The sequence below is a fragment of the Mesorhizobium huakuii genome (genome assembly GCF_030160235.1).
Classification (GTDB): domain Bacteria; phylum Pseudomonadota; class Alphaproteobacteria; order Rhizobiales; family Rhizobiaceae; genus Mesorhizobium; species Mesorhizobium huakuii.
Genome location: NZ_BSNY01000005.1, coordinates 1 through 113,954 on the forward strand (window position 1 = coordinate 1; position 113,954 = coordinate 113,954).

At 63.1% G+C, this 113,954-nt stretch carries 105 protein-coding genes and 4 pseudogenes (1 of these 109 running past the window's edge); 53 read left to right on the top strand and 56 right to left on the bottom strand.

The genetic code is table 11. The features are described 5' to 3' along the window. Positions 1–314 precede the first annotated feature (314 nt). From QQK95_RS00410 to QQK95_RS00430, 5 genes are all read right to left on the bottom strand, one after another. Entirely contained in the window at positions 315–710 is a 396-nt protein-coding gene (locus tag QQK95_RS00410) for a DUF4870 family protein (RefSeq protein ID WP_284267657.1), read from the bottom strand. Then, positions 707–1,963: a glycolate oxidase subunit GlcE gene (glcE, locus tag QQK95_RS00415; RefSeq protein ID WP_284267659.1), complete on the bottom strand. Its 1,257-nt coding sequence runs from the start codon at positions 1,961–1,963 to the stop codon at positions 707–709. The genes QQK95_RS00410 and glcE overlap by 4 nt, the downstream gene beginning before the upstream one ends. Next, entirely contained in the window at positions 1,960–2,544 is a 585-nt protein-coding gene (locus QQK95_RS00420; RefSeq protein WP_284267661.1) for an ASCH domain-containing protein, read from the bottom strand. Before QQK95_RS00420 ends, glcE begins: the two co-directional genes overlap by 4 nt. Before the next feature lie 4 nt (positions 2,545–2,548). Next, positions 2,549–4,045 (bottom strand): FAD-linked oxidase C-terminal domain-containing protein, encoded by a 1,497-nt coding sequence (locus QQK95_RS00425; RefSeq protein WP_284267663.1) that lies wholly within the window; start codon positions 4,043–4,045, stop codon positions 2,549–2,551. Between the two features lie 125 nt (positions 4,046–4,170). Continuing rightward, positions 4,171–5,493 (bottom strand): DUF3422 family protein, encoded by a 1,323-nt coding sequence (locus QQK95_RS00430; protein ID WP_010914419.1) that lies wholly within the window; start codon positions 5,491–5,493, stop codon positions 4,171–4,173. Between the two features lie 209 nt (positions 5,494–5,702). Between QQK95_RS00430 and QQK95_RS00435 the strand changes: the two genes are divergently transcribed. Genes QQK95_RS00435 through QQK95_RS00445 form a run of 3 tightly spaced genes read left to right on the top strand, consistent with a single transcriptional unit; the run spans position 5,703 to position 8,472 of the window. Beyond that, the gene (locus tag QQK95_RS00435) at positions 5,703–6,506 is read left to right on the top strand and encodes a FadR/GntR family transcriptional regulator (RefSeq protein WP_284267686.1); all 804 of its coding nucleotides are present in this window, start codon (positions 5,703–5,705) and stop codon (positions 6,504–6,506) included. Between the two features lie 24 nt (positions 6,507–6,530). Further along, on the top strand, positions 6,531–7,667 hold the full coding sequence (locus tag QQK95_RS00440) for an alpha-hydroxy acid oxidase (RefSeq protein WP_284267688.1): 1,137 nt from the start codon (positions 6,531–6,533) through the stop codon (positions 7,665–7,667). A 37-nt stretch (positions 7,668–7,704) separates the two neighbouring features. Further along, positions 7,705–8,472 (top strand): metallophosphoesterase, encoded by a 768-nt coding sequence (locus QQK95_RS00445; RefSeq protein WP_284267690.1) that lies wholly within the window; start codon positions 7,705–7,707, stop codon positions 8,470–8,472. Between the two features lie 45 nt (positions 8,473–8,517). Here QQK95_RS00445 and QQK95_RS00450 read toward each other — a convergent pair whose 3' ends face one another. Both QQK95_RS00450 and QQK95_RS00455 read right to left on the bottom strand, forming a co-directional pair. Beyond that, on the bottom strand, positions 8,518–8,658 hold the full coding sequence (locus QQK95_RS00450; protein ID WP_162034344.1) for a hypothetical protein: 141 nt from the start codon (positions 8,656–8,658) through the stop codon (positions 8,518–8,520). A 280-nt stretch (positions 8,659–8,938) separates the two neighbouring features. Continuing rightward, complete coding sequence (locus QQK95_RS00455) at positions 8,939–9,637, bottom strand: type 1 glutamine amidotransferase (protein ID WP_284267692.1); 699 nt, start codon at positions 9,635–9,637, stop codon at positions 8,939–8,941. Positions 9,638–9,725: 88 nt separating this feature from the next. Between QQK95_RS00455 and QQK95_RS00460 the strand changes: the two genes are divergently transcribed. The 4 genes from QQK95_RS00460 (at position 9,726) to QQK95_RS00475 (ending at position 13,753) form a co-directional block, all read left to right on the top strand. Then, on the top strand, positions 9,726–10,373 hold the full coding sequence (locus tag QQK95_RS00460; RefSeq protein WP_284267694.1) for a hypothetical protein: 648 nt from the start codon (positions 9,726–9,728) through the stop codon (positions 10,371–10,373). A gap of 31 nt (positions 10,374–10,404) precedes the next feature. Beyond that, entirely contained in the window at positions 10,405–11,139 is a 735-nt protein-coding gene (locus tag QQK95_RS00465; RefSeq protein ID WP_284268023.1) for a 16S rRNA (uracil(1498)-N(3))-methyltransferase, read from the top strand. A gap of 143 nt (positions 11,140–11,282) precedes the next feature. Beyond that, positions 11,283–12,656 carry a glutamate--cysteine ligase gene (locus tag QQK95_RS00470; protein WP_284267696.1) on the top strand — a complete coding sequence of 458 codons (1,374 nt, stop codon included), beginning with the start codon at positions 11,283–11,285 and terminating at the stop codon, positions 12,654–12,656. An 89-nt stretch (positions 12,657–12,745) separates the two neighbouring features. Continuing rightward, positions 12,746–13,753: a DUF937 domain-containing protein gene (locus QQK95_RS00475; RefSeq protein WP_284267698.1), complete on the top strand. Its 1,008-nt coding sequence runs from the start codon at positions 12,746–12,748 to the stop codon at positions 13,751–13,753. A gap of 171 nt (positions 13,754–13,924) precedes the next feature. On the opposite strand, the gene QQK95_RS00480 is transcribed toward QQK95_RS00475, so the two are convergent. Beyond that, on the bottom strand, positions 13,925–14,215 hold the full coding sequence (locus QQK95_RS00480; protein WP_019860034.1) for a DUF1127 domain-containing protein: 291 nt from the start codon (positions 14,213–14,215) through the stop codon (positions 13,925–13,927). A 177-nt stretch (positions 14,216–14,392) separates the two neighbouring features. Between QQK95_RS00480 and QQK95_RS00485 the strand changes: the two genes are divergently transcribed. From QQK95_RS00485 to QQK95_RS00495, 3 genes are all read left to right on the top strand, one after another. After that, positions 14,393–15,349: a LysR substrate-binding domain-containing protein gene (locus tag QQK95_RS00485; RefSeq protein ID WP_019860035.1), complete on the top strand. Its 957-nt coding sequence runs from the start codon at positions 14,393–14,395 to the stop codon at positions 15,347–15,349. A 76-nt stretch (positions 15,350–15,425) separates the two neighbouring features. Beyond that, on the top strand, positions 15,426–16,991 hold the full coding sequence (gene xseA, locus QQK95_RS00490; protein ID WP_284267702.1) for an exodeoxyribonuclease VII large subunit: 1,566 nt from the start codon (positions 15,426–15,428) through the stop codon (positions 16,989–16,991). Between the two features lie 2 nt (positions 16,992–16,993). Further along, positions 16,994–18,130, top strand: coding sequence for a DmpA family aminopeptidase (locus QQK95_RS00495; protein WP_284267703.1), 1,137 nt, complete (start codon positions 16,994–16,996; stop codon positions 18,128–18,130). A gap of 53 nt (positions 18,131–18,183) precedes the next feature. On the opposite strand, the gene QQK95_RS00500 is transcribed toward QQK95_RS00495, so the two are convergent. The 4 genes from QQK95_RS00500 to QQK95_RS00515 form a co-directional block, all read right to left on the bottom strand. Then, a complete protein-coding gene (locus tag QQK95_RS00500) occupies positions 18,184–18,435 on the bottom strand; it encodes a hypothetical protein (RefSeq protein ID WP_284267705.1) in 252 nt (83 codons plus the stop codon). A gap of 389 nt (positions 18,436–18,824) precedes the next feature. Next, entirely contained in the window at positions 18,825–19,514 is a 690-nt protein-coding gene (locus QQK95_RS00505; RefSeq protein ID WP_284267707.1) for an SDR family NAD(P)-dependent oxidoreductase, read from the bottom strand. Further along, positions 19,511–19,819, bottom strand: a complete 309-nt coding sequence (locus QQK95_RS00510; RefSeq protein ID WP_284267708.1) for a hypothetical protein — start codon at positions 19,817–19,819, stop codon at positions 19,511–19,513. Before QQK95_RS00510 ends, QQK95_RS00505 begins: the two co-directional genes overlap by 4 nt. Beyond that, complete coding sequence (locus QQK95_RS00515; protein ID WP_284267710.1) at positions 19,812–20,831, bottom strand: isopenicillin N synthase family dioxygenase; 1,020 nt, start codon at positions 20,829–20,831, stop codon at positions 19,812–19,814. Before QQK95_RS00515 ends, QQK95_RS00510 begins: the two co-directional genes overlap by 8 nt. Before the next feature lie 619 nt (positions 20,832–21,450). Between QQK95_RS00515 and QQK95_RS00520 the strand changes: the two genes are divergently transcribed. The 15 genes from QQK95_RS00520 (at position 21,451) to QQK95_RS00595 (ending at position 35,941) form a co-directional block, all read left to right on the top strand. Beyond that, entirely contained in the window at positions 21,451–22,479 is a 1,029-nt protein-coding gene (locus QQK95_RS00520) for a hypothetical protein (protein ID WP_284267712.1), read from the top strand. Positions 22,480–22,511: 32 nt separating this feature from the next. Beyond that, entirely contained in the window at positions 22,512–23,804 is a 1,293-nt protein-coding gene (locus tag QQK95_RS00525; protein ID WP_284267714.1) for a hypothetical protein, read from the top strand. Between the two features lie 11 nt (positions 23,805–23,815). Further along, positions 23,816–25,576: a hypothetical protein gene (locus tag QQK95_RS00530; protein WP_284267716.1), complete on the top strand. Its 1,761-nt coding sequence runs from the start codon at positions 23,816–23,818 to the stop codon at positions 25,574–25,576. Positions 25,577–25,594: 18 nt separating this feature from the next. Continuing rightward, positions 25,595–26,278: a hypothetical protein gene (locus QQK95_RS00535; RefSeq protein ID WP_284267718.1), complete on the top strand. Its 684-nt coding sequence runs from the start codon at positions 25,595–25,597 to the stop codon at positions 26,276–26,278. 40 nt (positions 26,279–26,318) lie between these two features. Continuing rightward, positions 26,319–27,422 carry a hypothetical protein gene (locus tag QQK95_RS00540; RefSeq protein ID WP_284267720.1) on the top strand — a complete coding sequence of 368 codons (1,104 nt, stop codon included), beginning with the start codon at positions 26,319–26,321 and terminating at the stop codon, positions 27,420–27,422. Positions 27,423–27,452: 30 nt separating this feature from the next. Next, on the top strand, positions 27,453–28,289 hold the full coding sequence (locus tag QQK95_RS00545; protein WP_284267722.1) for a hypothetical protein: 837 nt from the start codon (positions 27,453–27,455) through the stop codon (positions 28,287–28,289). Then, positions 28,286–29,320, top strand: coding sequence for a DUF4438 domain-containing protein (locus QQK95_RS00550; RefSeq protein WP_284267724.1), 1,035 nt, complete (start codon positions 28,286–28,288; stop codon positions 29,318–29,320). Before QQK95_RS00545 ends, QQK95_RS00550 begins: the two co-directional genes overlap by 4 nt. 44 nt (positions 29,321–29,364) lie before the next feature. After that, positions 29,365–30,066: a hypothetical protein gene (locus tag QQK95_RS00555; RefSeq protein WP_284267725.1), complete on the top strand. Its 702-nt coding sequence runs from the start codon at positions 29,365–29,367 to the stop codon at positions 30,064–30,066. Between the two features lie 15 nt (positions 30,067–30,081). After that, positions 30,082–30,438: a hypothetical protein gene (locus tag QQK95_RS00560; protein ID WP_284267727.1), complete on the top strand. Its 357-nt coding sequence runs from the start codon at positions 30,082–30,084 to the stop codon at positions 30,436–30,438. Beyond that, positions 30,435–31,250, top strand: coding sequence for a trypsin-like serine peptidase (locus QQK95_RS00565; protein WP_284267729.1), 816 nt, complete (start codon positions 30,435–30,437; stop codon positions 31,248–31,250). The genes QQK95_RS00560 and QQK95_RS00565 overlap by 4 nt, the downstream gene beginning before the upstream one ends. Before the next feature lie 183 nt (positions 31,251–31,433). After that, positions 31,434–31,931 (top strand): response regulator transcription factor, encoded by a 498-nt coding sequence (locus QQK95_RS00570; RefSeq protein ID WP_284267730.1) that lies wholly within the window; start codon positions 31,434–31,436, stop codon positions 31,929–31,931. A gap of 308 nt (positions 31,932–32,239) precedes the next feature. Then, positions 32,240–33,178, top strand: coding sequence for a MurR/RpiR family transcriptional regulator (locus QQK95_RS00580; RefSeq protein WP_284267732.1), 939 nt, complete (start codon positions 32,240–32,242; stop codon positions 33,176–33,178). Further along, the gene (locus QQK95_RS00585; RefSeq protein ID WP_284267734.1) at positions 33,175–33,837 is read left to right on the top strand and encodes a cysteine hydrolase family protein; all 663 of its coding nucleotides are present in this window, start codon (positions 33,175–33,177) and stop codon (positions 33,835–33,837) included. The genes QQK95_RS00580 and QQK95_RS00585 overlap by 4 nt, the downstream gene beginning before the upstream one ends. Then, positions 33,834–35,156: a type I glutamate--ammonia ligase gene (locus QQK95_RS00590; RefSeq protein ID WP_284267736.1), complete on the top strand. Its 1,323-nt coding sequence runs from the start codon at positions 33,834–33,836 to the stop codon at positions 35,154–35,156. Before QQK95_RS00585 ends, QQK95_RS00590 begins: the two co-directional genes overlap by 4 nt. Next, the gene (locus tag QQK95_RS00595; protein ID WP_284267739.1) at positions 35,156–35,941 is read left to right on the top strand and encodes an N-formylglutamate amidohydrolase; all 786 of its coding nucleotides are present in this window, start codon (positions 35,156–35,158) and stop codon (positions 35,939–35,941) included. The genes QQK95_RS00590 and QQK95_RS00595 overlap by 1 nt, the downstream gene beginning before the upstream one ends. A 129-nt stretch (positions 35,942–36,070) precedes the next feature. Here the strand turns inward: QQK95_RS00595 and QQK95_RS00600 are convergent, their stop codons facing one another. Further along, the gene (locus QQK95_RS00600) at positions 36,071–37,510 is read right to left on the bottom strand and encodes an FAD-binding oxidoreductase (protein WP_284267740.1); all 1,440 of its coding nucleotides are present in this window, start codon (positions 37,508–37,510) and stop codon (positions 36,071–36,073) included. A 232-nt stretch (positions 37,511–37,742) separates the two neighbouring features. Here QQK95_RS00600 and QQK95_RS00605 point away from each other — a divergent pair, with 232 nt between their 5' ends. Together QQK95_RS00605 and QQK95_RS00610 are read left to right on the top strand one after the other, a co-directional pair. Then, a complete protein-coding gene (locus QQK95_RS00605) occupies positions 37,743–38,219 on the top strand; it encodes a carboxymuconolactone decarboxylase family protein (RefSeq protein ID WP_064989205.1) in 477 nt (158 codons plus the stop codon). Continuing rightward, positions 38,219–39,076, top strand: a complete 858-nt coding sequence (locus tag QQK95_RS00610; protein ID WP_284267746.1) for a sigma-70 family RNA polymerase sigma factor — start codon at positions 38,219–38,221, stop codon at positions 39,074–39,076. The genes QQK95_RS00605 and QQK95_RS00610 overlap by 1 nt, the downstream gene beginning before the upstream one ends. A gap of 13 nt (positions 39,077–39,089) precedes the next feature. Here QQK95_RS00610 and QQK95_RS00615 read toward each other — a convergent pair. Beyond that, a pseudogene (locus QQK95_RS00615) lies at positions 39,090–39,256 on the bottom strand (mannonate dehydratase); the annotation flags it as partial. Between QQK95_RS00615 and QQK95_RS00620 the strand changes: the two are divergent. After that, positions 39,235–39,380 (top strand): annotated as a pseudogene (locus QQK95_RS00620) (SDR family oxidoreductase); the annotation flags it as partial. The pseudogenes QQK95_RS00615 and QQK95_RS00620 sit on opposite strands and share 22 nt — an antisense overlap. A 41-nt stretch (positions 39,381–39,421) precedes the next feature. On the opposite strand, the gene QQK95_RS00625 reads toward QQK95_RS00620, so the two are convergent. Next, the gene (locus tag QQK95_RS00625; RefSeq protein WP_284267748.1) at positions 39,422–40,036 is read right to left on the bottom strand and encodes an alpha-ketoglutarate-dependent dioxygenase AlkB; all 615 of its coding nucleotides are present in this window, start codon (positions 40,034–40,036) and stop codon (positions 39,422–39,424) included. 70 nt (positions 40,037–40,106) lie between these two features. Between QQK95_RS00625 and QQK95_RS00630 the strand changes: the two genes are divergently transcribed. The 4 genes and pseudogenes from QQK95_RS00630 to QQK95_RS00645 all read left to right on the top strand — a co-directional run bounded on the left by QQK95_RS00630 (position 40,107) and on the right by QQK95_RS00645 (position 42,326). Further along, positions 40,107–40,373, top strand: a complete 267-nt coding sequence (locus QQK95_RS00630; RefSeq protein WP_409371640.1) for a KTSC domain-containing protein — start codon at positions 40,107–40,109, stop codon at positions 40,371–40,373. Positions 40,374–40,453: 80 nt separating this feature from the next. After that, positions 40,454–41,419: an SDR family oxidoreductase gene (locus QQK95_RS00635; RefSeq protein WP_284267750.1), complete on the top strand. Its 966-nt coding sequence runs from the start codon at positions 40,454–40,456 to the stop codon at positions 41,417–41,419. 90 nt (positions 41,420–41,509) lie between these two features. Further along, the gene (locus QQK95_RS00640; protein WP_284267752.1) at positions 41,510–41,827 is read left to right on the top strand and encodes a plasmid stabilization protein; all 318 of its coding nucleotides are present in this window, start codon (positions 41,510–41,512) and stop codon (positions 41,825–41,827) included. Between the two features lie 56 nt (positions 41,828–41,883). Then, a pseudogene (locus tag QQK95_RS00645) lies at positions 41,884–42,326 on the top strand (PPC domain-containing DNA-binding protein). Positions 42,327–42,360: 34 nt separating this feature from the next. Here QQK95_RS00645 and QQK95_RS00650 read toward each other — a convergent pair. Then, on the bottom strand, positions 42,361–43,623 hold the full coding sequence (locus tag QQK95_RS00650) for a DUF763 domain-containing protein (RefSeq protein ID WP_284267754.1): 1,263 nt from the start codon (positions 43,621–43,623) through the stop codon (positions 42,361–42,363). A gap of 101 nt (positions 43,624–43,724) precedes the next feature. After that, positions 43,725–44,333, bottom strand: a complete 609-nt coding sequence (locus tag QQK95_RS00655; RefSeq protein WP_284267755.1) for a cysteine hydrolase family protein — start codon at positions 44,331–44,333, stop codon at positions 43,725–43,727. 205 nt (positions 44,334–44,538) lie between these two features. Between QQK95_RS00655 and QQK95_RS33445 the strand changes: the two genes are divergently transcribed. Continuing rightward, positions 44,539–44,763, top strand: a complete 225-nt coding sequence (locus QQK95_RS33445) for a GFA family protein (protein WP_409371642.1) — start codon at positions 44,539–44,541, stop codon at positions 44,761–44,763. Between the two features lie 173 nt (positions 44,764–44,936). Here QQK95_RS33445 and QQK95_RS00660 read toward each other — a convergent pair whose 3' ends face one another. The 7 genes from QQK95_RS00660 to cyoA are packed head-to-tail and all read right to left on the bottom strand — an operon-like array spanning position 44,937 to position 51,823. Beyond that, positions 44,937–45,473 (bottom strand): response regulator transcription factor, encoded by a 537-nt coding sequence (locus QQK95_RS00660; protein WP_284267757.1) that lies wholly within the window; start codon positions 45,471–45,473, stop codon positions 44,937–44,939. Continuing rightward, complete coding sequence (locus QQK95_RS00665; protein ID WP_284267759.1) at positions 45,463–46,815, bottom strand: ATP-binding protein; 1,353 nt, start codon at positions 46,813–46,815, stop codon at positions 45,463–45,465. The genes QQK95_RS00660 and QQK95_RS00665 overlap by 11 nt, the downstream gene beginning before the upstream one ends. Continuing rightward, positions 46,812–47,627, bottom strand: coding sequence for an SURF1 family protein (locus QQK95_RS00670; RefSeq protein ID WP_284267760.1), 816 nt, complete (start codon positions 47,625–47,627; stop codon positions 46,812–46,814). Before QQK95_RS00670 ends, QQK95_RS00665 begins: the two co-directional genes overlap by 4 nt. Then, positions 47,624–48,001, bottom strand: coding sequence for a cytochrome o ubiquinol oxidase subunit IV (cyoD, locus tag QQK95_RS00675; RefSeq protein ID WP_284267761.1), 378 nt, complete (start codon positions 47,999–48,001; stop codon positions 47,624–47,626). The genes QQK95_RS00670 and cyoD overlap by 4 nt, the downstream gene beginning before the upstream one ends. Further along, positions 47,998–48,624 carry a cytochrome o ubiquinol oxidase subunit III gene (cyoC, locus tag QQK95_RS00680; RefSeq protein ID WP_284267763.1) on the bottom strand — a complete coding sequence of 209 codons (627 nt, stop codon included), beginning with the start codon at positions 48,622–48,624 and terminating at the stop codon, positions 47,998–48,000. Before cyoC ends, cyoD begins: the two co-directional genes overlap by 4 nt. 9 nt (positions 48,625–48,633) lie before the next feature. After that, a complete protein-coding gene (gene cyoB, locus QQK95_RS00685) occupies positions 48,634–50,631 on the bottom strand; it encodes a cytochrome o ubiquinol oxidase subunit I (RefSeq protein ID WP_284267765.1) in 1,998 nt (665 codons plus the stop codon). Between the two features lie 10 nt (positions 50,632–50,641). After that, on the bottom strand, positions 50,642–51,823 hold the full coding sequence (cyoA, locus tag QQK95_RS00690) for a ubiquinol oxidase subunit II (RefSeq protein WP_284267767.1): 1,182 nt from the start codon (positions 51,821–51,823) through the stop codon (positions 50,642–50,644). Positions 51,824–52,038: 215 nt separating this feature from the next. Between cyoA and QQK95_RS00695 the strand changes: the two genes are divergently transcribed. Next, entirely contained in the window at positions 52,039–53,361 is a 1,323-nt protein-coding gene (locus QQK95_RS00695; protein WP_284267768.1) for an MFS transporter, read from the top strand. On the opposite strand, the gene QQK95_RS00700 is transcribed toward QQK95_RS00695, so the two are convergent. After that, on the bottom strand, positions 53,358–54,887 hold the full coding sequence (locus QQK95_RS00700; protein ID WP_284267769.1) for an MDR family MFS transporter: 1,530 nt from the start codon (positions 54,885–54,887) through the stop codon (positions 53,358–53,360). The two genes, QQK95_RS00695 and QQK95_RS00700, sit on opposite strands and share 4 nt — an antisense overlap. Positions 54,888–55,005: 118 nt before the next feature. Between QQK95_RS00700 and QQK95_RS00705 the strand changes: the two genes are divergently transcribed. The 8 genes from QQK95_RS00705 (at position 55,006) to gspG (ending at position 67,626) form a co-directional block, all read left to right on the top strand. After that, the gene (locus tag QQK95_RS00705) at positions 55,006–55,644 is read left to right on the top strand and encodes a MarR family winged helix-turn-helix transcriptional regulator (protein ID WP_284267770.1); all 639 of its coding nucleotides are present in this window, start codon (positions 55,006–55,008) and stop codon (positions 55,642–55,644) included. Positions 55,645–56,060: 416 nt separating this feature from the next. Further along, positions 56,061–62,249 carry an RHS repeat-associated core domain-containing protein gene (locus tag QQK95_RS00710; RefSeq protein WP_284267771.1) on the top strand — a complete coding sequence of 2,063 codons (6,189 nt, stop codon included), beginning with the start codon at positions 56,061–56,063 and terminating at the stop codon, positions 62,247–62,249. A 22-nt stretch (positions 62,250–62,271) separates the two neighbouring features. Next, entirely contained in the window at positions 62,272–62,994 is a 723-nt protein-coding gene (locus QQK95_RS00715) for a hypothetical protein (protein WP_284267772.1), read from the top strand. 77 nt (positions 62,995–63,071) lie between these two features. After that, on the top strand, positions 63,072–63,749 hold the full coding sequence (locus QQK95_RS00720) for a transposase (protein ID WP_284267773.1): 678 nt from the start codon (positions 63,072–63,074) through the stop codon (positions 63,747–63,749). 20 nt (positions 63,750–63,769) lie between these two features. Then, positions 63,770–64,141 (top strand): hypothetical protein, encoded by a 372-nt coding sequence (locus QQK95_RS00725; protein ID WP_284267774.1) that lies wholly within the window; start codon positions 63,770–63,772, stop codon positions 64,139–64,141. A 409-nt stretch (positions 64,142–64,550) separates the two neighbouring features. Continuing rightward, entirely contained in the window at positions 64,551–66,677 is a 2,127-nt protein-coding gene (gene gspD, locus QQK95_RS00730; protein WP_284267775.1) for a type II secretion system secretin GspD, read from the top strand. A 2-nt stretch (positions 66,678–66,679) separates the two neighbouring features. Beyond that, positions 66,680–67,174, top strand: coding sequence for a prepilin peptidase (locus tag QQK95_RS00735; RefSeq protein ID WP_284267776.1), 495 nt, complete (start codon positions 66,680–66,682; stop codon positions 67,172–67,174). Next, positions 67,174–67,626, top strand: a complete 453-nt coding sequence (gene gspG / locus QQK95_RS00740) for a type II secretion system major pseudopilin GspG (RefSeq protein ID WP_284267777.1) — start codon at positions 67,174–67,176, stop codon at positions 67,624–67,626. Before QQK95_RS00735 ends, gspG begins: the two co-directional genes overlap by 1 nt. A 21-nt stretch (positions 67,627–67,647) precedes the next feature. Here gspG and QQK95_RS00745 read toward each other — a convergent pair whose 3' ends face one another. The 15 genes from QQK95_RS00745 to QQK95_RS00815 all read right to left on the bottom strand — a co-directional run bounded on the left by QQK95_RS00745 (position 67,648) and on the right by QQK95_RS00815 (position 85,509). Next, positions 67,648–68,235 carry a general secretion pathway protein GspJ gene (locus tag QQK95_RS00745; RefSeq protein WP_284267778.1) on the bottom strand — a complete coding sequence of 196 codons (588 nt, stop codon included), beginning with the start codon at positions 68,233–68,235 and terminating at the stop codon, positions 67,648–67,650. A gap of 134 nt (positions 68,236–68,369) precedes the next feature. After that, positions 68,370–68,729 (bottom strand): PulJ/GspJ family protein, encoded by a 360-nt coding sequence (locus QQK95_RS00750; protein WP_284267779.1) that lies wholly within the window; start codon positions 68,727–68,729, stop codon positions 68,370–68,372. After that, positions 68,726–69,199, bottom strand: a complete 474-nt coding sequence (locus QQK95_RS00755) for a prepilin-type N-terminal cleavage/methylation domain-containing protein (RefSeq protein ID WP_284267780.1) — start codon at positions 69,197–69,199, stop codon at positions 68,726–68,728. Before QQK95_RS00755 ends, QQK95_RS00750 begins: the two co-directional genes overlap by 4 nt. Next, a complete protein-coding gene (locus QQK95_RS00760) occupies positions 69,196–70,413 on the bottom strand; it encodes a type II secretion system F family protein (RefSeq protein ID WP_284267781.1) in 1,218 nt (405 codons plus the stop codon). Before QQK95_RS00760 ends, QQK95_RS00755 begins: the two co-directional genes overlap by 4 nt. Further along, positions 70,413–72,056, bottom strand: coding sequence for a GspE/PulE family protein (locus QQK95_RS00765; RefSeq protein WP_284267782.1), 1,644 nt, complete (start codon positions 72,054–72,056; stop codon positions 70,413–70,415). The genes QQK95_RS00760 and QQK95_RS00765 overlap by 1 nt, the downstream gene beginning before the upstream one ends. After that, entirely contained in the window at positions 72,053–72,886 is an 834-nt protein-coding gene (locus tag QQK95_RS00770) for a general secretion pathway protein GspK (protein WP_284268028.1), read from the bottom strand. Before QQK95_RS00770 ends, QQK95_RS00765 begins: the two co-directional genes overlap by 4 nt. A gap of 89 nt (positions 72,887–72,975) precedes the next feature. Next, positions 72,976–73,551: a hypothetical protein gene (locus QQK95_RS00775; protein WP_284267783.1), complete on the bottom strand. Its 576-nt coding sequence runs from the start codon at positions 73,549–73,551 to the stop codon at positions 72,976–72,978. Continuing rightward, positions 73,548–74,141 carry a type II secretion system protein GspM gene (gspM, locus tag QQK95_RS00780; protein ID WP_284267784.1) on the bottom strand — a complete coding sequence of 198 codons (594 nt, stop codon included), beginning with the start codon at positions 74,139–74,141 and terminating at the stop codon, positions 73,548–73,550. The genes QQK95_RS00775 and gspM overlap by 4 nt, the downstream gene beginning before the upstream one ends. 2 nt (positions 74,142–74,143) lie before the next feature. Next, positions 74,144–75,193: a PilN domain-containing protein gene (locus QQK95_RS00785; RefSeq protein WP_284267785.1), complete on the bottom strand. Its 1,050-nt coding sequence runs from the start codon at positions 75,191–75,193 to the stop codon at positions 74,144–74,146. Positions 75,194–75,680: 487 nt separating this feature from the next. Next, positions 75,681–76,310 (bottom strand): transposase, encoded by a 630-nt coding sequence (locus QQK95_RS00790; RefSeq protein ID WP_322791201.1) that lies wholly within the window; start codon positions 76,308–76,310, stop codon positions 75,681–75,683. Between the two features lie 105 nt (positions 76,311–76,415). Continuing rightward, positions 76,416–76,703: a DUF6881 domain-containing protein gene (locus QQK95_RS00795; protein WP_284267786.1), complete on the bottom strand. Its 288-nt coding sequence runs from the start codon at positions 76,701–76,703 to the stop codon at positions 76,416–76,418. Beyond that, positions 76,703–82,756: an RHS repeat-associated core domain-containing protein gene (locus QQK95_RS00800; protein WP_284267788.1), complete on the bottom strand. Its 6,054-nt coding sequence runs from the start codon at positions 82,754–82,756 to the stop codon at positions 76,703–76,705. Before QQK95_RS00800 ends, QQK95_RS00795 begins: the two co-directional genes overlap by 1 nt. 67 nt (positions 82,757–82,823) lie before the next feature. After that, positions 82,824–83,195, bottom strand: a complete 372-nt coding sequence (locus QQK95_RS00805; RefSeq protein WP_284267790.1) for a hypothetical protein — start codon at positions 83,193–83,195, stop codon at positions 82,824–82,826. Between the two features lie 45 nt (positions 83,196–83,240). Beyond that, entirely contained in the window at positions 83,241–84,368 is a 1,128-nt protein-coding gene (locus QQK95_RS00810; RefSeq protein WP_284267792.1) for a serine hydrolase domain-containing protein, read from the bottom strand. Between the two features lie 100 nt (positions 84,369–84,468). Further along, positions 84,469–85,509 (bottom strand): proline racemase family protein, encoded by a 1,041-nt coding sequence (locus tag QQK95_RS00815; protein ID WP_284267795.1) that lies wholly within the window; start codon positions 85,507–85,509, stop codon positions 84,469–84,471. A 108-nt stretch (positions 85,510–85,617) separates the two neighbouring features. On the opposite strand from QQK95_RS00815, the gene QQK95_RS00820 reads away from it, so the two are divergent. After that, positions 85,618–86,580 (top strand): dihydrodipicolinate synthase family protein, encoded by a 963-nt coding sequence (locus QQK95_RS00820; protein ID WP_284267797.1) that lies wholly within the window; start codon positions 85,618–85,620, stop codon positions 86,578–86,580. Between the two features lie 72 nt (positions 86,581–86,652). On the opposite strand, the gene QQK95_RS00825 is transcribed toward QQK95_RS00820, so the two are convergent. Both QQK95_RS00825 and QQK95_RS00830 read right to left on the bottom strand, forming a co-directional pair. Then, entirely contained in the window at positions 86,653–87,117 is a 465-nt protein-coding gene (locus QQK95_RS00825; RefSeq protein ID WP_284267799.1) for an SDR family oxidoreductase, read from the bottom strand. Between the two features lie 38 nt (positions 87,118–87,155). Then, positions 87,156–87,389 carry an SDR family NAD(P)-dependent oxidoreductase gene (locus QQK95_RS00830; RefSeq protein WP_284267801.1) on the bottom strand — a complete coding sequence of 78 codons (234 nt, stop codon included), beginning with the start codon at positions 87,387–87,389 and terminating at the stop codon, positions 87,156–87,158. 380 nt (positions 87,390–87,769) lie between these two features. Between QQK95_RS00830 and QQK95_RS00835 the strand changes: the two are divergent. After that, positions 87,770–88,111, top strand: a pseudogene (locus QQK95_RS00835) (GMC oxidoreductase); the annotation flags it as partial. Here QQK95_RS00835 and QQK95_RS00840 read toward each other — a convergent pair. Then, positions 88,108–89,151 carry a bile acid:sodium symporter family protein gene (locus QQK95_RS00840; RefSeq protein WP_284267803.1) on the bottom strand — a complete coding sequence of 348 codons (1,044 nt, stop codon included), beginning with the start codon at positions 89,149–89,151 and terminating at the stop codon, positions 88,108–88,110. The pseudogene QQK95_RS00835 and the gene QQK95_RS00840 sit on opposite strands and share 4 nt — an antisense overlap. A gap of 48 nt (positions 89,152–89,199) precedes the next feature. On the opposite strand from QQK95_RS00840, the gene QQK95_RS00845 reads away from it, so the two are divergent. From QQK95_RS00845 to QQK95_RS33450, 3 genes are all read left to right on the top strand, one after another. Next, positions 89,200–90,048, top strand: coding sequence for a LysR substrate-binding domain-containing protein (locus QQK95_RS00845; protein ID WP_284267805.1), 849 nt, complete (start codon positions 89,200–89,202; stop codon positions 90,046–90,048). 173 nt (positions 90,049–90,221) lie between these two features. Beyond that, the gene (locus QQK95_RS00850; RefSeq protein WP_284267807.1) at positions 90,222–90,896 is read left to right on the top strand and encodes a GntR family transcriptional regulator; all 675 of its coding nucleotides are present in this window, start codon (positions 90,222–90,224) and stop codon (positions 90,894–90,896) included. A 75-nt stretch (positions 90,897–90,971) separates the two neighbouring features. Then, positions 90,972–91,235 (top strand): hypothetical protein, encoded by a 264-nt coding sequence (locus tag QQK95_RS33450; RefSeq protein ID WP_409371643.1) that lies wholly within the window; start codon positions 90,972–90,974, stop codon positions 91,233–91,235. Here QQK95_RS33450 and QQK95_RS00860 read toward each other — a convergent pair. After that, a complete protein-coding gene (locus QQK95_RS00860) occupies positions 91,119–91,559 on the bottom strand; it encodes an Lrp/AsnC family transcriptional regulator (protein ID WP_031261243.1) in 441 nt (146 codons plus the stop codon). The two genes, QQK95_RS33450 and QQK95_RS00860, sit on opposite strands and share 117 nt — an antisense overlap. A gap of 135 nt (positions 91,560–91,694) precedes the next feature. Between QQK95_RS00860 and rocF the strand changes: the two genes are divergently transcribed. Continuing rightward, positions 91,695–92,627: an arginase gene (gene rocF / locus QQK95_RS00865; RefSeq protein WP_284267814.1), complete on the top strand. Its 933-nt coding sequence runs from the start codon at positions 91,695–91,697 to the stop codon at positions 92,625–92,627. A gap of 2 nt (positions 92,628–92,629) precedes the next feature. Further along, complete coding sequence (locus QQK95_RS00870) at positions 92,630–93,685, top strand: ornithine cyclodeaminase (RefSeq protein WP_284267816.1); 1,056 nt, start codon at positions 92,630–92,632, stop codon at positions 93,683–93,685. A gap of 103 nt (positions 93,686–93,788) precedes the next feature. Here QQK95_RS00870 and glmS read toward each other — a convergent pair whose 3' ends face one another. Continuing rightward, complete coding sequence (glmS, locus tag QQK95_RS00875; protein WP_284267818.1) at positions 93,789–95,612, bottom strand: glutamine--fructose-6-phosphate transaminase (isomerizing); 1,824 nt, start codon at positions 95,610–95,612, stop codon at positions 93,789–93,791. Positions 95,613–96,268: 656 nt separating this feature from the next. Here glmS and QQK95_RS00880 point away from each other — a divergent pair. Then, on the top strand, positions 96,269–97,723 hold the full coding sequence (locus tag QQK95_RS00880) for a coiled-coil domain-containing protein (RefSeq protein ID WP_284267820.1): 1,455 nt from the start codon (positions 96,269–96,271) through the stop codon (positions 97,721–97,723). A 51-nt stretch (positions 97,724–97,774) separates the two neighbouring features. Here QQK95_RS00880 and QQK95_RS00885 read toward each other — a convergent pair whose 3' ends face one another. The 9 genes from QQK95_RS00885 to QQK95_RS00925 all read right to left on the bottom strand — a co-directional run bounded on the left by QQK95_RS00885 (position 97,775) and on the right by QQK95_RS00925 (position 108,396). After that, the gene (locus QQK95_RS00885; RefSeq protein ID WP_322791202.1) at positions 97,775–99,118 is read right to left on the bottom strand and encodes an HlyD family type I secretion periplasmic adaptor subunit; all 1,344 of its coding nucleotides are present in this window, start codon (positions 99,116–99,118) and stop codon (positions 97,775–97,777) included. A gap of 26 nt (positions 99,119–99,144) precedes the next feature. Then, positions 99,145–100,857 (bottom strand): type I secretion system permease/ATPase, encoded by a 1,713-nt coding sequence (locus tag QQK95_RS00890; protein WP_284267824.1) that lies wholly within the window; start codon positions 100,855–100,857, stop codon positions 99,145–99,147. 393 nt (positions 100,858–101,250) lie between these two features. After that, positions 101,251–102,159, bottom strand: coding sequence for a class I SAM-dependent methyltransferase (locus QQK95_RS00895; protein ID WP_284267826.1), 909 nt, complete (start codon positions 102,157–102,159; stop codon positions 101,251–101,253). A gap of 86 nt (positions 102,160–102,245) precedes the next feature. Further along, positions 102,246–103,505 (bottom strand): polysaccharide biosynthesis/export family protein, encoded by a 1,260-nt coding sequence (locus QQK95_RS00900; protein ID WP_284267828.1) that lies wholly within the window; start codon positions 103,503–103,505, stop codon positions 102,246–102,248. Next, positions 103,492–104,769 (bottom strand): hypothetical protein, encoded by a 1,278-nt coding sequence (locus tag QQK95_RS00905; protein ID WP_284267830.1) that lies wholly within the window; start codon positions 104,767–104,769, stop codon positions 103,492–103,494. Before QQK95_RS00905 ends, QQK95_RS00900 begins: the two co-directional genes overlap by 14 nt. Continuing rightward, on the bottom strand, positions 104,766–105,770 hold the full coding sequence (locus tag QQK95_RS00910; RefSeq protein ID WP_284267833.1) for an NAD-dependent epimerase/dehydratase family protein: 1,005 nt from the start codon (positions 105,768–105,770) through the stop codon (positions 104,766–104,768). Before QQK95_RS00910 ends, QQK95_RS00905 begins: the two co-directional genes overlap by 4 nt. A 44-nt stretch (positions 105,771–105,814) precedes the next feature. Beyond that, positions 105,815–106,489: a sugar transferase gene (locus QQK95_RS00915; protein WP_284267835.1), complete on the bottom strand. Its 675-nt coding sequence runs from the start codon at positions 106,487–106,489 to the stop codon at positions 105,815–105,817. After that, on the bottom strand, positions 106,486–107,622 hold the full coding sequence (locus QQK95_RS00920; RefSeq protein ID WP_284267837.1) for a DegT/DnrJ/EryC1/StrS family aminotransferase: 1,137 nt from the start codon (positions 107,620–107,622) through the stop codon (positions 106,486–106,488). Before QQK95_RS00920 ends, QQK95_RS00915 begins: the two co-directional genes overlap by 4 nt. Positions 107,623–107,673: 51 nt before the next feature. Further along, the gene (locus tag QQK95_RS00925) at positions 107,674–108,396 is read right to left on the bottom strand and encodes a nucleotidyltransferase family protein (protein WP_199647277.1); all 723 of its coding nucleotides are present in this window, start codon (positions 108,394–108,396) and stop codon (positions 107,674–107,676) included. 567 nt (positions 108,397–108,963) lie between these two features. Between QQK95_RS00925 and QQK95_RS00930 the strand changes: the two genes are divergently transcribed. Then, positions 108,964–109,641, top strand: coding sequence for a LuxR C-terminal-related transcriptional regulator (locus QQK95_RS00930; protein WP_284267840.1), 678 nt, complete (start codon positions 108,964–108,966; stop codon positions 109,639–109,641). A 42-nt stretch (positions 109,642–109,683) separates the two neighbouring features. Here the strand turns inward: QQK95_RS00930 and QQK95_RS00935 are convergent, their stop codons facing one another. After that, positions 109,684–111,426: a sensor histidine kinase gene (locus QQK95_RS00935; protein WP_284267842.1), complete on the bottom strand. Its 1,743-nt coding sequence runs from the start codon at positions 111,424–111,426 to the stop codon at positions 109,684–109,686. Positions 111,427–111,716: 290 nt separating this feature from the next. On the opposite strand from QQK95_RS00935, the gene QQK95_RS00940 reads away from it, so the two are divergent. Beyond that, entirely contained in the window at positions 111,717–112,394 is a 678-nt protein-coding gene (locus QQK95_RS00940; protein WP_284267844.1) for a helix-turn-helix transcriptional regulator, read from the top strand. A 255-nt stretch (positions 112,395–112,649) separates the two neighbouring features. Then, entirely contained in the window at positions 112,650–113,708 is a 1,059-nt protein-coding gene (locus tag QQK95_RS00945) for an NAD-dependent epimerase/dehydratase family protein (protein ID WP_284267846.1), read from the top strand. A gap of 131 nt (positions 113,709–113,839) precedes the next feature. On the opposite strand, the gene QQK95_RS00950 is transcribed toward QQK95_RS00945, so the two are convergent. Continuing rightward, positions 113,840–113,954: the end of an acyltransferase family protein gene (locus tag QQK95_RS00950; RefSeq protein WP_284267849.1), read on the bottom strand. It continues 1,088 nt past the right edge of the window; the window shows 115 of its 1,203 coding nt (coding positions 1,089–1,203); the start codon falls outside the window, past its right edge; the stop codon is at positions 113,840–113,842.

The window sequence follows — 113,954 nt, forward strand, 5'->3', positions numbered from 1 at the left end:
CAATGGCTTAACGGACAGTGTTCGCTATCCGTTCACGTCCAACTGTTCAAGTTGGGTCTTAGTCGCTTCCGATATCGAGATTTCTAGGCTACCAACCTTGATCGTCGTGCCATCTTTTTTCAATATGTCATTTATTGTTGGCCAAAGCCTATATAGTACGATAGCGGCGAGTGCCGGCCACGCTAAGCTTGCAATTGCTTCCCACACGCTCACCTCCCAGGTATGTCGTCACTTGCACTGGATCGTCTGCGATTCCGCGACATGCGGATCGGCAAGCTGGGCAAGCGAAAAATTGGTCTGCACTAGAAAAATTCCTAAAGTCCGAGGAACCAGCTTTCCGGGTTTTTGACCGGCTCGCCGCGTTGCAGCGCCTGAAGGCCGAGGATGCAGCGGGCGATGAACCAGACGACGACAGCAAACATCAGCAGGAAGCCGATCACCACGAAGATCAGCGCCGCCGAGATCAGCGCATAGAGCAGGCCGATCCAGAAGGTACGGATCAGGAATGTGTAGTGGCTCTCGACGAAGCCGCCGGCCTTGCCACGGTTGACATAGGCCAGCACGATGCCAACAAGGCCGCTGATACCGATGACGAGGCTGGCGAGATACAGGATGTAGATGACCAGCGCATTGGTTGGCCCCGGTTCCAGCCAGCGATCGGTCTGGCGCGGTGCGGGCTTGTCGTTCTGGCCGGGGTTGATATCGCTCATGGTGCTGATCCCTCCGTTGCGACGCCGAGAGTAGCAGAGCCTGCGCCCGGCGCCATGCGGCCGGGGTTGAAAATGGCCTTGGGATCGAACTCGGCCTTTAGCCTAGCCGACAACGCAGCCAGTGGCGGCGGCTGCGGCTCGAACACCGGCACGGCGGCGCGATGGGCGGGGGCGGCGCGCACAAGCGTCGCATGGCCGCCGCCATGTTTGCGCAACAGCCCGCGCAGCAGAGCGGCTTCCGGATCGCCCTCCTCCATGCGCAACCACACCAGTCCGCCCTGCCAGTCATAGAAGGCGCTGACGGCGGCCTGCATGCGCAACGTCAGCACCATCTGATGCGCGTGAAAGGGCGCCATCGACACGCGCCAGACCGGTTTCTCGCTGCCATCGGCGAAGGGCTTGATATCACGCACATCGCGCCACATCAGTTGCGAAGCCTCGCCGGCAATCTCCTCCAGCGGCCCGGCCTTGCCGAGCAGCGTCTTCAGCGCGGCGATACGATAGGCGACGGAAGGGCCAAAGCCCTCGACCCTCAGCAGCGTGGCGGCTTCACTGCCGAGCGCCCCGCCGGCGACGCGCGTGGCGACGCGCTCCGGCAGATGCGCGGCGCTCGACACTTCCGCGCTGGAGCCGAGAGCCAGCGCCATGGCGCTTGCAGCGGCGTCGTCGAGCAGCCCACGGAGCGCGAGCGTCACCTCCGTCTCGGCAGCAGGTAACACTTTGAAGGTGACGTCGGTGAAAACGGCCAGCGTGCCCCAGCTGTTGGCCATCAGCTTCGACATGTCATAGCCGGTGACATTCTTGACCACGCGACCGCCGGACTTGAAGGGTTCGCCCCGGCCGGACACGACGTTGATGCCGAGGATATGATCGCGCGCCGCGCCCGCCTTCAGCCGGCGCGGACCGGAGAGGTTGGCGCCAAGCACGCCGCCGATCGTGCCCTTGCCCGGCTCGCCGCCAAGCAGCGGACCGTAATCCATCGGCTCGAAGGCCAGTTGCTGGCCGTTTTCCGCCAGCAGCTTCTCGATCTCGGCCAGCGGCGTGCCGGCCTTTGCCGACAGCACCAGTTCGGCGGGCTCGTAAAGCGTGACGCCGGTGAGTTTCGACAGGTCGAGCGTGTGCTCCGTCTGCAGCGGCCGGCCAATGCCGCGCTTGGAGCCGTGGCCGAGGATTTCGAGCGGCGAGCCTTCGGCCACTGCCCAGGCGACGGTCGACAGGACTTCCTCTGACGTGGTCGGGGTGAAAGTCGTCAAAGCCTGTGCTCCCTGAGCTTTTCGAGCACGGCTCCCCCCCTTGGCGACAGCCGGTAACCGATCTCGAGGCTCTCGGTCAGGCCGAATTCCCCAAGCTTGCGGACATCCCGCTTGAATTTCGGCGTCTCGACGCCGGCCTTGGCCGCCAGGACAGCCGCCCGCACTTCCGGATGGGCGCCGATTGCCCGCAGGATCGACTGGAAATAGCCGGGCGCCGTCTTGTCCCAGCGGGCAAAGCGGGCCGTCAGGGCGTGCCAATCCGCATCGGACAGCGAGGCCTCGCCGCGCAAGGCCGCGCGCTCGTCGGGTTCGATGCTGGTGAGTTCGATCCGGTAGACCGGGGTGCCGTCATCAGGCCCAAGCATTTCCCGCAGGGCTGCGAGTGTCGGAAAGCCAGCCGCGCTCGCGTCCCTTTCCGACAGTGCGGACATCTCCGCGACCGCGATGTCGCCGATCAGCACGACCCCCGACGCCGTTCTCACCCGCCCGCCAGCCTTGACCGTCGGCCGCCGCCAGCGGCGAAAGGCGAGCGTCACTTCGCCCGACGCAATGGCTGCAAGGGTCTGGTCCCGGAACAGCATCCCCTCAAAACCTCGGAATGTCCGGAAACGCCACCTGCCCCCGGTGCACATGCATGCGCCCAAGCTCGGCGCAGCGGCGCAGTTGCGGGAAGACTTTTCCAGGGTTGAGCAGGTGGTTGGGGTCGAAGGCGCATTTGACGCGCATCTGCTGGTCGAGATCGACCTGGCTGAACATTTCCGGCATCAGGTCGCGCTTCTCGACTCCAACCCCATGTTCGCCCGTCAGCACGCCGCCGACCTTGACGCAGAGGCGCAATATGTCGGCGCCGAAACTTTCGGCCTTGTCGAGTTCGCCGGGAACATTGGCATCGTAGAGGATCAGCGGATGCAGATTGCCGTCGCCGGCGTGAAAGACATTGGCGACGCCGAGACCGTATTTTGCCGACAGTTCGCGCATGCCGGCGAGCACGCGCGGCAGTTCCTTGCGCGGGATGGTACCGTCCATGCAGTAATAGTCGGGCGAGATGCGGCCGACGGCGGGGAAAGCCGCCTTGCGGCCGGCCCAGAAGCTCAGCCGCTCCTGCTCGGATTGCGAGATGCGGCAGGTGGTCGAGCCGTTGCCTATGGCGATCGCCTCGACCGCGGTGATGAGGTGATCGACCTCGACGCCTGGACCGTCGAGTTCGACGATCAGCAACGCCTCGACATCAAGGGGATAGCCGGCATGGACGAAATCCTCCGCCGCATGGATCGCCGGCCGGTCCATCATTTCCATGCCGCCGGGAATGATGCCGGCGCCGATGATGTCGGCGACGCACTGGCCGCCCTGCTCGCTAGTCGGAAAGCCGATCAGCAGGGCGCGCGCCGTCTCAGGTTTCTTCAGGATGCGCACCGTAACCTCCGTGACGACGCCGAGCAGGCCCTCGGAACCGGTCATCACGCCAAGCAGGTCGTAGCCTTCGGCGTCGAGATGGCTGCCGCCGAGCCGCACCACCTCGCCGTTCATCAGCACCATTTCGATGCCGAGCACATTATTGGCGGTGAGGCCGTATTTCAGGCAGTGCACGCCGCCGGAATTCTCCGCGACATTACCGCCGATCGAGCAGGCGATCTGGGAGGATGGATCGGGGGCATAGTAAAAGCCCTCCTGCTCGACGGCTGACGTGATGCCGAGATTGGTGACGCCCGGCTGGGCGACGACGATGCGGTTGGGAAAGTCGATCGCCAGGATGCGGTTGAAGCGGCTCATGACCAGCAGCACCGCATCTTCCAGCGGCAGCGCGCCGCCCGACAGCGAAGTGCCGGAACCGCGGGGCACGACGCGGATGTTACGGTCGTTGCAATATTTCAGCACGCGGGAGACCTGCGCCACCGTCTCGGGCAGAACGACGACCAGCGGCAATTGCCGATAGGCGGTCAAGCCATCGCTCTCGAAGGCGCGCATGGCATTGGCCGCGTCGACCACGCCCTCGCCCGGCACGATGATGCGCATGTCGGCGACGATCTCGTCGCGCCGGCGCATCGTGGCGTCGTCTGGTTTCGGCATGGCCAAGCCGGACATCAGCAGCCTCACTTCGCTTGACTGGTCAAAATCTTTTACCAGTGAAGCGCGCTGGTTGCAAATGCCGTGGTGGTGGGAGGTTGCCGCGCCGGGCCGGGACAGGCTTCCGCAGCGGCAATCTGCCGCTATTCGCCCGGGTGCTTCGCCGGCTCGGAATGCATACGGCGCACGCGGCGCACGCCCCACCAGACCAGCAGGATGGCGACCGGCACCGAGGCGGCGGTGACCACCTCTGGCGCGAAAGCATGGCCGAAGATCGAGGCGCCCTTCGCGACATAACCGATGAGGCCGACGACGTAGTAGGAGACGGCGGCGACCGAGAGGCCCTCGACGGTCTGCTGCAGGCGCAGCTGCAGGCGGGCGCGGTTGTTCATCGAGGCGAGCAGATCGCGGTTCTGCTTCTCGACCTCGACATCGACCCAGGTGCGCAGCAGCGTCGTGGCACGAGTCAGTTTTCGCGACAGATTGGCTTGCCGTTCCTCGACCGAGCGGCAGGTGCGCATGGCCGGCGCGACACGGCGCTGCAGGAACCCGCCCCAGGTGTCATAGCCGGGCACGGCCTCTTCCTCGAGTGCTTCCAGCCGCTCGACGACAATGCCGTCATAGGCGCGGCTGGCGCCGAAGCGGTAGAGGCTGGAGGCCGCGTCGGCCTCCAGTTCGGCGGCAAGTTCAGTCAGATCGGCGAGCAAAGTCTGGCTGTCACGGGTCTCGGCGACCTTCATTTCCAGCGTGGTCTGGGCCAGCCTGTCCTCGATGCGGCGGGCGCGGCCCGACAAGGTCAGCGCCAGCGGCAGGCCGAGCATGGCGAGCGTGCGGTAGGTTTCGATATCGATCAGCCGCTGCGACAGCGCCCCGGTGCGCGCCGGCGTCAGGCCGCGGTCGAGCACCAGGATGCGGGTCATGCCGTCGCCATCCTGGCGGAAATCGGTGACGATCGCCGCATTACCGCGCTCGACCAGCGAGTAGCACAGGCTGGTCGGATCGAAAGCCGCGATCAATCGCTCGCTCGTCTGCGTCCATTTGCGGATCTCGAGCCGGATGCCCGAAATGACGGTGCCCGGCGGCGAAAAGCCGTTGCCGAAGGGTGTGTCCTCCTGCGCCCTGCCGCTTTCGGAAAGCGGGCCTTCCCAGAGATAGGTCGAGAACTCCGTATGCCGCTCCCAGCGCAGCGAGCCCTTGCCCCATTTCATGGCGTGATGGCGGGCCTGACGGTCGGGCGCGGCGATGCCGAGGCGCCGCGACAGTTCGGAAAGCACCGCATGGTCGACGCCGGAACCGCCCTCGGTCATGAAGGCAAGCTGCACCAGGACGCGCGGCTTCTCGATCAGCGGATGCGGCCGGGCATGGACCTCGCCCAGCGCACCGGGCCGGCCCTCATGCGCGGGGAAACCCATGACGCTGCCTTTGGCGCGCGGCTGGAATTCGAGATTGGACGGGTCGTCTGACACGGCTTGTCCCCCGGGGTTCTCTGGACCCTCTTGCAGTCGCGTCCTCTAGAGCCAATAGGCTGATGACGCAAACAGCAAAGTTTAGCCGAAGATGATATTTCGCCGGGCGGCGAAACCGACACGCCTCGGCCAATTGGATAAATAATTTGACCAGTTGGCGACGCAGGCTTTATCCTGCGCGACACCGGTTCAATCCCCAGGCACAGCTGTTGAGCGACATTTTCTCCAGGATCGAGCATTCGCGCACCGCCGACGAGGTGGTGCAGCAGATCGAGAGCCTCATACTCGAAGGCGTGCTGCGCACCGGCGACCGGCTGCCGGGAGAGCGCGAACTGGCACGCCAGTTCGACGTGTCGCGGCCGATCCTGCGCGACGCGCTGAAGGCGCTGGAAGGGCGCGGGCTGCTGACGACCAAGGCCGGCGGCGGCACGCATGTCGCCGACATTATCGGCCAGCTGTTCACCAAGCCGGTGGCCGACCTGATCTCGATGCATCGCAAGGCGGTGACCGACTATCTGGAATATCGCCGCGAGATCGAAGGCATAGCCGCCGAATACGCGGCGCGGCGCGCCACCCCGGAAGATCTGGCGCTGCTCGACCGCATCATGGCGCGCATGGACGAGGCGCATCGCACCGGCGATTTCGACGACGAGGCCGAGATCGACGTCGAGTTTCATCAAGCGATCTGCGAATGCGCGCACAACATCCTGCTCTTGCACACGCTGCGCTCCTGCTATCGGCTTTTGTCGGAAGGCGTCTTCCAGAACCGGCTGCTGGTGTTCACAGTGCCCGGCGCGCGCGAGGCGCTGCTGGCGCAACACAAGGCAATCCATGCCGCGGTCAAGGCCGGTGATCCGGCCGGGGCAAGGCACGCGGCAATGGACCACATGACCTATGTCGAGCGGTCGATGGCCGAGGCCGAGCGCAGCGGCGACTGGCAACGCGTGTCACGGCTGCGGCTGCGGCAGCGTTCGGAAGCCGGCGATACCGAACCGGCGCGCAGACGCTCCTAGTAGTACGATCAAGCGGGGACCAGCATGAGCGACATTCTCACCATCGCAGACCTCAAGGATCTCGCCCGCCGGCGCGTGCCCAAGATGTTCTTCGACTACGCCGATTCCGGCGCCTGGACCGAGAGCACCTATCGGGCCAACGAGGAAGACTTCCAGAAGATCAAGTTCCGCCAGCGCGTGCTGGTCGACATGAGCAACCGCTCGCTGGAATCGACCATGGTCGGCCAGAAAGTATCGATGCCGGTGGCACTGGCCCCCACCGGCCTGACCGGCATGCAGCACGCCGACGGCGAGATGCTGGCGGCGCAGGCGGCCGAGGAATTCGGCGTGCCTTTCACCCTGTCGACGATGAGCATCTGCTCGATCGAGGATGTCGCCTCGGTGACGACGAAACCGTTCTGGTTCCAGCTCTATGTGCTGCGCGACAAGGATTTCGTGCTCGATTTGATCGACCGCGCCAAGGCGGCGAAATGCTCGGCGCTGGTACTGACGCTCGACCTGCAGATCCTCGGCCAGCGCCACAAGGACGTGCGCAATGGGCTTTCGGCGCCGCCCAAGATGACGCTTGCCAACATCATCGACCTGGCCAGCAAGCCGCGCTGGTGCCTGGGTATCGCCGGCACCAAGCGCCGCACCTTCCGCAACATCGTCGGCCACGCCAAGGGTGTCGGCGACGTCTCTTCGCTGTCGTCCTGGACAAATGAGCAGTTCGACCCGCAGTTGTCATGGAAGGATGTCGCCTGGATCAAGGAGCGCTGGGGCGGCAAGCTGATCCTGAAAGGCATCCTCGACAAGGAGGACGCGATGATGGCGGCCAAGACCGGCGCCGACGCGATCGTGGTTTCCAACCACGGCGGGCGCCAGCTCGACGGCGCATCGTCCTCGATCATGGCGCTGGAAGAAATCGCGGACGCGGTCGGCGACAAGATCGAGGTGCATATGGATGGCGGCATCCGCTCCGGCCAGGACGTGCTGAAGGCGCTCTGCCTTGGCGCCAAGGGCACCTATATCGGCCGCCCGTTCCTTTACGGCCTGGGCGCGCTCGGCAAGGAAGGGGTTACCAAAGCGTTGGAAATCATCCGCAAGGAGATGGACATCACGCTGGCTCTGTGCGGAAAGCGTCTGGTCACCGACATGGGCAAGGACCAGCTCCGGCGCTAACGTCCGGTGACAGCCTGACCACGGAGACCACGAGGCGTTGGCGGAACCCGGCATCCATTTTCTCGACGCGCATGGGCCGGAGGGTGTGCGTCTCTACGCAATCGGCGACGTGCATGGCCGGCTCGACCTGCTGGCTGCCATGCACGGCCAGATCGAGGCCGAGATCGCGCGAGATCTTGTTCAGGACTGGCGGGTAATCCACCTCGGCGACTATGTCGACCGCGGACCGGAGTCCAAGGGCGTCATCGATTTCCTGATCGCGGCGCGGGAACGCGATCCGCGCCACCTGATGCTGGCGGGCAACCACGACATAGGCTTTCTCGATTTTCTCAGAACCCCTGACCCGGAAGGGCTTTTCATGCGCTATGGCGGCATCCAGACGGCGCTGTCCTATGGTGTGTCGCTCACCGCCGACGCCAGCTGGTTCGGCAAGACGGAGACGATGAAGCGCGGACATCAGGCCCTGCTCGAGGCGATGCCGCCGGGCCATGTCGATTTCCTGCGCTCGCTGCCGTTCTCGCTAACGTTCGGCGACTTCTTCTTCTGCCATGCTGGCATCCGGCCGGGCATTGCGCTGGACAAGCAGAATCCGCAGGACCTGATCTGGATCCGCGACGTTTTCCACGATCACACCGGCCTGTTCCCGAAGATCGTGGTGCATGGCCACACACCCGTCCCCGAGGCCGAAGTGATGGCCAACCGCGTCAATGTCGACACGCTTGCCTGGCAGTCAGGCATGCTGACCGCGCTCGTCGTCGACGGCGCGGACAAACGTATCCTGGAAATGGCGATAAAGGGCGCTTGAGCCCAGCCGCGTCGCAGGGATTGCGTCGCGAACGAACCGGCTTTTTTAGCGAAGCGAGGCGGTGACGCCGTAGCCGTCGACGGCGTTGTGGTTGTTGGCGGCATCGGCGGAATAGATGCCGAGACCGCACAGCACGATGGCGGACAACATGGCAAAGGACAGAAGCGCTGCTTTCACGGACGTCATCTCTTGTTGAGCTTCCTGCATGTGTGCACCAGGCGGTTACCAATGCGTTGAAACGGAGAATTCGCTTCAAAGTTTCGACGATTTCGCGCTTCTAAGCGCGTTCTGTATCGGAGGTGTGTCGCACGGGTCACACAAAAGGTTCATCGCGGTTGCACAGCCGATGCAGAGCGCGCGCCTTCTAGGATGGCGGTCGGACACAAGCCAAGGATGAAAGGGGTTTTCCCCAGCCGGTTTCACGGCTGCGTGCCAATTATGTCACGCGAGCCGCGAGGGCAGGCTCTTAGATCGTGGCCACCCAGGCGCGGGCAATCGCCATACCGGCGGCATCCGCGTCGGGTCCGTTAACTGCCATTTCGCCATCGAGCCTGTCAGCCCAATCGGGATGCCGCGAAGCGATGGTCGACGCGAAGGAGGTACTCCAGTCCTTCACCATCGGCCGGTCAGCCTCGAAATGGAACTGGAAGCCATAGATGGCGCGACCGACACGGAACGCCTGGTTTTCGGCGACATCGTTTCCGGCCAGCCGCACGGCGTCTTGCGGCAGATCGAACGTGTCGTCGTGCCACTGGAAGATCGGGAATTCTTCCGGCAGGGCGCCCAGCACCGGATCGGCCTTGGCGTCCGGCGTCAGCGACACGCCGCGCCAGCCGAATTCATTGGCGCCGCCAATGCGGTTCTCGCCACCGAAGGCGCGGGCAAGGAGCTGGCTGCCGAGGCAGATACCGAGCACTGCACGATCCTTGCCGGCAAAATCGCGGGTGAGTTCGAGCAATGCCGGAAAATAGGGATACTCATCATCGGCCAGCGCATTCTGGCCACCGCCAAGCACCACCATCGCATCGTGCCCGGTCGCATCTTCAGGCAGCGGATCGCCCTTGTAGGGCAGGCGCACGTCGAGATCGGCACCCGCTTCCGCAAGTGCCGCGCCAACCTGGCCGAGACCGGTATTGTCGTAGTTCTGGACCACCAGCACCCGCATCGCAAAAACCCTGCTGACATGAAAATGATGTCACGAGCGATATCATGCCGCCCGCATTGCAGCCAAGATCGTATTCTGGGAGAGAACTATGCCACTGCAGAACCGGGTCGATGCGTTCGGCGCCATCCATGCCGTGCCCGAGCACGGCCTGTTCACCGGCAATCGCGGCATCATCCATGATCCCGCGACCAAGACGCTGCTGAGAAAACGTTGGGCGCTTCAGGCCTGGATCATCTGCGTATGCCAATTCCGCAATGTGCGGCGCGAGCCGATGGGCAGAAACCGTCCTGAGGGCAAGGCCGGATGGACCGAGTTGTTCTTTCTCGACGAGGTGACGGCGCTGGCCGCCGGTCATCGCCCCTGTTTCTTTTGCCAGCGCGAACGGGCCAGGGATTTTGTCGGCCGCTTCGGACAAGCCTTCGGCGTCGCCGAGCCGCGCGCGCCGATGGTCGACAAAAGGCTGCACAAGGAGCGGCTGGCGTCGGGTGGCAAACGCCCTGCCGTGGCAATGCACGACCTGTCCGGCCTGCCCGACGGCGCGGTGATCGCCACTGGCGGCAGCGCCTATGCCTTGCGCCACGGCAAGGCGTTGCGATGGTCCTTTGCCGGATATGGCCCACCCGCGGGCCTTGGCCAATTGGAAGACAAGGCGCTTATGCTGCTGACCCCGGAGACAACGCTTGCCGTCCTGAAACATGGCTTTCGACCGGTTTGGCATCCGTCGGCCGAGGCTTGACGCCGGCGGCCGGCTCGCTCATTCCTCGGCCATGCGCGCCAATTACAAGATGCAACGTCTGTTCGTGCCTGACGATCTCGGGCCGGATGCCGAGTTCGACGCCGACCAGCAGCAGAGCCATTATCTCATGCATGTGCTGCGGCTTGGCGAAGGTGCCGAGATCCTGCTGTTCAATGGCCGCGACGGCGAGTGGTCGGCGGCCGTCGCGGCGAAGTCGAAGAAAGCGGTCAAACTCAAGGTTTTGGCGCAGCAACGACCGCAACCACCTCTCCCCGACCTCATCTATTGTTTCGCGCCGCTGAAGCAGGGGAGGCTCGACTATCTCGTGCAAAAGGCGGTCGAGATGGGCGCAGGCATACTGCAGCCCGTCATCACCCAGCATACGCAAGTGGCCAAGCCGTCCATCGATCGGCTGCGGGCCAATGTCGTCGAGGCGGCCGAACAATGCGGCATCCTGGCGGTGCCGGAAGTGCGCGAGGCGGAAAAATTCGAGCGCCTGCTGACCGGCTGGGACAAGGAGCGGCGGCTGATCTTCTGCGACGAGGACGCCTCGACCAACAATCCGCTGCCTGCCTTGCAGGCCGTAAAGGAGAGGAAGCTCGCTTTGCTGGTCGGGCCGGAAGGCGGCTTTTCGGATGACGAGCGCAAGATGCTGCGCGCCCTGCACTTCGTCACCGCCATTCCGCTCGGTCCGCGCATCCTGCGCGCCGACACGGCGGCGGTGGCCGCACTTGCGGTGATGCAGGCGACTGTCGGAGACTGGTAGGGGGTCATGTCTTGCAAGAGGCCGCCCGGATCGTGGCCTTCAATTCCTCTTGACCTGTGGCTCAGGATTTTTCGCTTGATCGGCTACTGACATTTCGTCCATTTACCGCCGGCGGTCACCTGACCGTCTCTGAGGGCACAGCGATGGCGCGCGACACAACCGATTTCCGGCCGATTGAAGGCGTCGACGAACTCGTCGACCACCTGGCCGAGGGCAACAAGCCGCGCGACAAGTGGCGCATCGGCACCGAGCACGAGAAGTTCCCCTTCTATGTCGACGGCAACGCGCCCGTGCCCTATGGCGGCGAGCGCGGCATCCGCGCCATCCTCGAAGGCATGCAGTCGAAGCTCGGCTGGGACCCGATCATCGACGACGGCCGCATCATCGGCCTGGTCGAACCGACCGGCCAAGGCGCGATCTCGCTCGAGCCAGGCGGCCAGTTCGAGCTTTCCGGCGCACCGCTGGAGACCATCCATCAGACCTGCCGCGAGGGCAATGCGCATCTGGCGCAGGTGCGCGAGATCGCCGAACCGATGGGCATCCGCTTCCTCGGGCTCGGCGGCAGCCCGAAATGGTCACTGGCCGAAACGCCGAGAATGCCGAAGTCGCGCTATGAGATCATGACGCGCTACATGCCCAAGGTCGGCACCAAAGGCCTCGACATGATGTACCGCACCTGCACGATCCAGGTGAATCTCGACTTCGAGAGCGAGGCCGACATGCGCCGCAAGATGCAGGTGTCGCTGAAGCTGCAGCCGCTGTCGACGGCGCTGTTCGCCAACTCGCCCTTCACCGAGAGCCGGCCGAACGGCTTGCAAAGCTGGCGCGGCGACATCTGGCGCGACACCGACAACCAGCGCTCGGGCCTGCTCGAATTCTGCTTCTCGCCCGATTTCGGTTTCGCCGACTATGTCGAATGGGCGCTCGACGTCCCGATGTATTTCGTCATCCGCGACGGCCACTATCACGACATGACGCATATCACCTTCCGCCAGTTCATGGCCGGCGCCGCGCGCAACGAAGTGCCGGACGGGCTGCCTACCATGGGCGACTGGGCGAACCACCTGTCGACGCTGTTCCCCGACGTGCGGCTGAAGCGTTTCCTGGAAATGCGCGGCGCCGATGGCGGCCCGTGGCGCCGCATCTGCGCGCTGCCTGCCTTCTGGGTCGGGCTGCTCTACGACGAGGCGGCACTCGATGCGGCCGAGGCGTTGACCGCGAGTTGGACCTACAAGGAAGTGCTGGCGATGCGCAACGCCGTGCCGGAACTCGGCATCGCCGCGCCCTTACGCAACGCCACGCTGCGCGAGATCGCACGCGACGTGCTGGCCATTTCGCGCACCGGGCTGAAGAACCGCGGCAAGAAGAATCGTGACGGCTACGACGAAACCTCGTTCCTCAACACTTTGGACGAGGTGGTAGCGCGCGGCACGACCAGCGCCGAGGAGATGCTTTCGGCCTACCATACGCGCTGGGGCGGTTCGATCGAGCCGGTGTTCATGGAATACGCCTATTAAGCTGGCGCGTCAGGGAGCGGCAAAAGCCGCTTCAATCGAGCGTTGAAACGAATTAGGCTCTCTTCCGAGGAATTCAGGAGGAGAAGCCGATGCCTACCTTGTTCGACATGCTGGCGCAGGCCCAGAACGGCAACGGCATGCAGGCGCTTGCCCAGCAATACGGGCTGTCAATGCAGCAGACCCAGGCCGCGGTCGCCGCGCTGCTACCGGCCTTTTCGCAGGGGCTGCAACGCAACACCGCCGATCCTTACGGGCTTGGCGCCTTCATGACGGCGATGGCAAGCGGCCAGCACGCCAAATATTTCGAGGACGCGACCCGCGCCTTCTCGCCGCAAGGCGTCGACGAAGGCAACGGCATTCTGGGACACCTGTTCGGCTCGAAGGACCTGTCGCGCGCCGTCGCCAGCCAGGCGGCGCAAGCGAGCGGCGTCAGCCAGCAGATCCTGCAACAGATGCTGCCCGCAATCGCCTCGATGGTGATGGGCGGGCTGTTCAAGCAGACGACAAGTCAGATGCAGGCTGCAGGCGGCTTTGGCGGTGGCAGCAATCCGCTCGGCGAGATCATCGAGCAGATGATGCGCCAAGGCGGCATGCAGGCGCCGGCGCCACAACAGCGCCAGGCACCGCAGCCCCAGAACCCGATGGACAACCCGCTCGGCAAGGTCTTGCAGGACATGTTCGGCGGCGGCGCACCGCAACCGCCAAGCCAACCGCAGCCCAACCCCTATGGCGACAATCCTCTCGGCAAGGTGCTGCAGGACATGTTCGGTGGCGGCGCGCCGCTGCCGCAAGGCCGGGCGCAGCCGCAGCCGACGCAAAGCCCTTACGGCGACAATCCGCTGGGAAAGATCTTCGAGGAGATGCTGCGGCAGGGCGGCGGGGGCGGACTTGGCGGCGGACAGCCGGCGCCGCAGCCGCAGGCACCGCAGCAGCGCCAGGCGCCGCAGCCGCAGACCAATCCGAGCGGCCGGCCCCGAAACCCTTTCGACGATCTGTTCGGCAAGATGTTCGAAACCGGCGCCCAGCAGCGTGACGACTACCAGAAGGGCGTGGAAACGATCTTCGACCAGTTCAAGCGGGACATGGACCGGCGGTAGGCGACAAACTACGGCCCTTTCTGAGCAGGCCAGAAAAGAAAAGCCCGGTCCTTGGGAGGACCGGGCAACGTGCAGGCAGGCCGGCGGGGAACCGGCAGGGAGTGGGGAGCCTGCATAATCCTTGGTCGCGCCGAACCCGGAAAAGGTTCAGTAGGACCGAAAATCAGCCGATCAGGCCACCTTGCGGGCGATGTCCTCGATCGTTTCGACGCGATCGCTGGCGATTTCGCGCAGGATCGCCGTCGGGTCGCGGCCGAACGGCACGTCGATGGCGACATGCAGGTCGGCGCGCGTCAGGCCGATATCGGCGAGTTCGGCGTCCGACATCTCGCCAAGACGGTAGAAGGCGCGGCGATTTTTCCAGGCGCGGTAGAAATTGAAGACGGTATTGGCCACGCGCATCGCAACGGCCGGACGCGAGGTGATGCGCGAGGTCTCGGTGGCGAAATCGATCGTGGTCATGTCGGTCTCCTTCAGTCTCGAACAGACAAAGCCAAGCAGTCGGCGCTGGCGACAGCGGCCGTTCCGGCTTCGATTCACATGCCTTCATGTGGATGACAGCAATTTGCCATCGACCGATTGATTAATCCAACGAATGTTTTTAATCTTTAGCATCAACACCAGTGATGGATTATGCCGATGAAAGCGCCGCTCGATCTCGATCAGTTGCAAACCTTCATCTCGATTGCCGATACCGGCAGCTTCACGCGGGCAGCCGAAGAGGTGCACCGCACCCAGTCGGCGGTGTCGATGCAGATGCGCCGGCTGGAGGAGCGGATCGGTAAGCCGCTGTTCGAGAAGGAGGGGCGCAGCAACAGACTGACGGAAGAAGGCGACAAGCTGCTCTCCTATGCAAGACGGCTGCTCTACCTCAACCGCGAAACGCTCGCAGCCTTCGACGACCAGCGGCTCGAAGGCACGATCCGCATCGGCACGCCGGACGACTATGCCGACCGGTTCCTGCCGGAGATCATGGCGCGCTTCACGCGCTCCAATCCGCGCGTCGAACTGACCGTCATCTGCGAGCCGACGCCGGGGCTGGTCGAGCACATCAAGCGCGGCAATCTCGACCTGGCGCTGGTGACGCACAATGATGTGCGCGGCCAGTCGGAAGTGGTGCGGCGCGAACCACTGCTGTGGGTCACCTCGGCCAATCATGCGACGCATGAACAGGAAACGCTGCCGATGGCCTTTGGCCGGCCGAATTGCATCTGGCGGCGCGCCGCCGTCGATGTGCTGGACCAGCAGAACCGCGACTATCGCATCCTGTTCACCAGTTTCTCGGCGACCGTCATCACCGCTGCGGTCCTGTCGGGCCTGGCGATCTCGGTGCTGCCGGAATGCGCGCTCAGGCCAGGCATGCGGGTGCTGGGCGAAGCCGACGGCTTCGGCGCCCTGCCCGACTGCCGCATCGGCATCATGCGCGGCCAAACCTCGCGGCCGGAGATCGTCGATGCGCTGGCCCGCCATATTTCGGAAAGCTTGGACAACATCTCGGTGCCGCTCGTCGAAGAGGCCGGGACGTTCGATTTCGCGGCACTTGCCTACGCCAAGATCAGGCGGACCAAGGCGAACCAGATCCTGCCGGGCTGGTAGCCGGATCGGACACCTTGAGCGCCTGGCCTGATACGGGCGCCTTGACGTGGGGCGCCAACCGGCCCCCAATCGGCCGATGAGCGAAGCAGCATCCGAATCACGCACCAACGCCACCGAATACACGGTGAGCGAGATCTCCGGCGCGCTGAAGCGTACGGTCGAGGACGTCTTCGGCAATGTGCGGGTGCGCGGCGAAATCTCGGGCTATCGCGGCCCGCATTCCTCCGGCCATGCCTATTTCGCGCTGAAGGACGACCGCGCCCGGCTCGATGCCGTGGTGTGGAAAGGCACGATGAGCCGGTTGAAATTCCGCCCCGAGGAAGGGATGGAGGTGATCGCCACCGGCAAGCTCACCACCTATCCCGGCAAGTCCAACTACCAGATCGTCATCGACAATCTGGAGCCGGCCGGCGCCGGCGCGCTGATGGCGCTGCTGGAAGAGCGCAAGCGCCGGCTGCAGGCGGAGGGGCTTTTCGATGCCGGCCGCAAGCGCCGGCTGCCGTTCATGCCGCGCATCATCGGCGTCGTCACGTCGCCGACCGGCTCCGTCATCCGCGACATCATCCACCGCATCAAGGACCGCTTTCCGCTGCATGTGCTGGTCTGGCCGGTGCGCGTGCAAGGCGAGACGTCGGGCGTGGAAGTGACCAATGCCGTCAACGGCTTCAACGCGCTGGCCTGGGACGGTTCCATCCAGCGCCCCGATCTCTTGATCGTGGCGCGCGGCGGCGGCAGCCTCGAGGACCTCTGGGGCTTCAACGACGAGGCGCTGGCCCGCGCCGTCGCGGCCTCCGGCATTCCGGTGATTTCGGCTGTCGGCCACGAAACCGACTGGACATTGATCGACCTCGTCGCGGATGTGCGGGCGCCGACGCCGACGGGGGCGGCCGAAATCGCCGTACCGGTGAAGGCCGACCTCGAAGCGACGCTGGTCAGCCTTGGCGCGCGGCTCAAGGCGGCCATCTCACGCAATTTCGAACGCAAGCGGCAGGCCGCGCGTGCGGCGGCGCGCGCCCTGCCCTCGCCCGATCAATTGCTGGCGCTGCCGCGCCGGCGCCTCGACGAGGCGACCTCGAGGCTCGGCCGTGGCCTGTCCGTCAGCGTCGATCGCAAGCGGGCGCGTCTCCAGGGCCAGAGGCTGACGCCGGCCACGCTGTCGCGGCGCATCAACGAGGCGCGCACGCTGACCGGGCGTGACCTTGCCCGCGCGCAGGCGGCGTTCTTTGCCATTGTGCGCGAACGGCGTGCACGCTTTGCACGCACCGCGACGCGGCTGTCGCCGGCGCCGATCGTGCGCCGGCAGAAACTGCAGGCCGACACGCTAGCGGCGCTCGCCAGGCGGCAGGATCGGGCCATCTCGCTGCGGCTCGATCGGCTGCGCGGCCAATTGAGCCAGGCCGAACGCCTGCTGACCACGCTGTCGCACAAGGCCGTGCTCGCGCGCGGCTTCGCGCTGGTGAAGGATGCCGACGGCGCCGTCATCAAGCAGGCGGCCGACGTGGCAACGGGGATGGCGCTTTCGCTGGAGTTCGCCGACGGCACCGCGGACGCGGTGGCAACCAGCGGCGCGGCGCGGCCAAAGCCGGCAGCCAAGCCATCAGCAAAGGCCAAGGAACCTGGCAATCAGGGATCGCTGTTCTGACCATGACCGACAATCCGCACCATCTGGCAACGCCCGGCGGCAAACCGCGCGCGCGAAGCTTCGGCATCGGTTTCGACGGAACGCCCGGGCCGTTCAACGCAATCACCGACGTGTCCGGTGTCGCGGTCGGCTATGCGACGCTGATTTCAGGCGATGGCGCGCTCGTCGTCGGCAAGGGACCGGTCCGCACCGGCGTCACGGCGATCCTGCCAAGACCACTCGCCGACCTGGCTACACCGGTCTTCGCCGGTATTTTCAGCCAGAACGGCAATGGCGAACTGACCGGCTCGCACATCATCGAGGAAACCGGCGCTTTCAATTTCCCGATCACCATCACCAACACGCATTCCTGCGGTGTTTCACGCGATGGCACGCTGCGCTGGATGCACCAAATACTGCCCGCCGCGCTCGACAGCGCCTGGGGCCTGCCGGTCGCGGCGGAGACCTATGACGGGTTTCTCAACGACATCAATGGCCACCATTTAACCTTCGAGCACGTCGCCCAGGCACTCGATAATGCGGCCGGCGGCCCGATCGAGGAAGGCAGCGTCGGCGGCGGCACCGGCATGATCACTTTCGGCTTCAAGGCCGGCTCGGGCACGGCGTCGCGCCTCGTCGGGTGGCAGGGACATTCCTACACGGTCGGCGCCTTCGTGCAGTCGAATTTCGGCAAGCTGCGCAATTTCACGCTTCGCGGCCAGCGCGTCGAGCCAGCGCTCGCCGAATCGACGATCCGCGACGACGCTCTGCATGCGGAAAAAGGCTCGATCATCGCCGTCATCGCCACCGACGCGCCGTTCCTGCCGCATCAGATGAAGCGGCTCGCCCGCCGCGTGCCGCTGGGCGTCGCCATGACCGGCGGCTTCGGCTACCACAGTTCGGGTGACATCTTTCTCGCCTTCTCGACGGCCAATCCCGACGCCGCACTTGCGCCGTCGGGCCGGATCGCCAAGGCCGATTTCATTCCCGATACTGACATCGATCCGTTTTTCGATGCCGTGATCCAGACGGTGGAGGAATCGATCCTCAACGCCCTGGTCGTCAATGACGACATGACCGGTCGCGACGGCAATTTCGTGCCGGCTCTGCCGAAGGCGTGGCTGCAAGAGAAATTCGGGCTGAAAGAAAAGTTCGGCTGAGACAAAAACGCGGGCCGATAGGCCCGCGCGTTCAGACGGAGCGGCCGTTAAATCTATTCCGCGGCCTTGCTGGAGGCCTGCTGGCTCTCGTCGGCCTCGGCGGCTTCCTCGAGCCGGGAGGCAATGAGTTCCTGGATGTCGCCGACTTCTTCCTGGATATCCTCCAGGGGAATACCGACTTCCGCAGCCTTGGCGGCACATTCCCTGGCCAAGGTCTCGGCCTGCTTGTCGATCCTGGCCTGGGACTGGCAATGGACCTTTTCGCCGATCCATCCCCGCAAGAACTCGATCGCGTGTTCACTCATACTGCTGTTCCCTGGCGGCAAAGCCGGTTGGTAATCATAAACTTCGACATCCCACAAAGGATGCATTCTCCCATTCCAGCCGAGTCGCGGCCAGCCGGCAAGTCAATGCCGCGCAGGGTCCACAGAGCCGAAGGAAATCGAGGGTTCAAGCACATTTCTGATTCTGGAGGGTTGCTTCCGTGAGCTGGATCAACCCAGCTTCGCGCCACTGTTTCTATTTGCTTTTCCGGTTTTCCAGCCGATTTTTCGTCACAAATGATGGCGCAATGCGTAACACATTTTACAGTCGCTCCGGAGGGCTGCTCTGGGCACGCCGGTCGAAGCCGCCGCTATATAGTGATATCCCCACGCAATGTCGACTCCCGCAACGTCGCACCTCCCCAGCCCCATCAGAAGGTCTCAACCCAGGGCCTAAGCTCCATTTCCCAGGTCCAGGCGCTGCGGTGCTGGCGGTGGATGGAGAGATAGGCCTCGGCGATCGCGTCCGGAGACAGCCGGCGATCCTGCGGCCCGGGCTCCTGCCCAGACGCGGCCGAGGCAATGGCGCCATCGATGATGAAATGCGCGACGTGGATGTTCTTCGGCGCCAGTTCACGGGCCATGGACTGCGCCAGCCCGCGCAAGCCGAATTTGGGCATCGCAAAACCGGCGGATCCGGCGAACCCCTTCACGCTGGCCGTCGCGCCGGTGAAGAGGATCGAACCCGAACCTAGAGCCACCAGCCGGCGAGCCGCCTGCTGGCCAACCAGGAACCCGCCATAGGCGCCGACCAGCAAAGCCTGACGGACCGCCTCGGAGTCGAGTTCCGCTATCGGGCCGCGGGCGCGTCCGCTGGCATTGAAAACCACCAGCGAGAGCGGACCGGCTCTGTCGGCGACATCGAACAGATGTTCCACCGACGCGGCATCGGAGACATCCGTTGCCACGGCCTGCGCGCCGGTCTCGGCCTGCAAGGCACCGAGCTTCTCAATGTTGCGGGCGGCCAGAACGACGCTGAACCCTTCCTTCGCGAGGAGGCGCGCCAGCGAGGCGCTCAAGCCGGAACCCGCACCCGCAATGATCGCGACGTTGGATGTCATGAAACCTCTCCTTCTTTTCGCGGATAACGGTCGATGGCTGGCGAATGGGCTGTGGCGAAACCTGCCGGATCGGCGCGGCGACGGCAACGCGCACGCAGCCAGAAAAAGGCCGGGCGCGAAACCGGCCCGGCCAAAAAGAAGGTCATAACCTTCAGAGGGGAACACCGCTCGGCGAAATGGGAGGAAAACACCGAACGGATTTTTCTCTTTTGAACCGATTCGCCGCCGGATACGACGAACGGTTTTCTAAAAATCAGCCAGAATGGCAAAAATCCTGTCCTTTCCTGCCCCAAAGGCTCAGCCAACCCGGCTTTCCCCTTCGAGCAGATCCGCATAATGGCGCCGCGCGACGTCGGGATGCGAGCGCAGCCGGCTTTTCAGCACATTGGTTCCGACATCGCGAAACAGCGGATTGTCCGGATCGCTGGCCGGCCCGCGCGCCTGCGCCGCCAGTTCCTCGGAAAGGCCAAGCAACGGGATCGTCGCATCGAGCCTGGCGCTGAAGAAGAACGGCACGGAAATACGCTCGACGCCGGCGGGCGGCGTCACGACGCGATGCACGGTCGCGCGCAAATAGCCGTTGGAGGCCAGTTCGAGCAATTCGCCGATGTTGACGACGAGCGTGCCGGGAATGGGGTCCACATCCACCCAGCTGCCGTCATAGTCGACCTGCAGCCCCTTATTGTCATCCTGAAGCAGCAGGGTCAGGAAACCACCATCCTTGTGCGCGCCGACACCCTGGTCGCCGCCGGTTGCATCACGGCCGGGGTAGCGCACGATCTTCATGCGATGGTTGGGCTCGCTGCTGTAGATCGGATCGAATGCATCCTCGGGCTGATCGAGCGACAGGGCGAAGGCTTTCAGCAGCCGGATCGCCACGGCCGTTACCTTGCCCTGCCAGGCAAGCAGAGCCGGTTTGAGATCCGGCAGCGCCGCGGGCCACTGGTTCGGTCCCTGCAGCCGCGTCCAGGCGGGAATTCCCGGCCCTTGCGCGATTGCCTGGCGTTCGACGCCGATGTCGAGTTGCTCGCGCCAATCCTCCTTGCCCTTGGTCAGTTCGCCGCCGGCGCGGGTGTAGCCGCGAAACTGCGAGGACTTGACCATCTCGATCGCCAGCTTGTCGGCCTCCGGCAAGGCGAAGAACTGGCGCGATGCGGTTAGCACCTCGCTGATCTCCGCCCAGGAGATGCCATGTCCGGCCAGATAGAAAAAGCCGATGTCACGCGAAGCGGACCGAAGATCCGCCAGAAATGTCCGGCGTTCCGACGCGCCTTGTTCAAGACGGCTCAGATCGAGCACAGGCACTATTCTGGGCATATCAAGCTCCTTTCCCAGCGCTTTCCGGATGTTGCTTGAAATTTTCGTCCGAAAAACCCAGCCGGTTGAACATGCAGGCGCATTTCAGCGGCCAGAGCCGCGATCAATGCGCGCTAGTCTCATCGACTTCGGATGGCCGGGAAAGGAACGATCGGCCCTTCGGCGCGGCCGTGATGAACAATTTTTCCATTCGCAGGGCCAAGCGGATGATGATCGCGATCCGAGGGAATTCATCCGGAGCGAGGGCCGCTCTGCCTCGCCCGGCGGCGGCTCGATATCACCGTGCTTTCAACCCGCAAGTACAAGGCCGAAGGGCAGGATCTTGCTAGTCGCCCGCGATTTGATTGAGCCCCATCACGGCAACAATCCGCCGCATCATCAAACGCTATGAAAATAAAGATAAAATAATATCTTCATTATAACTATGATTGCGCACAAAATCGCTCGACTGAACAGTCGCTGATATTGGCGACCACCTTTCAACTACCCGTTCCTGTCGACTTGAGAGCTATTGTCTCGAGGGCGACTATCCCGACCGGCGTTAATCGCTTTGGTCCCGCTCCCCTAAGGGGCCGATCGCTCAAGAGGAGATCTCGAGATGGACGGGTATGACGAATCGATGTTCGACGACCTTGCCTTTGATGAAGCGGAAGGCCCTGCCGACAGCTACGACGAATTCGACGAAATGGACGAAGGCGACGGCTTCGATGAGGCCGACGAAGGCGACGAGTTCGACGAAGGCGACGAATTCGAGGCTTCGGGCTTCGACGAGATGGACGCCGGCGACGAATTCGATGCCGGTGACGAGTTCGACGAAGGCGACGGCTTCGATGAAGGCGATGAGTCCGACGACGATGCCTGGGACGAGGCCATGAGCTACGCGCTTGCGGCAGAAGACAGCGACGAATTCTTCCGTCGCATCGCCCGCGGCGTGCGCGGCGTCGTACGCACCGTCAGGCGTGCCGCTCCCACAATTGGACGCATTGCTCGCGCGGTGGCACCAGTCGCCAGCCTTATTCCCGGCTACGGCACCGCGATTGGTGGCATCGCCAATGTCGTCGGCCAGTTGATGGCGGACGAAGCCTCCGAGGACGAGGCGCTTGACGCCTTCGCCGAGCTCGCGGTGCGCAATCGCCGTGCCATTCCCGTGGTCGCCGCACTCGCGACGAGACGAGTGCTTGGCCCCGCGGCTGCACGCATGCCAGCGGCCGCGCGCGTCCAGGCGGTCCGCACCGTGAGGCGCGCCGCCACCCAGCTCGTCACCCGTGGCGGTCCGACGGCGATCCGTGCGCTGCCCCGCATCGCCAACAGCGTCCGACGCACGGCCGTGACGCGCCGCACCCCGGTTTCCGTCCGGCCGCTGGTACTGGCGCGTACGGCGCGCCGTGTCGCGACGCGCGGGCACGGCCTGCGCCGGCAGTTGACAAGGCCCTTGCCAGCGGGTCGCCAGATCGTGCGCCGCACCGCGGCGGCGGTTCGCGCCGGCATGGCCCCAGGACGCAACCTGGCTCGTATCGCCGGGCGGACCTTGGGTCGGGCTGCCGGCGGTTGGCCGGGCGGTTGGACTGGCGGATATGGCCCAAATCACGGGCGCCGGCGGCGCATCGTGATCCGCGGTCCGGTCAGCATCACCATCCGGCCCAATTAAACCCAGTCGGTGCAAGAAGAAGGATCGCGGCGATGCGCACGGGTTCTTCGACCAGGCGGTTCCTGGACACAAAGCTGCGGGCTTTGAAGGCCCGCGCACAACGCCTCAACCGCCTGACACCGAGGCGCATCGGACTTCGTCCCGAAGACCTGCCCTATGCACCGTCGCGGGCGCACTTCCATGCCGCCAACAAGCGGCTGGCGACCATTGGCAACGCCATCAACCGGCATATCGCCGAGATCGAGCGCGCCTGGCCGCCGGCGACGGCCGAGGCCGCGCTCACCCAGATGGCGATGCTCGACCGCAGGATCGATCGGCTGCGCCGGACCTTCGGCATGTTCTTCGAGGTGATGTCGCAGCGAGGCTCGGGCTTCGCGCAGGCGCTCGCCGCCCATGACGCGATCGCGCTCGACTGCTACACGGTTGTCCGGGCGGCCCTGCCGGGCGTCTTTGGCGGCCCGCTGCTCAAGCCGCTGACCTACATGGAACACGGCTATTCGCCGGCCACGCAGCGCCGTGGTGTCGCCCTTGCCCGCTTGCTTGGCGACAGCAATCCGTTCCCGGTTATCCGCATTCCCTGGGATCGCGACAATCCCTGGCAGTCGGTGTTCCTGCACGAGGTCGCCCACAATCTGCAGGCCGACATGGGCCTGTGGCAGGAGAACGCGCAAGCGGTCGCCAACCGCCTGGCCTCGATGCGTTTCGACCCGTTGGTGGTGACGATCCTGCGCCGCTGGCACAAGGAAATCTTCGCCGACCTCGCGGCACTGCTGCTCGGCGGCACCGCGTCGGTCTGGGGCATGATGGAATTCCTCGCCCATCCCGGCGCGCGTGCCCTCACCTATCGCCCCGGCGGCGCGCATCCAACCGGCTGGATCCGGGTTCTGATCTTGACCGAGATGCTGCGTCGCATGGGCTTTGCCGCCGAGGCGGCGCGCGCCGAACGCGTCTGGCGTGGCCTTTACAATCCGGCGCGCGGCCACAGGCTGCCTCCGGTCCTGCTTGCTTCGGTTCCTCGCGTCATTCCGGCGGTGGTCGACGAGATCGCCTACCAGCCGCGCCGGGGTCTTGGGCAGCACGCGCTGGCCGACGCCATCCCTTTCACGCGTGCCGACGAGGCCCGCATCCGTCGTGGCGGAATCCAGATCGCGGCGGGGCAAGTGCCCGACCTGCCGCCACGTTTTCTTGTGTCGGCCAGCCGTTTCGCGCTGGAAGCCGGCGCCGAACCGGACGCCATTGCCAAGCTTGTCATCAGAAACCTGGCCCAGCGTCAGGCAAACCGACGGCCCACTGCGCAACCGTCCCCAGCCGCACTCGTTGCATGAGGTGAGATGTCATGGTCGACGTATTTACAGCCGCCGCCAGCCCGGTCTCGAAATTTCGGTCTCCTGCCACGGTTGCCGTGGACAATCTGCTGCGCAAGACGCTGCGCGTCAGTGACCCGCGCGATCCCGACCAGATCGCCAACGCTCTCTTGAACTTCTATCCCGAGGAAGCGGACAGGGATCGACGCGAACAAGCCGGCCTGCCTTATTCGAGCGCCCCCGACTATGTGCCGCAAGCCCGCAACACGGGTCCGTCTTCCGTCGAGATGGCACAGGCGCAGGACGATCTCGAACGCGACCTGCAGACGCTTTCGACCTCCTCGCCGCTCAAGGACATCCGCATCGAGATGATCGGCTGGGGCCGCTCGATCCGGCAGCTCGCCAATGATGGACTGGCTGCCGCCAGGCTCGCTCTCGATTCGGTCAATCACGACCGTGCCATGTCGGCGCGCCGCCAGCTCGGCGAGTATTCGCGCCTGGCGCGCTATGTCGGCACGCTCACCGACGGCAGCGCAATCCTGTTCAGGCGGTTTGCCCAGAGCTGCGATGTGCTGGCCGGGCTCATTCTTGTCGCCATCGGCGAGGGGCTGGCGTCCAACGGCATCACCCGCAGCACCTCGATCGTGCGTTCCGCGGCCGGAGAACTACAGGCTCGCCGCAACGCCGTCATCATGGCGCTGCGCAGCCTGACCGGTTCGGTTGAAAGCACGCTTGGCCAGGAAGACTGGCCGCGCGGCATAGAGGCCTACCGAAATCTGGTGCAGCAGCTGGAGGCTGGCGGCCAGGCGGATCTGCGCGCGCTGCTGGAAGAGAACGCACTGTCGCAAGCGATGGACGACCTGGTCGACCTCTCGACCGGAGCAAGCGTCGAAGGCTTGCGCGAGCTGTCGACCGCATCGGCGATGCTGGTCCACCGCTTCCAGCGCCTGATCCAGTTCGGCCAGAGCATACCGGTTCCGATCGACGTGCCGATCACTTCAGGCCCGCCGGAATCGCCGCCGCTGGTGGCATTCGTCTCCAGCCTGCAGCTGTTCGTCGACGCCTTCGTCTCGAAAGGCAGCTCACGGCTGCTCTACGTCGCGCGCCCGCCGATCATCGTCTATGGCCTCTACGGCGCCGGTGGACCGGACCAGGGTGCCATCCGCCTGATGAACCTGACCATCGCGCGCGGTTTCCTGCTCGAGCAGGTCGACTGCTTCGCCGGCTGCGGCTGCGATGACGACGACATCTCCTGCCAGGTGCTGCTGGATTACCTGCTGTTCCTGCTTGACAGGGCGATCGACCTCTATGCGGTCGGCACGGATCCGGACGGCCTCGGCGAACAGGAAAGGCGGGCCACCGCCGTTGGCCTCGCCATCGGCGCGACGCTGGACCTGACCGACCAGTTGAAGAATCCAGGCATGCTTCTGTGTGAATTCAGCGACAAGCTGAAAAACAAGCTCGGTGTCATCCGTGATGAGTTGCTCGACCCATTCGGCGGTCCTGGGGCCTGGGACCCGGGCCTGAAGTCGCTGATGGTGCGTGAACTGCGCATCGCCTACCAGGCGGAGGACCAGACGGAGCGCCTGGTGCGTTCGCTGACGCCGCAATGCGACTTCAACGTCTTCAATTTCCGCAACAATCAGTCTCTGATCCGCTGGATGATCCGCGCGATCCTCCAGGATACGTTCGGCCTTGGTACCAATCTGCCGAGCCCGGTCCAGATGCCGTCGCCGATCGCAAGCTCGATGGCGAGCATGGGTCAGAACCGTCCCGACTACTGGTCGGCTTGAGCTGGCAGGAGCACGACAATGGCTGCGAAGATTCCGTTTCCGTACCATCCGGCGAACAAATTCCACGCCGGGCTCAAGGCCCGCTTCGAGGTCGAGGCCGAGACACCGCAATCGATCGATCTGCTGGCCGGCAAGGTCGCCACCAGCGGCGACGGGACCAAGGCCGCCATCGGGGACGTTGCCAGCGCAATCAGGGAGTTCCCCGATGGAAAACGGTCGAAGCAGATTTTCGAGCGGCTGACCGTCGCGATCGAAGCCATCGCGACTGGACTGAAGAACCAGCCCAATGGCGACGCCATCGACAAGAAGCTCGGCGAGATCAGCGCGGCGATCAACAGGCTGGATGAAACGGTGCAGTCGCTTGGTCTGCGCGACAAGGACAATGTCACGGCCCTCTACGCCGCCGCTGTCGACACATCGGGCGACATCGTCGGCCGGACGATTGCCGGGCGCTGGTTCAACCAGGCGAAATTCGCGTCGTTGCAGGACATCGTGACATTCCAGAGGGGCAAGCCGCAGGAAAATCGCCGCAACGAGTTCGTCAAGCGCCTGCGCGATGCCAACACGTTCAGCAGCGGCCTGCCCGCGGTCGTCACCGATAGCGAACTGGTGCGCTTCTTCGACCTCGCGCCAGCCGTGATGAACGCGATTGCCGCCAGCCAGGACGCAGCGTCCGGTGGGCAACAGCCACCAAGTGCCTGAGAACTATGAGCAGCCAATTCGAGCAAGATGAGGTCTGATTATGGCTAGTGAATCCAACCAGGTCATCCAACGGCTGTTCCAGCGCTTCTTCAGGGACGAGCTGGCGGGTTTGTCGCCGGCTGACCGCGCCGCTTTCGAGAGCGAATTCGAGGGTCGTTACGGGGAATTGCTTGATCGCTCGTCCAGTGCCACGACCACCAGTTTCGCCGATCTGGTCGGCTTCGGCGACGGACCGATCAAGCCGTTCGATTCGCTGCAGATGCCGCTGCTGCGCAACGATTTCGACGAATCGATCATACCGCCGCAGCTTCAGGCGTCGGCCGAGCTCTACTACATCTACCAGATGGACCGCATGAAGCTGTTCCAGGTGGTCGATGTGCTGCGCCGGCTGTTCCAGAACGGCCAAATCCGCATCCAGCGCGGCCCCGGCGCGCGCGGGCTCTACATCCTCGAGAAATGGCGCCCGATCCGCTACAAGCGCCGCGACCGGCTGATCGCCTATCGACGCGTCTTCAACTACGGTCGCGCTCCGGTGCCTGCCGGAGCCATCGTCAACCGCAGCTTCCACTTCCAGCTGGTCGCCTTCATGAATGCGATGTCGCAGTACTTCCAGGATCTGACCATCGGTCAGGTTATTCGCGGCAGCTCCACCATCAACGACCGGCCTTTCGCAGCACTGGCCACGGTGCAGCGCGTCGGCACCGACCTGCGCTATCATCTCGACCGTTCGAGCTATGGCAACATCCTGGCCCTGACCCGTGAAACCGGACAGTACGTACAGCAGATCTTCGAGCTGTTCGACGCACCGGACATCAAGAAATCCTTCGATGCCAACACCAAATGGGACGTTATCGAAGCCGTCGCCAACCGTCATCTGGGCGGCGCTACCGAGATGTCGGAACGCGCCAAGATGGCCGATGCGGGGCGCAGAATCCTGCAATACATTGCTGAAAACGATTTCCGCACGACGATCACGCCCGAGGAGTTCGACGCGGACGCCAAGAAGATGGGCGCGCAGGCCGACGCATGGCTGGCGGCCTACCGGCTGACACGTGAAGGGCGGCGCTTCCCCGGCCTCGACGGCGATCGTGTGCACTGGTCGTATGGGCTGAACCGCAACACCGCGTCGCGAATAGCCGCCTGAACCGTTCGCCGGGACTGAAGGGTGTCTGCGATGGACCACCAACTTGCTCTTGCGGGGCGTTTCGCGGCCAAGCCGCCGAACATCGTCATCGACGCCCCGCTGGCGCTGTCGCCGATGGGGCTGCTTGTGACGGTAACGCTTTCGCAATCAGCGCGGGTGTGGCTGCCGCGCGGCTTCTATACCTTGCTCGACAACGACGAATACTATCGCCGCCGGCCCGATCAGATGGGAGGCGGATGGCTTGCCCCCGGCACGCGCGATGCCATCCTCAAGGAACTGACCCTGGAACTCGAACCATGGCGCCGGGCGTGGCAGAACGGCCGCCTCTCATCCCGGGTGCACTGGATCGGCGACGCCCAGTATGAAAGCGCGCTGCCCGAGCGTGAGGAAACAGCCCTGTTACCGCGCTTTGAAGGCTGCTGCGCCGCGCTTGAAACACGTCTTGGCGATGTGGCCGGCACCGCCGCTCCGCTCGACGAATGCGCGCGAGACGTGGTCGCGCTCTCCGCCGCGCTTCAGCCCGACAGCACCTATATTCTCACCATCGCCGGCAATGACGGCGCCAGGCCGCCATTGTGCGACTATCTAGAGCGGCTGGCATTTCCCACCAAACGCCATCCTGGAGCAATCCCCGGATGGTCCGGCCCGGCGCTGTGGCCCGCTGCGGCTCCAATCGCAGCGAGCGGCCGCAAGGCCGCGATCGTGCAGGTGGTCGCCCCGGTCATCCTGGCGCTGCCCGACGGATGGAGCGAGACCGACTGGGCGCTGGAAGATCCGGCCGACCACGATGACGGGACGCCGGACGATCCCTGGCGCAATGCCTGCGCGCTCTGGTACGATGTGGTGCCGGCGGAGGCCGCGGCATGAAACCGCCTCGCATCCTCCCCGTGCACGGGCTGCGCACCAATGCGTGCGACCTGGTGATGATCAGCGTCGCCGGACAAGTGGCATCGCCGACCGAGAGGGGCACGCCGTGGCGCATCGGTTACGACGGCAGGCCGCGCTCGCTGCCGGGCACCGGCGGCATCGTGCTCAACCATCGCGTGGGCGACCCCTGCGTCGGGTTGGCCGGCGACCATGTCGAACCGGCCGTGTCGATCCGCAATGAAGCGCGTGCCGCCGGCGGCAACCCCGACGCCGCCAACCAGGCGCTGCAGAGCTATTCCTGCGTCGGCAACCACGCCATCGTCACATCGGGACGCGCGGCCGGCGCACGCGGGGTGGTGACCGGCAAGCATGGCGGCGTCGACACCGTGCTGATCGACTTTCCGCTGCCGGCGATGCGGCAGATGGCGATCGGCGACCGCATCCAGGTCTGGGCCTACGGGCTTGGCCTGCGCCTGACCGACTATCCCGACGTCGCGATCTGGAACTGCTCGCCAAGGCTGCTGGCGCGCTGGCGCCCGGTCGAGCGCAACGGCAGGATCCACGTCAAGGTGACGCACCGCATCCCTGCCCGCGTCATGGGCTCGGGTCTCGGCCGCAACAATGTGCTGCGCGGCGACTACGACATCCAGATGTCCGATCCCGGCATGGTGCGGCGCTACAAGCTCGGATCGCTGCGCTTCGGCGACATTGTCGGCATCATGGATGCCGACAACCGCTACGGCCGGTCGCGGCTTGGAGGGCATGTGTCGGTTGGCGTCATCGTGCACAGCGACAGCACCGTCGCCGGTCACGGCCCGGGCGTCGTCTCGCTGCTTTCAGCGCCGGCCTCGATTCTCCAGCTGGAGCTCAGCCCGGACGCCAACATCGCGCGCTACCTGGACATTCGCCCACCCCGACCGGCACGGCCGTCCTTTCCCTTGCCGACCGTCGAGCAAAGGGAACGAACCGTGGCAAGGCTGCGCCGGCGGGCGACGGCGTCGGACGCAAGCATGGTGGCCGGATCCGGCTAGATCCGAGCCCGAGCGGAGAAACGAGCTACGAGAAAGGGATCGGCATGTCATATCTCGACGAACAACTCGACGCGCTGGTCAACGAGGCGGCGCAAACAGTCGCTCACCGCTCGCCATGCGGCTGCGCCCGCTGTCGCCGGCAGCAGGGCTTTCGCGCCGTCGAGGTCAGGCGCCGGCATTTTCCGAGCTGCGGCTGCGGCAGCTGCGGAGACGTCGCTTCCTTCGATGAGACAGCCATACGGCGCGGGCGTAGCCCGAGGCCGGCGCGCGGCCAGACCTCGGTGCGGGCACGCGGCTCACAACTGCCGGGCTGGCGCGGCTGGACGCCGCCGGTCTCGCTGGCTGCGATCGACGCGGCGCGCACCGCGGCGAGCCGGGGCGGACATGTCGATGCCTTGCTGCGGCCGTTCCTGGCGCCGGGGCCGCAGGTCTATCGTATCACCCGCGCCGGCATAGACCGCGACCGGCCGCTCAGCATAGGCATGACCAAGGGCAACAATTCGATCGCGCAGAGAATTATCGAACACTACCGGCAGCCGAGCCGGGCCGACCCCCGGGTAAACACCGCGATCCGCAATCTGCAGCCCGGCCAGATCCTGGTCCAGGCAGCACGGCTCACCCGCCAGGCCATGCATCCAAGGCGGGCCAGGAACTACGAAGGCTGGCTGCAGGACCGGGAGCGCCCGCTGCTCTACGACCCCAACAGCACGACATTCGATGAAATGGCGCTGATGCGCAGCAATTGAACCAAGGAGATTACCATGCACGGGCAAGTCGCAACTCATGCAAGGTCGGTATGGGCCGACCTCGACGCCATCGTTCTCCAGGAGGTCAAAGCGCTGCGCGCCGCGTCGCCGCGCCCAGCTGAAATACCCTTCGGTTCCGACGAGGAATTCATGGATCGCGCCGCGGCCTATCTCGAAGGCCGCGGCGACGAGGCTCATCTTCTGATGGAGCGCCTGCGAGGTCTGCTTGGCCTCACCGCAAGTGCTGCCGCGGATCAGACCGAGACGCCGCAGGGACCTGTGCATGAAGGTGGGATCGACGATGCGGCACAACCGGGAGCCATGCCCGCGGATGCCGCATCGCCGGGGGCCGAACACGAGCAAGAGACATGATGCTGTTCTCGCCCGCGCCCTTCGAACTCGACCGGCTGGCGGACGAGGCGGACTATGCGGTGGTTGGGCCGACCGACGGGCGTGCCAGGGTCACCCACACCAACCGCTTTCCGCATAGCGCGGTCTGCCACATCGAGCGCGATTTCGGCGACGGCAGGTTGACCGGCTGTACCGCCTTCCTGATTTCGCCGACGCGGCTGTTGACCGCGGCGCACTGCATCACCAGTCCGATCCGGCAGCGGCTTGGCCTGCCCAATCTCGCCGTGCGCATTCGCGTCACACCGGGTCGGGCCTCGCGTGACGCGCGGCCCTTCGGCTGGCAGTGGGCCAAGCAATGGCACGTCAACCCGCCTTACCGCAATCGTCCGTCAGGCCTGCACGATGTCGGGTTGATCGAGCTTGAGCGGCCGTTTTCGCCGTCGCCCGGACACTTCCAGCTCTGGTCACCGAACCGTCAGGACCTCGAGAGGCTTCGCACCACGCGTCTGCTGCATATTTCGGGTTATCCGGCCGACAAGCCGGACGGCACGCAATGGGAGCATTCCGAGCGCCTGGACCGGATCACCGAACGGCAGGTCTTCTATAGTGTCGATACCTGTCCGGGACACAGCGGCGCTCCAGTCTGGATCCATCGCCAACAGGCCGGCGCACCGGTGGTGATCGCGGTTCACACCGCCGGTCCACGTCCACATTCGGGCGGGGCCTGGGGATGCCGGCCCGGGGTGCCGCTTGCCCCAGCGGGCCTGTTCAACCGGGGCGTCAGGCTGACCCCCGACCTTTTGCGCTCGATCCGCACCGGATTCAGGCGCTGACCGGTGAAAATTGACGACCCAATGATAATTTTTTGGAATGCTAATATTTCGAAAAGTGCTATAGTCCAACCTATCTATGCAGCATTCATACTGGTCGCGCCGGGGTTCGGCGGCGCGGCAGTTTTGTTGGGACGCCAGGGCTTGTGATTGTACTGAGTTTCCTGCCAACTGGGGCGTTCGGCCATGATTGCACGTGCCGAGAACTTGCAGAGACTTTCCGACTTCGCTGACGAGATTTCAGCGTCACGAAAAAAGCACGATCCGGAAACGGATACTTCGAGCTTTGTCGTGAACGGCCATTCGCTGGTCGCCATCCGTTACGCGGACGACGATCGCGATGATCCAAACGGTCATACAGATCAGCGCCAGCCAGTGGGACGCATCGTGTGCGCCGGCACGCACTACCTGATTTATGATGCCGTCTATATGCCGGGCGCCACCGCTGACCTCCCGCTCCCGCTCTCGGCCGCCGAGATCTTGACCCGGCGTGAGCTGCAGATAGCCCTGCTGATCAGCGACGGAAAACTCGACAAGGAGATCGCAAGGCAGCTCGGCATCAGCGGATACACCGTACGCGAGCATATCAGGCGGATTTTCGCCAAGCTGAATATCGGTCGCCGCTCGGCGATTGCATCCTGTGTGCTGGCGGGTCGGACGGACTTTCGCCACGACGTGCGATAGGGTCGGCGAACGGCTTTTTCGAGGGATCGGCACTGGGCAGCATGCCGAACGGGTCGCGCGGCTCGTCCGGGTCGGCCAGCATGTCGAACTCCCGGCAACGGCCAGTCGACTTCACCTGATTCCTGGAATAGCGCCGGAAGTCCCCAATGGCACTGTTGCCGATCAACGCGATGCTGCGGGCGCCGACCGCTTTCCGAAACGGCAAGGCCAGCGATCGGGAGATGTAATCATCTCTTCATCATTGACTAGAATTCTTGCTTCTGTAATAAACTCGACAAAACTGGAGACTATGGATTTCGGGGAGGCCGATGGCGATACGCGACGTTCTGATGCGCGGGGATCTGGCGCTGACCCCGTCGGAAGAGAAGATCGTCCGGCTGCTCTTGACGGACTATCCGACCTCCGGCCTCGGCACCGCCTCTTCGCTTGCCCGGCGCGCAGGCGTCAGCGATCCGACAGTGGTCCGGCTGGTCGTCAAGCTCGGCTATGCAGGCTTTCCGGATTTCCAGGCAAAGCTGCTGGCCGAGGTCGAGGCCAGGCTGCATTCGCCTTTGCTGATGATGGAGGCGAAGCGCCAAAGCGCCTCCAGCGACAGCGCCGTGCTTGCCTATCTCGATTCCGTCACCGCGGCCCTGCAGAAAGCCACCGCCGCGACGCCGGTGCAAACCTATGAGCGGGCCGCCCGCCTGCTGATGGAGGCCAGGGGCGAGATCGTGCTGGTCGGAGGCCGGTTCAGCCGCCACATCGCCGGCATGCTGGCGGGATATCTCGGGCAGTTCCGCACAGGCGTCCGCGATCTCGGCGTGCTCTCGCCCCAGTTATTCGACACGCTGGCCGACCTCGGCCGCCGCGACGTGCTCGTCGTCTTCGACTATCGCCGCTACCAGCTCGACGTCATGGCCTATGCAAGCCAGGCGGCGGCGCTCGATGTGCGCATCCTGCTTTTCACCGACCAATGGCTGTCGCCGATATCAGACCTCGCCGAGGTCACCATTGTCAGTCCACTGGAAGTCGCCTCTCCCTACGACACGCTGGCGCCGGCGATCGCGCAAATGGAAGCGCTGACCGCCCACATCGTTTCGATGCTGGGCGAGGACGCCCGGGCGCGCATCGAGAGGATCGAGAAAGTGCGGCACGCCAATGCGGTGACGCTCGACAGCGATCCGCAAGCGAACGGCGCCCGCCAGACAGCCGGGCCACGCAAGACACCCGGACCCAAATCAGCAAGGCAGGACGACCAGGCATGACCCCAACCTTACCGAACCAGGCCTTACCCAAGCGAGACGAGGCCTTCCGTGCCGGCGAGACGGCGCTGCTGCTCGTCGACATGCAGCGCATCTGGCTGGAGCCAGGCGCCGATCCCTCGCATCCGGAGCGCGGCCCCGACCATTATTTCTACCGGCAGACATCCTCTCAGACGATCCCCAACCAGGAACGGCTGCTGGCGGCGGCGCGGGCCAATGGCGTGGAAGTGCTACACACCATCATCCAGAGCCTGACCGAGGACGGGCGCGACCGCTCGCTCGACCACAAGCTGACGCCGATCCATGTCGCGCCCAGCCTCCCCGAAGGGCTGCCGGTGGCATCGCTGGCGCCGGTCGGCGACGAGATCATGCTGCCGAAGACCTCGTCCGGCATCTTCAACTCGACCAATGTCGACTATCTCCTGAAGAACCTTGGCATCCGCTACCTCGTCGTGGTCGGCGTGCTTACCGATCAATGCGTCGACATGACGGTGCGCGACGGCGCCGATCGTGGCTATCTCGTCACCTGCGTGTCGGACGCCTGCGCGACCATCACCCAGGAGCGCCATGACGTCGCGCTGAAGGCCTTCGGCGGCTATTGCTGGGTCACCGACACCGACACCGTGATCGACCGTTTCAACGCTCTGGGAAAAACCGCATGACATCGACCGTCGAGCCCCTCGTTGCCGTCGTCACCACGGATCTCTGCGCCATCACGCGGGGCCGCTTCATTGTCGAAAGCCGACTGCAGAAGACCGCCACGACGGGCGTCGGCTGGCTGCAGGCCAATCTGTCGATGACGCCGTTCAATTCGATCGTCGTTCCCAACCCATGGGGCTCGTCGGGCGACCTGCGGCTGATCCCCGACCTCAAGGCGCGCTTCCGCACCGAACGGACCGGATCGGCGACCCCCTTCGACATGGTGGCCGGCGACATTGTCGAGCTCGACGGCAGCCCATGGCTCGGCTGCACACGGACCATGCTCAGGGATGCGCTGGCGCAGTTTAAGGCCGCGACCGGACTTTCCGTCATTGCCGCCTTCGAGCATGAATTCCACATCGCCGATGGCAGTTTCGCGCCGGCGCATTCGATGTCCTTCGCAGCGCTGCGCCGCACCGATCCGTTCGCTCCCAATCTGATGGCAGCGCTGGAGGAAGCGGGCGTGGGACCCGAAGTGGTCATCGCCGAATTCGGCGACGAGCAGTTTGAAGTGACGCATGAACCCGCCGATGCGCTGACGGCGGCCGACCGCGCCGTCGCCATCCGCGAGATCACGCGCGAAGTGGCACGCAATGCCGGCTGGCGGGCGAGCTTCGCGCCCAAGACCGCGCCCAATGCCGTCGGCAACGGTGTGCACATCCATTTGAGCTTTGTCGACGAGGCCGGCAAGCCGGTGACCTACGATGCGGCGCGACCCGGCGGCCTGTCCGCCAAGGCAGGCGCCTTCTGTGCCGGCGTGCTGCGCCATCTGCCTGGTATCACCGCCATGACGGCCTCGAGCGTGTCGTCCTTCTACCGGCTGAAGCCGCACAGCTGGAGTTCGTCCTACACCTGGCTCGCCGACCGCGACCGTGAAGCGTCGCTGCGCATCTGCCCGACAGTGACGATCGGCGGACGCGATCCGGCACGGCAGTACAATATCGAATACCGGGCGGCCGACGCCACCGGCAATCCTTACCTGTCCCTGGCGGCGATCATCCGCGCCGGGCTGGAAGGGCTGAAGGCCGACCTGCCATCGCCGCCGCTGGTCACAGGCGACCCGACGCTGATGAGCGAGGCGGAACGGGCAAAGCTCGGCCTCGTGCGGCTGCCGGAAACGCTGCCGGCGGCGCTGGACGCGCTTCTGGCCGACAGGACCGTGACGGGATGGTTCGCGCCTGTCTTCATCGAGACCTTCGTCGGCCTGAAGCAACATGAGGCCGAGCGGCTGGCCGGCCTCGATCCGGCCGCCATCTGCGATCTCTACCGGACGCTTTATTGATGACCGCGCGGACTGGCAAAGACCTGCCCCGTCAAAAAGATTGGCCAGACGCCGTCGGGGTTCTCAACGAGCACGGCCGCAGCGACATCGTCCTGTTGTGCGAGCATGCCTCCAACCACATGCCGGCGGAATATCGTCAACTCGGCCTCGATGCCGGCCATCTGCAGCGCCACATCGCCTGGGATATCGGCGCCGCCGAGGTGACGCGCCTATTGTCGGCACGGCTCGACGCGCCAGCCTTCCTCAGCGGCTATTCACGGCTGCTGATCGATCTCAACCGGCCGCTGGACACTCCCAGCAGCATTCCGGTGCTGTCGGAAGACACCGACATTCCCGGCAATGTCGGCATCGATGCGGCGGAACGGGACCGGCGCGCCAAAATCATGTTTTCACCGTTCCATGAGCGGGTAGCAGCACATCTCGACCGCCGGGTGGCAGCGGGCCGGTCGACGCGGATCGTGACGATCCACTCCTTCACGCCGGTGTTCCTCGGTGTCGCCAGGCCATGGCATGCGGGCGTGCTGCATGATCATGCGGCCGACCTCGCCGAAGCGATCCTTTCGGGCCTGCGCACGGATGCGGCGCTCAACGTCGCCGCCAACGTGCCCTATGTGATCAGCCGCGACGCCGACTACGCCGTGCCTGTCCATGGCGACGATCGCGGCATCCCCGCCGTCCTCGTCGAGATCCGGCAGGATCTGCTGGCGAACCGGTCCGGCATCGAGGAGTGGGCGAACCGGCTGGCGGCGGCACTGCCCGCGCATGAGACGAGGACGGCTTCGTGAAGGCCAGCGCCTGACGCGGTGGCAGCTCATGTGAACTGAGCCGCCGAAGAGCCATGACCTATCCATGGCCCGCGAAAGCCCGCGCCTGCGGTGGAGGCGCGGGATTTTCGTCACTGCCACGCGGCCGGCTCAGGCGGCGCGCTGGCTTTGTTTCGGCCGCAAATTCTGGTTCATGCGGAACAGGTTCAGCGGGTCATAGCGCTGTTTGATTTCCAGAAGCCGCTGGTAATTGCCGCCATAGGCCGCTTCCACGCGGTCGACCTCGTCCTCAGGCATGAAGTTCACATAGGCTGTGCCGGCAGCATAGGGCTTGGCCGCCTCATAGAGGCCGCGCGCCCAACCGATGCAGGCCCTGTCCATTGCCGGTTCGCGCCAGCGGGCATGGACATTCATGACGAAGTGCGAACTGCGTTGCGGAAACGCCGTCGCGTTCTGTGCCACACGGCCCGCCGCACCGCCGACATGGCCGATGAATATCTCGCATTCCGGGCCCGGAAGCTCACGTATCGCTTCGGTGACGATCTCAACCGCCCTGTCGGAAAGCTCGGTGAAGTCATGGCTCTTCCAGTAGTTGCGGGCGCCGGGGGCGAGCAATGGGTCGAATGCCTGCTGCCAGCCGGCGAACGGGTTGGGGCCGACGACATCGGCAATCGGCGAGCCGATGGCGCGAAGCTTCTTTGTCGCCTTTTCACCGGCCTGGAGATCGCCGCAATAGCACATGGCCAGCACCAGAACATCCTTGCCATGCCACTCGGCCGGCAGGAAGGGCAGCGGCGGCGCTTGCCGCATGACCACCCAGCAGGTCAGTTCGTCGGGCGCTGTTTCGAGCGCGTTGCGATACTCCTCCAGCACCTTCTCGGCATCGGCGAAAGGATGCACGACAAGGCCCGACAGAACCTGCGGACCCATCTGGTGGAGCTGAAACTCGAATGCCGTGACAATGCCGAAATTACCGCCGCCGCCACGCAGCGCCCAGAACAGGTCCGGATTTTCCGTCTGGCTGGCGCGCAGCAACTTGCCGTCGGCGGTGACCACATCGGCGGAGACAAGATTGTCGATGGTCAGGCCGAATTTGCGGGTGATCCAGCCAAAGCCACCGCCCAGCGTCAGGCCTGATATGCCGGTGGTCGAATTGATGCCGGTCGGCACCGCCAGCCCAAAGGCCTGCGTTTCGCGGTCGACATCGGCGAGCGTGGCGCCGGGTCCGACCCACGCCCGCCGTGCGGCGGGATCGACCCGCACCGACTTCATCGGCGACAGATCGATCATCAGACCGCCATCGCAGACGGCGCTGCCGGCAATGTTGTGGCCGCCGCCGCGCACGGAGACGAGAAGCCTGTTTTCCCTGGCGAAATTCACGGCACGGATGACGTCGGAGGCGCCGACGCAACACACGATCAGCCCGGGCCGCCGGTCGACCGTGGCATTCCAGATGGTGCGGGCTTCGTCGTAGGCAGCATCTCCCTGCTGAAGCAGTGTGCCGCGCAATTGTGCCGAGAGCGCTTCTATTGCTTCGGCGTCGACTGTCGTCTTGCCGCGATCAAGCGTGGTGAGGCTCATGGTGGTCATGGTTTCCTCCCGATTTGCTTATGAGCCGTTCTCCTTCAAACGCCCTCAATTCTGCTCTCATATTAGACGCGGCGCAAGTTAACCCCGACGGCGGACCGCAGCTTGGTGCGCATCAGCAGTGGTGAACGGCCGAAGGTGACTTGGCCGACGGCGCGCAAAAATCTTCGCGGGCATGTCACACCGGCAGATGTTGCCTCGTCATGTGGTCGGCACCAACAGAAGGAAGCCCACCATGACCGCAAAAATCGACCTCTTCGCCGCCGCCCCTTCGCTGATGAAGAACTGGCAGCGCTCCTCGATCGAGCTCTCCGCCGCCGCCAGTCTCGAGCACAGCCTCACCGAACTGGTGAAGCTGCGTGCCTCGCAGATCAATGGCTGCGCCAACTGCATCAATCTTCACGCCACCGAGGCGCGCGAGAACGGGGAAACCGAGCAGCGCATCTACCTTTTGCCGGCCTGGCGCGAGGCGCCCTGCTACAGCGACCGCGAACGCGCCGCCCTTGGCTGGACCGAGGCGCTGACCCGACTTTCGGAAGACACCGGCCGCGCAGGCGCTTATGAAGAGCTGAAGGCGCATTTCACGGAGGAGGAGCAGATCAAGCTCACCTTGACGATCAACATCATCAACGCCTGGAACCGTATCGCCGTCGGTTTTGGCCTCTATGCCGACCCGGCTGCCGTGAAGGCCGCCCGGGTGGCCGCAGCCTGATGGCGAGCTCGGCGGCCGACGATACCGCAGCGGGCTTCGCCCCGCTGCGTCCCAAGCTCATGCGTGTCGCCTACCGCATGCTGGGCTCGGTGTCGGACGCCGAGGACGCCGTGCAGGAGGCCTTCATCCGCTGGATGAAGGTCGACCGCGCCGCGGTGCGCGAGCCCGAGGCATTCCTGCGCCGCACGGTGACGCGGCTGTGCCTCGATCAGCTCAAATCCGCGCGGCGCAAACGCGAGACCTATGTCGGCCCCTGGCTTCCCGATCCCGTGGTGGAAGAGGACGAGGTGGAGGACGTGACCTTGCCGCTGATGCTGGTGCTGGAGCGCCTGTCTCCGCTCGAGCGGGCAGCCTTCCTGCTGCACGATGTGTTCGGGCTCGGGTTCGACGAAGTCGCGGCCGCCATCGAGCGCGACCCGGCGGCCTGCCGCCAGCTGGCGGCCCGGGCACGGGGCCATGTCCGCGAGGCGCGGCCCCGCTTCACGGTGGAAAGGCAACGCGGCCTGGCGCTCGCCGAGGCCTTCTTCACGGCCTCGCGCAGCGGCGACATGAAGGCGCTTGGCGCCATGCTGGCGACCGACGTCGTTGCCCATGCCGACGGTGGGGGCAAGCGTCCGGCGGCCACGCAGCCGGCCCTGGGCTTCGATGCCGTCATGAGACAGTATGAACAGGTCGCGGCCTGGTTACGCACGCATGGTTCGAAACTTGTCCGCGTCGGTTTCATCAACGGCTTGCCGGGGTTCGTCACCCTGGAAGCCGATGGCGAACTCCAGACCACCGCACTCGACATCGAGGACGGCAAGATCGCGGCGATCTATGTCGTGCGAAACCCAGACAAGCTCAGACACCTGCATTGAGGTGCCTGCCCCGTCAGGCCAGCCCGAACTGTCCCACGGCGCGCATGATGCCGCGCAGTTCGGCGAAGCCTTTCAGCCGGCCGATCAGCGAGTAGCCTGGATTGATCTTCTCTTGCCGATGTCGTCGGCGAGCAGGTAGCCATGGTCCGGCCGCATCGGGATGCGCCAGTCGCCAAGGCCGCATCGGCGAGCCGGAGGAAGTGGCCGAACTCATTGCTTTCCTATGCTCGTCCAAGGCCAGCTTCTGCACCGGCGCCGGTTACAGCATAGATGGGGCCTGACTGCCGGCATCGGCGCGAAGTAGAGCCTCGGCGATCGGCCTGGGCCTTACCGCCGGTATGCCGCTCAAGGGTTTTGGGAGCGCAGTGTCCGCAAGGTGATCGAGTAACGATGCTCGGCAAGCGGCGGGATACTGTGTTCCCACTCGATGCGTGCAGGCCCGGTCATGAGATAGGCCGATCCTGGCTCGACAATGACAGTCCGGCGCTCCCATCCGTCACCGCTCTTTCGCCGTAGCCGGAAACCGCAGGGCGCCAGCAGCGAAACGCCGGCGACATCCTCGAAATGCGGCTTGTCGCGATGCCAGCCGATACCTGCGCCCGGCCGGTATTCATTGATCAGCACCTGCGCGAACGCCTCGGCAGGCCGGCGCGCAAAGGCCGCGACCTTTTCGCGCAAAGGCAGCAGGAAGCCGGGGATCGGCAGCGCCTCGACGACTTCGCGACGGTCATAATCATAGCGCAGACCGAACCCGACGACGCGACGGTTTGCCAGATGACCATGGAAATCGAACGCCTGAAACGGAAGTCCTTCAAGATGCCGGGCAAGCTCCGTCTCTTCCCGCGGCGTGATCAATCCGGGCCGGTAAGCGAAACCTTCGGGCAGATCCTCCGCGGCACCAAAGAGATCATGCTGGAGTACCGGAGCGCGGCTGGTGGCTTTCGATTTGAGCGACGACATCCCGCCTAGATGGTGAAGGCTGGACCGCAAGGCAATACGGGGCCCGTGCTCGCGTGCGGACGGCGATGCGATGGGCAATGGCAGGGAACCGGACCCATGGCTGGCGGATTATCTGGCTGAGCAGTCAGGTGCCAAGATGCCGTCGACCGCGATCCGAAACACACAATACGATCCCGCGACCAGAACCCTCTCCGTCTGGTTCGTGCCGAGCGGCCATCGCTATGATTACGAGGACGTTGCCCCGGCAACCTATGCCGCTTTCAGGAGGGCTTCCTCGAAAGGCCGCTTCTTCAATGAATTCATCCGGGATCGCTACAGCTACCGCCGCGTGGCATGATGCGCGGGCGCATGATGATCTTTTGCCCAAACCTTTTTGCCTGACATGCGTTGTTCTTCCCCGAAGCCGAGGAGACAACCATGCAGAACAAGACAGCCAGCGAAGCCGCCAAGCAACGTCACATCCAGCGCGGCATCGATGCCAAGGACAGATCGAAGGAGCACGGCAAGGCTGAGCACGCCATGCAGGCCGGCGCCCGACAATACCCGGAGCCGCCCTTCCCCGAGCAGCACCAATCCAAACCGGGGCGTGAATGGGCGCTCAAACCGGCGCCGCTCTACGATGCGCCCTTTTACCTCGGGTCGAAAAAGCTCGAAGACAAAGTCGCTCTCATCACGGGTGGCGATTCCGGCATCGGCCGCTCGGTGGCGGTTCTGTTCGCTCGCGAGGGCGCGGACATCGCCATCGTCTATCTGGCCGAAGACAGGGATGCCAAGGCGACAAAATCCGCCGTCGAATCAGAAGGGCGGCGCTGCATCCTGGTGAAAGCCGACGTCAGCGAACGCGACCAATGCCGCAATGCGGTGGCGCAAACGGTCAAGGCATTCGGCCGCATCGACGTGCTCGTCAACAACGCGGCTTTCCAGATTCATTCAAAGGAGTTCGGCGAGTTGACCGAAGAGCATTTCGACACGACGCTGAAGACGAACCTCTACGGTTATTTCCATATGGCTCAGGAAACGGTGCCGCATATGAAGCCGGGCTCGGCCATCATCAACACCGGCTCGGTCACCGGCATAGACGGGTCGAAAGCACTGGTCGACTACTCCATGACCAAGGGCGGCATCCATGCCTTCACGCGAGCCCTTTCCGGCAATCTACTCGGCAAGGGCATACGGGTGAATGCGGTTGCCCCGGGTCCGGTATGGACCCCGCTCAATCCTTCGGACAAGGAGGCCGACGACGTTTCGAAGTTCGGCGCGGACACACCGATGAAGCGGCCTGCGCAGCCGGAAGAACTCGCACCGGCCTATGTGTTTCTCGCCTCGCCGCATTGCTCGAGCTACATCACGGGCGAGATATTGCCCGTGATCGGCGGCTATTGAGGTCCCGTGCGATGTATGCGCTTTTCAGGCATCGCTTGGAACTCACCCGTCGGCTTCACGTTCAGACCCTGTTCAACAGGAGACACGGCCATGCCACGAGGCGACAAATCGAAGTACACCGACAAGCAGGAACGCAAGGCCGACCATATTGCGGAAGGCTATGAGAAGCGCGGCGTCTCGGAGAAAGAGGCCGAACGCCGTGCCTGGGCGACCGTCAACAAGGATGATGGCGGCGGCAAGAAAGAAGGCGGCTCCGGGCGCGGCCAGCACACCGGTCACCCGGCAGCACACAAGGGCGGCAAGAGCGGCGGCAAGGCGTCGGCCTCACGCTCAGCCGCAAGCCGGTCGGAATCGGCAAGGAAGGCCGCGGCAACGCGCAAGCGGAATGCCGAGCACCATGCCCATTGACGTCGACAAGCACTCTTTGGTCTGGCCCGAACGACCAACACGATGATGGCACAGGCATGAAATCGCGGCTCGTCAACAAGGCCAGCGGACTGCGAACTTTCGTCGTGGTGCTCGACCCCGGCGAGGAAGCGTTCGGCGCGCTGACCTCATTCGCGATCGACCAAGGGGTCGGCAGTGCTTCCCTGACAGCGATCGGCGCCTTTGAAAGAGCGATCGTGGGCTGGTTCGACCCCACTGCGAGGACCTATCGCAAATCCCGATCGATGAACAATGCGAAGTGCTGAGCGCTATCGGCGATGTGGCGCTGGGCGACGACGGCAAGCCCAGCCTCCACATCCATACGGTGCTGGGATTGAGCGACGGCACGACCCGCGGCGGGCACCTGCTCGAGGCCATCGTGCAACCGACGCTCGAAATGACCCTGGTGGAGGCTCCCGGCCACCTGCGCCGCAGCAGACGTCCGGAATTGGGCGTGGCGTTGATCGATCTGGACGAGTGATTTTCGAGTTCTGACAGCAGAGGGCAGCCTGGCCTCATGCCCTCTTGTTCTGTTCCGCTGGCGCCTTGTCCGGCGCCGGTTCCCAACCAAAGACACTGCGGCCGCCAAGCAGATGCGACTGGTCGAATTCGCCGGCGATGATTTCCTTCAGGCTGGGGCCGGTGACGTATCGCTCGACCTGCCGCGACTGATCGTCGAGCCGCCTCAGCGCGCCGACTTCTTCTTCACGACCAAGCTTGGCCTTTTGCACGGCCGACTTCAGCACGCCGATTGTTTCGTCATAGACCTTGAGCGGAACTGGGAACGGGTGCCTGTCCTTGCCGCCATGGGCCAGCGAGAACCGGCCGGGATCGGAAAAACGGCACGGCGCGCCATGCACCACTTCGGCGACGAGGGCCAGTGCGCGCACCGTGCGCGCGCCGACGCCGGGAACCAACAGAAGCTCGGAAAAATCCTCCGGGCCGCGTTCGGCGGCGGCCGCCATGTTCCCATGAAGACGACGCATCACGACATCGCTTTCGCGAACATCATGGTGGGCCGGCATGACCAGATGCGGCAGCAGAGGCTGCTCGGGAGCAGATGCGGTGCCGGGGTCCAAGGCAGCGAACTCGCGCAGAATGCGGTCCGGCCCAAGGTCGTGGAGCAGATCCAGCTGTCCCTGACGCGAGGCCTCGGCGCGATGGTCGGTCAGATTGACGATCTCGCCCTGGTTGGCGCCCTCGATCGCGGCGTGCGGCTGATCGACAAAACTCTCCAGACCCTCGGACAGCCAATGGTAGCGGCGCGCCACCTTGCTGTCGCCGTTCATGCCTTGCTGCACCACCACCCAGTCGCCGTCATCGGTGACGATGAAGCCGTGCAGGTAGAGGTCGAAGCCATCCTGAACAGCGACACTATCCACCTTGGCGACCAGCCGGCTGACGGTTGCCAGGCGTGCTCCGTCGAAGCCGATCCGCTCGCCGATGACGGCGAGTTCATGCGGGGTCTTGCGCGAATGCGCGCCACGGCCGCCGCAGACATGAATGCCGAGTTCGCCCGACAGCGGCGTCAAACCGCGTTTCAAGGCACCGACGACGCTGGTCGTGATGCCGGACGAATGCCAGTCCATGCCCATCACGGCGCCGAAGGACTGGAACCAGAATGGATGCGCCAGACGCCTTAGCAACTCATTGCGGCCATAGTGATGAATGATCGCCTCGCACATGACGGCGCCGAGACGCGTCATGCGGTCGCCCAGCCATTTCGGCACGCGTCCGCCGTGAAGTGGAAGATCAGCACTGCCCGATCGTTGCGCCAAGTCTGTTGCCTGTTCCGCTGTCTGTCCTGTCTCGACAGATAGGTATCCGAGTTCGCGCGAAGAAGCACCTGAGGCTTCTGCCTCCTCGACGCCTGGTGCCATCAAGTCCAGTTCGAAAGAACCGTCTCCATCTCGACCGTTTCGACCTGCTGCGCAAAACGTTGGTGATAGACGGTGAGCAAGGCGTCATGCGTTGCATCGGAAGAACTGCACAGCGCGTCCGTGACGAGCACAACACGATAGCCGAAATCGATGGCGCCGAGCACCGTGGCCAGGACGCACACGTCGGTTTCACCTCCAGTGACGACCAGCGTATCGATCTCGTGTTCCATCAGAAAGGCTCGAAGACGGCCTTCAAACCAGGGCGAATAGATATGTTTGTCGATGACCGCCGCCGGCGGACAGCAAGCAGCCAATGACGGTAACAGCTCGACCATTTCCAGACCGATATTGTCGATCGCCATCGAGGCCCAGCGCTCATAGTAGCGCTTCCATGTACCAACACCCCGCCCCGGCTTTTGCGCAGGCAGGAAGCGCGTGAAGACCGTCTGTTTCGCCCGTGTCTCGACCAGTCTCTCAATCTGCGGCAGGATACGCCTGATCCAGGGTGTCGCCCACGGCGACGGTTCGGCAAACAGCCGCTGCATATCCACGCAGACGTGCATGCATCCGCGACCCAACGGCCCATATGCCAAGCCCGGCACCGACATCAAGGCATCTCCGACCGGTGGCACTTTCTCATGGGCTTCTCCTATTGCCCTCCAGGACATTGGAACGTCACAAGCCGGGACTCGTTCCTGGGTGGCCCGCAGCAACCAACGCAACCGGTCAACGTTTCCGTTGCGTGAACGGAGGCATTCGGATGTGACCATCGGAGGGGACGCGGGGCCGCGCTGTTTCTGGGTTGCCGCCAAGATGACGGTGAGTGGCGGATGTCTCTGCGGTAGGGTTCGCTTCAATGTTCGAAGCGAACCGGGGGTGCACTACTGCCATTGCGATATGTGCCGGCGAGCAACAGGCAGCGCGTTCGCGGTTCTGGCGTGGGTGCCATCTCAGAGCCTGACCTGGACCGGCGCGGAGCCGAACTGCCGCAGGTCATCGCCAATTGCCCAAAGGGGATTCTGTTCAGCCTGTGGATAGCCGCTCAGCCTGACCTATGACGCATCGCCCAACGAAGTGGCGCTGCATGTCGGCACGTTCCACGATCCGGCATCGCTGCAGCCCCACTACAATTATGGATCAAGCCGGCGGCTTAGCTGGGTTTGCTGCGGAATAGATCTGCCGCACCACGACACTGAAGAACGGTGGTAGAGCTATCTCACCACGCGTTTTTCGAGCTTGCGGGCCAAGGTGCGCCGGTGCAGGCCGAGCCGACGCGCGGTTTCGGAGATGTTGAAACCCGTCTCGACGAGCGTCTCGTGGATGCGCTCCCATTCGAGGTTCTTGATCGAGGTGGGTCGATTGCTTACGGAAACCGAAACATCACCCTCGGCCCGGCCGAAAGCGGCTTCGATGTCGTCGGTGTTGGCGGGCTTGGCCAGGTAATGACATGCGCCAAGCTTGATCGCTTCGACTGCGGTGGCGATGCTGGCGAAGCCGGTCAGCACGACGATCCTCATCGAAGCGTCGCGGGCGCTGAGCAGCTTGACGCATTCAAGCCCGGAGCCGCCGGCGCCAAGTTTGAGATCGACGACGGCGTAGGCCGGAACCGCTGTTTCGAGGGCGCCGAGCAGCTCGTCCCTGCCGTGGCACACCACGACGTCATAGTCGCGCTTTTCGAAGGAGCGCTTCAGCGTCTTCGCGAAAGTGGCGTCGTCCTCGACGATGAACAGGGATCGATCAGGCCTCATGATCATCTCCATCGGTCAGTGCCGCGAGCGGCAGCGAAAGCGTAACACAGGCGCCCTGCTCCATGTTGCGTGCCGAAAAGTCGCCTCCCAGCTTTCGAACCACGTTGACGACGAGGAAAAGGCCAAGGCCGCCGCCAGGCCGTCCCTTGCTTGACATATAGGGCTGGCCAAGCGCCGCCAGAATACCCTCGTCAAAACCTGGCCCGCGGTCGCGCACCGAGATCACCAGTTTCTCGCCCTGCCGCTCGGCGGTGACGCCGACCCAATCCTGCGATGCCTCCAGAGCATTGTCGAACACGTTGAAGATGACCTGCTTCAACGCCGTGTCGGAGACGATCTGCTCGTCGGGTTCGAAATCGTTCTTGTACTCCAGCTTGAGCGGCTGGCGGCTGACACGCCATTCCTGGACCAGATCGTCGAGGAAATGGCGGATGCTGGTGCGGATCGTGCCCTCGCCCCGCGCCTGCCCCGACGACATCAGGATGCCCGAGACGATGCTTTTGCAGCGCTCGATCTGCGCCTGCATTTCGGCCACGTCCCCGGCCAGTTCGCGGTTGCGGGTGACGCTGCGGATCTGGCGCCAGTCGGAGAGGATGACGGAGATGGTCGACAGCGGCGTGCCCAGTTCATGCGCGGCGCCGGAGGCCAGCAGCCCCATGCGCACGATGTGGTCCTCCTCGGCCGAATGCTGGCGCAGATCGGCGAGATAGGCGTCGCGCTCGCGCAGATTGCGGTTGATGCGCGTCATGAAGATGACGATCAGGCCGGCCGCCAGCACAAAGCAGATGAACATGCCCCTGATATGTAGGGCCAAAAGGTCGCTGCCGCCGTGATGCGGGATCGCGATCGGCTGGAACTGGAAGGTGAGGAAGACGAAGCAGGCGGAAGCAGCCGCCACCAGGCTCCAGGTGGACCAGGGCGTCAAAAGCGCGGCGCCAAGCGTGATCTGCAGCAGGTAGAGCGACACGAACGGGTTCGAGGCACCGCCGCTCAGGTAAAGCTGGGTCGTCAGCGCCGCCATGTCGAAGATGAGCGCGACGAACAGCTGCGCGTTGCTGATCGGCCGCTGGCCGCGCAAAGCGAGCAGGCTGAAGATGTTCAGCCCGACCAGGAAAAGCACCACCCCGGCCATCTCCCCCAGAGGCAGCGGGATGTCGAACCAGTATTCCGTCACCAGGATGGTGAGCACCTGGCCCGCCACCGCCAGCCAACGCAGCTGGATGAGCAGGAGCAGGTTCTTCCTGTTCGCCGCGTCGGGATCGGGGGCCGCGCCGTTCTTGCCTGCAAGCGGTGCGGCCGCAAAGGATTTGTCGTTGCGAAGCGTTTGCGTCGGGGCGCTCATCGTGCCGGTCCTCGCCGCCGGCGGCGGCCGATCATCGGCGCGGCCAGGGCTGCGGCGAGCATCGCAGCGAGCGTGAACCAGGTCAAAGCATAGACGAGGTGGCTGTTGCGGAAAGTCACGACCGTCAGGCCGCCGCGCGGCCAGCCGCCGGATGCCGCCGCATCGACGAAATATGGGGCGACGTCGTTCGTCAAGCCGCGCACTGCCGCGATAGCGGCGACGTCGCGCGAATACCAGCGATTGTCTGCCGCATCGTTGCTGCGCAGGAAGCCGCCGCCGGGTTCGCTCATGCGCAACAGGCCATCGATGATGGCCGGCGCGGCGAAGCCACCGCTCTCCCGTTCGAACTCGGCCTTGCGCTCCTGAGGAATGAAGCCGCGGTTGACCAGCACGGTGAAGCCACGGTCGGTCCGCATCGGCGTCAGCACCCAATAGCCGCCGCCAAGCTCCGTCACCGCCTGCACCAGCGTGTTGGCACCGCCGAGAAAATGCCCGGTCAACCGCACATGGCTGTACTCGTAACCCGAGGCGGTCATGCCGCCCCATGTCGCCGGGCCTGGCGCATCGACAACCGGAGCATGGATGCGCTGGTCGACACGGGCGATCAGGTCGACCTTCCAGACCCGCCTTTCCAGCTGCCAGATGCCCAGCCCAACAAACACCAGCACGCCGAGGAGCCCAAGCAGGACGAGGAAAAGGCGCGACGCAGGCGATCTGCCGGAGCCCTTTCCTGGCGCGGCGGGCAAGCTGATGCCGGCCTGCCCGATCCGTGCTTCGACAGTGGTCCTCCCCGCGCCCGGCGCCGGGCTCATGGCATCTCGCGCATGTCGTGCAGTCCCGGCATCATGTTGGCGTTGAGGTGGTACATCACCCAGAGCGAGCCGGTCAGCACGATGACGACCAGGATCAGCGTGAAGATCAGCGCCAGCATCGACCATCCGCCCTCCGAGGCGGTGTTCATATGCAGGAAGAAGACCATGTGGACGACGATCTGCACCACCGCGAAGGCCATGATGACGATGGCCGTGGCCTGCTTGTTGTCGATGGCGCCACTCATGACCAGCCAGAACGGTATGGCGGTCAGGATCACCGACAGGACGAAGCCGATCAGATAGCCCTTGAACGATCCATGCGCGGCTCCGCCATGGGCGCGACCGTGACCCTCGGCGTGATCATGAGCGCTCATCGCAACATCCCCATCAGATAGACGAAGGTGAAGACGCCGATCCAGACGACGTCGAGGAAATGCCAGAACATCGAGAGGCACATCAGCCGGCGGCGATTGGCCTCGATGAGGCCGAACCGGGCGACCTGCGTCATCAGCGTCACCAGCCAGACGATGCCGAAGGTGACGTGCAGCCCGTGGGTTCCGACCAAAGTGAAGAAGGACGACAGGAAAGCGCTGCGCTGCGGCGTGGCGCCTTCGTGGATCATATGCGCGAATTCGTAGAGCTCGATCGACAGGAAGGCCAGGCCGAACAGGCCAGTCACGGCAAGCCAGGCCTGCGTCGCCGCGACGCGGCCCTTGTCCATGGTCAGCATGGCAAAGCCATAGGTGATCGAGGACAAGAGCAGCATGGTGGTGTTGATCGCCACCAGATCGAGATCGAACAGGTCCTTCGGCGCGGGACCCGCCGCGTAGTTGGCGCCGAGCACGCCGTAGGCCGCGAATAGCATGGCAAAGATCAGGCAGTCGCTCATCAGATAGAGCCAGAAGCCGAGCATGGTGCTGCTGCCTTCGGCATGCGCATGCTCTTCTTCCAGGTGAAAGACCGGTTCCGTGCCGGCCGTGGTCGCACTCGAATCCATGCTCAAACCCTAGCCCTGAGCGACGAGGAGCGTCGTCCTCGCCTCCTCCGTCTGCGTGACTTCGGCAGCCGGAATGTGGAAGTCGCGGTGATAGTTGAAAGTGTGGCCGATCGCGGTGGCGATCAGGCAGACGAAGCTCAGCGCCGCCAGCCACCACATGTACCAGATCAGGCCGAAGCCGAGCGCGACGCTGAAGGCGGCCAGGATGACGCCGGTGCCGGTGTTGCTCGGCATATGGATCGGCTTGAAGCCCGAGAGCGGCCTGGTGTAGCCGGCCTTCTTCATGTCCCACCAGGCGTCGTTGTCGCGCACGACCGGCGTGAAGGCGAAGTTATAGGCGGGCGGCGGCGAAGAGGTCGACCATTCGAGCGTGCGGCCATCCCAGGGATCGCCGGTCGGATCGGTCAGAGCCTCGCGCTTGCGGATGGAGACGAAGATCTGGATCAGGAACGCGGCGATGCCGAAGGCGATCAGCACCGCGCCGAAGGCGGCGATGACGAACCATATCTGCAGCGAGGGATCGTCGAAGACACGCATGCGGCGCGTCACGCCCATCAGGCCGAGTATGTAGAGCGGCATGAAGGCGAACCAGAAGCCGACCACCCAGCACCAGAAGGACACCTTGCCCCAGAACGGATCGAGCTTGAAGCCGAAGGCCTTGGGCCACCAATAGGCGATGCCGGCGAACAGGCCGAACAGCACGCCGCCGATGATGACGTTGTGGAAATGCGCGATCAGGAACAGGCTGTTGTGCAGCACGAAGTCCGCCGGCGGCACGGCAAGCAGCACGCCGGTCATGCCGCCGACGACGAAGGTGAGCATGAAGGCCATCGTCCACATCATCGGCAGTTCGAAGCGGATGCGGCCGCGATACATGGTGAACAGCCAGTTGAATATCTTCGCTCCCGTAGGGATCGAGATGATCATCGTGGTGATGCCGAAGAAGGAATTGACGCTGGCACCGGAGCCCATGGTGAAGAAGTGGTGCAGCCAGACCAGGTACGACAGGATGGTGATGACCACCGTGGCGTAGACCATCGAGGTGTAGCCGAACAGGCGCTTGCCGGAGAAGGTGGAGGTAACCTCGGAAAAGACGCCGAACAGCGGCAGGATGAGGATGTAGACTTCCGGGTGACCCCATATCCAGATGAGGTTCACATACATCATCGGGTTGCCGCCGAAGTCGTTGGTGAAGAAGTTGGTGCCGACATAGCGGTCGAGCGCCAGCAGCGAGAGCACCGCCGTCAGCACCGGGAAGGACGCCACGATCAGCACATTGGTGCACAGCGACGTCCAGGTGAAGACGGGCATGCGCATCATTGTCATGCCGGGCGCGCGCATCTTGATGATGGTGCAGATCAGGTTGATGCCCGACAGCGTCGTGCCGACGCCCGCCACCTGCAGCGCCCAGATATAATAATCGACGCCGACATCAGGACTGTAGCCAATGCCGGAGAGTGGTGGATAGGCGAGCCAGCCGGTGCGGGCGAATTCGCCGACGAACAGCGAGGCCATGACCAGGATGGCGCCACCGACCGTCATCCAGAAGCTGAAATTGTTGAGGAAGGGGAAGGACACGTCGCGCGCGCCGATCTGCAGCGGCACGACAAAGTTCATCAGCCCCGTGACGAAAGGCATCGCCACGAAGAAGATCATGATCACGCCGTGGGCGGTGAAGATCTGGTCATAGTGATGCGAGTTGAGGTAGCCCTCGGAGCCGTTGAAGGCGATGGCCTGCTGCAGGCGCATCATGATGGCGTCCGAGAAGCCGCGCAGCAGCATGACCAGGCCGAGCACCATGTACATGATGCCGATCTTCTTGTGGTCGACGCTGGTGAACCACTCGCGCCACAGGTAGCCCCACAGCTTGAAATAGGTGATCGCTCCGAGAAGGGCGATGCCGCCGAGCGCCACCGCGACGAAGGTGGCCACGACGATCGGCTCGTGCAGGGGGAGCGAGTCGAGGGTGAGACGGCCGAAGATGAATTTGGTCAGCGTATCAGGCATCGGCTGTCTCTCACAATTCGCGCCGCAGCAGGCCGAGCGACGGCGTATCCGCCTCGGCGCGACGGCTCTCGGTCCCGGGCCTCAGCAGCCCTGCCCCGCGCAGCGGGGAAAGATTCCTGGCCGGCCAATTCGCCGGCGTGGCATCGCTGGCCGCGCGCGCCGCCGCAGCCGCTTCCTCCGCCGTGCAGATGCTGGCCACATAGGACGGATCGTTGCCGAACACCGCGCCACGCCGCGCGAGCTTGTCGTATTGCAGCGGCAGCGTGTTGTGCACACCCGCGAGACCGAGGCCGCCCTTGGCGTCGATCGACATCATCTCGTTCATGCACATCTTGCCGCGCTCGACGCACAGATTGAGGATGGCGCCGTAAAGGTCGGGATCGACGGAGGCATAGTGGCGGACCGGCTCGTTCTCGCTCGGCTTTTCAAGTTCGAGATAGTTGTCGCGGCTGAGCGCCGCCGACGCGGTCCTGGCCTGCGCCACCCACTGCTCGAAAGCCTGGTCGGAGAGGCCATGGAAGACAAAGCGCATGCCGGAAAAACCGGCGCCGCTGTAGTTGGCGGAGAAGCCGCTATAGGTGCCCGGCCGGTTGATGACGGCGTGCAGCTTGGTCTCCATCGCCGGCATGGCATAGATCTGCCCGGCAAGGGCTGGAATGTAGAAGGAATTCATCACCGCCGACGAGGTGATGCGGAAGTCGATCGGCTGGTTGACCGGCGCCGCCAGCTCGTTGACGGAGGCGATGCCGTAATCCGGATAGATGAACAGCCATTTCCAGTCGAGCGCCACGACCTCGACCCGGAGCGGCTTGTGCGCTTCTGTGACCGGCTGGCCGGGCTCGATGCGGTCGATCCGGCGGTACGGGTCGAGCAGATGCGTGCCGAGCCAGGTCAGCGCGCCAAGGCAAATGATGATAAGCAGGGGCGCCGCCCAGATCACCAGTTCCAGTTTCGTCGAATGATCCCAGTCCGGCGCATAGGTCGCCGAGGCGTTGGATTGCCGGTAGCGCCAGGCGAAGAAGACCGTCAGCGCCATGACCGGGACGATGATGACCAGCATCAGCAAGGTCGAGACCACGAGCAGGTCGCGCTGCTGGGCCGCGACATCGCCGGCAGGCGCAAGCACGACCAGATCGCAGCCGCTCAACAGCCCGGCCAAGGGAAACAGAAGCAAGGCTCCAAATCGTTTCATCGAACGCTGCCCTCGAAGGACCGCCGCAACCGTTCATGTTGCAGTGCGGTATCGATCCAAGGGCTACTGCTGGCGACGCTGTGGTGACATTGGACAATTTGTCCAATGCCCAGCCGGCATGGCTTTGGCGCAGTTTGCAGTGCACAATGGAACCCTTGGGGAATCCCCAGAATTGGGCTCCGGACAGTTCATTCCACGCGGTGGCGACGGATAAGATGGCTCAGACTTCGACTGCCGAAACCAACAGCGAGCTGATCGGCTCGCATCATGGCCAAGTCAGCGCGGGCGATATCGCGGTCGGCGTGATCGTGGGCAGAACGTCGGAATTCTTCGACTTCTTCGTCTATGCGATCGCCTCCGTCATCGTGTTTCCCAAGCTGGTGTTTCCGACGCACGATCCGCTCGCCGGCACGCTCTATTCCTTCTGCATCTTCGCGCTGGCCTTCGTCGCGCGCCCGTTCGGCTCCGTGCTGTTCATGGCGATCGACCGCGCCTATGGCCGCGGCGCGAAACTGACGATCGCGCTGTTCCTGCTCGGCACGTCGACCGTCGCCATCGCGTTCCTGCCGGCCTATGGCGACATCGGTGCGGTCGCGGTGTGGCTTCTGGCGCTTGCCCGCATCGGCCAGGGGCTGGCGCTCGGCGGGACATGGGACGGACTGCCCTCGCTGCTGGCGCTGAACGCGCCGCAGAACCGGCGCGGCTTCTATGCCATGATCCCGCAACTGGGCGCGCCGATCGGCCTCATCGTGGCCAGCTCCCTCTTTGCCTTCTTCGTCGCCAACCTGTCAGCCGACGACTTCTTCTCCTGGGGCTGGCGCTATCCCTTCTTCGTCGCCTTCGCCATCAATGTCGTGGCCCTGTTCGCCAGGCTGCGCATCGTCGTCACGCCTGAATTCTCGAAACTGTACGAGAGCGGCGACCTGCAGCCGACGCGCATCAGGGACACGATCCGGGCCGAAGGCCACAACGTCGTCATCGGCGCCTTCGCGCCGCTGGCGAGCTTCGCCCTGTTCCACATGGTGACGGTGTTTCCGCTTTCCTGGGTGTTCCTGTTCACCAATGAGGGGCCGGCACGCTTCCTGATGATCGAGGCGGTAAGCGCGTTGTTCGGCATTGCGGCCATCGTCGCGTCCGGGCCACTGGCCGATCGCGTCGGACGCCGTGCGCTGCTCGGCGGTTCGGCGATTGCCATCGCGACCTTCAGCGGCTTTGCCCCGCAGCTTCTGGATGGCGGCGCCGTCGGCGAGGCGCTGTTCATGGTGCTGGGCTTCATCCTGCTGGGGCTGAGCTTCGGGCAATCGTCGGGCGTCGTCGCCTCGAGCTTCTCACGGCAGTATCGCTATACCGGCTCGGCGATCACCTCGGATTTGGCGTGGATGTTCGGCGCCGGCTTCGCGCCGCTCGCAGCGCTGCTGCTGGCCGGCAATTTCGGCCTCATCGCCGCCGGCGCCTATCTGCTGTCGGGTGCCGCCTGCACGTTGCTTGCCTTATGGATCGACGGGCGCCGTCCGGCCGCGGACCATCTGGCCGACTAGCCGCGCTTCGGGATCTGGATATCCTCGAGCAGAAGCGTCAGCGCCATGGCGACGAAGTAAAGCGCCGCCACCCAGATGAACATCACGTTGAAACCACTCGAATAGTGGGCGAGCACCACGTCGCGGACCGCGGTCGGCAGGCTTGACGCCAGATGCGGGTTCAGCCCGGTCAGGCCGTCCGGCAGCAGGGCGGCGGCATCGGCGGGAAGCTCCGAAGTCTGCCGGTTCAGCGCCCAGGTCATCACCGCGCCGTTCAGCGCCAGTCCCAGCGATGCGCCGATCGTGCGCGCCTGGGTGATCAACGACGTCACCGCGCCGATATCCTGCAGCGGCGCGGCGGCCTGAATCGCCACGATCAGCACCTGGAACTGCAGGCCCATGCTGATGCCGAACAGGCCCATCATCACCGCCAGCACCCAGATCGGCGTGTGCGAATTGATGAAGACAAAGCCTATCATCAGCAGCCCGCCAATACCCATCGCCACCACCGGCATCCATTTGTAGCGACCGGTCGCGGCGATCACCCGCCCGGCCACGATCGAGATGACCATCGAGGTCAGGGAAGCCGGCAGGAACAGGAAGCCGACCTCGGCCGGACTGAGCCCGGTCAGCGTTTGCATGTAGAGCGCGAAATAGAAGAACATGCCGAGGGTCACCGATCCGGCGACCACCGACACGCCCGAGACGATGCGCACCGTCGAGATGCCGAACAGCCGCAAGGGCACGATCGGCTCCTCGGCCCGCCGCTCGACCAGGATGAACGAAGCAATTGCCGCCAGCGCGACGACCGGCAGCGCGAAGGTGAGCAGGTCAGGTCCGGCGGGGTCGAGCAGATGATAGCCCCAATAGACGATTGCGGTGGTGCCGATGGCCAGCAGCAAGCCGCCCAGATAGTCGATGCTGTGCCGCTTCTCGTTGAACCGGCTGCGCATGGCGAATGCCAGGATCGCCAGCACGACGATGCCGATCGGCAGGTTGACCAGGAACACCCAGCGCCAGCCGAACAGGCTGGTGATATAGCCGCCGGCCAAGGGACCGAGGACCGACGACAGCGCGAACACCGCCGAACTGTAGCCCTGGTATTTGGCGCGGTCGCGCGGCCCGAACAGTTCGCCGATCATGGCGAAGGCCGAGACCATCAGGCCGCCGCCGCCGATACCTTGCAGGACACGCGCTGCGATCAGGCTCTCCATCGACCAGGCTATGCCGCAGACCAGCGAGCCCAGCAGGAACAAGGCGATCGCCGTCAGCACCACGTTCTTGCGGCCATACATGTCGCCGAGCTTGCCGTAGAACGGCGAGACGGCGGCGGTCGACAGCAGGTAGGCGGCGCCGACCCAGCCGAACAGATGCAGATTGCCGAGTTCGCCGGCAATGGTGGGCAAGGCGGTGACGACGATCTGCATGTCGATGGTGGCCATGAACATGGCGATCAGCGCGCCGGAATAGACGACCAGCGTCGTCATGTCGGGCTTGGCCCCGGCCTCTGCGGGCGGCGCATCCGGGAGGGTCGAGTCGATGCTCATGGGGGTCTCCGACATTGGCGGGCGGTTTATGTGCCCGCAGCAGATATATGTCAACATCAAATATATGCTATCAGCATGCAATTGACATCGGCATATATTTTTGCTAGCGCGCTCTAATATGAGCAGCAACGATACCGGGCCGGACAAGCCCGACCGATTTTCCGCCCCGGGCCAGATGCATGGCGACCGGGACCTCGCCGATCTGGCGCGCAGCAATGGCCTGTCGGAAGCGGCGGCCGACGCCGTCGCCGCCATCGATGCGGTGTTGAACAAGGTACGCCGCTCCATCCAGCGCCGGGATTTCGGCCGCTTGATCCTGGCCCGCATCGACCCTTCGCTCGAGGTGAGCCATCTCGATGTGATCATCGCCATTGCGCACAATCCGGCCGTCGGCGACGCGCCGCAGGACGAGGTAACCGTCGGCAACATCGCCGAGCGCCTGGGGATCGACCCGTCCCGCGCCAGCCGCATCTCGGCCGATATCGTCGATCGCGGCTACGCCTTGCGCGTCGCGTCGCAACTCGATGCCCGCCGCATTTGCCTCAGGCTCACCGCCAAAGGCGAGCGCCTGATGACGGCGGTGCGCCAGACCAAATGGCGGATCTTCGCCGAGTCCCTGGCGCAATGGGACGAGCAGGAGCTGGTGACGTTCGCTCACCTGCTGGAACGCTTCGCCGGCTGGGCCACGGACGAGGCGAGCATGCGCAGGTCGGCGGATGCGGTGAAGCAGATGATGGACGAGGCGGAGCCGGTGTAGGCTGCCGGGCTGTTTCGACCGCCAGCCGAAGCTTGCACGAACCGATGAAGCGCACGACAGGACATCTCAGCGGCCGCGCGATTTGCTGGCGCATATGACCGTCCTATGGCGCGCGTGGATCATTGCCGCCCGTAGGCAATAGAGCCGCTGAATAGCAGTCCTTGCTGGCCCTCGGCCAATGCCGAGTGCAGAACCCGACATCACGAAATTCTCCGCCGCCTTTCCATACCTGCGATGCAGTGCGATGGATCGCATCGTTCGAAAAGGCGCTCGATCCGTCTAACATTCACTGAGCTCCCGCAGTGTTATTGTTCCCCTCCGAAAATAAGTCTGTGGATATTGGCTTTGTGACGATGGTGTGTCGTATCCGTCAAATGAAAGGTGCGTAACGATAAGCAACTTGGCTCGGGGGACTCATGAAACGGTTGCTTGTTGGCGCGGTAGTGCTTGCCGCAAGTGTCGTCGGCGCGGATATTTCTGCTGTTTCTTATATTAGCCGAAGTGAAGGAATGGCAGCACTCGCGCAGGAGAGCCAAAGCTCTTCCGCGACTGCAGGAAATTCTGCTGCCGGCTACGGCAATGGCGGGGCGGCGCTGGGAGCCGGCGGACAGGCCGCGGGCAGCCCGTCGAGTTCTTCACCGGCGCAGCCAACCGGAGATGGTTCATCCGCGACCGGCAGTCCCGATGCGGCGGCCAAGGTCGGCGCCAAGCCGGCCGATGCCAAAGCCGCCGACGATACCAGCACCACGGATGGCACCAAGGCCGCAGATACCAAGACCACGAAGGCAACCGGCAAGGCGGCCAAGACCACTGACACAGAGGCCGCACCCGAGGAGCCGGCGGCGCAAGCAATGGCGGCGGCAGCCGCGACGACCGACAGCGGCGACCCCGAAGCGATCGGCACGCCGAAGGTGGATTTGCCCAAGGCTGCCGGCAACGGCAATCTCGGCTATTCGATAGGCATCGACGTGCCCGCCTTCCACGGCATCGAGCCGCGGATCGCGCTGAACTACAACTCCTCGCGCAAGACCAAGCTCGGCGGCCTCTACCAGGGCTGGCTCGGCTATGCCTGGGGCCTCGATGGTTTTGACGTCATCGAACGGGCGACGCCGGGCTACGGCATGCCGGCCTATGACGCCAACGACATTTATCTGCTCGACGGTCAGGCGATGGTGGCCTGCGCTGCCGGCATGGTGTCGCCATCCTGCGCGACCGGCGGCACGCATGCGACGGAGAATGAGAGCTATCGCCGCATCGCTTTCAACAGTTCCGCCAATCAATGGACGGTGACGGACAGGGACGGCACCGTCTCGACCTTCCGTTCGGTGGGTGCGGTCGCCAACCTCAATCCGACCGCCGGCACACCGGCCTATGACCTGGCGATGAGCTACCGCTGGCTGTTGACTTCGGTCACCGACACCAACGGCAACACGGTCACCTACAGCTACTCTTGCCCGGCGAGCCCGGTCTGCTATCCCGCCAGCGTCAGCTACAACGGCACCAGCATAACCTTCTACTACGAGACCCGTCCGGACATGATCCTGATGGGCAATGGCCGAGACATCTCCGAGACCAGCCAGCGCATCAAGGCGATCGGCGTCAGGGTGAGCGGCGCACTGCGTGGCGCTTACAAGCTGACCTACGACCAGGCGCCGTTCTCCAACGCGTCGCGGCTGACCCAGATCACCCGCTACGGCACCGACGCGACAATTGCGGTCGACGGAACCATCACCAGCGGCTCCGCGAAGGTCATCGCCCAGATGACGTATCAGAATACTGATGGGGTTTATTCGACTGCCAATACACCGATCTCTGAACACATTTCGGCGCCCAACTCAATAAGCTACGTCTACCCACACGAAACCGGGGATTTGAATTTTGACGGTCGCGATGAAATCTATGGACCATACCAAGAAATTACAAAAACATCGATAGGCGGCGGAGAATATAGAACAACAACAAAAGATTATGTTAGTGTAATAAAATTTAACTCAACCGGAACAGCACTATCAAGAAACAATATACCAGGCAGCTTCCTTGGAAGCCTGGCTGGTCGATTCAATTCCACTAAGAATACAATGGACTTCGCCCAATTCCGCACCAGCGTCTCTTGCCACCCAACGCACAGCGGCAGCGATATCTGCACTTATTCGGCGTCCTCCGGGCTCATGCTAACTGACACTCAACTGGCCCTGACGCCAGTTCCCTGCAACCCCACGCCACCGGCCGGCTATCAATCCGTCTGCAGTGTCTTTCCTTATGGCGAGAGTTCGACTCCGTTCAACAATGTCCCGGCCTTCGTTGCCGATCCCGATGGAGATGGCATCGACAATCTCAACGCCAATAATTGGGGTGCCGTCGGGGTTGGCGACTTTCTCGGCAATGGCAGGCAGCGGCCGCTATATGCGTTAGGAAACTCGGTCAAGAAAGGCGAGCTTTCGAACGGTACATGGCAAATCAGTGGGGCGTCGTTCGGAATCAACTGTCAAGGACCAGGCTCACCCTATGGGAGTTCGGGCACTTGCGTCTTGGCCGATGTGAATGGCGACGGCGCGACGGATATTCTACGCTATGACGGCACTTCGGATACTGTTGGGCTGTGGCTATCGACCGGAGTGGGCTTCAAGGGCTATTCCGTTTCGACGATCGCGGGAAAGAATGCCAGTCTTCGAGATTTCGACAATGACGGCCGCGTCGATGTCATTACGATCGGTGACAGCGGCGCTGTAGGCGTTTTCTCGCTGCGGCCATCGTCGACGTCGATGACACCTGTGCAGTTCACGCTGCCAACCGCGATGACTGCCGGCACGGTTATCGGCGATTTCAACGGCGACGGCCTGCCTGATTTCACCGACTCCAGCCACATGTTCATCTCGAACGCCGGGACGGGCAATCCGAACCTGCTGAAGCAGATCACCACTGAGCTTGGCGGCACGGTGGCAGCCGAATACACACCGTCGTCGACCTGGCAGAACAACTACCTGCCGCAAGTGGTGCATGCGGTGACGAGGCTCTCGGTGAGCGACGGCCGTGGCCAGACGGCGGTGAGCACATACACCTATGCTGGCGGCAAGTACGATCCGGCGGCGCGCAAGTTCCTCGGCTTTGCCTCGATCGTCGAGACAAAACCGCTGGCCAATGGCGAGACGGCGCCCTCGACGGTGACGACCACCTATCGCCAGGATCTGGCGAGCTACGGCCTGCCGTCGCTGACGGTGTGGAAGGATGGCGCGGGCACGGTCCACAAGCAGGTGGCCGAGACCTATGCGGTCAATATGGCGACAAAACCCTACACCGTGCAGAACACGGCGACCGACACGACGTTCATCGAGAACGTCACGTACACGCTCCGGGTCGAGCGCGGCTTCGATGCCTACAACAACATCGTCAGCCTCAAGGACTATGGCCGCACTGATGCGAGCGGGGACGAGACCTGGAACCAGAAGTGGTTCGCGCCGAACACATCGGCCTATATCGTCTCGCTCCCGCGTATTGAGACGGCTCAGGCGGGCTTTGACTGGTCGTTCCCGTTCATCAACTACAAGTCGCTGTTTTACGACAACCAGCATGCCAACAACGATACGCCGCCGACCAAGGGCAATCTGACCTGGGCGATTGACTATGCCGATGTCTATGCGACGCCGCAGAAGTTCAGCTACCAACTCCTTGCCTACGACACCTATGGCAACAGGATCTCTGCCACCAACGGGCTCGGCCACAAGACCGAATGGGATTATGACGCCACCTATCATCTCTACCCGGTAACCGAACGGGCGCCGCGCTACTTCGCGACGGGCGGGCAGACGGCGGATACGCGCTTCGTCTCGACGGCGACCTACAATCCCGTCTGCGGCCTGCCGGCGACGAAGACCGACTTCAACGGCCTGGTGAAGACTTTTGCCTACGATCCGTTCTGCCGTCTCTATCAGGCATCGCAGAGCGTCACCGGCGCCTATGTCAGGAACCAGTTTGTCAACGAGGGCAACCCCGGGGCGCAGGCGCTGATCAAATACACGCCGCTCCCCAATGGCGCGGGCGAGGATTTTACCATCTCCTGGTATGACGGGCTTGGCCGGGTCTACCACGTGGAAACGCCCGGAGAGACAGCAGCTGGGCCAAGGCGCATTGCCGACACCGACTATGATCCGCGCGGCAATGTCTTGCGCACGGATTTCCCTCGCTTCGTCGGCGAGACCGCGCAGTGGACCACCAATAGCTACGACTGGGCCGACCAGTTGACCAAGACCGTCAATCCGGATGGCAGCCAGCGCAGCTATCTCAACGATCTCGCCACCGCGCCCACCACCACCCCGCGGCTGCATGGCACGACAATGACCGACGAGCTCGGCCATCAGACCCGGACGGCATGGTCGACGCGTGGCGATGTCGCGGGCGTGGTTCGTGACTTCGCCGGTCTTCAGCTTGCGCAAACCCGCACCTTCGACGTGCTTGGCCGGCTGGTCGGCCTTACCGACACCAGCGGCTCGACCTGGACCTACACCTACGACATGCTCGGCAACCGGCTGTCGGCGTCGGATCCCGATCTCGGCACCTGGACCTATGTCTACGATGCCGCCAACCGACTGGTCAGCCAGACCGATGCCAGGGGCACGGTCACCAATCTCAGCTACGACCAGATGGACCGGTTGCTCCTGAAGACAGCAACGGCACCCGGCGGCAGCCCGGTTGTGCTCACCCAGAACACCTATGACCAGGCGGCTCCAAGCTCTTGGTACAACATCGGCCAGCTCACCACCTCGACCAATGCGACGGCGACGCACAGCTACAATTATGACGGGCTTGGCAAGCTCGGCAGGCATGACGCGACCATTGCCGGCCTGACGCACACCACGGTCGACATCCGCGACAGGGCCGGCCAGACCCTCCTAAGGAATTACCAGCCGGGCGATCTGTGGTTCGGCGACTGGGACCACCGCCTGCAATACACCGCCGGCAACAAGCTGTACTCGGCTCCCGGCTACATCACCTCGACCATTTACGAGGCCGATGGCCAGACGAAGGAGATCACCTACGCCAATGGGGTGAAGACGTCCTTCACCTATTCGCCGACCCGCCGCTGGGTGACGCGGATCACCACATCTGGCCCCAACGGGCCAATGATGGATCGCCAGTTCACGCGCGACGCCCTCGGCCGCATCACCAACATTGTCGGGGCCTCGGCCACGGGACCCAACAGCTGGAACTATGTCTACGACAATGCCGACCGGCTGATCTCGGCGGACAATCTCGGCGACAACACGCTCGACGAAAGCTTCGTCTATGCCGCCAACGACAACATGCTCTCGCGCTCGCGTGTCGCCGGCAGCTATGTCTACCCCGCGGCGAGCGCAGCTCGTCCGCATGCGCCCATCAGCGTCGGCGCCAATGCGATGGCCTATGATGCCAATGGCAATCTCACCTCCGACGGCAGCCGCGCGCTCGCCTGGGACGAGGCCAACCGGCTGAAGACGGTCAGCCTTGCCTCCAACACCGTCAATCTTGCCTACGGCCCGGACGGGGCGCGCGCCAGGAAGACATCGAGCTTCGCGACGACGCTCTATCCCGACGCCGATGTCGAGATCAATCCGGCGACACCGGGCGCGGAGATCTACACGCGCTATCCGCATCCCGACATCAAGGTGGTCGGCACCACAAAATACTTCCTGCACCGCGAGCATTTGGCCTCGGTGCGCATGGTCACCGACATGTCGGGCGCCCTGGTCGAAGGCAACAGCTACGCCACCTATGGCGAGAGCCTCAACACCGGCTTCCAGACGCAGAAGGGCTACATCGGCGAGCGCTTCGATGCCGAGACCGGGCTGCTGTACCTCAATGCGCGGTATATGGATCCGGTGCTGGGGCGGTTTATTTCGCCGGATGATTGGGATCCGACGCTACCGGGTGCTGGGACCAACCGGTATGCGTACGCGCAGAATGATCCGGTCAATAAGAGTGATCCGAATGGGCATGCTGTCGAGACAAACGAGCCTGACTCGAAATTCAACTCGATCAACGGAACGTTAGCGCATGACAAGTTGGCTGGCAGCTTGGCGGGTGGCAACAGTAAAGAGCATCAATTCACACCAGAAGTTAGCATAAAGCAGATGGCAGATGATTTAATTGGATTCATTACAACTCGAGGTAAAATAGGCCTAAAGAGCCGACCAGACGCCATCCAGATTACAGGCCCAAAATCGGCCAGCTACTTCGACTGGAAGCCGGTAACACACGTATACCGCGCCGACCTTCAGGCAAAAGATGCCGCTCAAGCCGGCAAATGGCAGGCAGCGGCGAAGGCTTTGGGTATTGATTTGCGTCCAGCAACACCTGACGAGATTTCTAAGGCAGTAAAGGATCGGGCCATCATCGGTCATATAGTTGGAACTGATTTAAGCAATTACGATGTTCTTACTTACACAAGCAAAATACCTGGTATCGCGAACTATGATCTCGTAAAGACCAATACTAACGTATTTGACAACGCAAGACAAAATGCGAGCAATTGGGCAAATGATGCTCTAAACGGACTTATTCAGGGGATTGAAAGAGGTCCACCAATCGCCATGCCAGGCCCAGTCGGTCGTCCACGACCGCGCTCACCATAAGCAACTAGAGAGGAGAGATTACGTGACTGATGCGAGAATGCAGGGCTTGCGGGATCTATTAGCAACAATTTTGCGTGATTTTGACAGCCATAGAGGTGGCTTTAGTGGAATTAGCTATAATTCTCCGTGGCTTATGGCGACAGATTTCTGGGCGAAACGCACTGGGTGCTTTGTCGGTGAGCTTGAAGAGATGATAACCACAATACGCAGTGCAGACCTTTGCGGAATTAACCCAGATAATAAAAATATAGAGGTATTTGATAATTTCAAGAAAGCAGTTGAGAATTGGAGGCTTGAGGTTAACTATAGCGCCTCTCCGCTACGCTTGACTGCGAATGATATGAAAATATCCAATTATAGACACCTAAAACCCTATATTTTTAATACGATTCCATCGATGAACCTGGATTATCCGACCGTAGAGTTTGATGGCAGCGATTTGGTTTTCTCAGGTTTTTTGAATGATAGGTTTGGCCATCGAGTGTCTATGCGAATGTCTGTGAAAACTAGATACGGGGGTAAAATTTGGTTGAGTTTTCGTTTTCCGTATTTTGGACAAGGCGAGCCATCTTTACTTACCCACAATGACCTCACCGCTATAACCTTTAGAACTCAAATAAATTTTCCGGAAATTCCTGAGCTTGATTGGATTGCTCCTCGTGAGCATACGAATTCCGACAACATTGACTCCGTTCTTGATATTATACGAGTTATTTCGCAATACCTTAGTCCCACATTGCATTAGAAATTGCGACGGAAATTACGGTGACAGTGCACTTTTTACCCTGTTCGCCTAGCTATCGCCGCGCGCAGATTGACCACATGGCTCGCCTCGCCCGCATCGTCGTCCCCGATTTGCCGCACCACGTGACACAACGCGGCAACGGGCGGACCAAAGTGTTTTTCACGTCCGAGGACTACGCGCTCTACAAGACCTTGCTGGTCGAGCATTGCCGCGCTGTCAATGTCGGCACCTGGGCGTGGTGCCTTATGCCAAACCATGTGCATTTGATCCTGACGCCGACCGACCCGGACGGCCTGCGGCGCGCGCTCGCAAAGGTGCACCGCGCCTATGCCGGCATCATCCATGCGCGGCAAAAGAAAGCCGGACATTTCTGGCAAGGCCGCTTCGGCGCCGTCGCGATGGACGAGGACCACCTTTTGTCAGCAGTGCGCTATGTCGGACTGAATCCGGTGCGCGCAGGGCTGGTGAAACAGGCGGCCGATTGGCCCCGGTCAAGCGCCCGGGCGCATCTCACCGGCGAGCCCGACGGAGTTACCGATCCGCAGCCAATGAGGGACCGTCTGCGATCATCGAGCGGGCTGTTCGACCTGGTCGAGACGGATGCAGCGGCCTTCGACGCACTGCGCAAAGCCGAGAGCGTCGGCCGACCGGTGGGCGGCGAGGCCTTTCTCAGCCGGATTGCTGCCCAAACTGGAAAAGCCGTAAAACCAGGGAAGCGAGGCCGGCGGGGCAAAATTAGTGCACTGTCACCGTAATTCCAAAAGTGGATCCGGGAATGGAGAAACGGCTGGAGGTACCAGAAATAATCCAGGCGCAGTTGGCGATCACGGAAACAGAACAGACACCTAGAGCTAATGTTATCGTGAATGGACAATGGTCATTAGGAATGGAAAACACTAATTCGGCAAAGCGTTATACTGATATCTTGTATGTGCTCGGGGTAGCGCTGATTGAAATACGAGCGAGCGCTAGCCTGGAGGAGGCGCAGATTGTTGCTGACATATTTCATAATGTCCCAGCGAAAATATCTGCGTCCGAGGAGCCGGAAGCCATAGAGACTGAATTGCTCTCGAAAGCGAAGCGCCATGGACGCGAGCAAGCTATCAAACAGCTTCTTAAGCATGCGAAGCAAGCAAAGATAAAGTGACGCAAAATGCCTTCTGAATTTATGTAATATATGTCGGCGGAATTACGGTGACAGTGCACTTTTTATCCCGTTCGCCTGGCTGCCGCCGCGTGTAGATTGACCGCATGGCTCGCCTCGCCCGCATCGTCGTCCTGGTCTGGATTACGGTGACAGTGCACTTTTTCGCAATGTCGGCTTGACCTCCCAGGCCAAGGCTACCCCGCCTCTGCAGTCCAAAGCCGTCTCGGATAAGATCATGCCCCTCTGCTTGAGTAACAGGCGTCCATCGATCCTCAAATCCCTCGCACTCTTCTCCTGACGCAGCAGCCTCGCCCCCCACCTACCCTGTGGATAGACCCCAAACACCGCCATCATTCCCGACATCCGCCAGCAAGAAGCCCTAGACTGAAGCCCTAGGGGAATCGGGTGGATGTCGAGCAAGCCGAGTCATTGCGTCGTGTTGTTCACGCTGCTGGCTGTTGCCGGCTGCACCTCCGCGCCGGGCAAGGACTTTTTCACCGAGACCATCGACAGCCTGCACGCCAAGAATTCGCCCCTGCGAGCGGGCTATACCGGACCTGCCGCCGTCACTTCTGCGTCGAGCGCGGCACAGCGCTTCAACGGGGCGCAGTATCAGGGCACCGGCCAGTTCGTCTCGTCGGGCGCGCCGGTCACCAAGGTGACGAGCGACGGTTCCGGCAAGTTCGAGCTCAACCTGGTCAACGCGCCGATCGCCGACGCGGCCAAGGCGGTGCTGGGCGATGCGCTTCACCTCAACTACATCGTCGACCCGCGCGTGCAGGGCACGGTCACGCTGCAGACCTCGCAGCCGGTGTCGCAGGATGCGCTGGTCGATATCCTGCAATCGGCGCTGGCGGTGAATTCCGCCGGCATCACCAGCCGCGGCGGCACCTACCAGATCGTGCCGCTGTCGGAGATCATGGCCTCGACGCCGCCGGTCTCAGTGCCGTCGACCTCGCCGTCCGGCCCTGGCGTCAAGGTGCAGGTGCTGCAGCTGCAATTCATCGCCGCCGACGAGATGAAGACCATTCTCGAACCGATCACCCGCCAGGGCTCGGTGCTGCGCGTCGATTCCACCCGCAACATCATCACCGTCGCCGGCAGCGACAGCGACCTCAATGCCATCCGGGAAGCCGTTTCGGTGTTCGATGTCGACTGGATGCGCGGCATGTCGGTGGCGCTGCATCCCTTGAAGACCTCGAAGCCGGAAGCGGTCGCCGCCGAACTCGATTCGATCTTCGGCACCAAGGACGGTCCGGGCGCCAAGCTGATCCAGTTCATCCCCAATGACCGGCTGAATTCGGTGCTGGTGATCACCTCGCGCCCGGCCTATCTGGCGCGCGCGGCGACCTGGATCAACAAGCTCGACAGGCTGGCCGAGACCAATGAAAGCCAGCTCTTCGTCTACCAGATCCAGAACCGGCCGGCCAAGGAACTGGCATCGGTGCTGAGCTCGGTTCTCGGCACCACGGTGAAGACCGAAGGCCAATCGGGCGGCACGAACGTGTCGCCGGACCAGACGCCGATCGCCATGCAGTCGGACGGGGTCACGCCGGCGCCGCTGACCGGGCCGTCGCCCTCGCTGCCTCAGCAGGACAATGAGGCGCCCGCCCATGCCACCGTCGTCGCCGATGTCGAGAACAATGCGCTGCTGATCCAGACCACCGCGCGCGACTACCAACGCATCGAGCAGATCCTGACCAAGGTCGACGTGCTGCCGACGCAAGTCATGCTCGAAGCGGTGATCGCCGAAGTCACGCTCAACGACGACCTGAAATACGGCCTGCGCTGGTTCTTCGAAAATGGCGGCACCAAGGTCTCCGTGACCGACGTGGCCAAGGCAGCCGCGGCGGCCACCCTGCCCGGCTTCAACTGGAGCTACGCCACCGACAACATCCAGGTGACGCTGAACGCGCTTTCCAAGATCACCGACGTCAACGTCATTTCGGCGCCCACCATCATGGCGCTCAACAACCAGAAGGCGATCCTGCAGGTCGGCGACCAGGTGCCGATCCTGACCCAGCAATCGCAGGACACCGGCAACGGCAGCGCGCCGATCATCAACTCGGTCCAGATGAAGGATACCGGCGTCATCCTGACGGTGACGCCGCGCATCAACAATGCCGGCAGGGTGATGCTCGACATCCAGCAGGAGGTCAGCAACGTCACCAAGACGGAAAGTTCCGATATCGACTCGCCGACCATCCAGCAACGCAAGATCCAGACGCGCGTGCTGGTCAATGACGGCGAGAGCCTGGCACTGGGCGGCCTCATCCAGCAGAACAACAGTGTCGACCGCAGCCAGGTGCCGATCCTCGGCGACATCCCGATTCTCGGAAATGCGTTCAAGCAAAAGGACGACACCATCAAGCGGACCGAGTTGATTATCTTCATCCGGCCGCATGTCGTTCGTGATATCAATGAAGCCCGCGAGGTGACGGACGAATTCCGCGGCAAGATCAGCCTGCAGACGCCGATCCAGAAGCGGCGCGGCGGCACCAAGCTGCAGCAGGATTTGAAGAGGCTGGCGTATTGACGATGGTGACGCACCCCTCTCTCGTGCTTGCCGCCACCATCGCCCTGGCGGCCGTTCTCGCCGCCATTTCGATCACCGATTTCCGCCGGCAGATCATTCCGGACGGTCTCAACCTGGCGCTCGCCGGCATCGGTCTTTCCTACCAGCTGGCGGCGGAGGCAGACGGCCTGCCGGTGCAGCTCCTCTTTGCCGCCGCCACCTTCGCCGCCGCATGGCTGCTGCGGCGCGGCCATTTCCTCATGACCGGCCGGATCGGCCTCGGCCTCGGCGACGTCAAGATGCTGGCGGCCGCCGCGTGCTGGATCAGCCCGCTGTTGTTGCCGGTGCTGTTGTTCATCGCCAGCGCCAGCGCTTTGCTGTTCGTCGGCGGCCAGGTGGTCGCGACGGGGCCGGCGGCAGCGCGGGCCCGGGTCGCCTTCGGTCCATTCATCGCCATCGGCCTCGGCGCAAGCTGGGCGCTGGAGCAATTTGCAGGTCTAGACATGGGGCTGCTCTGATGATGCGCTTTCTTCAACCCTCCGAAAAATCGGGCCACGACCGCGACGATCGCGAAAGCGGTTTCACCCTGGTCGAGCTCCTGGTCGTGCTCGCCATCATCGCGCTGATCGCCACGCTGGCGGCACCGCAGGTGCTGCGCTATCTCGGCGCGGCCAGGACCAATGCGGCCAAGGCGCAGATCCGCAACATCGAAAGCGCGCTCGAACTCTATTATGTCGACAATGCGAAATACCCGACCTCTGAAGAGGGGCTCAACGCCCTGGTCGCGCAGCCTGCCGGCGAAACGCGCTGGAACGGGCCTTACCTCAAGGGGACAACCGGCCTCAAGGATCCATGGGGCAGGCCCTATTCCTACGAAGTAAAGGCCGATGCCAGCGGGGTGGTCATCCGCAGCCTTGGCAAGGACGGCAAGCCCGACGGAACCGGCGAGGACCAGGACGTCAGCAACTGACGGCGTCCGGAGAGCGCGCGCTCAATTCGTGCGAGGCGCCGGCGTGCTGGCCATATCGAGGCGGGCAAAACCCCGCGATGAATAGGCCGCGCCATCGCGCACCACCGAAAGGGTGAAGCGCACGGCGGCGGGCAGTTGCCGCGGCGCATTCCAGCCCGGCAGCCACGATGGCGGTGCCAGCGCGTTGTCGAGATATTCGAATTTCATGGCGCTCACGCCGCCGATCAGCCGCACCGGTTCGCTCGACACCGCTGCGCCGGGCTTGCTGCCGCGCCGCGTCTTCTGGACGATGGCCAAGGCGGCCCCCGTCTGGCCACCATCGGCAAGCGACACGGTGATCTCGCGCAATGCGGAGGATTTGAAACCGATCGCCTGAACGGCATTGAATTCGACCCGGGCACCATCGCCGCTGAGATAGAGCACCTGGTCCGGTGACGATTTCGACAGTGGCAAGGGCTCGGCATGGCTTATCGCCGTCTCGAGGAACCGCGATGCGGCATCGACCTCCATCTGGAACTCGGTCGCCTTTTCGATGCGCATCATTGTTCGCGCCTGGCCGAGAAAGACCATCATCAGCGATGTGATGACGCCGATCAGCGCCAGCCCCACCAACACATCGATGAGCGCAAAACCCGCCGCCGATGCCGAGGGTTGCGGATGCGCATTCGCGCCCGATGAAGCAGCCCCCGCAAGACGGCTGCGAACGGCGCGAGCCTTCGTCCGAGCGCGGGAGAGCGGCCAACTCATGGCTTGGCCGGGCCTTGCACCGGCACAAAGGTCAGAAACGGCCCGCTTGGAAACGCGCCGCCCGGCTTCTCGATGAGAACGGCGGTCACCTTCGCTTTCGCGACGTCTATCGTGCGGGTCTTCAGGGTCCAGCCGGGTTGCGCCGCGGTTTGTGCGCGGGCCTCGTAGTCGGCCAGCATCATGCGAACCGTCCTGGCCGCTTCGACCTGGCGCTTGGCCGCGGCAATGCTGCGGCTGGCCAGCACGATCGACTGGCTGGCGATGCCCAGCACCAGCGCCAGGATCGTCATGGCGACGATCATCTCCAGGATCGAGAATCCAGCTTCGGATGAGGCTTCGGGCGATGGCGCGGTCATGGCAAGGTTCGCCATGTCGGAAGCCCTGTCAGCCAGTTGACCGCGATGCGCGCGGTCCGCCCTTTCTGCTGCAGCGCGATGTCCATGCCGGAAGCGCGGCCGTCGGGAAGGAAGGTCAGCACGGTCTGCCGGTCGGCGACGACAGTCTCCTGGCCGGTGATGACGGTCATCTTAACATCGTCCGGCAAGGCCAGGCTGTCTCGTTCGCCGAAGCGGATGAGACGGCTGCCCAGATCGACAAGGACCTGTTTCGGCCGGGCGGTGGCGATGGCCGACGTGCGCGACAGGCGCAACCGCATGGTGATCTCGCCGGCCACCGTCTCCAGGCTCTTGGTGCGATAGTGGCTGACCAGCCCTGGTGCGGCGATGGCGGCGACAAGCGCCATGATCGCCAGCACCACCAGCATCTCGACCAGGGTGAACCCCGCCGTCGCGTCTGCCTGCGTTTTGGCTCCGGGAGCGGCGGTCATTGCAGCGCCAGGTCGTTGATGGAGAGGATCGTCGTCATCACCGAAATGACCAGGCTGCCGACGAGAAAGCCGAGCGAAATCGTCAGCGCCGGCGTCAACAGCTTCAGCACGGTGTCGATGCGCCGCGTCAGCGTCAGCTGAAGCATTTTGGCGGCGCGATCCAGTACCACGGGAAGCGCATTGGCCTCTTCGCCAAGGGAGACCAGCGACATTGTCGCGTGGTCGAAAATCCCTGCCTTGACGATCGCGCCGTGCAGGCGGGCGCCATTGGCGACATTGTCCTCGATCGACGCAAAGCTTGCCGCCAACGAACTCTGCCTGGAAACATTGGCGGCAAGGCCAAGCGCCTCTGTCATCGCCACGCCATTGCCGAGCAGCAGCGCAAGCGTTTCGAGATAGCGCGCGATCACCGCATCCCTGACCAGCGCCCCGATCAGCGGGATCTTCAACAACCAGTGCGAAAGCTGTCTTCTGGCGCCGGCGGAACGGGACAGCAGGAGGTAACAAAGCAGGCCGAGCACCGCCGCCAGCGGGAAAACGAAGGGGTAGTCGCGGAACACAGTGCCAAAGGCGGAAAGCATGGTCATGGTGAAGGGCTTGGGAGCCAATGAGCCCTCGAAGATCGGCTCCAGCGCCGGCACCAGGACCGTCGCCAGAATGACCAGCGCGCCGCTCATGACCAGGAGCAGGAAGGCCGGATAGGCCAGCGCCTCGATGATCGCGGCGCGGCGCTTGGCCGTCGCCTCGAACGTGTCCGCCAGCCGCTGGCAGATAAAGGCCATCTTGCCGCTGCGCTCGCCGCTGGCAAGCAGGGCTGCAACGTCCGGGGTGATGCCCGGCAGAGCGGCAAAGGCTTCGGCGATCGGCCGGCCGCCGGTCGTCAGGTCGAGCACCGATTGCAATTGCTGGCGCCGCTGCCGGTTGGCCTCGCCGGAGATGACCGCGCCCAAGGCGCGGTCGACCGTGAAGCCGGCGTTCAGGAGAACCGAAAGCTCGGAGAACAGGCGGCTGAGGTCGACCCTGCGGGTCAGCGTCAGCGCGCTGCGCCCCGGCAGGCGAAGCTGCGGCCTTTCGCTGTTCACAGGCGCAAGATGGTAGGACCGGCGGCCCTGCTGCGCCAATTTGCGGGCGGCGTCCTGCTTGGTCGACGCATCGAGAACGCCGGCCTCCGTCGAGCCGTCGGCAAGGTAGGCGCGATAAGCAAAGGCCGGCATCAGCCACCTCCCGCCAGATCGATGACACGGCGGACCTCGTCCATGGTGGTGACCTGCGATCGGGCAAGGGCGGTTGCGTGGACCGACATCGGCACGAGATCGTCCTCGGCGGCAATGCGGCCGATCTCCATTTCGCCGGCGCCTTGGTCGATAAGCTCGGCGATCCGCGGCGACACCTGCAGCATTTCGTAGGTCACCGTGCGGCCGCTGTAGCCGGAGCCGTTGCAGGTGCGGCAGGCCGGACCGGTCTGCTCCGCGCCCCGGCAGGTCGGGCAGATACGGCGCAACAGGCGCTGCGCGATGACGCCGCGGATCGTCGCGCCGAGCAGATAGCCATCTATGCCCATGTCGCGCAGCCGCGTCAGCGCGCCGGCGGCGCTGTTGGTGTGGAGTGTCGAGAACACGAGATGACCGGTCAAGGCGGCCTGGACCGCGACCTGCGCCGTCTCGCGGTCACGGATTTCGCCGAGCAGGATGATGTCGGGATCCTGGCGCAGGATCGAGCGCAAGGCGGCGGCGAAATCGAGGTCGATCGCCGGATTGACCTGCAGCTGGGTGATGCCGGCCATGCGGTATTCGACCGGATCCTCCACCGTGAAAATCTTGACGTCCGGCCGCGAACGCTCGGCAAGGATGGAATAGAGCGTCGTCGTCTTGCCGCTGCCGGTCGGCCCGGTGATCAGCACGATGCCGTTGGCCGCTTGCGACATGCTGCGGATCTTGGCCTGCGCGGCACCGTCGAAGCCGAGCTTCTCCAGCTTCAGTTCGACGCCGGCGCGATCGAGAATGCGCAGCACCATGGCCTCGCCGTGGATGGACGGAATGACCGAGACGCGCAGATCGACGTCGCGGCCGCGCACGGCAATGCGCATGCGACCGTCCTGCGGCAGACGCCGTTCGGCAATGTTGAGCCGCGAGAGGATCTTGATGCGGGTGGAAATGCCGGACAGCATCGCGATCGACGCGGTGTCGACGGTGGACAGCATGCCGTCATGCCTGAAGCGGATGCGGACATGGTCTTCGAGCGGCTCGATGTGAATGTCGGTTGCTCTTGCGTCGACCGCCTTGTGGATGGTCTCGGCGACGAAGCGCACGATCGGCGCCTCACGGGCAAAATCCTTCAGCCGCTCGAGGTCGTCAGGGCCGAAATCCAGGATCTCACCACTGCCGCCACCATTCGAAATGGCAGCCAGCGCCGATTGTTCGATGCGGTCGATGCATTCGGCGATGAGGCGCCTTGGCAAGATGCGCAACGCCAGTGTCCGCTCATAGTGGAAGGCCAAAGCGTCGATGGTGGCCGAAGAGAAAGGATCGGCCACGGCGACGACCAGCCGTTCGGCGTCCATCTGCAGCGGCAGGATGGCGTTTTCCCTGAGATAGGCCAGCGGCACGCTTGCCAGCATTTCGGGGCTGACCTGTTCCGGGATCTCGACCGGCATCGGTGCTTCGAGGTAGCGGCTGAGGCTGCTGGCCAGCTCCTGCTCGCCGATCAGTCCAAGTTCCGTCATCACCGTGTCGAAGGGGTGTCCCGATGTTCGCGATGCTCCCAAGGCGCGTTGGGCGGCATGCGCGGTCAGCACTTTCTCGCCCTCGAGAAAGGCGAGAAACGCCTCGATCCCCTTCGTCTGGGCGGTAGCGTTCATGAGCTCCACCCCCGTAGGATCTGCGCCGCCTCGGTGCCGAAAAGCATCTCGCAATCGGCGGTGCCGGCCGCTGGCGGCAATGTGCCGGCTTCGGCGGCCGGGCTTCGGGCGACGCGGGAGAATGCCGCGCCAGTCGGAGATTTCTCGATGATGAACCCGGCCTCGCCCGCGATCCCGGACCCGTCCCGCCTCGCCGCCACGTCGACCGTATAGGCGGACGCATCGGCCGACGTCTGAACGACCGAAGCGGAGGGGCCGCTTGCAAGGGCTGCGCGGAGCCGGTTCGGCGCGCGGTCGGCGCTGATCGTGCCACGCTTCGAGTTGACCGTGAAAACGCCATTCAGGGTCTGCAGTTGTATCGACGCGAGCGCCGAAAACTCCTGCAGCTCGGACACCGATTCGAACGGCGCCTGCTTGTCCTCGGGCGGCCCGACGGCGCTTCTCGACCACGGCAGGCCGGCGAACAGCTTGGCACTGTCGCGAAACCGGATCGCGGCCTTGGCCAGTTCGGCCGATGCCTGCTGTCCGAAGCCGAGCGCCGCGAAGCCGAGCTCGAGCAGGCTGTCATCCGCGGCATTGAGGTCGATCAGTCCGCTGTGATCCTGGACGCGCACGGTGAAACTGAACTCTCCCGACCGGCATGATGTCGGTGTGGAATCCAGCGGAAACTTTTGCCCGCCGGAGCCGTCGGTCAATGTGCTCGCGACCACATTGCCGAGGCCTTCGGCCAGCAGCGCGAGGCGCTCCTGTTCGACCTCGCTGTTGGCGATCATCAACCGTGTCTTGGCCGTCACGGCAAAGGGGACGACGATCGCCGAGACGATCAGCATGAACACCAGCACGGCAACCAGCGAAAAGCCGCTGCGGGCGCTTTCATCCCGCGAGTTGGTGCTCGCGCTGTCATGAAGGGCGCGGTCGCTCATAGTTGCGGTTCGCTCGGGGGTGGCGGCGGCGCATTCGCGGGTGCCGGGACATTCTTCCATGGTGGATAAAGCGGGATGCGCGCCAGCTTGCCATCCCGCTCCAGCACCGCCTGATCGTTGTCGATCGCCGACACCTTCCAGCCGTCGACAGTGTCGCCACTGCCATACCAGGCCGCGGCTTCGCTGCCGGCGACGCGCAGCAGCGCCTTCGCCGCGCCGCTGTGAATGCTGATGCCCAGCAGCGACGGCGCAACGGCCGGTGGGGCTTCAGGTGGCGGCGGCGCCGGCGCCTGCTCGACCGGGGCAACGGCAACCTCCACCGGCGGCGGCGCGACCGGCGGCGGCACGAATTTCCGGCGCGTCGGCGTGAACAGCGGACGCTGGAACGTCTCGCTGAAATCGCCAGCTTCGGGAAATTGCAGCGATCCCGCGACCGAGACCAGGCCGCCATCATGCCCTTTGCCGGAAGCGACGGGCGTGATGTCGACAGGCGTATCGTAGAGCGCGACATTGACCAAAGCGAGCACCGCGATCGCAGCCGCAATCGCCATGCCTGCTAACTTCCCGGTCATGGCTTGACCCCGGCGGGCGCCATCTGCGTCTGCAGCGGTCCGTAAAACAGGATCTCGGCGAAAATCTCGGGGTCGCCGGTCCGTCCCGCCGCCGGCCCGACATTGGTGGTGCGCAAGGTGGCCTCGCGGATGAACAGCACCGGCAGCGATGTCTCGATGGCGAGAATGGCGTTGTGGATGCCTTCCAGCGGCCCCGAAAGATTGGCCCGCAGCCCGATGAAATCGACGCCGGCTTCGCTGAGCACCGGTGCATTGCCGGCAGACAGCACGCTGACCCCATTGGCGGCGGCAATCGCGTTCAGCCGGGTCTGCAGCCCGCCGCGGATGATCGCCTCGCTGCCGCCGGTGAGAAATTCAGGATTGGCCGCCGCTTCCGGACTGGCGGCGCTGTCGAGGCGCTTCGCCAGGGCCGCCACGCTCTGCAGCTGGCCGAGAAGCTCGCGCTTTTCCTCGATCCCGGCCTGTGCGGAGGCGACGCTGTCGAACGCCGCGAACACCACCCAGGCCAGCACACAGGCCGTCACCGCGGCGATCGCCAGCGCGATCAGGCGGCGTATCGTCGGCCTCGTGTTGAGGATGGCGGAGAGCATCGTCAGAGCGCTCCGATCTTGGCCGAAATGGTGAAGTGCTCGCCGTCCTGACCGGGAACCTTGACCACCGGCGAGGCGAATTCAGGCGCCGAAAACAGCGGCGAAGCGTCGATCGGCTGGATCAGTTCGGCGGCCGAAGTGGAAAACCCTGATATGGTCAGGTCGTCGCCCTTGGCCGAGAGATCGGTCAGCCAGGCCGTGTCGGGCAGCAGATGCGTCAGTTCGGCCCAGACGCGCACCAGCGACGCCGTCGTCTTCTTTTCCTGGCGGATCTTTTCGATCCGCTCAATGCCGGCCTGGCGCTTCTGCAGCGAGGTGCGCGCAGCCTTGGCCAGCACCTGCGCATCGGCTATCCGTGTATCCAGTTCAGCCTCAGCCTGCCAGGCGCGCCAATGCGCATGCGCAAAGGTCACCAGCACGGCTCCGGCCAGCACCGAAAGGGCCGCAATCCAGGCGGTCCTGGCGCGCCGCTCACGCGCCGTCGGCGGCCAGATGGCGGCGAGGCTGAGCGGATCGGCGCGCAGCGTGTTTTCGGGCTGCGACAGCGACAGGCTGCGGACCGAGCCACCGGCCCGGCGGACCGCGTCCAGCGCGGCGGCAAGCGTCTTGGCCTTGACGACATGGTAGGCGCTTCCCTGTCGCGCCGCAGCGGCGAAGACGACATGCACCTGCGCCGGGTCGATCGGCGTCGAAGCCATAAGGTCGAGTTCGGCCATGTCGCGCGCCTGCCGAACCGGCAGACGCCGTGCCGAGAGCTGCCGGGTAAGGAACAGGCCAGGCTGGACGCTGATATCGAAGCTCGGCCGCCTGCGCCGGACCCCGCCCTGCAGCAGCGCCAGGATCTCGTCGGAGGAAGCCGTCAGCGCCAGCGGGATCGACTGGAACTCCGGCGCCTTGGCCTCGCGCACGCGAATGCCGTCATCCGCCAGGCTGACGATCCAGTCGGCGGTGGACGCGTGCTCTTTCCTGGGAACAACCCGCGTCCAGACCCCTCGCAGCTCATCGAGCCACCAGTCGAAAAAATCCAGAAATTGCGCGTTGAGTGTCGCCACAATCAACCACCCGCCACCCCGGCTGATTCTCAACCGGGGTTTTCAGGCTGAGACTACTACAGATGGTGCGGCGATGCGGATATTTGCGAGGGCGCGGGAGAGGGATTAGCCACAGCTTTTATCGGAAGGCCGAGCTCTCATGTGGAGAGGCTGTCCGGTGCAGAGCGTGAGTTCCTCCGAAGTGCAACAGAGCGTGCAAGAGATGCGGTGGAGCTATGCGTCGCCTGCTCGCGACGATAGGGTGAGCCAATTCGCCACCGTAATTCGTCCGGGTCGGCCGACGTTAGTATCAGGTACGTTGCCACGCTGCGTCACGTGGTGCAGCAAACCGAGGCGAGCCGTGCGGTCAGTCTACACGCGGCGATAGCAAGACGAACAGGCTATAGAGTTCAGTGTCACCGTAATTCCGGCACTGTCAGTCGACAGTCACAATGGAATTACGGTGACAGTGCACTAATTTTGCCTCGCCGGCCTCGCTTTTCTGGTTTCACAGCTCTTCCGGTTTGCGCGGCAATCCGGCTAAGAGACGCCTCGTCGCCCACCGGTCGGCCGATGCCCTCGGCCTTGCGTAGAGCGTCGAAGGCAACGGCATCAGTCTCTGCCAAATCGAACAGCCCGCTCGATGATGACGGACGGTCCCGCATTGGCTGCGGATCCGTAACGCCATCGGGCTCCCCGTCAGATGCGCCCGGGCGCTTGACCAGGGCCAGTCGGCCGCCTGTTTCACCAGCCCTGCGCGCGCCGGATTCAATCCGACATAGCTCACCGCCGACAGGACGTGGTCATCGTCCATCGCGACAGCACCGAAGCGGCCTTGCCAGAAATGTCCGGTTTTCTTCTGTCGCGCATGGATGATGCCGGCATAGGCGCGATGCACCTTGGCGAGCGCGCGCCGCAGGCCGTCGGGATCGGTCGGCGTCAGGATCAAATGCACATGGTTCGGCATAAGGCACCACGCCCAGATGCCGACATTGGCGGCGCGGCAATGCTCGACCAGTAGCGTCTTGTAGAGCGCGTATTCCTCGGGCGTGAAAACACCTTGGCCCGCCCGTTGCCGCGCTGCGTCACGTGGTGCGGCAAATCGGGAACGACAATGCGGGCGAGGCGAGCCATGCAGTCAATCTACGCGCGGCGATAGCCAGGCGAACAGGGTAAAAAGTGCGCTGTCACCGTAATTCCTGCACGTAATTCCTGTCTTATTCTATGTCTCATTCTAAATTCTTCATGATGATCTTGCTGAGAGAGCTTTTTTCCATTGAGTTTCAAATTCGTATTTCGATATCAGATTAGCTTTGAATTGTGTATCTTCGTTTATTTCTTCGATCGAAGGGAATTTTTCATGTGATAGCCATGTCTTGTCGGACTCAAAATCCTCGCTGGCCAAATCTGTTTTTCCATCTGGATAAATTTCGACTTTCCTGCTCTCAAAGCCATCGCTTCGTATTTCATAATACATAGAGGTGGCCACGTCTAATCGCTTAGTTAACCATTCGACATGGACATATTTCATTAGTTCTCTCCAAAATTCACAAGTCTATCTGCTATCGATAGTGGGGCATCATTATGAAGGACGAACACATGCTCTCGCTGTGGAATTTTTACGACATTTAACCCCGTAATATCTATCGAAACAAAATTGGAGAATTTTGCTGCAGGAAAAGGCCTTCCTATAAGGGCCTTTGCAATGTCAGTGCTAGGTATAGTTCCAGGGACAATATCCGTAAAATATTGCCCATCTCCATATCTTGCATCATTCGGATTGTTTGCCTTCATAGATGGTCTTATAGACATAGTTGACACTATTCCTGCCATTCCAGCTCTGGTCGTATAATGAAACAAGACCGTTGGTGCCTTGTCCTCCGGGGCTGCCTTGTTTGTTGTAATCACCATTCCAGCGGCAAATGCGGCTGTGCCGGCTACTGCGGTCGAAATCGCTGGGCCGGCAATCTGCCCTGCTGAAATCGTGGTTCCCGCCAAGGCACCCGAAAAGGCATTACTCGTCGATGCCGGTTGGCTCTTCGCGTAGGTCTTTGGTTTGCCGACCTCTGTCTCCCATCCCTTCAATGAGTCTGCCGTGACATAGCTCACGTCTTGGCTGCTATCGTCAGTGTTACCTTTGCTGCCACCTAGTATATCCTTACCCGTGGCAGGGTCTACCTGAGTTTCACCACCATCGGCATGACCATTTGGATCGCTCTTGTTCACCGGATCGTTCTGTGCATAAGCATACCGGTTGGTCCCAACCCCAGGCAGCGTCGGATCCCAATCATCTGGCGAGATGAACCGCCCCAGCACCGGATCCATGTACCGCGCGTTGAGATAGAGCAGTCCGGTCTCGGCATCTAAGCGCTCGCCGATATAGCCCTTCTGCGTCTGGAAGCCGGTGTTGAGGCTCTCGCCATAGGTGGCGTAGGTGGTGCCCTCAACCACGGCGCCCGACATGTCGGTGACCAGCCGCACCGAGGCCAGATGCTCGCGGTGCAGGAAGTATTTGGTCGTGCCGATCACCTTGATGTCGGGATGCGGGTAGCGGGTGTAGATTTCCGCGCCCGGTGTCGCCGGATTGATCTCGACATCGGCGTCGGGATAGAGCGTGGTCGCGAAGCTCGATGTTTTCTTGGCGCGTGCTCCATCCGGTCCATAGGCAAGGTTGACGGTGTTGGAAGCCAGGCTGACGGTCTTCAGCCGGTTGGCCTCGTCCCAGCTCAGCGTGCGGCTGCCATCGGATGTGAGGTTGCCATTGGCATCATAGGCCATCGCATTGGCGCCAACGCTGATGGGCGCGTGTGGCCGGGGGGATGTGACTGCGGGGTAGACATAGCTGCCGGCGACACGTGTGCGCGAGAGCATGTTGTCGTTGGCGGCATAGACGAAGCTTTCGCTCAAGCTGGTGTTGCCCAGATTGGTGCTTGTGGTCAGCCGGTCGGCATTGTCATAGACATAGGTCCAGCTGTCGGAGGCAGTAAGCCCCGTGGTGCCGGTGATGCGACCAAGGTTGTCACGCGCATATTGCTCATCGAGGAGAACGGTCGCGCCCTTCGACGTGGTGATGCGCGTCACCCAGCGGCGTGTCGGCGAATAGGTGAAGGACGTCTTCACGCCATTGGCGTAGTTGATCTCCTTGGTCTGGCCATCGGCCTCGTAAATGGTCGAGGTGATGTAGCCGGGGGCCGAGTAGAGCTTGTTGCCGGCGGTGTATTGCAGCGGCGCGGCAGTCGTGCCGAAATCGAGCTGCATCGGCAGGTACTGTGTCGCCAGTGTCTGCCCCGAAGCATCGCGTACACTGGTCGTGGTGTGGATCAGCGTGCCGATGGTGGCATCCTGGCGCGCGACCTTGCCGAAGCCGTCATATTTGTAGCTCTGCGTTGCCGCTGCATTCTGCGATGTGGTCAGCTGCCCGACGTTATAGGAGCCGGCGGCTGCCTCGTCGTAAGTGTTCTGGGTCAAGACGACAGGGCTGCCGCCAGGAGCGGTGGCCGTCTTCTGCGTCAGCCGGTCCATCTGGTCGTAGCTGAGATTGGTGACCGTGCCCCTGGCATCGGTCTGGCTCACCAGCCGGTTGGCGGCATCGTAGGTGTAGGTCCAGGTGCCGAGATCGGGATCCGACGCCGACAACCGGTTGCCGAGCATGTCGTAGGTGTAGGACCAGGTCGAACCGCTGGTGTCGGTAAGGCCGACCAACCGGCCAAGCACGTCGAAGGTGCGGGTTTGCGCAAGCTGAAGACCGGCGAAGTCACGAACCACGCCCGCGACATCGCCACGCGTCGACCATGCCGTCCGGGTCTGATGGCCGAGCTCGTCGGTCATTGTCGTGCCATGCAGCCGCGGGGTGGTGGTGGGCGCGGTGGCGAGATCGTTGAGATAGCTGCGCTGGCTGCCATCCGGATTGACGGTCTTGGTCAACTGGTCGGCCCAGTCGTAGCTGTTGGTGGTCCACTGCGCGGTCTCGCCGACGAAGCGAGGGAAATTCGTGCGCAAGACATTGCCGCGCGGATCATAGTCGGTGTCGGCAACGCGCCTTGGCCCGGCCGCCGTCTCTCCGGGCGTTTCCACGTGGTAGACCCGGCCAAGCCCGTCATACCAGGAGATGGTAAAATCCTCCCCCGCGCCATTGGGGAGCGGCGTGTATCTGATCAGCGCCTGCGCCCCGGGATTGCCCTCGTTGACAAACTGGTTCCTGACATAGGCGCCGGTGACGCTCTGCGAGACCTGATAGAGACGGCAGAACGGATCGTAGGCAAAGGTCTTCACCAGGCCGTTGACGTCGGTCCTGGTCGCCGGCAGCCCGCAGACGGGATTGTAGGTGGCGGTCGAGACAAAGCGCGTGTCGGCGCTCTGGCCGCCGGTCGCAAAGTAGCGCGGCGCCCGCTCGGTTACCGGGTAGAGATGATAGGTGGCGTCATAATCCCATTCGGTCTTGTGGCCGAGGCCGTTGGTGGCCGCGATCTTGTTGCCGTAGGCATCATAGGCAAAATACTGGTTCACCGCCTTGGTCACGGCGGGATCGCTGAAGGTCTGCACCCAGGTCAGATTGCCCTTGGTCGGCACCGCCCAGACATCGGCCGTGTTGCCGTCATAGTAATTGTGCCTGTAGCCGACATAGGGATCGGTGCTGGTCAGGCCGGCATGCGTCCGTTCGGCAATCAGGGCAGAGACGATATAGGCCGAGGCGTTGGGCGAGAAGAAGCGCTCGGTCCAGGTCTCGTCGCCGCTGGCGTCGGTGCGGCCATAGTCCTTCAGGCTGACGACATTGTTGTAGGCATCGAAGCCGCGCTCGACCCGGAGCGTGTACGTGACGTTCTCGATAAACGTCGTGTCGGTCGCCGTGTTCTGTGCGGTGTAGGGTTTTGTCGCCGTATTGACCGCATAGGTCTCGGCCACCTGCTTGTGGACCGTGCCCGCGCCATCCTTCCACACCGTCAGCGACGGCAGGCCGTAGCTGGCGAGGTCCTGCCGGTAGGTGGTCGTCACCGTCGAGGGCGCCGTCTCGCCATTGGCCAGAGGCCTGGTCTCGACGATCGAGGAGAAGCCCAAAAACTTGCGCGCCGCCGGGTCGTACTTGCCGCCGGCGTACTGATAGGTGCTAACCGCTGTCTGACCACGACCGTCGCCGACCGACAGCTTCGTCACCGCATGCACCACTTGCGGCAGGTAGTTGTTCGTCCAGGTCGATGACGGCGTGTATTCGACCGCTACAGTGCCGCCAAGTTCCGTCGTGATCTGCTTGACGAGATTCGGATTGCCGGTGCCAGCATTCGAGATGAACATGCTGCCGTAATTGGTGAAGTCAGGCAGGCCGTCGCCGTTGAAGTCGCCGACCACCGTGCCGGCTGAAAGCGGTACCGGCAGCGTAAACTCAACTGGCGTCATCGCCGTCGACGACGGCCGCAGCGAGAAAACCCGCACCGCGCCGGTTCTGTAAGGCTGTGACGTGATCGTCCCGCCGATGGTGATGACGGAAGCCTTGCCGCTGTCGTCGAAATCGCGAAGCACCGCAGTCGGTCCTGGCAGCGACCCGACGCTGTAGCTTTTGAAGCCCGTCCCGGTCGATAGCCAAACAGTCGTGCTGCCGTTGGTGCCGTTGTACTGAACAACGTCCGTCGCACCGTCGCCGTTGACGTCGGCCAAAACGCAGCTGCCAGGTGTTCCTGACCCACTGGAGCAGGAAATAGGAAACGAGGTTGCGCCTGGTTGCCAGGCGCCGTTAGAAAGCATGCCTTTCGTTGACGTTCCGCCGGGAGTCCAAATGAGCGGCTGCTGTTTGCCGTTGCCGAGAAAATCGCCGACGCCGTAGACACGATAATTGGAACTGTAAGCGTTCAGGGTGTCAACACCGTCACCATTAGTGTCGGCGATAATAGGGTCGGGTGATGGTGGGTTGGTTGAAAATCCCCCACATACCGCTTCGTAGCCGACGGGTGCAGGCCTACAGGAAACTTTGGTCAGCCCCAACGAAGTGTCTGTTTCAACGAGCGAATTGCGTGACGTGTAGGTTGTGCGACCGGTATGTCCGTCTGTATATCCAGTTACCAGCGAGTCAGCGAAATCCAAGGTGTTCTTGCTTGCTATGAACCGGCCGGGCTGAGAGAAGAAGGTAGGATTATTAGGATCCACATAGTTAGTCGTGTCGAGCAGCAGTGAGACGGTTGCACTTAACGCACCGCTCAAGTTGAACTTGTAAATGTATTTGGTACGCTGCAGGGCGGGGCAAGGACCTTGTCTAGGTGTACATGTATCCACCTGTGTGATCTTGTCGCCGAACATCTCATCCCGGCCGTCGAGATCCAGATCGCCAACTTGATTCGGCGCTCGCTGGTTTCCGAACGAAACGGCCGCGCTCGCGTAGACTCCATCGGCATTCTGATAGGTCATCTGGCCGAGCACCTTCGCCGTCCCTCCGGTGATGGTGCCGTCTGAGGCGAAGGTCGCGTCGGTGCCGTAGCGTGTGACCTGGGTCAGCCGCGAAGTGTTGGAGAACGGCGCCTGATCGTAGGTCAGCTTATAGGCGCCGCGCACGACATTGCTGACCCAAATGGTGATCGATTTGACACGCAGATTGGTCTCAGAAATGTCGCGGCCATTGCCCATCAGGATCATGTCCGGACGGGCCTCCAACTGGAAGCCGATCACCGTACCGTTGTAGCTGATGCTTTGCGGATAACAGACCGGATTTGCAGGGCAATAATAAGTGTAGGCGATCGTGTTGCCGTTGGTGTCGGTGACCGAAGTCAACAGCCAGCGGTAGCTCATCGCCAGATCATAGGCCGGCGTGCCGGCAGTCGGATTGAGGTTGGCAACCGCAGCCACCGAGCGGAAGGTCGACACGGTGCCGTCCCTGTCCGTCACCTTCCATTCATTGGTGGCGCCGTTCAGCGCGATGCGGCGATAGCTCTCATTCTCGGTCGCATGCGTGCCGCCGGTCGCGCAGGAGGGCGAGACCATGCCGGCAGTGCAGGCCACCATCGCCTGGCCGTCGAGCAGATAGATGTCGTTGGCGTCATAGGCCGGCATGCCGTAGCCCGGCGTTGCCCGCTCGATGACATCGAAACCATCGAGGCCCCAGGCATAGCCGAGCCAGCCCTGATAGAGGCCACCGAGCTTGGTCTTGCGCGAGGAGTTGTAGTTCAGCGCGATCCGCGGCTCGATGCCGTGGAAGGCGGGCACGTCGATGCCTATCGAATAGCCGAGATTGCCGTTGCCGGCAGCCTTGGGCAGATCCACCTTCGGCGTGCCGATCGCTTCGGGGTCGCCGCTGTCCGTCGTCGCGGCTGCCGCCGCCATTGCTTGCGCCGCCGGCGCCGCTTGCGTGTCCGTGGTCTTCGCCGCCGTGCCGTCCTTGGCATCGGGCGTCTTCGTGCTGGTTGTCTTCGTGTTGGCTGCCTTGGTGTCAGCCGACTTGGCGTCGCCGGCTTTGGCATCGGCCGGCTTCACGCCAATCTTGGCCGCCGCGTCCGGGCTGCCGGTAGGCGATGAACCCGTTGCCGGCGCCGCAGTGCCCAGCGCCGGCGTGCCGCCCGCCGGCTGCCCGCTGCCTAGCGCCGCGCCGCCATTGCCGTAGCCCACGGGCGCGTCAGGTTGAGGCGAAGTGACCTGCGTCTCTTGCGCAAGCGCATCTATTCCTGCACTTCCGCTAATATAAGAAAAGAAATATGTATCCCCACCGAATACACAGGCCGCAAGCAAAGCTGCGCCAACAAACAACCGGCTCATGAGTCCCCCCGATCCCGTTGCTTATCGATACTCGCCTTTCAATTGGGAGATACGACATGAGGCCATTGCAACCGGGATATCCACGGTCAAATTTACGTGAACGATAGTGGCTTTCCGAAGTATTTTGAGTGATGAAGCTTTCGCCCGGCTCGCCGGCAAGGTGCCGGTAGCCTGGACGCACTATGCCCCGAACAGGATGATGCGCCGGGATTTTGATGTCGGCGGCGAAGTCGGCGATTTCCAGGCCGTTGGTCGCCACGGTCGGCGGCAGGCGTTCGGCGGTGGTGCGCACCGCTTCCCGCTTGCGGGACCTCCCGGCCGGCCCTCGGCCAGTCAGTCAGAGCGAGTCGTAGACGGCGTCGATCAACATCTTGCGGCGTGGGTCCATGTCCTCAAAACCCAGCATGCGGTTGGTGACGTAGCCGAAACCGACGCCGGCACCGGGATCGGCGAAGCCGATGGCGCCGCCCCAGCCGGTGTGACCGAAGGTTTGCGGCGATGCGCGGCCGGCATAGACAGGATCTTCCATCTGATAGCCGGCAGCAAAGGCGGCCGGAGCGGCAAAGCTTTCATCCGTGCCGCGAACACGCTGACGCGCCGCCGCCTCGATTGCCGCGCGTCCGATAAGAGAGTGGCCCTCCCAGACACCCCCGGCCGCCATCATGCCGTAGATACTCGCCAGTGCGTGTGCCGTCGACTGGCCATTGCCGCCCGGCACCTCGGCGGCGCGCCAGACGCGGTCGTTGGGAGCCAGTGCACGGGGCGCCGGATTGTCGCTTGCGTGGGGAAAGGGCGAGGCGCGGACAAAGTCGACCCAGTCCGAGGCACCGGGGCCCTCGATCATCTCGGCGACCCTGAAATCATCGCTGTCCGGCAGACCGACATGGAAATCGGCTCCTAGCGGACCGGCGATCTCTTGCGCGATGAAGCGGCCGATGCTTCGCCCGTCGGCCCGGCGCAGCACTTCGCCAGCAAGATGGCCGTAGGTAAGGGCGTGATAGATACAGCGGCTGCCGGGCTCCCAGAGGGGCGGCATGGCCGCAAGCGCGTCGACAAAGGGCGTCCACGCGAACATGCCCGCTTCGTCCATCGGCACGGCAAGACCATTCAGCCCGGCCTGGTGCGACATCACCTGTTCAAGCGTGATGCGCTCCTTGCCGCCGGCCGCGAATTCAGGCCAGTAACGGGCAACGGGTGCGGCATAGTCCAGCCTGCCGCGCTCCACCAACATTGCGATCGCCAGCGCCACGACGCCCTTGGTGGAGGACCAGACATTGATCAGCGTGTCCCGCCGCCACGGACGGGTTCGCGCGGCATCGGCATGACCGCCCCACAAGTCAACGACAGTCTTGCCGTGGACGACGACGGACACGCCACCGCCATGTTCCAACCCCTGGGCGAAACACTCGGCGAAGGCCGCGCGCACGGCACCAAAGCGCGGATCGCAGATACCATCCATGTTCATGCGTGAATTCTCACCAGGCGCTGACGTGACGGGAATGCCGCCGTTGAGGCCATTCTGGCTTGGCGGGAACCCGCCAGTCCAGCGAATTGCTCGCTTCGACCTACTGCTTCACCGAAGTCGATGTGCCCCAGGTATCCGACAGCACGTAGCCTTGAGGGTATGGATCCGTCGGATCGAGATAGTAGCTGTGCTCGCCGGTGATCCAGGCCCGGCCGGTGATCTCCGGAACGATCGCCTTGCGTCCGGCGATTTCCGTCCGTTCCACGATCCTGCCCGTGAAGCGCGAGCCGATGATCGATTCATGAATCAACACATCGCCAACGCCCATCAAGCCGCGGGCCTGCAGCACGGCCATGCGGGCCGAAGTGCCTGTCCCGGTCGGGCTGCGGTCGGAGCGTCCCGGCGAGACGATGCAGGTGTTGCGCGTGACATTGCCCGGCCCCTGGAACGGCATGGCGAACTGCACGATCGACACGCCGCGCACATGATCGAATTGCGGATGGACGACGTCGAGCTGCTCGCGCGCCGCCCGCCTGATCTTCTCGCCGGCCACCGCCAGCTCGCGCGCCTCGTCGGGCGCGACCGAGAAGCCGAGCGCCTGGGCATCGACAATGGCGTAGAACATACCGCCATAGGCGATGTCGACGGTGAGCGTGCCCAGCCCCTCGACCTCGATGTTGGCATCGAGGCGGTCAACAAAGGCCGGTGCGTTGCGGAGGGTGATCGAGACGCATCTACCGTCGCGGCATTGCGCCCGCACCTCGATGACGCCACCCGGCATGTCGAGCTTGAAGCGCGTCTCGGGCTCCTGCATCGGCACCATGCCGGTCTCCAGCAGCACCGTGGCGACGCAGATCGTGTTGGACCCGGACATCGGAGGATATTCCGTCGGCTCCATGATGATGGCGCCGGCGGCGCAGTCCTCGCGCGTCGACGGAACGAGCAGGTTGACGTGGCGCGCGACGCTGCCGCGCGGCTCGCAGATCAGCATGCGCCTGATATGGTCATGATCGCGCTCCATCGTGATCATCTTGTCCATCATCGTGCGGCCAGCCGGCGGCAGGACACCGCCAATGATGACGTCGCCGACTTCGCCCTCGGCATGACAGCCGACGACACGAATGCTGGTTTTGCTGCGCATTGCTGTCCCTGCGTTGGTCCCTGGCGGCTACGACTATTTTGCTTGGCAAGCCATGCCGCTTCGGGACAAACTGATCAATCCGCGTGCCAGCCTCAAGGAGAATCCGAAATGACCCCTAATGTTTTTTCCGGCTGCATGCCGGCGTTGATGACCCCATGCACGCAGGACCGCCAGCCCGACTTCGACGCGCTGGTGCGCAAGGGACGCGAGCTGATCGCGGCCGGCATGTCGGCCGTCGTCTATTGCGGCTCTATGGGAGACTGGCCGCTCCTGACCGATGAGCAGCGCATGGAAGGCGTCGAGCGGCTGGTGAAGGCCGGCGTGCCGGTGATCGTCGGCACCGGCGCGGTCAACACCGCCAAGGCCGTGGCGCACGCGGCGCACGCCCAGAAGGTCGGCGCCCGGGGCCTGATGGTGATCCCGCGTGTCTTGTCGCGCGGGCCCTCGGTGACGGCGCAGCGCCATCACTTCAAGGCAATCCTTGCCGCCGCGCCAGGCCTGCCGGCGGTCATCTACAACAGCCCCTATTACGGCTTTGCCACGCGCGCGGACCTGTTCTTCGCGCTGCGGGCCGAACATCCGAACCTGGTCGGCTTCAAGGAGTTCGGCGGCCCGTCTGACCTTCGCTACGCGGCGGAAAACATCACCAGCCGCGACGATGAGGTGGCGCTGATGATCGGCGTCGACACCGCCGTTTTCCACGGCTTCGTCAATTGCGGCGCGTCCGGCGCCATCACCGGCATCGGCAACGTCCTGCCTAAGGAAGTGCTGCACCTTGTGGGCTTGAGCCAGGCGGCGGCCAAGGGCGACGTCGAAGCCCGCCAGCGCGCGCTGGAGCTGGATGCAGCACTCGCCGTGCTGTCCTCCTTCGACGAAGGCCCCGACCTGGTGCTCTATTTCAAGCACATGATGGTGCTGAAGGGTAATCCCGAGTACCTGCTGCACTTCAACGAGACGGATGCCCTGACCGACAGCCAGCGCGGCTACGCCGAGGCGCAGCTCAGATTGTTCGACAGCTGGTATGCCCAGTGGTCGAGGCAACCCGGCGTGATTGCAAGGTCCGCAGCCTGACCAACCAAGTGCGACAGCCGGCCATGGTACGGCCGCCGGTTGCATTGCGGGGCTGATCAGCCGCTATCTGGCTTAGTGCCTGACCATCCCGGCATCGACATTCAGCGTCTGGCCGGTGATCCAGCGCGCATCGTCGGAGGCCAGGAACGAAACCACATCGGCGATATGCTCCCGCTGGCCTTTGCCCTTCACCGCCTGCAGCATCTCGACAAAGCCGAACGCCTCGTTGTGCGGGCTCGCGTTGACGCCGTCGCTCTCGATCAGGCCGGGCGTCACCGCGTTCGCCGTGATGTTGTATTTGCCGAGCTCGGTGGCAAGCGCCCGGGTGAAACCGATGACGCCGCCCTTGGCCGCGACATAGGCGGCCATGTTCGGCGTGCCGGCAAAGAAGGTGTTGGAGGCGATGCTGATCACCCGCCCGGCCGCGCGCATCTGGTCGGTGCCGGCGCGGGTGACGATGAAGGTGCCGGTCAGGTTGACGTCGATGATCTTGCGCCAATGGTCGAGGTCGACGTCGTCCCAGGCGACGAACGGCACGATGCTGGCATTGTTGACCAGGATATCGATGCCCCCAGTCAGGCCTGGATTTCGGCGAAGAGTGCCTTGACCGATGCGGGATCGGAAATGTCGGCGGCGATCGCCCTCGCCTCTCCGCCGATCGCCGCGACGGCAGCCCTGGCGCCTTCGGCATTGATGTCGCTGACGATGACGGTTGCCCCGTCGGCGGCAAGCCGCGCGGCGATCGCCTTGCCGATACCCTGCGCGGCGCCCATCACCAGGGCCGTCTTTCCCGCAAGCCGTTCAGTCATGAAAATGCTCCCTCAATCCGTGATCTGGTGATGTCTGTTCAGGCGTCGGCGTCGATAACGGCCAGCGCCGCCTCGATTCCTCTGCCGATTGCAAGTTTCTGGCCGGCCGCGTTCAGGGCGCCGCCAAGTGCCGTCAGCGCCGCGACCGCATAGATCGGCTGGGCGGTCGGTCCCATATGGCCGATGCGCGTCAGCTTCCCCAATGTCTCGCCGCAGCCCGACGAGAACACCACGCCGTAGCGGCCGCGCGCGGCCTGGCGAAGCGCCTTCTCGTCGACACCTTCGGGGGTTCGGACGGCGGTGGTGGTTAGCGACGCGATCCCGTCGCTGGCGGCCCAGATCGACAGGCCCATCGCGATGACGCCCGCGCGCATGGCCTTGGCGGCAACCGCGAGCGGTTTCGCAGAGCACTCGAGGCAGCGCGGACCATCGGGCACAGAGAGGAACTCGCCGGCTGGCGAGAGCGCGAACTCTTGCGGGGCACGCTGAACAGTACGGCAGAAATGGACGACTTCATCGCGCGATCGGTCATCACGCACCATCATCCCTGCGGTACCTGCCGGATGGGCAAGGATGCGGATGCCGTCGTCGATGCAGATCTGCGGCTCAAGGCGCTCGACAATCTCTTTGTCGTTGACGCATCGATCATGCCCAACCTCACCGCGGGACCGATTCATGCCGCGGTCCTCGCGATCGCCGAGACCTTCGCCCGACGGCACTAGGCCAGGGCCGCCGACGGCTCGGCTTGCGATGGGGAAGACCGGTGCGCCGCCCTGGCATATTTCTGGGCGATCATGGCACAGACCATGAGCTGTATCTGATGGAAGAGCATCAGCGGCAGAACGATCGCGCCGACGCCCTGGCCGGCAAAGATCACATTGGCCATCGGCACGCCGCTCGTCAGGCTCTTCTTCGAGCCGCAGAAGGTGATCGTGATCTGGTCGGCCCTGTCGAAGCCGAGAAGCCGGCTGCCATAGGTCGTCAACACAAGCACCAGGCCGAGCAGCACCATGTCGGCGACAACGACCACGGCGATGTCGCGCAGCGAGAACATGCGCCACAGTCCTTCGGCGACCGCCGTGCTGAAAGCCAGATAGACGACCATCAGGATCGAGCCGCGATCGACAGGCATCAGCAGTGTCTTGCGAGAGCGTATCCAGTTGCCGACCCGCGGCTCCAGCAGCTGTCCGAGCGTAAAAGGCAGGAGCAGCTGCATCAGGATCTGGCTCACCGCATCCCACGAAAATCCGCCATGGCCGCCGATGGAGAAGAGCAGGCCGACCAGCAGGGGTGTCAGGAACATGCCGAAGATGTTGGAGGCGGAAGCCGAGCAGATGGCCGCGGGGACGTTTCCGCCGGCGATCGAGGTGAAGGCGATCGAGGACTGCACCGTCGACGGCAGGACACAGAGGAACAGAATGCCGAGATAAAGTGGCTTGGGCAGGATCGAAGCAGGCAGGTAGCCAAGCGCCAGACCCAGCAGCGGGAACAGGCCAAAGGTCGTCAGAAGGATCACCAGGTGCAGGCGCCAATGCATCAGGCCGGCAACGACGACATCGCGCGAGAGCCTCGCACCATGCAGGAAGAACAGCAGCGCCACGGCAAGATTGGTCGCGATCGCGAACCATCCCGCGAACGTCCCGGTGGCCGGCGCGACCGACGCAAGCCCGACGGTGCACAAAAGGAGGATCAGAAAGGTGTCCGGCAGAAAGCGGCGCATGACATGTTCGCTCCAGAATGGCGGCGCCGTCTTCTCGAGCATTGCGAAACGGGATACAAGGAATAACAGTTATCATGATTTGGGATATCAATGCTCGATCTGGTCCAACTTCGCAGCTTCGTCGCCGTCCAACAGATGGGAAGCTTTACCTTCGCGGCCGAGAGGCTGGGGCTTGGGCAATCCACCGTCAGCCAGCACATCGGCAAGCTTGAGGTCGCGCTTGGCAGGCGGTTGCTGGCCCGCGATACGCACAAGGTGGTGCTGACGCCAGACGGCGAAGCCCTGCTCGGCCATGCCCGGACCCTGTTGTCGATAGAGAGACAGGTGCAGGCGCTTTTCACCGCGCAGAGGCTGCGGGGCACCTTGAGGCTCGGCGTATCCGAGGACCTGGTGACGAGCCGGCTGCCGCTGGTGCTGGAGGATTTCGTCCGGTCTCACCCATCCGTTGATCTTGAACTGACCGTCGCGTTGAGCGGCGTGCTCTACCAGATGCAGGACAATGGCGAGCTCGATCTCGTTCTGGCAAAGCGCCGGTTGGGCGACAGCCGTGGCCGGCTCGTCTATCGCGAGCCGCTTGTCTGGCTCGCCCGCGATCCGGAACACGTCCTGTCGCTCGCGGCTTTGCCGTTGATTGCCTTCCCCGCGCCAAGCGTCACGCGCGGCATTGCGCTGGAAGCACTCGAACGGCACCGCATGCCGTGGCGCATCGTCTGCACATGCGGCAGCCTGAGCGGACTGACGGCCGCCGCCCGCGCCGGCATGGGGGTTCTGGTGCAACCGCAAAGCATGTCGCCCTCGGGTTTGAAAGAGATCTCGTCAGGGCGCCTGCCGCCGTTGGACGATGTGGAATTCGTCCTGATCCCCAGCAAGGGCGCTGACAGGGCCCTCGTCTCGGCGCTGTCGGAAGATATTCTGACCAAGGTGAGAGGCCTGCGCTGACCCATTGCGTTGGGGTGCCGGCGGCGAAATTGACGTTGGACGGAGCCTTCGCGCCTGGAAACGTCTTGCTGATGCCTCTTAGCCGTTGGGGAAACCTAGGCCCCTTGTCCCTGGTGCATTGTATTGACATTCTAATATTGATCATCTCAGGCGAACGAAGATACGGATTTGCCATGGACCTGGATCCTTCGACGCTCAATCGGGCGCTGCCGCTGCGCGATCAAATCTATCACAAGATCCGCAATCTGATTGTCGTCGGCCAGTTGAAGCCGGGTGAAGTCATCAACGAGGTGGCGATCGCCGAGGCCCTCGGCGTTTCGCGCACCCCGGTACGGGAAGCGGTCAAACGCATCAGCGACGAAGGCCTGGTGACAATCCTGGCGCAGACTGGCACCTATGTCGCGCCGATCAGCCGTGCCGATCTTGAAGAAGCCTATGTCATCCGCCGGGCGCTGGAGATGGAAAGTGCCAGGCGCGCCGCCGCCAAGCTCACGCCGGCATCCGCCGAACTGCTGGAGGACAATATGGCGGCGCACAAGCTCGCCATAGCACGCGGCCGGTATGCCACCGCGATTCAGCTCGACGACGTCTTTCATCGCACCATTGCCGAGATCTGCGGCCTGCCGATGATCTGGCGGGCCGTCGACATCTCCAAGGCACAGATGGACCGCGGCCGCTATCTCGCCATTCCCAAGCCCGGCTATGGCGAACAGACGATCGAACAGCACCAGGCCATTCTCGACGCGCTGAAGCGACACGACGCCGAGGGCGCCGCGCAGGCAATGGAGAACCATCTCGAGACGTCGTTACGCAACACTCTCGAAGTCGCCGCCGAGCTGCTCGGCTGACGCACGCCATCGATCGCAACGGATACGATCAACACACGCGCAGAATGGGACTGGGTATCGCCTGAAGCGGAGGCGATCGCGGAATACAAGCGCGTCCACGCGGAGGTCTCGCCGGAGGTGCTTGCCGTCATCAGGCTCGCCAACATCCGCAACTATACCGGCCCTGACGCGTTCAGGCACTCCTGCTCGTCCTCGGCCGCCGGAACTTCATTGAACGCGTGCTTACGTCAGTCGTGCTCGCGTCGTGCGCGGCGTGGCCAGCAGCAGGCTCGTTTCGCTGCCCGTTATGCCGGCAATCAATCGGATGCGCCGCAGCACGGCATCGAAATCGGTCAGTGATGCCGTCCCGAGCTCGACCACCAGGTCCCACCGGCCATTGGTGGTATGGATGGTCGAGACTTCCGGGAAGCCGCCCAGTGCCCGGACCACCCGGTCGGCGGCATGGCCCTCGATCTCGATAAGCATGATGCCGCGGATGCGCTGATCGACGGCGTCGGCGCGCAGCACCACCGTATAGCCGATGATGTCGCCCGACCGTTCCAGCCGCTCCATGCGTGCCCGAACCGTGGCGCGCGAGACGCCGAGATCGACGGCGAGGTCCGATACGCTGCGCCGGGCGTCATGCCGCAGCAAGGTCACGAGCCGTTCGTCCAATGCATCCATCACGATTACCATTTTGATAAATTCTGCCACCATTATGATAGGTTATGCTTCGCGGATTGCCAATTCTGCCTGTTCATATTGCCGGCTCGCCGTGATCTCCTGTCACCCATTCGAACTTTGGCCGCGGGAAAGACAATGCGTTGCAAGATCGTCGGGGCGCCGGTGCAGGACGGCGCGGGCAGAATGGGCTGCGAAATGGGACCGAGTGCGCTGAGGACGGCCGGGCTTGCCCAGGTGCTGTCCAGCCTCGGCCACACTGTCGAGGACATGGGCGCCGTCCAGCCAATGCCGGCGAGGCGCGTCGTGCATGGCAATCTGGCGCTGAAGGCCTTACCCGAAATATCGGCCTGGACATCCGCCATCGCAGCGGCCGCCTATGCGGCGAGCGAGGATGCCATGCCGATCTTTCTGGGCGGCGACCATTCGATCTCTGCCGGCACCGTGTCGGGCCTCGCCCGCCGCGCCGCCGAGACCGGGCGCCCGCTGTTCGTGCTGTGGCTCGACGCGCATCCGGACTTCCACACGCTGGACACCACCGCCAGCGGCAATCTGCACGGCGTTCCGCTTGCCTACGCCAGCGGCCAGCCAGGTTTCAGCGGCTATTTTCCGGATCTGCCAGCGGCGGTCGACCCCAAGCGTATCTGCACCATGGGCCTGCGCAGTGTCGACCCGGCCGAGCGCAGCGCGCTCAACCAGGCGGGCGTGACCGTGCACGACATGCGCGCCATTGATGAACATGGCATCGCGCCGCTGCTGCGCGCCTTCCTGGCACGCGTGTCTGATGAAGACGGGCTGCTGCATGTCAGTCTCGACGTCGACTTTCTCGACCCGTCGATCGCGCCGGCTGTCGGCACCACGGTTCCCGGCGGGGCGACGTTCCGCGAGGCGCATCTGGTGATGGAGATGCTGTCCGACAGCGGGCTCGTCTCCAGTCTCGATCTGGTCGAGTTGAATCCTTTTCTGGACGAGCGCGGCCGGACCGCGACGCTTATGGTCGATCTGACGGCGAGCCTGATGGGCCGCCGCATCATGGATCGCCCGACCCGCAGCCATTCCGGGAGCTTTTGATCATGACCACGGCAAAGTTGAACATCGTCCCCTTCGTCAGCGTCGACCGCATGATGAAGCTGGTCATCACCATCGGTGTCGAACGCTTCCTGACAGAGCTCGCCAGCTACATCGAGGAAGATTTTCGGCGCTGGGAGCTTTTCGACAAGACGCCTCGTATTGCCTCGCACAGCCATGACGGCGTCATCGAGCTGATGCCGACAAGCGACGGGCGGCTCTATGGCTTCAAATATGTCAACGGCCATCCCAAGAACATGCGCCAGGGCTTGCAGACGGTCACTGCCTTCGGGGTGCTTGCCGATGTCGGCAGCGGCTATCCGATGCTGCTCACCGAAATGACCATCCTGACCGCGCTGCGCACCGCCGCGACGTCCGCTGTCGCGGCTAAATATCTGGCGCCGCGCGGGGCGCGCACCATGGCCATCATCGGCAATGGCGCGCAGTCGGAATTCCAGGCGATCGCCTTCAAGGCGCTGACCGGCGTCGACCGGCTCAGGCTCTATGACATCGACCGGTCCGCCTCGCTGAAATGCGCCAAGAACCTGGCTGGCATGGGATTTGACATCACCATCTGCGAAACCGGGCAGGAGGCGGTCGAAGGGGCCGGGATCATCACGACCGTCACCGCCGACAAGCAATGCGCCACCATCCTCACCGACAACATGGTCGGCGCCGGCGTCCACATCAACGCCGTCGGCGGCGATTGCCCCGGCAAGACCGAACTGCACAGGGACATCCTGCTGCGCTCCGACATTTTCGTCGAGTTCCCGCCGCAGACACGCATCGAGGGCGAGATCCAGCAATTGGATGCTGACCATCCGGTGACCGAGCTCTGGCAAGTGATCGCCGCCAAGACGCCAGGCCGCCGGGACCCCAAGCAGATCACGCTGTTCGATTCCGTCGGCTTCGCCATCGAGGACTTTTCGGCGCTGCGCTATGTGCGCGACCAGTTGCAGGCAACGGGCCTCTACGAGGAGCTCGATCTGCTGGCCGATCCCGACGAGCCGCGCGACCTCTATGGCATGCTGCTGAGAGCGGCCATGCAGACCGCGGCCTAACAAGAACCGATGAGATGCCGTAAGCGATCCCACAGGCATTGATAGTGATTGCGGACCTTGTCGATCGTCTCTCCGACGAGAGAAAGGGCCATCGACGTTGCCGTCACTCCACCGTGACCGATTTTGCCAGATTGCGCGGCTGGTCGACATCGGTGCCCATGAACACGGCGGCGAAATAGGCCAGCATCTGGATCGGCAGCGCGTAGATGATCGGCGAGATGATTTCCGGCACGTCGGGCAGGATGATCGTCTCCATCGTCTTCACGCTCACCTGCGCCGCCCCTTTGCTGTCGGTGATCAGGATGATCTTGCCGCCGCGCGCCGCCACTTCCTGCATGTTCGACACGGTCTTCTCGAAAATGCGGTCATGCGGCGCAATCACGATGACCGGCATGTTCTCGTCGATCAGCGCGATCGGCCCGTGCTTCAACTCGCCCGCCGCATAGCCCTCGGCGTGGATATAGGAGATTTCCTTGAGTTTCAGCGCGCCTTCCATGGCCAGCGGGAAATTGGTGTCGCGGCCGAGATAGAGCACGTCCTTGTAGCGTGACAGCTCGCGCGCGATCCGCTCGATCTGCTCCTCCAGCTTGAGCACCTGATTGGCATAGCGCGGCGCTTCCGAAAGCGCCCGCACCAGGGTCTTTTCCTGCTCCTTCGAGATCGTGCCGCGCGCCACGCCGGCACGCACCGCAAGCGAGGCCAGCACCGAGAGCTGGCAAGTGAAAGCCTTGGTCGAGGCGACGCCGATCTCGGGGCCGGCGAGTGTCGGCAGCACGACGTCGGATTCGCGCGCCATGGTCGATTCCCGCACATTGACGACGGCGCCGATCTTCATGCCGGCCTTGCGGCAGTAGCGCAGCGAGGCCAGCGTGTCGGCGGTCTCGCCCGATTGCGAGATGAAGAAGGCGGCATCGTTGGCCGACAGCGGCATTTCGCGGTAGCGGAACTCCGAGGCGACATCGATGTCGACCGGCAGCCGCGCATAGCGCTCGAACCAGTATTTGCCGATCAGGCCGGCGAGATAGGCGGTGCCGCAAGCCGAGATCGCCAGCCGGCCGATCTTGGCGAAGTCGAACGGCAGGTCGAGCGGCTTCGAGACGCCGGAGACGAAATCGACGTAATGCGCCAGCGTGTGCGAAATCACCTCGGGCTGTTCATGGATTTCCTTTTCCATGAAATGGCGGCGGTTGCCCTTGTCGACCATGAAGGAGGTCGACAGCGACTGCTGGCGCTTGCGCTCGACTTGTCTGCCGTCGATGTCGAAGATGGCGACGCTGTCGCGGCGCACCACCGCCCAGTCGCCGTCCTCGAGATAGGTGATCGAATTGGTGAACGGCGCCAGCGCGATGGCGTCCGAACCCAGGAACATCTCGCCATCGCCATGGCCGACGGCCAGCGGCGGGCCGTTGCGGGCGCCGACGATCAGGTCTTCGTCGCCCTTGAACATGATGGCCAGCGCAAAGGCGCCTTCCAGCCGCTTCAGCGCCGCATGCGCCGCCTCGACCGGCTTCAGCCCCTTGGCGAGTTCGCGTGCTACCAGATGCGCCACCACCTCGGTGTCGGTCTGCGAGGAGAAGGAATAGCCGTCGCGGACCAACTCGTCGCGCAGCTCGGCGAAGTTCTCGATGATGCCGTTGTGGACGATGGCGACGCCGTCGGAAAAATGCGGATGCGCGTTGGTCTCGTTGGGCACGCCATGGGTGGCCCAGCGCGTGTGGCCGATGCCGATCGTGCCGTCGAGCGGCTCCTCCTTGAGCCGGCGTTCGAGGTTGATCAGCTTGCCTTCGGCGCGGCGGCGGGCAAGCTTGCCATGTTCGATGGTGGCCACGCCGGCCGAGTCATAGCCGCGATATTCAAGCCGCTTCAGCGCATCGACGATGAGCGGCGCAACCTGCGAATGGCCGACGATTCCAACGATGCCGCACATGACTTTGCCCCCCTGACTTGCAGAATTCCGGCCCTATTGCCGTAGATGCCACGATACCCCTCCTCGATTACGGGCTGATCGTTCATTTGAAGGGGCCCAAGGCCTTAATCGCGACCAGGAACCGTCTTGCTTGCGAAGTGGTCCATGGGGCGCGAGTCCGGGTGGCGGAGTTTGCGTCGTTGGCCGCGTGAAGCCGCCCGACGAACAGTTCGTTCGAATGATGCGCTTCCATTGGCCCGGGCGCATGTTGAGGCAGCCGGCAAACCAAAACACACCCAACAGCCGGTTAGGCCCGGCCGCCTGATGCCCCCCTACAAGAGGCTGTCGGGCCGCTTGATCTGTCTGGGGCTTGCACGCGAAAGCGCTCCTGACTGCTCGCGTGCCGGCAAGCGAGCGGCGCTGGGTCCACGCAGCAAAAGACGTCAAGATGAACACGAGAAGGACCATCCGACGCAAAAGCCATCCTGGCATGGGTCACAAGGTGGGTAGAGGTGATCGGCGACCGCCAAACCGACGACTCGTTGCCGTTAAAGCACTGAATCGCCAGCGCCTGGCATCGTTTGATTGCACGAAGACGCCGAACTGATCTCTCGATACAGAAGGAAGCTCAGTCCGCGCCTTTTTGGGTCCAGGCATGCGGAAAGGGGATGCAGGGCATGAAGTTCCGGGATCTGATCAGACGTGCCGACAACACTGTAGAGAAGTCATTCGAGGATCTCGAAGCTGACTTGGCGGATGCCGTCGACGAGTGCCTTGGTCTGGAAGACCTGTCAGCGTTGGCAATGGACGATGCCGCGGACGAGCCGCCCACACCAGACGACAACAGCGAACAGGACGACGGCGCGCAAACCGAGGATGATGCTGGCACCGACGACGCCCGCACTCCTGAACCCGTGCGACGACTGACCTCTCATACGCAGAGCCGGATGGCTGCCTTGGGTTCCTTTGACGGGCTGTTTCGCGATGCGAAGCTCCATTTCGAGGAGATCAACGCGAAGCTGTCCGAGATCGCAAGCACACATCAGCTGACCTTTGAATTCTTTCACATCCTTCATGCCGACATTCTGCGCGCCAACGAACTGGAGCTGGCCAATCTAAACCTGACGGCGGAGCAAAAGAGCCTGTCGGACAAGCTCAATGATCTGTCCCGAAGGCAGCATGAGCGTGAAGGCATGGTGGAGGCCTTGCAGCAGCGCGAGGCAAGCCTGGTTCAGGACGGCGAGGCGCTTCGTAGCGCATTGGCCGCGGCAAGGCTGGAACTCGTGGAGGCCGCGAACACCAATGCAAAAAACGAAGCGGAATTCGGAGACCTCACAAACACGCTTGCCGCCGCTACCGTCGAGGCCGACAGACGCGCGCGCGAGAACAAGCTGCTGCGTGAAAAGAATGTCAGCCTGTCGATCGACCTGGAAAAGGCGCTGAAACGGGAGGACGAGGCGCGCAACAGGCTGGACGCCTTCTCCACGATCCATGCCAACGAAGCCGCGCGAAATTCCGAAATGCTTGGCGCGCTCGGCAAGAGCGAAAAGGAAGCGACACGGCTCCACACCGCGCTCGAGGCCACCCAGGCGAAACTGTCGGAATTGACGGAAACCGCCAGGATCATGGCGGCGGACAAGGCTGCCGAGCTCGAACGCAGCCGTGCCGAAATTCGAGGACTGCGTTCCGAAATTCAGAACCTCCACTCGCGACTGGAGCTCGCGTCGAACGCAAACAGCGAGGCCACGGCCGAGATCGCCAGGCTCAAGCTTCAATGGAGCGACGCCGTGGCGGAAAAACAGGTGGCCGACGAAAGGTTGGCGGCCCTCACCAAGGAGGCCGAGACCGACAAGCTCAACCTTTCGAAGATAACCGCCAATTTCTCACAGCTTTCGCTGCAGCAGGCCTCCGATCAGATACAGCTCGATATCCGCCGGCAGGAATGCGAAGACCTGCGAGCCGAAATTGCATCGGTCAACGCCCGGATCAGGGAATTGCTGCCCTATGAGAGGCTCCATGGCACCACGAACGCCTTGCCGCACAAGAATGATGTGGCCAAGGTACCGGTGACGGCGGAGCGAACCGCGCGTACGGCCCGCCGCGTTCGTCGGAGGGCGCTCACCGCGTCGTAGAGGGAAGAGCCACCTGGTCGTATTTGCGGCTCGCTTCCACCGTTGGTCACCTCATTGGCGGAAAGCCCTGGACATCTGATCCGTGAGGGGCTTCAGCAGATAAGACCAGACGCTGCGTTCGTCGGTGCTTATGTGAACCTCCGCCGGCATGCCGGGTTTGAGCACCTTGGCATCGGTCAGGCAGGCCGCCTTGTTCTCGACATTGATACGCGCCGAGAAATACGAAAGCTGTTTTTGTTGATCCTTGATCAGATCCGCCGAGATGCGCTTGACCGATCCCTGGCAAGCAGGAGTGGTGCCGGCATCGAAGGCCGGAAACCGGATCGAGACGTGCTGGCCCGGACGAACGTCATCTATGCGCGACGGGGGAATCAGCGCGTCGACGACGAGGTTGTCGGTGTCGGGGACAATCATCATGATCACCTCCCCCGGAGCGATTACACCGCCGATTGTGTGGATAGCCGATTCCTGCACCGTTCCCGATTGCGGAGCGCGGATGTTGGTTTTGGTCAGTTCGTCCTGCGCCACGACCTTGCGCTCGCTGAGTTCGGTCTCCTTGGCTTCCGTTTCACGAAGTTCGCTCGTGACTTCGCTGCGCCTTTGCTCATCAAGCTGAAGAATTTGCAATTCGGTCTCGCTGACCTTGGCCTGTGCCTCGGCGACCGCCGCCGCGAGGCGTCCTGATTCTCCGTGCGCTCGGGTGGCATCCAGTCTGATGTTGCTCAGTCGCTCCTTGGACACCAACTTCTTCGTAAAAAGCGCCTGGACATCGCCAAGATCGCCGTCCAGCAGGACCACGGACTGGTCTTCCGCGGCCTGCTGTGCCTTGAGGCCATCGATCTGGCGTTCGAGCTGCTTCGAGCGGCTCTGCAATTGCGCCTTCTGCCCCGTCAACGCCGTTGCGCGGCTTTCGAACAGGGTGCGCTCCCCTCTCACCAGTGCAGCCAGTTCCGGGTCGCCCATCCGCGCCTGAAGGCTGGACGGAAGCTGCATTTCCGGCAGGCCCTGCCGCTCGGCCTCCAGCCTTGCAAGCCGCACGGTTGCACGATCAAGATCCTGACTGATTATCTGCAGGTTGGCTCGCGTCAGTGTGTCGTCAAGCCTGGCTACCACATCGCCAGCCCTCACATGATCCCCATCTTGCGCGAAGATGCCGCCGATCGTGCCGCCGGTCAGATGCTGGACCTTCTTTATGTTGCTCTCGACCACCACGGTGGCGGGCGCTATCACCGCGCCGGCGATCCTGGTCAAACCGAGCCAAAGCCCGCCGCCGACAATCAACATGGCCGTGACCGCCGCGCCCAGGATCAGGTTGGACCTGATATCGTCCCGCGCCTCGGCCGAATTCGCCTCGGCCCTTCGGCTCCTATCGTCGATCGGAGCATATGAAACCATTGTGACGTCAGACACGATTCAACACCTTACGCATGACCGCTCACCCCTTTCTGCATCGAAACAACCGACGCCGGCCGTTCGGCAGGCGAAGGGAAGGGCCGGATGACATTGGCCAGGACCTCCTCGCGCGAGCCGAAGGAGTGAAGCATCCCATTCGACATGACGAGTACCTTGTCGATATTGGTGAGGGCAGAAGGACGGTGCGCAACAATGATGACGATGCCTCCACGCCGGCGCACCCCCAGGATCGCGCCGGCCAGCGCCGCATCGCCATCGACGTCAAGGTTTGAATTCGGCTCGTCGAGGACGACCAGGAACGGGTCGCCATAAAGTGCCCTGGCAAGCCCGACGAGCTGCCTCTGTCCGGCCGACAAGGCTGCCCCTCCCTCGCCTACGCGTGTTTGAAACCCATTCGGCAGCCGCATGATCATCTTGTCGACGCCGGCGGCCCTGGCAGCTGCCAGCACACCTTTGGCGTCGTCCTTGCCGCCAAATCGCGAAATGTTGTCGGCAACCGTTCCGTCAAACAGTTCGACGTCCTGCGGCAGGTAGCCGATATGGGCACCAAGCTCTTCCGGGCTCCATTGGTCGAGCGAGGCTTCGTCCAGCCTGACCATTCCGCGCGCGGGCTGCCACACTCCCACCAGAGCGCGCACAAGTGTCGTTTTCCCAGAACCGCTCGGGCCGACAATGGCCATTCCCGCGCCCCCGGACAGGCTAAAGCTGACATTGGCCACGGTCGGTTTTTGCTGGCCCGGCGGCGCTATTGTCAGGTCCTCGACCGCAAGCACCGCCTGCGGGCGCGGCAACTCCATGGGCTCTTCATCTCCCCCGACAACAGCCAGCGCCGTTGCCAGTTGGGAATAGCTTTGCCGGAAAGCCGCGAAGCCTCGCCAGTTCGCGAGCGCAGCGTCAACCGGAGCCAATGAGCGGCCCAGCAGTATCGAGGATGCTATGATCACACCAGGCGACGCTTCCCCGCCGATCACGAGATAGGCGCCCAGTCCCAGAACAGAGGACTGCAAGGCCATCCGCAGCGCCCTCGAGAGCGCGCCGGTGGCGCCGACAATGTCGGACAGCCGTTCCTGGTGCGTGAGATAGGCGTGATTGATCTCGCTCCAGCGGTGGGCAAGCCGTCCGGAAAGGCCCATCGCGCGCACAACCTCCGCGTTGCGGCGGCCGGAATCGGCAAGATTGCGTTGCGACACCAGTGTCTCGGACGCGCGCGCCGCGGATGCCCGACCAAGGACTTCCGCGATCACCGTGAGCAGCACGACAACAATCGCACCGCCTGTCGCCAGCAGGCCGAGCGCAGGATGCAGAAGATAGATGATCAGCAGATAAAACGGTATCCACGGCGCGTCGAAGATGACGGTCGGCCCCAGTCCTGACAGGAAGCCGCGGATCTGATCCAGATCACGCAGCGGCTGTATCCGGTTCGCATCCTGCCCGCCGATGAGCGGTAGGGACAGCGAGAGGCCGAACACCCTTTGCTGCAGATTCTTATGGAGACGATTGCCTATTCGAACCAGGAGACGGAGCCGCACGAAATCCAGCAATCCGTAGACCGCGTAAAGGCCCAGCATTCCGATCGTAAATCCGACAAGTGTCGGAACGCTCTGCGAAGGCAGAACGCGGTCGTAGATCTGCAGCATATAGACGGAGCCGGTCAGGGCGAGAAGGTTTATGACCGCCGAGAAGACGCCGACGCCTACCAGCCCGGGTACGGCGCCAAGCATGGCGCCACGCAGATCGGGTGAACGTATCCCTCCGGAGCTCATCGCTTGCGACCTCCGGTGAGAAATCGTTGCGCAAGCTCACTGGCCCCGTTGGCCACGGACAAATTTTTGGTTTTCAGGAGCGTATCCCTCTTTGCCTTCTAATATTACGCCCCACTAACGTACGTGCCCTTCGGTCAAAATGTAGCAAAATCGTGGCGCCAGCCCCAGAAACCCGGATCTGACGCATTAAATCAGGGGAAAACTGCCGTCTTAAGGAGTACCGGAAGGCTGTAGAGGTCGCGTCCCAGGCAACGAAAGCGACACCGCGCCGTCCCTTTCGGAGGGTGAGTCGCTCCTCAGACAAGCGGCTTCCCGCCGTTTTCACGGCGCGATTCGAGTGCGCGATTCCGTTTAGCGCTTCTTCGCGACAATCAGGAAATGTTGTGCCAGTTGTCCAGGAACGTGAAGGGCTCTGGACGCCTTCTCGAAGGGCTCCATCAACACTTCACAGACCCCTGGCAAGAGGCTTCCCGGCCGGGGCAGATAGCCGTAAGGTATCACCTCCTCGACTATGAACCCCGACGCGGCCAGGAGTTCCCTGAACCTCGCTGCGCTTAGCGTGTTGCGGACCGTGCGTCCAAACAGCCGATTGAGCAGCCGGCAAACCAGGCCGATGGGTGAAGTGGCATTCATGTGAACGTTGCACACAAGTCGCCCGCCGTCCTTCAGATGCTCATTCATCGCCTTCAGAGCGTCCCGCTTCAGTTGATCCTCGGCGTTCAGGAAGAAGCGAAATGCCGTTACGACATCGAAGGTTTCGCCGAGAGATTCTATCGTCATATCGACATGGCGCAGTCTCACATTGGGCGGAACTTGCGCGCAGCCAAGCATGGATCTGGAAATGTCGGCGCCGACCACCTCGCCGAAGACACCGGCTGCCACGCTGGTGATGCGGCCCGTTCCGCATGCGAAATCGAGGCATTTTCGGCCAGCTCCGCCCATTGGGCGAAGAACGTCCAGGATCAGGGGTTTTTCGATTTTCTCCCAAAGCGCGCCATAATAACCGGACTGGTGCGTTTTGTTGTAATGCGCGCCGTAGCCTGGCGCGCAATGGCTGGCCCTATAGTCGTCCGACACCCGGTCGCCCTGCGTGTGGAGCTGCTGGTTGGACGTCAGTTCCTGCCAAATCCCGGGTTCACCGGTCTGCGCCTTGGCTGGCAAAAACCGCGCTGCTGAAGGCGTATCGAAAACCGACTGAGCCATTTGAGCCGCGTTCGTCAGCGGCGCCAGCTTCACCCCTTGTCTGGAATTGAGCCTCACCTGTATCTCCCGTGCGGTTCTGTTCGACTGCCCGATCGAACAGTAAGATCCCCCAACTCATTTTTGTCGGACTGCGAATGAGCGGCCTATTGGATCGCCGCGCTTTGCAGATCGCTGCTGAACCTGGCTTCGACTGTGTCCCCGGGCATCACGATCGTATCTTCGTCAGCCGAGAGCTTGCGCCATTCCTCGCCGACCTTGCGAACGATCGTGACCTGTGCCCGGATCGTTTCGCCGGCAATCGGCAATGGCTGGGTGGATGCGCCGGTCGGTTGCAGCTTCTGGCTGGCGGCGTGGAGCTTCGCGGTGACGTCGGCGAGCCTGGCGTTGGTGTCCTTCAGATCCGTCAGCAAGGCAATCCTCCTTTGATTGTCATTGCGTTCGTGCTGCCTGACATAGTCTTCCTGCTGGCGCCGCGCTCTCATGAGCTCGACCGTGGTTTGCAGCGCACCGCTCGACGACAGGAGCAAGGCGCGCCGGACATCGGCGAGCCTGTTGTTGGTCAGATTGCCTGCGTCAAACGCCTTGGTTACTTTCGCCAGGTCTTCCTGATCCGCCTTAACGCTCTCGGCCTCGACCTGTTCGCGCTTCTGCAAAACCTCGATCTGATCAGCCGCATCCTTCTCGCCCTTCTCGAGAAAAGCCTGCTCCTGCTGGAAATCGCTCAGCGCAATCTTCAGCCCGTCCGCTTCAGCCTGGGCGATCGCGACTCCGACGCTGGGCGACAGCGGTGACCCCTGCGGCGTCTGCTTGTCGAAATCCGCCTGGCCCTGAAGTTCGGCGCGGACACGGGCGGCGTGAAAATAGTCTTTGGTGTAATCTCCCCAAAGTGTCTCGTAGTCGCGCCTGAGATCAACCGGGTCGGGGCCGGTCTGGCCTGCGCGTGACCGCAAAAGGCTGAAGCCGCCGGAGACGGCAAGCGCCTGGCGTACGGTCATGAGCGGACGGTAGGCCTGTTGTCCCGGGGTGAGCACGTCGCCCATCACGTAGATTGGACGATAGTCCACGATGATGGCGGTGACGTCGTCTGGCTTGACGACAACCATCTGCTCCCGCCCATCAGCCAGACGCACGTGAAAGATCTTGGTTGGCAAAAGCGCTTGCATACGCGTCTGCAGTTGAGACGCCGTCAGGCCCGCGACCATGATCATCCCGACTTCGGGAAGGGCGATATTGCCATCCATCTGAACCACGGCGCGCTGCGCTCGATCCGGGATCGGCGCTATCCCTATCTCGACGGTATCGCCAGGTGACAGTTGATAGGGTTCGGCTTCGCCCGCGGCGGCCATCGATGTCAGGGACATCAGTGCAACCGCGGCAAGAACAGTTCGCTTACTGAAGGCCATTTGCGACAATCTCCTTCTGGCTCGGCACCGGTTCCGAGGGCCACTCAACACGGGTAACGAAATCGTATACCGGGCCACCGGGCACACCCCAATTGCTCGACCAGACCACCTGTGAGCCGTCTGGCGACGGCGAGGCATGCGTCTCGCTCCAGTAGTCGAAGTGGGTGTTCTGCGTGTCTACGATACGGCGGACCTCTCCGCTGCCATCCGTGCGCAGCGCAATGACCTGCTGCGCATAAGGCGCCCAATCCGGATGCTGCGATATCTCGGCTGGCGTCCCGCCATAGCTCAGAAACACCCAGCCGGGCCTGTCCAGGGACCTCAGCGACGCATGCATGGCCTCGCCGTATTTCATCAGCGAGGTGACCTTGCCGTCGGCCAATCGGCGCTTGATCACCTGATATTTGTCGGGATCCGATTTGCTGATCCCGACATAGATCTCGCTGCCGTCGGCATCGACCGTCATGTCGCCATGACCGGGCCGGTGGTGCTCCATCCACTTCTGGCGCAAGATGCCGTCCATGGAAAAGATGAAGTTCGGTTCATTGCCGTCCGGCAACGCCTGTGAGCACACAATGTTGATCCCGAGCGGGGAGATCGAGCACGAACCGGTGGTTCCTGGAAGCTGGGCAAGATCGATATCAGGGAATTTCTGCCGCAACTTGATATCGTAGCCGAAGACCACTGCCTTGCCGTCATTGCGCGTCGCGCGCACCGCAATGCGGTTGCCGTCGCGGCTTGGATTGCCTTTGTAGGGCCCGAACTGAAGCTTGCTGTAGGCTGGCGAGGCGAACACGACATCCTCATGATTTGTGCGTGGCGCCCAGGTCGAGATCTGCCGGCCAGCTATGCAAATCATCAACTCGGGATCCCTGGGATGCCATTCGCATTCCGTCGAGCGGTTGCGGTGGAACAATGGAACGTAGGTGCGCCCGTCGAGAAAGCACATGCCACCGCAACCGTTGACGATCAGGAGAAGGCTCTGGTCAGCATTCCAGGCCTGTGCGCTGGAGTAACGGTGGGTGCAATATTTCTTCCCGCAGACCCCCGCCAGACCGAGAATTCCGGGTTCGGTGATTCGTAAAAAAGCCGTGCCGGACCAGGAATCCGTTGCTTCGCGCAGATAGCCCGGCAGGTTTTTCACCACCGGTGTGGCCGACGGTTGCGATGCGCTGCTTTCGCGACCACCGGCCACATAGATATTCGGGAATATGGCACCGGCAACCAGCAACAGCCCCCACATATGCCGGCGGAGCAGGGTCATGTCATATAACCCATTTCGCGCCGTACCCGGCCTTCACTGAGGCGCGCGCGCCACCATGCGATCGTTCGCTCCAGTCCATCGCGCAGACTTGTCTGCGCCCGCCACCCGGTCTCGCCTTCAAGACGCGAAGAATCTGCGAGCAAGGCGCGAACCTCCGAATTTTGCGGCCGCAAGCGGCTTTCGTCACGATGGACCGGTTTCCTGGAACCGCTTAATTCGAGGACAAGATCCAATACGTCGGAGATGGTCACGGCACGTTGGCTGCCGGCGTTGTAGGCGTGGCCGAATTCGAGCCCGGCCAGGCCCGCGGTCAGGAACGCTGCCGCGGTGTCTTCGACAAAGGTCAGGTCGCGGATCGGGCTTGTGTCGCCGACCATGATCGCCGGGCAATTCGGATCGAGGGCCTGCCGGATGATGGTCGGCACGATAGCGCGTTCACTCTGGCGCGGACCATAAGTGTTGAAGGGCCGCACGATGACCACGGGGACATCGAACGATCTGGCGTAAGACTCGGCCATCATGTCGGCGCCGATCTTGGATGCCGAATAGGGTGACTGTCCCTGTAACGGATGCCCTTCGCGGATGGGCATGGTCTGGGCGGTTCCATAGACCTCGCTCGTGGAGGTATGCACCACCCGCTCCGTCTCCCATTGACGCGCGGCTTCAAGAACGTTCACCGTGCCCAGGATGTTGGTTTCCACATAGGACTGGGCGGCCGCGTAGGAATAGGGAATCGCAATGAGCGCGGCCAGGTGAAATACGACGGCCTGGCCGCGCACGATCCGGTTCAGGAACGCGCAGTCGCGCACGTCACCGCGGACAAGCTTCAGCTGGCTGCGGATCTTGTCCGGCAAATCGTCCAACCATCCATGGCTATCGAAGGAATTGTAGAGCGCCAGAGCCGTGACATCCGCACCGTTGCGGACGAGCGCTTCAGTGAGATGCGAACCGATAAATCCGTCGGCGCCCGTCACCAGAACTTTCTTGCCACTGTAGCTCATGACTGCGCATTCCTTGGCTGACTGGAGCACTTTCCTTCTGGGGTTCAGACGTCGATCGGCTGTGATGGAACCCAGCCGAATACCGCCAGGACGCCACGCGCCATCCACATGATGTCGGAGACGATGGTGCGCCGCGGATAGTAGGAGAGGTCGAGTCTGGCTTTGGCGGGGAACATAACCTCCCGATAAAACAGGATCGGATCCGCGGATCGGGGGAAGAAATGCGCCTCGTGCCGGAAGAGCACCTGGGTTGGCCCCAGCAGGCCGGGCTTGTATTGCAGGACGGCCTCGAGGCCGCCCCGGAAACAATCGGCGAAGGCCATGCTCTCGGGTCGCGGCCCGACGATCGCCATCTCGCCTTTCAGGACGTTCCACAGCTGCGGCAGTTCGTCGAATTTTGTTGCCGCGAGGAACCGGCCCACCGTCGTCATGCGGCTGTCGCCCACGACGGTCAGCGCGAGGCCTTGGGAATCGCAGTTCACACCGAACTTACGGAATTTGTACATGCGGAAGGGTCGGCCACCGGCGCCCATGCGGGTTTGTGCGAACAAGACCGAGCCACCGCCTTCGAGCAGAAGCGCCCCGGCGATCAAAAGCATCAGCGGTGCAAATACGATGGTCGCGGCGCCGGCGACCACGAGATCGAGCGAGCGCCTTGCCAAGCCGTGAGCGGGGCCTGGGACGAACCGCCGGTGAAGGGAAACATCCAACGCGTTCATGCGGCAGTTCCTGTCTGGGCGCCGCCGTTGAGTGCACTTGCGAGTGCAGCCACAACCGCTTCGGCGACCGGTGAAGTGATCTGGGGGTGCAGAGGAATTGTCAGCTCTCGCTGAGCAAAGTCCTCTGTACGCGGCAAGGCAACGCCGGGGTAACGCTCACGATAGAACGTCATGTGGTGCACCGGCGGATAGTGAATCGTGGTCTGTATGCCCTGCGCCCGCAGTTCGTCGATAACCTCCTGCCGTCTCGCGTAGCGCGGCAGGAGGACCGGCATGATGTGGTGAGCCGACGTGCGGGGTTCGCTGAATGGAATGGTCACGGCCGGGCAATGTTCCGCGATGAGGCGCCGGTACAGGACGGCCAGGATACGCCTGATCTCGTTCCACTCTTGCAGGTTTTGCAGTTGGACCAGCCCAATCGCCGCCCGCATCTCGTCCATGCGGTAGTTGAACCCGAGCATGGTGACATCATATTGCGGGGTGCGGCTGTTCAGCCGCTGATGTGTCCCGCTGGTCATCCCGTGCCCGCGGGCCTGGCGGATCTTGTCGAGCAGATCGGGGTCGCGGGCGATCACGGCGCCCCCTTCCGCCGTCGTCATGTTCTTGTTGCCGTAGAAGCTGAAGGCAGCCGCGGCGCCGAACGTTCCCACCTCCCTCAGGCCGGGCGCATGCGCGGCGTCCTCGATGATATGGAGCCCTCGAACCCGGGCGAACCGCTGCCATTGTTCCCGATTGGCGAGATAGCCCGCGAAGTGAACGAGAATGACCGCCTTTGTGCGTGGTGTGCACCGCGCTTCGGCTTCCGCGAGCGACATCAACGGTACGTCGACCGACTCGATATCGACAAAGACGGGAGTCGCCCCGACATAAAGCACCGCATTCGCGGTCGCCACGAAAGTCAGCGACGGGACCAGTACCTCGTCGCCAGGTCCTATTCCCAAGGCATGCAGGATGAGATGAAGCGCCGCAGTGCAGGAACCGACCGCCACGCAATCTCGCGCGCCATGCATATCGGCAAAGGCCAGTTCGAAAGCGCGTACCTGTTCCCCCATGGTAAGCCAGCCGCTGTCAATCACCTTTGACAGGGCTGCCTTCTCCGGCACGCCTAGGATTGGGGCGCTCACCAAGAGCATCTTGACCTCCTAAAAATCCTTACGGTGGGTTCGGCCTCTACATCCGGATTTTCATGCGGCCGCGGCCGCGACCTCGATCGAGGTCGATTGCTCTTCCCAGGCAATCGCCTGCGCATTCTGGAAGTCATCGACGCGACCGATGTCGAGCCAGAGACCGTCATGCTTGTACACGTGCACGGTCGTGCCGCCCTGCATCATCTGCAGCATCAGGTCATCGAACCCAAATGGGATGCCGGAAGGAATGAACCGCAGGACATCGGGGTTCATGCAGTAGATGCCCATGCTGACGAGGTGGGAAAGCGTCGGCTTTTCCCGGAAGAGCTGAACGGCATTGTCGATCTCGTCGATGACGCCGAAATCCATCTTGATGAGGCGGCAAGCGGTGGCGATCGTAACCGGATCCTTATGCATGCGGTGCGCGGCCACAAACCGGCTGAGGCTCAGGTCGGTAAGAACATCGCCGTTGAGTACGACAAATGTGTCGTTCAGTTCATCCCTGATCAGAGAGAGAGGTCCTATGGTGCCCAACGGCTCCATTTCCTGCGTGTATTTGATCTTCAGATTCCATTGCGATCCGTCGCCGCAGACGCTGCGGATCAGGTGCCCGAGATACCCGGTCGTGATATAGACCTCTTCGATGCCGTTGCGCCGCAGCCACTTCAGAAGCAGCTCCAGAACGGGCCTGGCCCCTATCGGCATCAAGGGTTTCGGCAGGACGGACGTGAAGGGCCGGAGGCGTGTACCCATCCCACCACATTGAATCACCGCTTTCATCCGATCCTCCTGATTTGCAGTTGGCTGTGTCCGGGCATTTCGTTTTTCGAGTTCATTCGGATCTGGCATTCCGTCAAATCCGGCTCGACCTCGGCGGCAATCCGAACATCATATTTGAAGGGTATGTGACAGCCGGGGCGGCTGTCGTCGTGCATTCGAATGGTACCGATCCAAAGCGTTTCCGGTATTAGATAGCCGCGAGACCAAGGACGGACCCAAGCATCTGGACCTGGCCATGAGACAAATGAAGCTGAACGATTCTTGCGATCAAAAAGCAGCGATCCGCCAAGTGCCGGAACCGGCCCGAGCACCCTTAGTGAAGGCAGGTGCCGTCACATTGGGACGGGATGCGAGCGTTAAAAAAAATAACGACGGGTTTTCGCAAATTAGTATTATATTAGCCATTCGTGATGTGCGTGGGTTGGGACGCTGCGAACATCACGGTGATGTGATGACCAGCGGTTGGCCACGATTTCAGGGATCGCCGCGGTTCTTACCATCACACAGAAATGGGAGGTTCCGGCGGATGTTCTCGTCGGGAACCGGGTAACGCGTTGGGGTAGTTCAATGTATCGGATCGTCATCGCCGACGATCACGGCTTGTATCGGCGCGGCCTTCGGCTGGCACTTATGGCTGGAATTCCAAGCGTCGAAATATTCGAGGCCGCGTGTTTCGATGCTGTGGTCAATCTTCTGGAGGAGCAGGCATCCATCGATCTTGCGATCCTCGACCTGAACATGCCTGGGCTGTTTAACCAGGAGGTGCTCAGCGACGTTCTCTCTGCGTATCCCGACACACGTTTTGCGATCGTTTCCGGGGACGATTCCCGCTCGGAGATCCTGACCGCTCTTTCGATCGGGCTTCACGGCTACATCGTCAAATCGCAGAAAGACGAAGAAGTCGTGCTGGCGGTAAATGAGATCCTTGCGGGCCGAATCTATGTGCCATCACTTTTGTCTCGGACGTCTGGCGACCAAAGAGCGTATGCCGCCCTGCCCTCGGCGAAAAATCCAATCCGTCAGCGCATGGGCTCAAGCGATCTTGGCAGACTGACATCGAGGCAACGGGACGTCCTCAAGCTGATGGCGGAAGGGTACTCGAACAAGGAGATCGCCCGCAATCTGGATATTGCCGAGGCGACAACGAAAATCCATGCCGCCGCCATTCTGCGCGAGCTCGGGGTGCGAAACCGGACTGAAGCAGCCGTTTTGCTGCAAAGCTGGCTGTCGAGAAATGTGAACTGATGTTCGCCACCCGAAGCGGGGGAACGGTTCGGGCGGCATGCACTACAACTCAATTTCCTTCCGCGATAACCGCAACGAATATCGCAATCCGTATTCCGATATTTCCAATTTCGGCGAATGCCCGACAAGCGGCGTGCCGTCCACGCCGATTATCATGGACCCGAACCCGTGGCGCACGACGTTTGAGTTCTTCCGACGTCCCGATTCCACCCAATCGAACACGAGATCGTCCCCTGCGCCGTCGGATGCGAATTGCCACTTAACTCCGACCTTGCCTTGAGAGTCACCCAACGCGCCATGTTTCACGGAGTTTGTCGTCAGTTCGTGAAGGATCATCGCAAAGCTCTCTGCAACGCCGCTTGGCACTGTGAGTGAGGGGCCGCTGATCGTTATGTCCCGTGTCTCCTTGAAGGGCTGCAACTCCTGAGCCACGAGATCGTGGAGCATCCCCGACAGGCTGCTATGACGAGACAGGATGAGATGCGTCGATTCCAGCGTTCTGATCCGATCGATCAGCATCTCCTTGTATTTGGCAACGTCGTTCTCGGGAACATTGATCATTTTTACCAGGGCCGTGATCACCGGGAACAAATTGCTGAACCGATGGCGGTCTTCGAGCATGATGCGCTCGCTCTTCTTTACGGCGGCGCGAAGAAGCGTGGTCTGTCGACGTTCGGTCAGATCGGCCGCCACCCCGATGCGCATTGCGCGGTCGCCATGCTCTTCCTGCCGTCCGCGCAGGGCAACCCAGCGTACGTGCCCATCCATCCGCCTGACGCGAATCTCGACATCGTAGTTCACTGCCGGCGAGGGTTTTACCGAGGCAGCCAATTTCGGCCAGTCGGCCGGATGGACGACGGCCGAGAGTTCTTCCAGGGAGCGGACGGGCTTGGAGGGCATGCCGAGAATGTCCCAGAACTTGCCGGAGCCCGCGACTGTCCCCTCCTTGATATCTATTCGCCACGTGCCCAGGCGTCCGGCGGACAGAGCGAGATCGAGCCATTCCTTCTGAGCCCGGAGAGCCTCGCGTGCGGCTCGTCGCTCGGAAATATCGTCGACCACCACGAACACGCTCTCGGTGGATGCCTCGTCAGGCCGCGACGAGGACAGGGCCAGGCGGGCCCAGAATGCCTTGCCGTCCTTGCGCAACACGCGAATATCGGCGGCCGACGACGCGGCGCCATTATCCAGGTCTTTCAACAAGGCTCGCACGGCATCTCGATCGTCGGGAAGAACGAGCCCTTCCAGGTTCAGATGGGCAAGTTCCTTTTCTGCGTAGCCGGTCATTTCCAAAAGACGTCTGTTCGATTGCAACAGTTCGCCATGTCGGTTGGCATTCGCAAAACCCAAGGCGGCGCGCTCGAAGGCCCAACGATAGCGGCTCTCGGCTGCATCGATGGCTGCGAGCCTCGCCTGTGCAACCTCGAGCGCCCCGCGCAAATCCTGTCGCAGGCGGTGGAACACGGATGCGATCAGGCCACCCGAGACCAGAAGGAAGATGGCGCTCGTCCAATCTTCAGCAGAGAGTTGGGCGTTCAGGACGCGTCGCATCCACAAGCCTGCGGCGGCCATGAGAAGCGTTGCAGCGATGGCAACCAACCGCCCTTCGAGGTACCCAATAACAATAATTACGGGGATAAACGCAATAAACGTCACCTCCTGGCCGATATATATCGTATTTATCGCTTCGAGTATTACCGATACCGCAAGCACCAATAGCGAAGCTACATGAGCCAACGGGGTGCTTGACACGTTCGATTTGAGCCAGCGCAGATACGAACCCATGCGCCAGACTACAACCTTATGTCTAGCTCGTCGAGACTAGGCCGCTAGGGGGCAGCCTAGTACCACTGCCCGATTGCCATGCCTTTGCCTGCGAATAGAATCAAGGTCGGCAGGGTTCTTCAAGGAAGCCACATTCAAAGAAACGCTGCGGAAAATCCTTCCGCAGATTTCTAGGGCTGTATCGAAATTCTAGTCGAAGGAGCGCATTCCCGTCAGAAGGCGGAATCAAGAGCAAGTAAATCACACAAGATTTACTTGGGTCGGTAGCAACTGGGGTTGGGGTAGAAGCGATGACACTGATCGAGAGGCGCAACGAAACCGTTGCAGTCAACCAATACATTGTATTGAAAGATACTCATCACGCACGTCCGATACATCTATCGGATCGACCAGACGCCAGACCTGGCGGGCCGCAGCGACGCAGTTTGGAATCCATAACCGGCATGCTTGATCGCATCGGCTGCGGCTATCTCGTGCTGGACCGCGACAGGAAAGTAATCGAATGGAACACAGCCGCGCAGGACACGCTTGAGCGCCAGGGCGAACCAGCTGACACGGCCGTCGAGCTGTCCGCGGGGCTAAGGCGGCTGGTCGCGAATGTTCCGGTCCATTTCCAGCCGGGCTCGCTCTCATGGGTGGTAATCCGCAGCAGAGGCGACAGGCCTGTGATCCTGAACGAGACGGGTGTCGTCACGCCCGACGGGACAAGCATAGTCGCATTGCTGGACCGGGAGAACACATCGGCGGCCAACCCTCAGACCTTGCAAAGGATGTTCGGTTTGACCAGCGCGGAAACGCAGCTGGCCTTGCGCCTGGCGCAAGGCGACGCGCCCCTGGAGATTGCCCGCAGCTGGCATCTCAGCCGCACGACGATCCGCTCCCAGCTCGCCTCGCTGTTCGCCAAGACCGAAACAAGGCGCCAGGCTGAACTGGTGGCTCTTCTGGGGCGCATTTCGGTCCTGCCATGAAATAGCGATTGCGGCGGACGTCAGGACCCGCCCGAATTGGGCAAACCGAGGTAGTGCCATGGCAACGCGGCTGCACATTCCGCGGCCGCGGTTGCGCGGATTGCAAGACTCGCGGTGCCATCTCCAGCCTTTCGACGCGCCATCGAACTCGGGCGGCGCGGACTCTCGTAATCGGGGTGACTTGCCATGGCCGAAACAATTTCGGCGGTCCACAAGCTGACGGATTCCGCGCGTAGGCGGTCGGATGGGGCTGTCTTGAAACTCGCGCGCGCGGGACCGATCGTCGTCACGGGCGCCGCCGGATTCATCGGGTTTCACGTCGCGTTGCGGCTTTTGCGGCGCGGCCTTGTCGTTGTCGGCGTCGACAATTTTACGCCCTACTACGACGTCGGGCTAAAGGAGGCGCGATTTGCGCAGCTCTGTGCCGAGCCGAGGTTCACCCCCATGCGGATGGACCTGGCGAACCCGGCGCTGGTGAAGGCCCTGTTTTCCGACTTCCAACCATCGCATTTCGTGCACCTCGCCGCCCAGGCAGGGGTGCGTTACTCGCTCGCCGATCCGCATGCCTATGTGCAGTCGAACATAGTCGCGTTTCTGAATGTGCTGGAGGGCTGCCGGCACGCCGGCGTCAGCCATCTCGTCTATGCCTCGTCGAGCTCCGTCTACGGCGCCAATCGAAGCATCCCGTTTTCAGAGCACCATGGCGCCAGCCATCCGGTCAGTTTTTATGCCGCGACCAAAAGCGCGAATGAATGCATGGCGCATTCCTACAGCCACCTGTTCGGCTTGCCGGTGACAGGATTGCGCTTCTTCACCGTCTATGGTCCCTGGGGCAGGCCTGACATGGCTGTCTATACGTTCACCCATGCCATCGCCGAGGGGCGGACGATTGAGATTGCCAATGCCGGCCGCGTATGGCGGGATTTCACCTATATCGACGACATCGTGGAGGGGGTGGTTCGCGTGCTCGCCGCGCCGCCTCGTCCGGATCCGGGTTGGGACAGCCGCGCGGCTGATCCCGCCACCAGTTCGGCGCCGTATCGGATCTACAACATCGGCAATGACCGGCCCGAAGAAATCAACCGTCTGATCGCGATCATCGAGACTGCCCTTGGCCGCCGCGCCCTTCGCGTCAACGTGCCCCTGCCTCCAGGTGACGTCCTGAAAACCCGTGCCGACGTCAGCGACCTCCGCCGCGCGGTCGGCTTCGCGCCGGCGACGGCGCTCGAGGACGGCGTGCGACGTTTCGTGGAATGGTACCGGGATTTCCATGCAAGCCCCGCCGACCGGGAACGAGCGGTCATTCAGGCATAGGTGAGCCCACGGGCGGCCGGGCAGCGAGCACGACGCCGGTTCATTTGTCCGGGCCTACGGAGTTTCACGATCCAATTCAGACGCATGGGCGTTCGCGCCTGCACCGAAGCCGGCACGACGGCGCCTCTCGTTCAGTCTGTCTTGGGATACGCCGGCACCGGAAATGGGCGAAGCTGCTGCCGGGCACCAGGTCCGGCTCCCAAAAGGCGCCGCACACGGCGAGTCAGCGGCTTCTCGAACAAGCGG

Excerpts from the sequence above, each read along its gene's own strand:
- QQK95_RS00410 (WP_284267657.1), bottom strand. The coding sequence starts at position 710 with ATGAGCGATATCAACCCCGGCCAGAACGACAAGCCCGCACCGCGCCAG.
- QQK95_RS00420 (WP_284267661.1), bottom strand. The coding sequence starts at position 2,544 with ATGCTGTTCCGGGACCAGACCCTTGCAGCCATTGCGTCGGGCGAAGTG.
- QQK95_RS00425 (WP_284267663.1), bottom strand. The coding sequence starts at position 4,045 with ATGTCCGGCTTGGCCATGCCGAAACCAGACGACGCCACGATGCGCCGG.
- QQK95_RS00440 (WP_284267688.1), top strand. The coding sequence starts at position 6,531 with ATGAGCGACATTCTCACCATCGCAGACCTCAAGGATCTCGCCCGCCGG.
- QQK95_RS00450 (WP_162034344.1), bottom strand. The coding sequence starts at position 8,658 with ATGACGTCCGTGAAAGCAGCGCTTCTGTCCTTTGCCATGTTGTCCGCC.
- QQK95_RS00455 (WP_284267692.1), bottom strand. The coding sequence starts at position 9,637 with ATGCGGGTGCTGGTGGTCCAGAACTACGACAATACCGGTCTCGGCCAG.
- QQK95_RS00460 (WP_284267694.1), top strand. The coding sequence starts at position 9,726 with ATGCCACTGCAGAACCGGGTCGATGCGTTCGGCGCCATCCATGCCGTG.
- QQK95_RS00465 (WP_284268023.1), top strand. The coding sequence starts at position 10,405 with ATGCGCGCCAATTACAAGATGCAACGTCTGTTCGTGCCTGACGATCTC.
- QQK95_RS00470 (WP_284267696.1), top strand. The coding sequence starts at position 11,283 with ATGGCGCGCGACACAACCGATTTCCGGCCGATTGAAGGCGTCGACGAA.
- QQK95_RS00475 (WP_284267698.1), top strand. The coding sequence starts at position 12,746 with ATGCCTACCTTGTTCGACATGCTGGCGCAGGCCCAGAACGGCAACGGC.
- QQK95_RS00480 (WP_019860034.1), bottom strand. The coding sequence starts at position 14,215 with ATGACCACGATCGATTTCGCCACCGAGACCTCGCGCATCACCTCGCGT.
- QQK95_RS00485 (WP_019860035.1), top strand. The coding sequence starts at position 14,393 with ATGAAAGCGCCGCTCGATCTCGATCAGTTGCAAACCTTCATCTCGATT.
- xseA (WP_284267702.1), top strand. The coding sequence starts at position 15,426 with ATGAGCGAAGCAGCATCCGAATCACGCACCAACGCCACCGAATACACG.
- QQK95_RS00495 (WP_284267703.1), top strand. The coding sequence starts at position 16,994 with ATGACCGACAATCCGCACCATCTGGCAACGCCCGGCGGCAAACCGCGC.
- QQK95_RS00500 (WP_284267705.1), bottom strand. The coding sequence starts at position 18,435 with ATGAGTGAACACGCGATCGAGTTCTTGCGGGGATGGATCGGCGAAAAG.
- QQK95_RS00505 (WP_284267707.1), bottom strand. The coding sequence starts at position 19,514 with ATGACATCCAACGTCGCGATCATTGCGGGTGCGGGTTCCGGCTTGAGC.
- QQK95_RS00515 (WP_284267710.1), bottom strand. The coding sequence starts at position 20,831 with ATGCCCAGAATAGTGCCTGTGCTCGATCTGAGCCGTCTTGAACAAGGC.
- QQK95_RS00520 (WP_284267712.1), top strand. The coding sequence starts at position 21,451 with ATGTTCGACGACCTTGCCTTTGATGAAGCGGAAGGCCCTGCCGACAGC.
- QQK95_RS00525 (WP_284267714.1), top strand. The coding sequence starts at position 22,512 with ATGCGCACGGGTTCTTCGACCAGGCGGTTCCTGGACACAAAGCTGCGG.
- QQK95_RS00530 (WP_284267716.1), top strand. The coding sequence starts at position 23,816 with ATGGTCGACGTATTTACAGCCGCCGCCAGCCCGGTCTCGAAATTTCGG.
- QQK95_RS00535 (WP_284267718.1), top strand. The coding sequence starts at position 25,595 with ATGGCTGCGAAGATTCCGTTTCCGTACCATCCGGCGAACAAATTCCAC.
- QQK95_RS00540 (WP_284267720.1), top strand. The coding sequence starts at position 26,319 with ATGGCTAGTGAATCCAACCAGGTCATCCAACGGCTGTTCCAGCGCTTC.
- QQK95_RS00545 (WP_284267722.1), top strand. The coding sequence starts at position 27,453 with ATGGACCACCAACTTGCTCTTGCGGGGCGTTTCGCGGCCAAGCCGCCG.
- QQK95_RS00550 (WP_284267724.1), top strand. The coding sequence starts at position 28,286 with ATGAAACCGCCTCGCATCCTCCCCGTGCACGGGCTGCGCACCAATGCG.
- QQK95_RS00555 (WP_284267725.1), top strand. The coding sequence starts at position 29,365 with ATGTCATATCTCGACGAACAACTCGACGCGCTGGTCAACGAGGCGGCG.
- QQK95_RS00560 (WP_284267727.1), top strand. The coding sequence starts at position 30,082 with ATGCACGGGCAAGTCGCAACTCATGCAAGGTCGGTATGGGCCGACCTC.
- QQK95_RS00565 (WP_284267729.1), top strand. The coding sequence starts at position 30,435 with ATGATGCTGTTCTCGCCCGCGCCCTTCGAACTCGACCGGCTGGCGGAC.
- QQK95_RS00570 (WP_284267730.1), top strand. The coding sequence starts at position 31,434 with ATGATTGCACGTGCCGAGAACTTGCAGAGACTTTCCGACTTCGCTGAC.
- QQK95_RS00580 (WP_284267732.1), top strand. The coding sequence starts at position 32,240 with ATGGCGATACGCGACGTTCTGATGCGCGGGGATCTGGCGCTGACCCCG.
- QQK95_RS00585 (WP_284267734.1), top strand. The coding sequence starts at position 33,175 with ATGACCCCAACCTTACCGAACCAGGCCTTACCCAAGCGAGACGAGGCC.
- QQK95_RS00590 (WP_284267736.1), top strand. The coding sequence starts at position 33,834 with ATGACATCGACCGTCGAGCCCCTCGTTGCCGTCGTCACCACGGATCTC.
- QQK95_RS00595 (WP_284267739.1), top strand. The coding sequence starts at position 35,156 with ATGACCGCGCGGACTGGCAAAGACCTGCCCCGTCAAAAAGATTGGCCA.
- QQK95_RS00600 (WP_284267740.1), bottom strand. The coding sequence starts at position 37,510 with ATGACCACCATGAGCCTCACCACGCTTGATCGCGGCAAGACGACAGTC.
- QQK95_RS00605 (WP_064989205.1), top strand. The coding sequence starts at position 37,743 with ATGACCGCAAAAATCGACCTCTTCGCCGCCGCCCCTTCGCTGATGAAG.
- QQK95_RS00610 (WP_284267746.1), top strand. The coding sequence starts at position 38,219 with ATGGCGAGCTCGGCGGCCGACGATACCGCAGCGGGCTTCGCCCCGCTG.
- QQK95_RS00625 (WP_284267748.1), bottom strand. The coding sequence starts at position 40,036 with ATGTCGTCGCTCAAATCGAAAGCCACCAGCCGCGCTCCGGTACTCCAG.
- QQK95_RS00630 (WP_409371640.1), top strand. The coding sequence starts at position 40,107 with ATGGGCAATGGCAGGGAACCGGACCCATGGCTGGCGGATTATCTGGCT.
- QQK95_RS00635 (WP_284267750.1), top strand. The coding sequence starts at position 40,454 with ATGCAGAACAAGACAGCCAGCGAAGCCGCCAAGCAACGTCACATCCAG.
- QQK95_RS00640 (WP_284267752.1), top strand. The coding sequence starts at position 41,510 with ATGCCACGAGGCGACAAATCGAAGTACACCGACAAGCAGGAACGCAAG.
- QQK95_RS00655 (WP_284267755.1), bottom strand. The coding sequence starts at position 44,333 with ATGTCGGTGCCGGGCTTGGCATATGGGCCGTTGGGTCGCGGATGCATG.
- QQK95_RS33445 (WP_409371642.1), top strand. The coding sequence starts at position 44,539 with ATGACGGTGAGTGGCGGATGTCTCTGCGGTAGGGTTCGCTTCAATGTT.
- QQK95_RS00660 (WP_284267757.1), bottom strand. The coding sequence starts at position 45,473 with ATGAGGCCTGATCGATCCCTGTTCATCGTCGAGGACGACGCCACTTTC.
- QQK95_RS00665 (WP_284267759.1), bottom strand. The coding sequence starts at position 46,815 with ATGAGCGCCCCGACGCAAACGCTTCGCAACGACAAATCCTTTGCGGCC.
- QQK95_RS00670 (WP_284267760.1), bottom strand. The coding sequence starts at position 47,627 with ATGAGCCCGGCGCCGGGCGCGGGGAGGACCACTGTCGAAGCACGGATC.
- cyoD (WP_284267761.1), bottom strand. The coding sequence starts at position 48,001 with ATGAGCGCTCATGATCACGCCGAGGGTCACGGTCGCGCCCATGGCGGA.
- cyoC (WP_284267763.1), bottom strand. The coding sequence starts at position 48,624 with ATGGATTCGAGTGCGACCACGGCCGGCACGGAACCGGTCTTTCACCTG.
- cyoB (WP_284267765.1), bottom strand. The coding sequence starts at position 50,631 with ATGCCTGATACGCTGACCAAATTCATCTTCGGCCGTCTCACCCTCGAC.
- cyoA (WP_284267767.1), bottom strand. The coding sequence starts at position 51,823 with ATGAAACGATTTGGAGCCTTGCTTCTGTTTCCCTTGGCCGGGCTGTTG.
- QQK95_RS00695 (WP_284267768.1), top strand. The coding sequence starts at position 52,039 with ATGGCTCAGACTTCGACTGCCGAAACCAACAGCGAGCTGATCGGCTCG.
- QQK95_RS00700 (WP_284267769.1), bottom strand. The coding sequence starts at position 54,887 with ATGAGCATCGACTCGACCCTCCCGGATGCGCCGCCCGCAGAGGCCGGG.
- QQK95_RS00705 (WP_284267770.1), top strand. The coding sequence starts at position 55,006 with ATGAGCAGCAACGATACCGGGCCGGACAAGCCCGACCGATTTTCCGCC.
- QQK95_RS00710 (WP_284267771.1), top strand. The coding sequence starts at position 56,061 with ATGAAACGGTTGCTTGTTGGCGCGGTAGTGCTTGCCGCAAGTGTCGTC.
- QQK95_RS00720 (WP_284267773.1), top strand. The coding sequence starts at position 63,072 with ATGGCTCGCCTCGCCCGCATCGTCGTCCCCGATTTGCCGCACCACGTG.
- QQK95_RS00725 (WP_284267774.1), top strand. The coding sequence starts at position 63,770 with ATGGAGAAACGGCTGGAGGTACCAGAAATAATCCAGGCGCAGTTGGCG.
- gspD (WP_284267775.1), top strand. The coding sequence starts at position 64,551 with ATGTCGAGCAAGCCGAGTCATTGCGTCGTGTTGTTCACGCTGCTGGCT.
- QQK95_RS00735 (WP_284267776.1), top strand. The coding sequence starts at position 66,680 with ATGGTGACGCACCCCTCTCTCGTGCTTGCCGCCACCATCGCCCTGGCG.
- gspG (WP_284267777.1), top strand. The coding sequence starts at position 67,174 with ATGATGCGCTTTCTTCAACCCTCCGAAAAATCGGGCCACGACCGCGAC.
- QQK95_RS00750 (WP_284267779.1), bottom strand. The coding sequence starts at position 68,729 with ATGACCGCGCCATCGCCCGAAGCCTCATCCGAAGCTGGATTCTCGATC.
- QQK95_RS00755 (WP_284267780.1), bottom strand. The coding sequence starts at position 69,199 with ATGACCGCCGCTCCCGGAGCCAAAACGCAGGCAGACGCGACGGCGGGG.
- QQK95_RS00760 (WP_284267781.1), bottom strand. The coding sequence starts at position 70,413 with ATGCCGGCCTTTGCTTATCGCGCCTACCTTGCCGACGGCTCGACGGAG.
- QQK95_RS00765 (WP_284267782.1), bottom strand. The coding sequence starts at position 72,056 with ATGAACGCTACCGCCCAGACGAAGGGGATCGAGGCGTTTCTCGCCTTT.
- QQK95_RS00770 (WP_284268028.1), bottom strand. The coding sequence starts at position 72,886 with ATGCTGATCGTCTCGGCGATCGTCGTCCCCTTTGCCGTGACGGCCAAG.
- QQK95_RS00775 (WP_284267783.1), bottom strand. The coding sequence starts at position 73,551 with ATGACCGGGAAGTTAGCAGGCATGGCGATTGCGGCTGCGATCGCGGTG.
- gspM (WP_284267784.1), bottom strand. The coding sequence starts at position 74,141 with ATGCTCTCCGCCATCCTCAACACGAGGCCGACGATACGCCGCCTGATC.
- QQK95_RS00795 (WP_284267786.1), bottom strand. The coding sequence starts at position 76,703 with ATGAAATATGTCCATGTCGAATGGTTAACTAAGCGATTAGACGTGGCC.
- QQK95_RS00810 (WP_284267792.1), bottom strand. The coding sequence starts at position 84,368 with ATGAACATGGATGGTATCTGCGATCCGCGCTTTGGTGCCGTGCGCGCG.
- QQK95_RS00815 (WP_284267795.1), bottom strand. The coding sequence starts at position 85,509 with ATGCGCAGCAAAACCAGCATTCGTGTCGTCGGCTGTCATGCCGAGGGC.
- QQK95_RS00820 (WP_284267797.1), top strand. The coding sequence starts at position 85,618 with ATGACCCCTAATGTTTTTTCCGGCTGCATGCCGGCGTTGATGACCCCA.
- QQK95_RS00830 (WP_284267801.1), bottom strand. The coding sequence starts at position 87,389 with ATGACTGAACGGCTTGCGGGAAAGACGGCCCTGGTGATGGGCGCCGCG.
- QQK95_RS00840 (WP_284267803.1), bottom strand. The coding sequence starts at position 89,151 with ATGCTCGAGAAGACGGCGCCGCCATTCTGGAGCGAACATGTCATGCGC.
- QQK95_RS00845 (WP_284267805.1), top strand. The coding sequence starts at position 89,200 with ATGCTCGATCTGGTCCAACTTCGCAGCTTCGTCGCCGTCCAACAGATG.
- QQK95_RS00850 (WP_284267807.1), top strand. The coding sequence starts at position 90,222 with ATGGACCTGGATCCTTCGACGCTCAATCGGGCGCTGCCGCTGCGCGAT.
- QQK95_RS00860 (WP_031261243.1), bottom strand. The coding sequence starts at position 91,559 with ATGGATGCATTGGACGAACGGCTCGTGACCTTGCTGCGGCATGACGCC.
- rocF (WP_284267814.1), top strand. The coding sequence starts at position 91,695 with ATGCGTTGCAAGATCGTCGGGGCGCCGGTGCAGGACGGCGCGGGCAGA.
- QQK95_RS00870 (WP_284267816.1), top strand. The coding sequence starts at position 92,630 with ATGACCACGGCAAAGTTGAACATCGTCCCCTTCGTCAGCGTCGACCGC.
- glmS (WP_284267818.1), bottom strand. The coding sequence starts at position 95,612 with ATGTGCGGCATCGTTGGAATCGTCGGCCATTCGCAGGTTGCGCCGCTC.
- QQK95_RS00880 (WP_284267820.1), top strand. The coding sequence starts at position 96,269 with ATGAAGTTCCGGGATCTGATCAGACGTGCCGACAACACTGTAGAGAAG.
- QQK95_RS00885 (WP_322791202.1), bottom strand. The coding sequence starts at position 99,118 with ATGGTTTCATATGCTCCGATCGACGATAGGAGCCGAAGGGCCGAGGCG.
- QQK95_RS00890 (WP_284267824.1), bottom strand. The coding sequence starts at position 100,857 with ATGCTTGGCGCCGTACCCGGGCTGGTAGGCGTCGGCGTCTTCTCGGCG.
- QQK95_RS00900 (WP_284267828.1), bottom strand. The coding sequence starts at position 103,505 with ATGGCCTTCAGTAAGCGAACTGTTCTTGCCGCGGTTGCACTGATGTCC.
- QQK95_RS00905 (WP_284267830.1), bottom strand. The coding sequence starts at position 104,769 with ATGACCCTGCTCCGCCGGCATATGTGGGGGCTGTTGCTGGTTGCCGGT.
- QQK95_RS00910 (WP_284267833.1), bottom strand. The coding sequence starts at position 105,770 with ATGAGCTACAGTGGCAAGAAAGTTCTGGTGACGGGCGCCGACGGATTT.
- QQK95_RS00915 (WP_284267835.1), bottom strand. The coding sequence starts at position 106,489 with ATGAACGCGTTGGATGTTTCCCTTCACCGGCGGTTCGTCCCAGGCCCC.
- QQK95_RS00920 (WP_284267837.1), bottom strand. The coding sequence starts at position 107,622 with ATGCTCTTGGTGAGCGCCCCAATCCTAGGCGTGCCGGAGAAGGCAGCC.
- QQK95_RS00925 (WP_199647277.1), bottom strand. The coding sequence starts at position 108,396 with ATGAAAGCGGTGATTCAATGTGGTGGGATGGGTACACGCCTCCGGCCC.
- QQK95_RS00930 (WP_284267840.1), top strand. The coding sequence starts at position 108,964 with ATGTATCGGATCGTCATCGCCGACGATCACGGCTTGTATCGGCGCGGC.
- QQK95_RS00935 (WP_284267842.1), bottom strand. The coding sequence starts at position 111,426 with ATGGGTTCGTATCTGCGCTGGCTCAAATCGAACGTGTCAAGCACCCCG.
- QQK95_RS00940 (WP_284267844.1), top strand. The coding sequence starts at position 111,717 with ATGACACTGATCGAGAGGCGCAACGAAACCGTTGCAGTCAACCAATAC.